Origin of the sequence: Actinopolymorpha pittospori, from assembly GCF_014873875.1 — a bacterium.
Taxonomy (GTDB): Bacteria; Actinomycetota; Actinomycetes; order Propionibacteriales; family Actinopolymorphaceae; genus Actinopolymorpha; species Actinopolymorpha pittospori.
Map to the genome: position 1 here is coordinate 3420797 of NZ_JADBEM010000001.1, position 113022 is coordinate 3533818.

Sequence of the window (113022 nt, forward strand, 5' to 3'; positions counted from 1 at the left end):
GACCAGGTGTCCGCCGCGCGGTCCCAGCCGTACTACCTGGACGTCACGCATCCGCAGGCGAACAAGGGGTCGGTGGCGAAGTACCTCGCCCGGACCTACCAGCTGGACCCGGAGGAGATCGCGACCATCGGTGACCAGCCGAACGACGTCCTCATGTTCGCCCACTCGGGGCTCTCGATCGCGATGGGCAACGCCAGCACGGAGGTCCAGCGGGCGGCCAGGCGAGTCACGACGAGCAACGCGGAGGACGGTTTCGCGAACGCCGTCGAGCGGTTCGTCCTGCCCACCCGCGTGCACGCGGGTGCGGGTGCGTCCCGACGCCACTGACGCCGGTCGGCGGCGACTCCGCGCACGACACCCGGCGAGCCCTTCTCGACGCGACCAGCCCCCGCTACCGTGGCCGGCATGGGTGAGCCGACCAAGATCCTGCTGAACGAGTCCGAAATGCCCCGGCGCTGGTACAACGTGGTCGCCGATCTGCCGAGCCCGCCGCCTCCCGTGCTGCACCCCGGCACGATGGCGCCGGTGGGCCCGGAGGACCTCGCGCCGTTGTTCCCGATGGAGCTCATCCGGCAGGAGGTCGCGACCGAGCGGTACGTCGACATCCCGGAGGAGGTGCTCGAGGTCTACCGGCTCTGGCGTCCCTCGCCCCTCTACCGGGCGCATCGGCTGGAGAAGGCCCTCGGCACGCCCGCCAAGATCTTCTACAAGTACGAAGGCGTCTCGCCGGCGGGCTCGCACAAGCCGAACACCGCCGTCCCCCAGGCCTACTACAACGCCGCCGCGGGCATCCGCCGCCTGACCACCGAGACCGGCGCCGGCCAGTGGGGCACGGCCCTCGCGTTCGCATGTGCGCAGTACGGCCTGGACTGCGAGGTGTGGCAGGTCCGCGCGTCGTACGACCAGAAGCCGTACCGCAGGATCATGATCGAGACCTTCGGCGGCGTGATCCACCCCTCGCCCTCGGACCTCACCCGGGCCGGCAGGGCGGTGTTGGCGAAGGATTCGGAGTCGCCCGGCTCACTCGGGATCGCGATCTCGGAGGCGGTGGAGGTCGCGGCCGGCAGCCCCGACACCAACTACGCGCTGGGCAGCGTGCTCAACCACGTCCTGCTGCACCAGACCGTGATCGGCGAGGAGGCGCTGGCGCAGTTCGCCAAGGTGGGCCTCACCCCCGACCTGATCGTCGGCTGCACCGGCGGCGGCTCCAACTTCGGCGGGCTGGCCTTCCCGTTCCTCCGGGAGAAACTGGCCGGCCGGATGGAGGTGACGATCCGCGCGGTCGAGCCGGCGAGCTGTCCCTCGCTGACGAAGGGCGTCTACGCCTACGACTTCGGCGACACGGCCGGGATGACCCCGCTGATGAAGATGCACACCCTCGGGCACGACTTCATCCCCGACCCCATCCACGCCGGCGGCCTGCGCTACCACGGGATGTCGCCGCTGCTGTCCCACATCTACGAGCTGGGGCTGTTCGAGGCGGAGGCGCGGACGCAACGCGAGTGCTTCGAGGCCGGCGTACGTTTCGCCCGCACCGAGGGCGTCGTGCCCGCGCCCGAACCCACGCACGCCCTGGCCGCGTGTATCGACGAAGCCCTGCGGTGCAAGGAGTCCGGTGAGGAGAAGGTCATCCTCACCGCACTGTGCGGGCACGGTCACCTCGACCTCGCGGCCTACGGCGCCTATCTGAGTGACGCGCTCGTCGACCACGAGCTGTCCGAGGCGCAGCTCGCCGAGGCGGTCGCGTCCCTGCCGGCCGTTCCGAGCTGACCCCAGACCCTCCGAGCTGACCCCAGACCCTCCGAGCTGACCCCAGACCCTAGGACTTTCGCCGGTACAGCCGCATGGTGAGCGGGGCGAAGACCACGACGAGCACCGCGCACGCGAGGAGGACCCAACCCACCTGGGCGGTGGTCACGGTCCCGTGCATCAGGCCGCGGGCCGCGGTCACCAGGTGACTGATCGGGTTGACGTTCACGAACGCCTGCAGCCAACCCGGCATGGTCTCCGGATCGACGAAGATGTTGCTCGCGAACGTCAACGGGAACAGCACCATCATGCTCACGCCCATCACGGCGTTCGGCGTCCGCACGATCAGGCCGACCGCTGCCCAGGCCCATGCCAGGCTGAAGGAGAACACCAGCAGGAGCAGGACGGCCAGCAGCACCCCACCCACTCCGGCGCCCGGGCGGAAGCCCAACACCACGCCGAGCACGATCACCATCGTCGCCGCCAGCGTGTAACGCACGACGTCGCCGAGCAGCGCGCCGACGAGTGCCGATGGCCGCCAGATCGGCAGCGAGCGGAACCGGTCGAACACACCCTTGGAGATGTCGGTGTTGAGGGCCAGCCCGGTGTACATCGTGATCATCGCGACCGTCTGCACCAGGATGCCGGGCAGGAAGAACTGCAGGTACTCCTGGGTCGAGCCGGCCAGCGCACCACCGAACAGGTAGGTGAACATCAGCGTGAGCATGAGCGGGAACGCCGTGACGTCGAACAACTGCTCCGGTACGTGCTTGATCTTGAGCAACGCCCGCCAGGCGAACGTGAGCGATGTCGAAAGCGCGTCTTGACGCCCCGGGCGGCTTCCCGACGACAGGACCGTACGAAGGGTGTCGTCGACGGCGGTGAGCTCTGGGGTCGTGGGAGTGGGAGTGGTCACGCTGCGTCCTCATCGTCGGTGTCGGACTCGGCGGGATGCCCGGTGAGGGCGAGGAACACCTCGTCAAGGCTTGGTTGCCCGAGGGAGAAGTGGGTGACCGCGATCCCCTGCCGGGACAGCTCGGCGAGCGCGTACGCCACCCGGTCACCGGCCTCGTGGGCGACCTCGACCACGCCCAGCCGGGCCGACAGCGAGGCTGGGTCGGACTCGAGGTGCACCTGGACGTTCAGACTCTGCTCGAGCACGCGTACGGCGTCGGCGCGCTGGGTCGGGTCGAGCAGCCGGAGGTGGATCGCCCCCGCGCCCACCGAGGCCTTGAGCTCGCCGCTCGTACCCTCGGCGATGACCTTGCCGTGGTCGATGACGGCGATCCGGTCGGCCAGCTTGTCGGCCTCGTCGAGGTACTGCGTCGTGAGCAGGATGGTGGTGCCGCCCGCGACGAGGGCGCGCACGATGTCCCACACCTGGTTGCGGCTACGTGGGTCCAGGCCCGTGGTGGGTTCGTCGAGGAAGATCAGGTCGGGTGTGACGACGATGCTGGCCGCGATGTCGATGCGGCGTCGCATGCCGCCGGAGTACGTCTTGACCTGACGGCCACCGGCCTCGCCGAGGCCGAAGGCGTCGAGGAGTTCGGCCGCCCTCACCTTCGCCTGGGCGCGGGAGTATCCGAGCAGCCGGGCGAGCATGACGAGGTTCTCCGTTCCGGTGAGGTCCTCGTCGAGTGAGGCGAACTGGCCGGTCAGGCTGACCCGGCTGCGCACGGCGTCCGCCTCGCGCACGATGTCGTGGCCGAGCACGCGGGCGGTTCCCCCGTCGGGGACGAGCAGCGTGGCGAGCATCCGGATGGTGGTGGTCTTGCCGGCGCCGTTGGGTCCGAGGAAGCCGTAGACGCCCCCGCTGGGGACGGCCAGGTCGACGCCGTCGACCGCACGCGTCGTACCGAACACCTTGACGAGGCCGGTTGTCTCGATGGCGAGGTCGGAGTGGTTGTCCATGGGGCAGTTTTCCTGTCCGTGGGTTTTCTGGCCGTGCCGTCGATTGGATGGCCACCGGGTGCGCCTCGAATCGGTCGAGGCGCCCGGGTCAGGCGGCTTTCGTCCACGCCGCCGTGCGGCGAGGTTTCCGCCGTTGCAGGAGTATTGCAGCCGATTCGGACGTCTGGCACCGGTTTTCGTTTCTTTCGTCACCCCTTGTCGGGGCGTCAGGTGCCTCGTACCCGCGCGTGCAGGAGGGCGCGTTCGGCCGGGTTGGCGGTCAGTTCGAGCGCCCGGCGGTCGGCGTCGCGGGCCGGCTCCGGCTGGCCGAGCGCGCGAAGGAGTTCGGCGCGGACGGCGTGGAAGAGGTGGTACCTGTCGAGTTCGGCAGCGAGGGTCTCCAGCTCCTCCAGCGCGGCCCGCGCGCCGACGGTGTAGCGGAGGGCGACCGTTCGGTGCAGCCGGATGACCGGTGAAGGGACGAGGAGCGCCAGCATGTCGTAGAGCACCACGATCTGCCGCCAGTCGGTGTCCTCGAAATGTTCGGCCTCGGCGTGACAGGCGACGATCGCGGCCTGCAGCTGGTAGGGACCCGGACGGTGGTGGCTAGCCGCGCGGACGAGTAGTTGGGTGGCGGCGGCGATGGCGTCGCGGTCCCAGAGGGAGCGGTCCTGGTCCTCCAGCAGCATCAGGTCGCCGTCGGCGGTGACCCGGGCGGCCGCGCGAGCCCGGTGGAGCCGGATCAACGCGAGCAGCCCCGCCACCTCCGGCTCGGTCGGCATCAGCTGGTGGAGCAGCGTCGCGAGCCACTCCGCGTCGCCCGCGAGGTCCGCGGACTGCGCCTGCTCGGCCGTGGCGAGGTACCCCTCGTTGAAGAGGAGGTAGATCACGGTGAGCACCTCGGTCAGGCGCGGCGCCAACTCGTCGTCGGCGGGGATCCGGTAAGGGATCCCGGCGTCGGTGATCTTGCGTTTCGCGCGGGTGATGCGTTGCGCGACCGTCGTCTCCGGCACCAGGAACGCCCGCGCGATCTGCGCGGTGGTCAACCCGCACACGACGCGCAGCGTCAGCGCGATCTGGGCGGGGCGGGCCAGGGCCGGGTGGCAGCAGGTGAAGATGAGCCGCAGGCGCCCGTCAGGCTCGGGTTGCACCGGCCAGCGCAGCTGCGCCAGCTTCCTGCGGTAGTTGCCCTGCCGGCGCAACACGTCCAGCCCGCGACGTCGCGCGACCGTGAACAACCAGGCGTCCGGCCGATCCGGAACGCCGTCGACGGGCCAGCGTTCCAGCGCCGCGAGGACCGCGTCCTGGACCAGGTCCTCGGCGGTGGCGAAGTCGCCGATCAGCGGAACCAGCGCCGCGGCGAGCTGGCCCGCGTGCTCGCGCACCACGCGGGCCAGCTCGTCGTGTGGGACGTCGGTCAACTCAGGACCTGCACCGGGCGGATCTCGACGACCGGGCAACCGGGCCAGGTTCTGACCATGCGCAGTGCCTCGTCCAGGTCGGCGACCTCGATCTCGGCGAAGCCGCTGACCACCTCCTTGCCCTCCACGAACGGTCCGTCGGTGACGACGTGCTCGGCGACGTCCCGTCGTACGGTGGTCGCCGTCTCCGCGGGCTGGAGCTTGCTCCCGCCGCGGACCTTGTCGGCGTACTCCGCGAACCACTGGGTCACCCGCGCGTAGGCCTGTTCCAGCTCCGCCGGACCCATGGCGCGCAGCTCGTTCGCGTACTCCTCGGTCTCGACGAACATCAGTACGTACTTCATCGGCTCCAGGCTCCTCTCTGTGTGCCGATCTGTGTGCCGATCTGTGTCCCGAACGATCGCGTTCCTGTCGTGGTGTCGCCGCTCCCGGCGGCTCCTCCTACCGAGAAGACGACTGGCGAGGAGCCGGACACGACATCGCCTCGAGCTTTGTCGGGAGACTTTTCCAGAGCGGGGCCCTGGTGTCAGGGCGTGGCCGGGCCTCCCGACGGCCGGCGGCCTCGCGGGTGCGGCGTGCCCGCGCGCGGGCGCATGACGAGAGCCGCGACGTGGTAGGAGCACGGGCCAGGCCCGACGTTGGCGTACCCGTGTACGACGTCGGCCGCGAAGTACGCCGAGTCTCCGGCGTCCAGGTCCACGGCCCGCTCGGCGATGGTGAGCCGGAGGGTGCCGGACCCGACCACGACGTACTCGTGCGATCCGGGCGCGTACGCCGGGTACTCACCGGCGTCGCAGCCCGGCGGCAGGGTCGAGTGGATCCACTCGAAGTTGACGCCGGGAACGACCGGGGTGAGGATGACCCGCCGCCATCCGCCGGGCTCGTCGACCGCGTCCTGGTCGGCGGCGCGGCGGATGATGACGCGGTTGTCGTCCGGCTCGGCGACGAGCTGGGCGAGGGACATGCCGAGTCCGTCCGCGATGCGGGCCAGCACGACCACGGTGGGCGCCTTCTGGCCGCGCTCGACCGAGGAGAGCATGCTCACGCTCACCTCGGCTGCCTCGGCCAGCTCCTGCAGGGTGAGGGACCGGTCGCGTCGCAGCGCCTGGATGTGGCCGCCCAGGGCGACGAGGTCGAACATCGCGCTATAGTACTGGCGACTTTCGCTATAGAGAAACGAGACACGGCATGTCGGTCACACCCGCCACCATCCGCCCGGCGACCCCCGGGGACCTCAAGGCCGTGGCCGACATCTACGCCCACTACGTCACGCACACCGTGATCACCTTCGACGAGCAGCCGCTCACCATCGCCGACTGGGAACGCCGCTTCGACGACTTCGCCGACCGGGGGCTGCCGTTCCTGATCGCCGAGACGCCGGGAGGTGCGGCGGGGGAGGTGGCCGGCTACGCCTACGCCGGACCCTGGCGGCCCAAGCCGGCCTACCGGCACACCGTCGAGGACACGATCTACCTCGCACCAGACCAGACCGGCCGGGGACTGGGGAGTGCCCTGCTGGGCGAACTCCTGACGCGGTGCGGGCAGGCGGGAGTTCGTCAGGTGATCGCCGTGATCGCCGACCCCGGCAGCGAGGCGTCCGCCTCCCTGCACCGCCGCTTCGGCTTCACCCCCTCGGGGCGCCTGGGCGAGGTGGGATTCAAGCACGGCCGCTGGGTCGACACCCTGCTGATGCAGCGCACGCTCGCCTCTGATTCCGACGCCGAGTCGAACGCCGAGTCGAACGCCGGGCCGAACGCCGGGCCGAACGCCGGGCCGAAGGAGTAGCCGCCGGCCCCGCCTCGGCCAGCCCTACAGTCGAGCGCGCGCCGCTCGCCAGAGGCCGTGGACGCCGGCGTACCAACCGAGGACGTACGCGGCGCGAAACAGCGGCGGCTGCCGCAGCAGTTCGTCGGTCTGGAACGCCTCGGGCAGCTCGTCGTCCCAGCCCTCGATGTCCTCGGGATCGAAGTCGGCGACGTCGATCTGCTCGAGTTCGGCCCAGTCGTCCTCGAACGCGGCCAGCTCGTGCAGGCTCGCCGTCTCCTGCACCCACGTCTCGCCGTCACGCTGGCCGCGGCGGTACCAGCGGTCCTTCTCACTCTGTTGCGACCGCAGTCTCTCCACGAGACGTCCCACCTTCGACTCGTCCACGTCGAGGCCGCGAGCCTGTCCCTCGAGTATCCGCAGCTCCCGCTCCAGGGCGACGGCACACACTCGGGACACGTTGATCCGGTCACGCATCCGGTCCAGACGCTCGACCAACGCGTCGGGGATGCTGATGTTTCGTCGCGCCATGACCCCTCACCCCGTTCGCGCCGAGGCCGGATCTCCAGGCTAGTTCGCGTGTGTATCGTGCGGAACAGATCGTTGGGTACACACCCGCTGCCCGATCGGGCCGTTCCGGCGCGCCGGGTCGCGGTCAGGTGAGTTCGAGGCCGCCGTCGACGCTGAGGACCTGGCCGGTGACCCAGGCAGCGTTGGAGTCGGCGAGACGGACGATCCACGCGGCGAGCAGGGCGGGATCACCGCGGCGGCCGAGGGGGATCCGAGCCGTCTCGTCGGCCTTGATCTGTTCGACCACCTCCGGCGGAAGGCCGGAGGAGGCAAGTGCCTCGCTCTCGGTCGGTCCGGCCGCGACGGCGTTGACCCGGATGCGTTCGGGTGCGAGCTCGAGCGCCCAACTGCGGGTGAGTGACTCCAGCGCGGCCTTGGACGCGGCGTAGTGGCCGCCGGCGACGAGGGGCCGGTGCCCGTAGATGCTGGAGACGTTGACGATCGCGCCGTGCGAGGCCCGTAGCTGAGGCAGCGCGGCCTTCACCAGAAGGCTGGGGGCGACCACGTTGATCGCGAACAGCCGGTCGATCCCGTCGGTGGTGACCTCGCCCACCGGCATCCCGGCGAAGCTTCCGGCGTTGTTCACCAGCACGTCGACGCGCTCCCACCGGTCGACCGCGGCGGAGACGACGGCATCGGGCCCGCCAACCTCGGTGATGTCGGCCGGGAAGGGGGCGATGCTGGGATGCCCGGCGGCGGTCGCCTCGAGCGCATCCGCCCGGCGTCCCACCCCAAGGACCAGGGCACCCGCGTCGGCGAACGCCCGTGCGGTGGCACGGCCGATCCCCGAGCCCGCGCCCGTCACGATCACCACCTGGTCGGCGAGGCTGCTGACCGTCGGACCCGACATGCCGGTGACTCCTCGTTCGATGGTCGTAGTACTTCGAAGGACGTTAGGAGGGCACCCGCTGCTTCGTCCAGTTGCGCCGGCGCGGCGAGCGGTCCATCCCTACTTTGGTGCCACGCACGCCACGTCGACGCGACTTTCGCGGTGGGGGAGGGTACCGCGGGAGGACGCGCGTCGGGGTGAAGTTCTCCTAGCGTGAAGACATGCGCGAGGTCAGCCAGCCTTCGGTGAAACGCCAACGCCCGGACGAGACCGACCACCCCGCCCAGCGGAGCGAACCGCCTCGACGCCGGGGCCGGGCCGCCCTGGCCCGGGTCGCCGCGGCCGCCGGACTGTTCTTCCTCGCGCCGGTCACGGCGGAGTACCTCATCGGATACGACGAGAACGTCGGCAGGTTTCTCGAACTCCTGGCCGGCCTGGCGATCCTGGGGCCGTTGTACGGCGGGGCCGCCCTGATCATCCGCGAGGTCGCGCGCCGGTCCGGATGGGGCTGGCCCAGTCTCCTCCTGCTCGCGGCGGCCTTCGGCGTCTTCCAGGCCGGCCTGGTCGACCAGTCACTGTTCAACACCTCCTACCGTGACATCGACTACTGGGACGACATGCTGAGGCCGACGTTCGTTCCGGCACTCGGCGTGAGCGCCTACCACCTGATGACGTTCGTGGTCGGTCACGTGGTCTGGTCCATCGGCGCGCCGATCGCGGTGGTCGAGTCGCTCGCGCCGGCACGCAGGTCGACGCCCTGGCTGGGCAGGATCGGCTTGACGCTCGTGGGAGTTCTCTACCTGGCCGCGTCCCTGCTCATCTTCGCCGACCACGTGAAGAGCGAACGGTTCCTGGCCTCGGCGCCACAGCTCGCCGGCTCGGGAGTGGCCGTCCTGGCGCTGATCGGGGCCGCCGTTCTGCTCGGCCGCCGACGGCCCCGACCGCCGGCCGTCCCCCGCCGCGCACCGCGCCCCTTGCTGGTCGGCCTCCTCGCGCTGACCGCGGCGAGCGGCACCCAGCTACTCCCGCCAAGCTGGCTCGGCGTCGGGATCGGCGTCCTCCTCGCCGCTGCCGTGGTTCTCGCGGTGGGCCGCTGGTCGCGACGGGCTGGTTGGAGGCCCGCCCACGTCCTCGCGCTGGCCGGCGGTGCGGTGCTGGCGAACGCGGTGTTCGGCTTCTTCGTCCAGCCCCTCGGAGACCCGCCGCTCGCGCTCAAGCTGGCACACAACGTGGTGCTCGCGGTGGGCATGCTCGCGCTGTTGAGCCTTGCCGCGTGGGCCGTCCGGCGTTCGCAAGCAGACGTTGACGCGGCTTCGGATCGCTGACCACGGCGCGGGCGGACGCGTGTCCGCCCGGCTCGCGGCCGGGTTAGCGTGGGAGGACTGGTCGGCCGGGGCAGGACGGAGCCCGGCACGTCGGGCGTTGTGGTGGGGAGGGGAAGCCCACATGTCGATGGACTTTTCTGGGAGTCTTTCCGGAAATACCGCACTGGTCACGGGCGCGACGGCGGGCATCGGCCGGGCCGTCGCCGTCCAGCTCGCGGGACTCGGCGCGGAGGTCGTGGTGCACGGTCGAGACCCGGACCGCGGAGCCGAGACGGCACGGGAGATCGAGGCCGCCGGCGGCAAGGCCCGGTTCGAGGCTGCCGACCTCAGCGTCCCCGACGAGGTTCGCCGGCTTGCCGAGGCGGTCGGGCCGGTCGACATCCTGATCAACAACGCGGGCGTCTACCGCTTCGCTTCCACCGTCGAGACCGACGACGCGTTCTTCGACCTGCACTTCGACCTCAACCTGCGGGCGCCGTTCATCCTGGTGCAGAAGTTGGTACCCGGCATGGCCGCGCGCGGTCATGGCTCGGTGGTCAACCTGAGCACTTTCGGCGCCTCTGTGCCCGCGCGCACCGCGGGCGTCTACGGCGCCTCCAAGGCGGGCCTGGAGTTGATGACGAAGATCTGGGCCGACGAGTTCGGCCCCTCCGGTGTGCGTGTGAACGCCGTCGCGGCCGGCCCGACCCATACTCCTGGTACGGCCGGTGGGGTGGCCGACGCGTTGACGGGCGCCATCACCCTGGGGCGCGCCGCCGAGGCGGAGGAGATCGCCCGCGTCATCGTGTTCCTGACCACGCCGTCGGCCAGCTACGTCAACGGCTCCGTCGTCCAGGTGCACGGAGGGCTCCGCGCGGTCTCGGGGTGAACGGTTCGAAGTGCTCAGGACACACCGGCCGACGGCGCCGACGTCGGGGGTTCCGAAGACGCGAGTCCTCATGACCGGTCCGGTCGACCGATCGGGCTGAACTACGCCCAGTTGCTCATTGCCGGCTGATCGATGTCGGCGAGGTCGGTGAGGTCGGCGGCGCCGGTGGTGTTGGCCATCCCACGTGGCGTGCGCCGCCGGCCTTCGCAGTGCTGGCAGTGGGTCCGCCTCTCCACGGACATGACCAGCCTTCGCCAGTTGGCGGGTAGGGCGGCGAGGTCGGCCTCACGCGGCAGATTGCCGCACTGGATGTCGAAGAGGCAGGACGCCATGGCGTGGCCGGGCTCGACCCAATGGAAGTGTCGGCCAGTCTGTGCGCATCCGGGATCCCGACAGGGCTCTGCGAAATCGTTTGGCTGCTCCATGGTGATCACCGTCGTTCACAATGCTTTCGACGTGGGCAAATCGTAGGCCGGACAGAGGCGGCTTCTCACCGCCCAATGGGCTCGGCACGCGAAGGACTAATGTCCTCGTAACAAGTCGTGCGCGATGCATGACGATCAGTGATAGATGTGTGTGGGCGAGGGACGTCGATGGATGGCGTCGAAGGAGCGCGGGGCCAGGTCTGGTCAGGCCTCCGCGCCGTCCGTCGGGTCGGTACGGCCTGCCGTAAGATAGTTGCGTCTGGTTGTCTCCTGTTGACAGGATTCTTTCGCCACCGAGGAGCCTCCGTGGAGATCACCCGCCGTCGCCTGCTCTCCTTCCTGCCCGCCGCGGGTCTCCTGTCCACTGGTCCGCAGCGGCGGGCCAGTGCCGAAGCTGGTGCCGCTCTCGGCCCCGCCACCGAACCGGCCGCCGACCAGGCTCGGCTGCTGGCCAACACGGTGGCGATCTTCGCCGGCACGACCGAGTCCAACGGCCGGTCGGACGTCGCCGCGAAGGTCGCCGGCATCGCCCAGACCGCCCGGACCTGGCTCGCGGCGCTGGACCGGGCGGGCAGCGGCGAGTTGTTCGCCGGCGTACCGCTCGGGACCAGCGACTCCAACCTCAACGCGTCCTACCAACACCTGTACGAGATCGCGCTCGCCACCCGGGCTCCCGGCGCCGGTTCGGACCTGCTGGGCAGCACCGCGGTGCAGCACCGCGTGATCGACGGGCTGGTCTTCCTGCACGAGCACTACTACGGCGACCAGGCGGGCGGCTACTACGGCAACTGGTTCAACTGGGAGATCGGCATCTCCACCCACGTCAGCAAGACCCTGACGCTGCTGCTGGACCAGGTGCGCGCCTACCGTCCGGACCTGCTGCAGACCTACGTCGCCTCGATGGACGCCTATCTCCGCAACGGTTCGAACGGCGACGTCGACCTGGACTCGCGCTTCCACACCGGCGCCAACCTCGCCGACATCACCACCAACCGGATCCTGCAGGGCGCGCTGCTCGGCGACGACACCCGGATCGCGAAAGCGCTGCGGGACCAACTGACGGTGTTCGCCACCGTCGACCCCTATCACCTCAACCACGGCGTCACCGACGGCTACTACGCCGACGGTTCGTTCATCCAACATGCCTCGGTCGCCTACACCGGCTCCTACGGCAAGGGCCTGTTGACACGGGTGGTCCAGACCCTCAAGATCCTCGACGGGACGTCGTACGCGCGCGGCGACGACCTCGTGGCGGTGGTGCAGGGGTGGGTGACGAACGGCTTCGCCCCTCTCATCTTCGAGGGCTGGATGATGGAGATCGTCAAGGGACGTGCGGTGTCGCGCACCACCACCGGCTATGCCGACGTGGCCGTGGTGGTGGAGGCCGTCGTCGACCTGTCCGACTACGCGAGCGGTACGGACGCCGCGGCGCTCAAGGGTTACGTGAAGTTCGTCCGGTCGACCTCGCGGGCCACCCTCAACCCGACGAGCTTCGTATCGCCGGTCAGCGTGGCGCGTTACACCGACATCGTGGGCGACGACACGATCGTGGCGGCCGACCTCAACCCCGCGGCCCGCAGTGTGGCCTTCAACGCGATGGACAAGAACGTCCACCGGCGGCCCGGCTATGCCTTCGCCCTGGCCCGTAGCTCGGATCGAATCAGCAAGTACGAGTACATGAGCGGCGAGAACCTCATGCCGTGGTTCCAGGGCGACGGTGCCCACTACCTCTATCTCTCCGGCCAGGACCAGGCCCAGGCGTTCGGGATCGACTACTTCACCACGGTGTCGCCCTACGCGCTGGCCGGTGTCACCGCCCCGGTGGAGCAGCGCAGGACGATTCCGGAGTTGTACGGCACGCCCTACTACGACAACCCCGACCACCCGCTCGGCTTCACCTCCTCCTCGGAGTCGCAGAACACCTACGTCTACTTCCCGTGCGGCACCAACCGGCACTCCGGCGGCGCGACTCTGGACGCGTACGGCGTCGCCGGGCTGGTCCAGTCCAGCGACGTCGCCTTCGCCGCCAAGCAGCAGGGCGTGCTGCCGGACGACTTCGTGGTCTACCGAAACGCGGAGGCGACGAAGTCGTGGTTCATGCTGGACGACGAGATCGTCGTCCTGGCCGCCGGAGTCGCCGATCCGGCCGGGCGCGCGGTCACCACGAGCGTCGACACCCGGATCGCGGCCCCCTCGGACCAGGTGACGGTGACCGGTGTGCGCCGCGACGGCAGCACGTGGTCCGGGCCGGGCAGCGCCGACCTGCGCTGGCTGCGCTACGCGAACGCGAGCCAGGGCACCGCGCTCGGGTACGTCTTCCTCGACCGCCAGGACGTGCGGGTCGACCTGGCGCCGGTCACCCGGAGCCGCCGGATCGTGCGAACGTCCAACCCCGACACACAGGTGACCCGCACGGTCTTCGGGGTCTCGATCGACCGGCCGGCGGGAGCCGCGCCGTCCTCCCTGGCCTACGCACTCGTGCCCAACGCGGCGGAGCCCCGGCTTCGGTCCTACGCCGACGGGCCGCTGCGCGTCCTCGCGAACACGACGGCGATCCAGGCGATCCACCACGGTGGCCTCGACCTCACGGCCGCCAACGTGTTCGCGCTAGGCCAGCACCAGGCCGAGCGGCTCCGCGTCGACGGCCCGGCCTCGGTCCTCATGCGGACCAAGGCGGGCCGGCTCACCAGTGTCGCGGTGTCCGACCCGACCATGGACCGGGACACCATCTCGGTGGTCGTTCGCGGCCGCACGCTGACGGCGGTGTCGATGGACGACGGTGTACGGGTGAGCCCCGCCGACGACGGCACGCTCCTGGAGTTCGACACTCACCAGGCGTACGGGCGGAGCTTCACCGTCACGTTGCGGGGTTGACGCCGAAGGTGCGCCGCGTCTTGTAGGTGAGGCGCCGGAGCAGGCTGTCGGTGGGGCCGCGGTATCCGCCGCGGCGCAGGAGATCCGCCACGACGACCGACAACAGCCAGGTCGCGACCGCGATCGCCGCGGCGCCCGCGACACCGAGCGAACCGCCGAGCCCGCCGGCGTACGGTGCGAGCACCGAGACGAAGACCACCGACTGCAGGAGATAGCAGGTCATCGACCGCTGGCCGACCGCCTCCACAGCCGTGGTCACCCGCCCACGCCGGTCGCCGACCCGGATCGCCACGAGGGCGATCAGCGCGGCCCAGCCGAGGCCACCGGCGTACCCGCTCAGGGTGTGCAACGCGGCGGCCGGCATCGACAGCCCTACCGACGGGTCGGGCCAGAAGTGCGCCACCATCAGGGCGAAGGGCAGCCCGCCGAGGATCGCGACGCCGAGTCCGAGGGTGGCACCGCGGACGAGCAGCGCCCGGTGCCGGTCGGGCTCGTCGAGGACGCGACGCCGGCCCGCCAGGATCCCGAGGAGGACGGCGGGCACGACCGAGAGCAGGTTCGCGAGCGTCAGGAAGACCCATTCGACGGATCGGACGACGACCGCGGCCAGTGGCTCCTCCTGGCCCATCGACGGAAGGAGCGAGCCCATCTCCGGGTTCGGGATCCCCTGCGTCAGACCGAAGGCCGTCGCGATCACCAGGAAGAGGACGGCGAGCCGCATGATCCTGCGATCACGGGCCGCCAGACACCCGACGAAGACGAGGGCGGCAAGGGCGTAGGAGCCGAGAATGTCGCCGGAGAACAACAGAACCCCGTGGACGAGCCCGAAGAGCAGCATCCACCAGCCCCGACGCCGCAGCAGTCCGCGGATCGTCAACCACCCGTTGCCCCGCTCCTGCTGCCGGCGCATGAGCTGCACCATGCCGTAGCCGAAGAGGAACGCGAACATCGGATAGGAACGGCCGTCGACGAAGAGCATCTGGACGAAGGTGACGAGTTGGTCGACCACCGTGTCGGCGACTGGATAGGCCCGCAAGGTGTTCTCGTGGCCGTAGAGGTAGAAGTGAACGTTGGCCAGCGCGATGAACAACAGCATGAACCCGCGGGCCAGGTCGGGGGCCAGAGCGCGGGCGGCGAGCGCGGTGGGGCCTGTGAGCGCGGGCGGGCCGGCAGCCGTCGCCGCGCTCGGACCATCCGAGGTCCTGGTCGAGGAGTGGCCCGAAGACTGCGCCGAAGACTGGGCGGAGGACTGGGCCGAGGACGTGGTTGGGGTCGTGGTCGTGGTGGTGGGTGGAGTGTCTGGGACACCTGACGTGTCCGGCCTACCGGTCGAGGACGTCATAGGGCAGAGAGTCTCACAGAACGTGACGAGTCGTATCCTGGAAAACCCCTAGGGGCGCGACGGGCGCGGAGCTTCGCCCTAGCCCTTCCCCGGTGCGAGTGGCACCGTGCCGCCGCGTTCGACATAGGTCACGCAGTCGCCGAACCCGCGCCGTTCGGCCTCCTCACGGAAGTCCGACAGCGGTGAGCTGAAGGCGTCGTAGTCGTCGAAGTGGATCGGGACCGCACGGTGCGGTTGCAACCGTGCCAGCAGGTCGACGCCCTGACCGGCGTCCATCGTGACGATCAGACCACCCGGCAGCCGGGTCCCACCGAGGTGGAGCACCGCGAGGTCCGCCCGCGGGAAACGGCGTGCGACCTCGACGAGCGCGTCGTGCATCAGAGTGTCGCCGGTGATGTAGAGGCGGTGCCGGACCTCGCCGTCCGCGCCCCGAAGTTCCAGCATCGTGCCCATGACAGGCGGTAGCAGGAAGCGCGCCAGGCCCGGGGCGTGCAGTCCGGGGACGGAGGTGAACCGCAGTGTCATTCCGTCCTTGCTGAGTTCGTGGTGTTCCCACGTGCGCAGGCCCAGTGCCCGACGAAACCCCTGCCAGCCCTGCAGGCGCCGGGAGGCGTGCGGCGTCGTGATGATCGGCAGGGCACGGTCGAGGCCGCGCCTGGCGACACGGTCCCAGTGGTCGCCGTGCAGGTGGGACAGGACCACGGCGTCCAGCTCCGGTAGCTCCTCGATCGAGAGCGCCGGATCGGTCAGCCGTCGGGTGGTGATGCCGTGGCCGAGGTAGGCGCGCTGACCGCGGTGCAGGAAGTTCGGGTCGGTGAGAAGGGTGAACGGCCCATAGCGGATCAGTGTCGTGGCGTTGCCGATGAACAGCAGCTCACCGAGCTGGTCCGGCACGTCACCTGCCGGCGCGGGTCCAGGTGGGGTGGTCACGGCGTTCTCCTACCCCGCACCGGCCAGGAGCGATCGACTGGTGCGTGCAGCCGTCAGCGGGCGAGCGCGGCGTCGATGGCGTCGCCGAGGTCGTCCCAGACGCGGGGCGTGAGCTTCTTCCCGTTCACGAAGAACGTCGGCGTGCCTTGTACGCCGAGGGCCTTGCCGTCGGCGGCGTCCTCCTTCACGCGGTCCAGGGTGGCGGGATTCTGGTAGGCCTTGTCCCACGCGGCCATGTCCAGGCCGAGGTCCTCGGCGAAACCGCGGAAGGTGTCGTCGGCGGGTACCCGCTGTCCGCCCCATTGCTCCTGTGTCTCGAACATCTGCTGGTACATCTGCTCGAACCGGCCCTGCTGGGCGGCGGCTTCGACGGCTCGGGCGGCTCGTTCGCCGTTGAAGTGGGACGCAATCGGGTAGTACCTCGCGACGAAGGTGACGTCTCCGGCGTACTCCTCGCGAAGCTGCTCCACGACCGGATACGCCAACCCGCACGCCTCGCACTCGAAGTCCAGGAACTCCACGAAAGTGACGTTCCCGTTCTTCGCCTCGGAGAGCCGGTGGCTGTCGGCGCGCACCAGTCGCGACTCGGCACCGCCGGTGCCCGGAGCGCTGACCTGGCCCGTCGGGTCGGCCGCGGGACCGGCTGTCGGCTCGTCGCCGTCGTTGCCGAACCAGGCGATCGCGAGCACCACTCCCACCACCACGACGAAGACGGCCGCCAGCGTCAGGGAGACCTTGACACTCTTCGTACGCCGCCCCTCCGTCCGGTCGTCCTCGGGCCTGGCGCCGCGCGCCGGGCCCTCCTCTTTCTGCGACATCAGGAACTTCCAATCGTGTCCCTACGACGGCATCGGCCGTGGGTGCTCATACCCACCTCGATCCGGTGAAGGCCGTGCACTGTGCCGCGGTTCCCCGAGGCGACGCGTACGCGCGTGAGGGTTTCGTCATCGTCGCGGACCAGGTGTGAAGGTCTGGTTGACATCGGCCTGTCCGCCCTTCGGCACCGCTAGCATCGCGGTGAGGATCCCGGACCGGTGTGAGGGGGCGGCTGCGATGCCGGAGACACCCGTCCTGGTGACCGGAGCCGGTGGCGGTGTCGGCGGCGTGGGGCGTTCGGTGGTCGAGATGCTTCGCGAGCGCGACCTGCCGGTGCGGGCGATGGTCCACCACGACGACGAACGCGCCGACGCCCTGCGTGGGATGGGTGCGGAGGTGGTGGTCGGCGACCTTACCCGGCCCGACGACGTGGTGCGCGCGATCGACGGCGTCGCCCGGATGCTGTTCAGCATGAGCGTGTCGCTGTCCTACCTCGAGGCGACGGCGACCCTCGCCTCGGTCGCCCGCGCCGAGGGCTCCCTCGAGGTGCTGGTGAACATCTCCCAGATGACCGTGTCACAGATGTCCGCGGTGAGCACCGAGGAGTCCCACCAGCAGCGCCTGCACTACCTGTCCGAGCAGGTGCTGAACTGGTCCGGCCTCCCGGTCGTCCACGTCCGGCCCACGGCCTTTCTGGACAACCCCCTCTTCACCACGCTGGTCGCCCCGGCCATCGCCGACAACGGCACCCTCCCGCTTCCCTTCGGTAGCGGGCGCACCTCTCCCATCGCCGCGCGGGACGTCGCCCGGGTGGTCACCGCGGTCCTGCTCGACCCGGGTCCGCACCTGGGGAAGGTGTACGACCTGACCGGGCCACGGACTGAGGACATGAACGGCGTGGCGGCGGAGTACTCCCGGGCACTGGGCCGGAAGGTAACGTATGAGGACGTACCTCCCGGGCCCTGGACGGAGCAACTCGCCGCTCGCCACGGCCTGTCGCAACACCTGGTCGACCACATCGCCACCATGGCCCGGCTGCAGCGGGAGAACCGCTACGACCGGTCGACCCGCACGGTCGAGGAGATCACCGGAACTCCGGCCCAGTCGGTCGAGGAGTTCGTCGCCGAGCACGCCCAGATGTTCAACGGCTCGTCCCACTGACCTGCTGAGCGCTCACCTCGCCGGCGACGACGCCACGGACCAACAACACCGCGGCGGTCGCGGCGCAGGCGATCGCCCCGACCAGGCTGGCCAGGCCGAGTTCCCCGCGTACGGCGTAGGACGACACCGACGTCGCGATCACCCCGGTGCCCATACCGAAGGCGAACATGAGCGCGAGCCGCGCGTACGGCATCGGGACCACTGCCGCCGAGACGAGCACAGCCGACAACAGCAGGTCGGGAACCAGGAAGAGGTTGTCCGATCGCCAGGAGTCGTGCAGGAACAAGAACACGAACAGGCCGACTCCGACGACCGCCGCCATCACCCTGGCCGCGCGCAGAACCACCATGACCGGACTCCTCGTCGTCGAAGCCGCCGTAGCGGTGGACCAGCCGTTGGCTGAGGTCTCACCGCCATCAACGATCGACCTACCGGTCACGCTCCCGCGCGGTCAGGGTGAGGACTCCGTCACGTCCGCGACGCGCGCTCCAGCGCCGGCCGGTCGATGGTGATGCCGAGGCCCGGGGTCTCCGGAAGGACGAGCTCGCCGTCCACGAAGGAGATCCCGCCGAGGAACTCGTCCTGCCAGGGGCTCAGCCCGGCGTAGCTCTCCACGATGAGCCCGTTGTCGACCGCGGCCACCGCGTGCGCACCGACGTAGTGGTTGCCGTGCGGCGCCATCTCCAGATGGTGGGTCGAGGCGAGCGTCGCGATCCGGATCCACTCGGTCAGGCCGCCGCAGGTCTGCGGGTCGGCCTGGACGATGTCGACCGCGCGGCGTTCGATGAGATCACGGAATCCCCACCGGGTGTACTCGATCTCTCCGGTGGCGATGGGCATGGTCAGCTGTCCGACCAGGGCGGCCATCCCGGCATGGTCGTCGGGCCAACAGGGCTCCTCGAACCACGCGAGGTCGAACTCCTCGACCGCCCGGCCGAACCGCAACGCCTGCGAGGACGTCCAGGCGTTGTTCGCGTCGACCATCACCTTGACGTCCGGACCGACCGCCTCCCGAACGGCGGCGACGCGGCGGACGTCCTCCGGGATGTCGGCGCCACCGACCTTCATCTTCACCGCGCGGTAGCCGGCGGCGACGAAGCTCAGCATCTCCTCCGCGAGTTCGCCGGTGCCCTTGCCCTCCTCGTAGTAGCCGCCCGCGGAGTAGGCGGGCACGCGGGAACGGTAACCACCGAGCAGGCGGTAGACCGGCATGTCGAACGCCTTGCCGCGCAGATCCCACAGCGCGTTGTCGACCGAACCGATCGCGGAGATCGCGTCGCCCTTGACCACCGGCTTACGCCAGCCGGTGAACATCCGGTGCCAGATCCGGGTGAAGTCGCGCGGGTCCTGCCCGAGGAGGCGTTCCCGGATCGGCGCCGCGAACCGGGTGGCGCCCTCGGCGGACAGCGCCGTTCCGGAAAGGCCCTCGTCGGTGTGGACGTCGACCAGGGTGAGGCGCTTGTTCTCGGTGGTGAGGATGGAGTTGCGGAACGGCTTGGAGAGCTTTCCCAGGTCGTAGGTCGTGAAGGAAAGGTCGACGATCTTCACCGGGGCTGACCTCCGAGGTCGTGGCGTCGTGGGCGATGTGCGGGACCGGTCGTACGGCGTAGGTCGGACCTAGTCGAAGAAGTCGGCGTCCTCGGGGGAGAGGTACTTCCGCGCCGCCTCCGGGATGAGGTCCACACCCATGCCGGGCCGGTCCCACACCTCGATGAAGCCGTCCTGGACGATCGGGTCGGGCAGCCCCTCGACGATGTCGTACCACCAGTCGGGCTTGCCCACGGGGTACTCGAAGGCGATGTAGTTGTCGGGCAACGTCGCGCAGACCTGCACCAGGGCGGCCAGGCCGATCAGGCCGTCGCCCGTACCGTGCGGAGCCATCGAGATCCCGTGCAGGTCGGCGTACTCCGCGACCCACTTGAGTTCCGCGATGCCACCGACGTCGCAGGGGTCCGGACCCACCACGCGGACGGCCTGCGTCTCGATCAGCTCCACGAAGTTCTGCCGGAGGTAGATCTGCTCACCGGTGTGGATGGGGGTCGTCGACGCCCGGGTCACCTCGCGGTACTGCGCCGCGTTGACGTAGGGCACGTAGTCACCGGTCAGCATGTCCTCGAGCCACATCAGCGACATCGGCTCCACGGCCACAGCCAGCCGGATCGCGTCCTGGACGGTCCAGCCGGGCCCGAGGTCCAGGGCCAGCCCGATCTCGTCGCCGAGGACCTCCTTCATGGCCTGCACGCACTCCACGACGTGTCGTAGTCCGCGCTCGGTGAGCAGGCCACGGTGCGGGTGGGAGGGGCCACTGCGCGGCTCGCCGTAGAAGAAGTTCGGGACGGTGAGCGGCATGGTGCTGTGGAACGCCAGGGCCTGCTTGACGATGGTGAAGCCCTCCGAGGCGGCCCGCATCCTGGTCATCGCGGCCGCGTGGTCCTCCGGTGTCTGGCCCGTCATCGGCGTACGGACGGCACCGTTGTAGACCCGCACCCGGTCGCGCACCTTGCCGCCGAGCAACTTGTGAACGGGGAGCCCGGCAGCCTTGCCGGCGATGTCCCACAACGCCATCTCGATCGCCGACACCGCCGCGCCCCAGGGTTTGAACGCACCCAGTCGGCGGATCTTCAGCATGACGCGTTCGACGTCGGTCGGGTCCTCACCGACGATGAGGTCCTTGTAGAAGCCGACGACAGGTTTGTGGTGGGACTTGTTCGCCTCGATCGCGCCGTATCCGCAGATCCCTTCGTCGGTCACGACCCGCACCACGGGATGGCGGCCGAAAACGGCGCACTTCACGTCGGTGATCTTCATCGGCTTCCACTCGCTCCGTCTCCGCGCCGGCGCTCACGCACCGTGCCCTCGAGGTCGAATGCGTTGCGCTCACAGAGACAACCGCTCTGTCACCTCCGGATGGAACGATTCGGAAATTACAACCGGCCTGCTGGGGTGTCAACGTAAACGCCGTGCCGTGGCGAGGACCGGTTGGCCAGAACCGGCGGCGAAAAGGGGCCCGCCAATTCCGTGAGTCGTGCGATGAAAGCGGCGAGAAATGCGTTCGGAACTAACCGGAATTCCGTCGTGGCTCCTTCTTTCGTTCCTCTTCTTTCTCGCCGAATTCGCGGGCGAGTGGGAGACGACGGCGGTGCCATTCGACCGGATCGGTGTCGTGGTCGCGGCACTGCCGGCGCCGGTACCCCCCGGTCCGTCCCTGGCCCACGAACCGGTCGTAGATGATCGCGTGGGCGGGGGGATGTCAGGTAGCTTGCGATGGGCCGTGTGCACCGGGCGGCGTGGTACCCGACATGGAGGATGCGCGTGGACGTGCGAACCGAGACCCAGTTGCCCCACTCGACTCCGGAGGCGCAGGGCGTCCCGTCCTCCGCGATCCTCGACTTCGTGGCGGCCGTCGAGGATCAGATCGACGCGCTGCACGGCTTCGTGCTCGTCCGGCACGGCCACATCGTCGCGCAGGGAGCCTGGGCCCCGCACGGTGTCGACAGCCAGCGCACGATGTTCTCGCTGAGCAAGAGCTTCACCTCCAGCGGTGTCGGCCTGGCGGTCGCCGACGGCAGGCTGTCGGTCGACGACCCGGTGCTGAGCTTCTTCCCGGACGAGGCGCCCGAGCAGGTGAGTGAGAACCTCGCCAAGATGCGGGTACGGGACCTGCTCACCATGACCAGCGGGCACGACGCCGACACGCTCCCCGCGATCCACCGCGAGTCCGACACCAACTGGGCGCAGACGATCCTGGCGCAGCCCGTCGACCACGAGCCGGGCACGCACTTCGTCTACAACAGCGGCGCGAGCTACCTCCTCTCCACCATCGTGCAGCGGGTCACCGGGGAGAGGCTGCTCGACTACCTGCGCCCGCGCCTGCTCGAGCCGCTCGGCATCACCGACGCGACCTGGGAGACATGCCCGCGCGGGATCAACACCGGCGGCTGGGGACTCTCGATCCGGCTCAGCGAGGTCGCCCGGTTCGGCCAGATGTACCTGCAGGGAGGGGCGTGGCGCGGCCAGCAGGTCCTGCCGCGCGCCTGGGTCGCCGAGGCGACCGCCCGGCAGGTGAGCAACGACAACCGGACCGAGACCGACTGGCGGCAGGGATACGGCTACCAGTTCTGGCGGGCCCGGCACGGCGCCTACCGCGGCGACGGTGCGTTCGGCCAGTACTGCCTGGTCATGCCGGAGCAGGACGCCGTCCTCGCCATCATCAGCGGAGTCTCCAACATGCAGGCCGTCCTGGACCTCGTGTGGGAACACCTGCTCCCGGCGATGGGCGGCGCCGCCCTACCCGAGGACGGCGAGACGAACGTCCGCCTGCGAGGCCGACTGGACGCACTCGCCCTGCCCGGTCCGGCAGGTGAGCCGGCGTCCTCGGTGGCGGAGCGAATCTCCGGGACGAAGTACCACGTCCGCGCGGAGCAGCCGACCAACCAGCCGGCCCGCAGGGTCGGGCTGGCCGGTCGGCAGGTCGAGACGATCACCCTGGTGGCCGGACCCGAGGAGTACCGCCTCACGGTGGCGGACAACCTCGGCGTCCACGAGGTGGTCGCGGCGACGGACGAGTGGCGTCTTGGCGAGAGCTCTCTGCTGCGCGGCAGCGACGAACCGGTCGCCGCCCGGGCCGCCTGGACCGACGAGGGCACCTGCGCGATCAGGGTCGTCCTGTTGCGGGCGCCGTTCATCTTCACCCTCACGCTGGGATTCGAGGACGAACAGGTGACGCTGCGGGCGGCGGGCAACGTGTCCTTCGACGCCGCCGAACCGGTGTCCGTGGTCGGACACCGCGACTGACGCGCGCCGCGTACCTCGTCGGCCGCCGCATCCGGGCGCCGCATCCGGGCGTCGCATCCGCAGGGCAGGAGTCCTCGGGTGCGGCGCCCTGGTGCTGCCAGCGGCGTCTCGCCCGCGTCAGGCGGACTTCCTGCGGCCGGGTTGTTCGCGGGGGATGAGGGTGGGGTTGACGTTGTCGAGGACGACTTCGCGGGTGACGATGACGCGGGCTACGTCGTCGCGGCTGGGGACCTCGTACATGACGTTGAGGAGGACTTCTTCGATGATGGCGCGGGTGGCGCGGGCGCCGGTGCCTCGTAGGAGTGCTTGTTCGGCGATGGCTTCGACGGCGTCCTCGCTGAACTCCAGTTCGACCCCGTCGATCTCGAACAGTTTCTGGTACTGCTTGATCAGGGCGTTGCGGGGTTCGGACAGGATCCGCATCAGGGAGGGCCGATCCAGAGGCTGCACGGTCGCGATGACCGGGAGGCGGCCGACGAACTCCGGGATCAGCCCGAACTTCAGGAGGTCCTCGGGCATCACGTCGGCGAAGGTGTGTTCCTTCTCCCGGTCCTCCCGGGTGCGCACGCTGGCGCCGAAGCCGACGCCCTTCTTCCCGATGCGTTGTTCGATGATGCGTTCCAGCCCGGCGAAGGCGCCACCGACGATGAACAACACGTTGGTGGTGTCGATCTGGATGAACTCCTGGTGGGGGTGCTTACGCCCACCCTGGGGTGGCACGGAGGCGGTGGTGCCTTCCAGGATCTTCAACAACGCCTGCTGCACTCCCTCACCGGAGACGTCACGGGTGATGGAGGGGTTCTCACTCTTGCGGGCGATCTTGTCTACTTCGTCGATGTAGATGATCCCGGTCTCGGCCTTCTTCACGTCGTAGTCGGCCGCCTGGATCAGCTTCAGCAGGATGTTCTCCACGTCCTCACCGACGTAGCCCGCCTCGGTCAACGCGGTGGCGTCCGCGATCGCGAACGGCACGTTCAACATCTTCGCCAGCGTCTGCGCCAGGTAGGTCTTGCCACACCCGGTCGGCCCGATCAACAAGATGTTGGACTTCGCCAACTCCACCGGCTCGTCCTTGGCGTGACGGCCCGCGCCCGACAACCCCGCCTGCACCCGCTTGTAGTGGTTGTACACCGCCACCGACAACGCCTTCTTCGCCGGATCCTGCCCCACCACGTACTGATCCAGAAACTCAAAGATCTCCCGCGGCTTCGGCAACTCCGCCAAACCCACCTCAGAGGACTCGGCCAGCTCCTCCTCCTCGACGAGTTCGGTGCACAGCACCACGCACTCGTCGCAGATGTAGACACCGACCGGGCCCGCGATGAGCTTGCGAACCTGCTTCTGGTTCTTTCTGCAGAACGAGCACTTCAACAGGTCGCTGCCCTCACCGATGCGTGCCACCGCGAACTCCTCGACAGTCGTGCAGGGCCGAAGTCCCGCCGGGACCTCAGATGGAGCTGGAACCTCAGAGTGTGACGGGCAGGGACGGCAACCGCCAAGTCCCCGGGTCGGGAACGTGTCGCAACTCTCCCGGTGCGAGCGCCAGGGTGAGGTCCGGGTAGCGGCGGAGCAGGGCGGCGATCGCGACCTCGGTCTGGATCCGGGCCAGGGGAGCGCCGAGGCAGAAGTGCGGCCCGTGCGCGAAGCCCAGGTGCCCGGGAGGCCCGCCGGCGCGGGTGAGGTCGAGCCGGTCGGGGTCGTCGAACGTACGCGGATCGCGGTTGGCCGAGGCGATCGCGGCCGTGACCGGCTCACCGGTGCGGATCGGCGTGCCCTGGATCGAGACGTCCTCGCGCGCGTATCGGGGGATCGACAGCAGCACCGGTCCGCACCAGCGGATCAGTTCCTCGACGGCCCGTGGCATGAGCGTCGGGTCCGCGCGCAGCAGGGCGAGCTGCTCGGGATGGGTCAGCAGCGTCCCGACCGCGTTGGCGATGAGGTTGGTCGGTGTCTGACCGGCGAGGACGAGATGCCAGACGAGGGAGACCATCTCGCGGTCGCTGAGCCGGTCGCCGTCCTCGGCCCGCACCCGGACGAGGTCGGAGACCACGTCGTCGCCGGGCGTGTCGTGGCGGCGGGCGATCGCGGCCTTGGCGCCGGCCACGATGCCGGGCAACGCCACGGAGAAGCCTTCGCCCATGCCGGCCGCGACGGTGGCGCCGTACTCGCGCCACCGTGGCCGGTCGGCGAGGGGGATGCCGACCAGTTCGCAGATCACCTCCATCGGCAGCGGTCGGGCGAACCGCTCGAGCAGGTCGATCGGCCCGTCCTTGGCGTCCTCCGTCAGGTCGTCCAGGAGCCGTTCGACGATCGGTTCGATCCGGGGGCGGAAGTCAGCGGCCCGGCGCGGGCTGAACGCGGGGGCCACCAGCCGGCGCAGGCGCAGGTGCTCCGGTGGGCTGGCGTCCGACATGGTCCGCAGGTACGGCAGGCAGTCCTCCGGGATGCCCGGCGGCGGGGTGAAGCTGCCGGAGGTGATCTCGAGGCGGGAGTCGCCCAGCATCGCCCGTGCGTCGTCGTAGCGCATGACGACCCACACCGGGCCGAGGCCCGGGATCACGAGTCGCGCCAGCGGCGAGCGCTCCCGGATGGCGCCGTAGGCGGCGAACGGATCACGAAGGACCTCGGAGTCGGTCAGATCGATCTCCGGTACGTCGCTTCGGCCCTGGCTGACGCTTGTCATGCCCCCTCCACTTCGGGTGTCAGGTTCACATGGTGAAACCAGATGATGACGTCATCTCGATGGTGACGGTATCTTGATTCCGGCCGTACGTGCAACGACATCTGGAGGGGGACGATGAGACGGCTCACCCGAGCCGAGACGCAGGAGCGCAACCGCGCGAAGGTGCTCGCCGCCGCCCGGCAGGAGTTCACCGCCCGCGGCTTCCGCGACACCAAGATCGACGGCATCGCCGAGCGTGCCAAGCTCACCCGCGGCGCGGTCTACTCCAACTTCCCCGGCAAGCGGGCGCTGTACTTCGCGGTGCTGGCGCAGGACGCCGAGCGGGTGCCGGAGCCGGCGCCGCCGGAGCCGGGACTCACCGTCGGCGAGGCGCTCGGTGCTCTCGCCCGCGCCTGGGTCGCCCGCCTTCCGCTCGCCACGGCGGAGCAGGACACCGCGGTGCGGCTCGACATGGACCTGGTGGCCGAGGTCGTCGCCGACGAACGCACCCGCCGGCCGTACGCGCAACTCATGAAGCTCGACGCGATCCTGCTGGGGCTCGCACTGGAAGGGCTGAGCCCCTCCCGTGCGGGTGGCCGGCTGGTGGGGGTGGCGGAGGCCGCGCTCACCACCCTGCACGGCGCACGCCAGCTGGCCGCGCTCGCGCCCGGGTTCGTGGAACCCTTCAACATCGTGGCGGCCTGTGAGCAGTTGGCCGAACTCGACCTCGACGACACCTGGCAGCCGCCGCATCTCCCGCACGTCTCCGCGGCGCGACGCGTCGACGAGCCGTGGTCCCCGCCGACCGTCGTCGACGCCATCCGCGCCCAGCCCGTACAGCCCGGCGGTGACGGCGTGGTCGCGGTCCTCGGGCTCCACCGGATCGCCGCTGTCGAGGAGGCGCTGCGGGCGGCTCCGGCCGACGCCGACGTCACCGCCGCCCTCGTCACGAGCACGCCCGGCGAGCTGGCGCCACTGGCCCGCCTGACCGTCGCGGAGTTGCGTACCTGCCTGCTCGGCGCCTTTCCGTCCTCGGCGTGGCCGCGGCTACGCGTGGTGCTGGACGTCTCCGGCTCCCTCGCCGCGGCAGCGGGTGTGCCCGCCGTCAGTGACGCGACCGAGACCGCCGTCCGCGTCGCGGCGGGCCGGATCGTCGCCCGGGCCGAGGGCTGGGGCGCGTGTCACGCCGCGGCCTCGGTCCCGGGTTCGTAGCCGCGTGGCGCACAGTCTCGCGAGTTCGGCGGCTCAGTAGCGGACAGCGCTTTGCAGCAGGGGCGGATAGACGGTGGACGTCTCACCGTCGACGGTCGTGCCGGCGAACTGCAGCATCGCCCGGAGCGCGCCGTGCATCGGAGCCGGGTAGTCGAGCGTCGGTGCGGAGACCTCGTCGAGGACCCGGAGATGCTCCGGGTCCAGGGACACCTCCAGGGCCGCGAGGTTGTCCTCCAGGTGTTCCACCCGTCGCGCACCGAGGATGGGCACGACAGTTCCCTGCCGGGCACGCAGCCAGGCCAGCGAGACGGCCGCTGCGGAGGTGCCGAGTTCGGCGGCGATCGCGGCGACGGCCTCGATGACGGCGTACTCGTCCTCGCTGGGGCCGCCGACGAACGCCGCGCGGGCGGAGTCGCTGACCTGACGGCCGCGCCGGTACTTGCCGGACAGGAAGCCGTTCTTCAGCGGACTCCAGGGCACCAGCGCCAGGCCCTGGTCCAGCGCGAGCGGGGCGAGCTCACCCTCGACGGTGCGCGCCAGCAGCGAATACTCGACCTGCAACGCGATCAGCGGGGTCCAGCCTTTCAACAGCGCCGTCGTGTGCGCCTGGGCGGTGACCCAGGCAGGGGTGTTGGAGAAGCCGATGTAGCGGATCTTTCCGGCGCGGACAAGATCGTCGAGGGTGCGTAGCGTCTCCTCGATCGGGGTGTGGCGATCCCAGTTGTGCAACCAGTACAGGTCGAGGTAGTCGGTGCGAAGGCGCCGCAGGGTCTCCTCGAGCTGAGCGCTGATCGAACCGCGGCCCGCGCCGCCACCGTTGGGATCACCGGGAAAGAGGTTGGTGAAGAACTTCGACGCCAGCACCACCCGCTCGCGCCGTGCGGGACGCGCGGCGAAGAAGTCCCCGAGGATCCGCTCCGAATGGCCGTTGGTGTAGAAGTTCGCGGTGTCGATGAAGTTCCCGCCCCGGTCCAGGTAGGAATCGAGAATCCGCTCCGACTCCGGCACGCCGCACCCGGCGCCTCCCGGATCCTCTCCGAAGGTCATCGCACCGAGTGCGAACGGGCTTACCCGCAGGCCGGATCGGCCGAGCGTGACGTAGTGATCGAGTGGCATGAACCCACCTCCGGTAGGACGGACTGGTCCCTACCCATGCAAGCGCGAACGCGGCGGCTGGGGTAGACCGATCCACGCGGGCTCTTGCACGATCCTCTCGGGTCCGCCCCGATCAGACTTGCCGAGCCCGGCCAGGGATGGTTCCGTGAAGGCTGTGCGCGCCTCCTCCGACCTCCTCGACGAGATCCGTGCCCTCATCGTGAGTCACGCTCGCCCCGACCTGACGACCTCCGTCGACGGGCTGCTGCTGTCCCGGGTCGACACCTCGACACCGGACTACTCGCTGACCGAGCCGCTGCTCGTCGTCATGGCCCAGGGCCGCAAGCGCCTCCTGCTCGGCGAGCGGGTCTACGAGTACCGGGCCGGGCAGTGCCTTGTCGTGACGGCCGATCTGCCCGTCACGGGCCACTTCGTCGGGGCCACTCCCCGAAAGCCCGCTCTGGGGCTGGGGCTGGTGCTTCGCCCGGCCACCATCGCCCCGCTGCTGCTCGAAGCCCCGACACATCGGTGGCCCCGCGCCACGACCGGACTGCCCGCGATCGCCACCGGCCAAGCCGGACCGGACCTGCTCGACGCCCTGGCACGGATGCTGCGACTGCTCGACCACCCCACCGACGCGCGGGTCCTCGCCCCGCTGGTCGAGCGGGAAGTCCTCTGGCGGCTGCTCACCGGCCCGCACGGCGGCCTGGTCCGACAGATCGGCCTGGCCGACAGCAATCTGACCCACATCAGCCGGGCGATCCGTTGGATCCGCGACAACTACGCCGAACCCCTCCGCATCGAGGACCTCGCTCGGCTGGCCGCGATGAGCACGTCCGCGTTCCACCGGCACTTCCGTGCCGTCACCGCGTTGAGCCCGCTGCAGTTCCAGAAACGCATCCGGCTGCAGGAGGCCCGCGCGCTGCTGGTGGCCCGATCCGGCGATGTCGCCGGAGTCGGGCACCGGGTCGGCTACGACAATCCCTCGCAGTTCACCCGCGAGTACCGCCGTCTCTTCGGCGCCCCACCGGGCCGGGACGCCGCTCGGCTGCGCGCCGTCGAGGCACCGCGTGGCGTGCGTCAGTTGCCCTGAGCCGTTGCCGTGAGCCGGCGCAGCTCCACCGCGTCGTGCGCGGAGAACACGGTGACGTCGGTGTCGCGGGCGAGTTCGCGGAGCCGCCGCTGGTTCTCGACGCGTAGCTCGGCGACGGTCTGGGCCCGGTTCTCGAAGAGCGCCAGGCCGGGTGGACAGTGCGGACGGGACGGGTCGAGCTCCCCACGGAAGAAGTAGGCGTCACCGGCGTGGAGTTGCCAGCCGGCACCGGTGTCGATCGCGACGCCGGCGTGGCCGCGGGTGTGTCCGGCCAACGGAACCAGGAGGATCTCTGGTGGCAGGCCCTTCAGACCGCGTACGGCGTCGAAGCCGAACCATTTCTCACCGACGTCGGCGTACGAACTCCACCGCGGGTCGTGCGCGAACTGGACGGCGCGGTAGCGGGTGCGTTCGGCGTCGTCGCGTGGCGACCGCAGCGCGCGCAGCTCCTCGGCGTACACGTGCACCGTCGCGTGGGGGAAGTCGACGAGCCCACCGGCATGGTCGAGGTCGAGGTGGGTGAGCACGACGTGTCGTACGTCCTCGAGGTCGTGGCCCAGTCGTCTCACCTGTTCCGCGGCGGTCTCCGCGAGGCTGGTGCGGACGCCGGTCAGCCGGACGAACTGGTCGCCGAGTCACTCGCCGGGCCGTTCGACGCTGGGCGAACCCATGCCGGTGTCGACGAGGACCAGCTCGTCCCCGGTCTCGACCAGCAGGCAGTGGCAGACGAGTTCGGCGCGGTGCAGGAAGCCACCCCGGCCGTCGATCAGCCGGCCGCCGAGTGGCCGCATCGTTCCGCAGTTGAGGTGATGGACCCGCATCAGATCTCGCCCTCCAGGGTGGCGCGCAGGTGGTCGCGAATGGAACGGACACCTGCCCGCTCGCGTTCCATTCCATTCGTGACGACCGGTATGACGACCGGTCTAGTGAGAAGTCGGCGTCGACTCCGAGCCGCTTCGGTGGCCGTCGAGCGCGAACCATCCGGCGCCGCCGTGCCAGTGCCGGCCCGCCTTGAGGTGGTCGAGGATCGCGCGTTGCAGTCTCGTCTCGCGTGGGAGCTGGTCCAGCGGCGTTCCGATCCGGCCGAACACGAACCTCAGGGTTTCCGCGTCGTCGGCGGCGGACTCGTGGGCCAGCCGGAAACGGCGCTGGAACCGGAGGATGTTGGAGTCCGCCGGGAGGTACTCCGCGAGCTGAGGGTCCAACAGCCAGGAGTGACACGTCGCGACGTGGCAGTCCTCGGCCGGGAAGTACCGCGGGAAGAACTCCCGCGCCGCTGCGAGGGACCGCTCGCAAGCGGCCGGGGTGAGTGGCCCGTACCACGCGGGAATGTGCATCCCGAGGGTGTGGTCGCCGGGTCCGTACGGGAGGCCGGACGCCGAAACCCCTTGCCCGGTACGGTTTCCGAGCCGCGCCCGCTGGAACTGCAGCCGGCCGAGCTGGTAGATGGCACCGCTGAAGTGCAGCCGGAGCCAGGACGCGAGCATCGCGTCGAGACCGCCGACGCCGTACCAGTAGTGGTGGTCGGCCATGCACCGGCCGAGGTCGGCGAACGTCGACCGGGAGACGTCCTCGGGAATCCCGCGAGCGCGGTGGAAGTCCTGGACGTGGGGGAGTGCGGCGAGGAGGACGTAGACGTAGAAGTACCGCCCCAGGATCCCCATGCTGGGCGCGAGGTCCTGGAACGGCGGCGACTCCTCGATCGCGCCCATCGGCCGTACGACCGCATGCGTGCAGCACTCCAGGAGCCGCCAGGTCCGCGGATCCCGCTCCGGACTCGGCAACTGCGCGACCAGCAGGTCGATGTCCTGGTGCGGCACCGCGAGGTCGAGCAGGACCTGGGGCAGGTCCTGCTCCGAGGGCAGGCGGACCTCGAAGTCCGGCCTGCCGATGCTTTCGAGGTGCCCGATCAACTCGGCGGACCGGTCCCTGTCCTTGACGAACTCTCCGATGTCCACGTGTCGAAGCCCTCCCTGCTCCCACGCGGCTCCCGCCGCGCCGTGTCAACGTAGTCGCTTCTGGTGGCCGGTGTCGTTCGTCGCGTCCGCGGAGGCCGAGGTCTCGTGCCACTCCTTCGGCGTGGTGGCTACTCGGGCCAGGGGTTGGACTGGATGACCTTGACGAAGTCGATCCGCTCGAACCCCGGCACGAAGTGCTCCAGAACGTCGGCGTTGACCGTGCCGAAGGTGGTGTCCGGGCGGTCCCGGAAGCCTTCGGTGAAAGCCGCCAGGATCTGTCGCTTGAAGTCCGGACGGGGATGGGCGTCGGTGACCTCCGCGATCGCCTCGGGGGCGAGGTCGTGGTAGCCGATGCCGAGAACGTCGGTCTCGACGCCGGCGGTGACCAGGGCGACCTCGGGCTCCATGAACTCCGGTACGCCCGGCGTGGTGTGCAGCGCGATCCCGGTCCAGACCCGGCGTACGGAGTCCTGGTCCACGCCGTGTTTCTGGAGGAACGCGCGCGCCTCCTCCGCGCCGTCGAGTTCGAAGCGTCGGGTCGTGGTGCGGTATCGCTGGGTCAGGCCGAGGTCGTGGAACATCGCACCCACGTAGAGCAACTCCGGCGAAGGCCGCAGGCCGCGATGTTGGCCCTGGAGCATGCCGAACAGGTACACCCGCCGGGAATGGTCGAACAGCAGCGGCGGCGCCGCGTCCCGGACCAGTTCGGTGGCCTCCCGGACGAGGCGGGTGTCCGGAATCTCGACTCCTGCGATGGTTTCGGTCATCGGGATCGTTCCTCCACGGTGATCAGGATCGGTCTGCTCTCAGGACCTACTTCAGCCCTCGTGAGCCACTCTCGCCGCTGGTCCGATCGAGTCGCCATGTCCTTTCGGTCATACTGGCCACAGATAAGGACATGCTCCTGGCGGGCTGACGGGTGCGGCTGCGCGGCTGCGGCCGGCGCGGCGGACGCGAGGAGGACGCCGGAGCGACGGAGCCGAGGAGGTGGCCCACGATGACGAACGGAACCGGACGGGTCCACCGCGTCGGCATGCTCGTCTTCCCCGGCGTCACGATGCTGGACGTGGCGGGCAGCGCGGAGGTCTTCGTCGAGGCCAACCGCTACGGCGCCCACTACGACATCGCGCTCTACTCACCCGACGGGCGGGCGGTGCGCTCCTCGACCGGCGTCCACCTCGCCGTGGACGGTCGGGCGGCGGACGCCGAGCACCTCGACACGGCCCTGCTGCCGGGATCGGAGGGCGTGGCCACCGCCGGACTCGATCCCAGCCTCGTCGCGGCCGCGACCAGCCTGGCGAACTCCGCGCCCCGCGTCGTCTCCGTCTGCACCGGCGCGTTCCTGCTCGCCACCACCGGAATGCTGGACGGACGGCGGGCAACGACCCACTGGCGGCACGCGGAGAAGTTGGCGCGGCGTCATCCACGGGTCACGGTGGAGCCGGACTCCATCTTCGTCACCGACGGGCCGATCGCGACGTCCGCGGGAGTGACGGCGGGCATCGACCTGGCGCTGGCCCTCGTCGAGGACGACCACGACGCGGCACTCAGCCGGGACGTCGCGCGGTCGCTGGTCGTGTTCGTGCAGCGTCCCGGCGGCCAGTCGCAGTTCTCGGCCCCGTCCCGGTCTCCCATCCCGCGGAACCGGCCGCTGCGCGACGTCCTCGACGCGGTCGCCGCCGACCCGGCCGGGAGCTACTCCGTCCCCGAACTCGCCGGCGCCGTCGGAGTCAGCCCACGTCACCTCACCCGGTTGTTCCAGCAGGAACTCGGCACCACGCCGGCTCGCCACATCGAACGGATCCGGCTGGAAGCGGCGCAAGCGTTCCTTGACGCCGGCCACACCGTCACCTCCGCCGCCACCCGCAGCGGTTTCGGCAGTGACGAGAACCTGCGCCGCGCGTTCGTCCAGCACTTCGGCGTCCCACCCGCGACGTACCAACGTCGGTTCTCGCGAACCGCCACGGTCGGTACGGACCCGAGCGGTACGGAGCCGAGCAGTACGGAGCCGACCTAGCCCCGCACGGCCACCTCCACCCGTCCAGGACCTCTCCGGGGCTCTCGCCCTGGTCCACGCCGAGCCCCAGAAGGATCCATGCCGATCGTCATCGAAGCCAGCCAGGCCGAACTCGTCGAACGGGCGCGCGCCCTGATCCGGCCAGGATCGCGCCACCTCCTCGGCATCGTCGGCGCACCGGGCGCGGGCAAGTCGACGCTTGCTCGCGCACTCGTGGACAAGCTGACGCCGGACGCCGTACTCGTGCCGATGGACGGGTTCCACCTCGCCAACGCTGTACTCGAGGACCTGGGCCGGCGCGACCGCAAAGGCGCCTTCGACACCTTCGACGCCGCGGGGTACGTCGCCCTGCTCAAGCGGCTGCGCGGTGGGAAGGACGATGTGGTCTACGCGCCGGAGTTCCACCGCGAGATCGAGGAGCCGGTGGCGTGTGCGTTGCCGGTGCCCCGCGACGTCCCGCTGGTCGTGACGGAAGGCAACTATCTCCTGCTGGACAGCGGCGCCTGGGCGCCGGCGCGGTCACTGCTCGACGAGGTGTGGTACCTCGGCCCCGACGAGAACGTCCGACAGGCACGCCTGATCGCGCGGCACGAGGCCTACGGCAAGTCGCCCGCGGACGCTCGCGCGTGGGCGCTCGGAACCGACCAGCGCAACGCCGAGTTGATCGCGGGCACCGCGCACCGCGCCGACCTGGTGGTCAGGCCGCGGGACTGATTCGCTTGGTGAGTCTGACCCGACCGGCGGGTTGGCTCGACCGGCGGGCTGGCTCGACCGGCTCAGCTGTCGAGTTCGGCGGCGGTCAGCAGGAAGTCGGGCCGGGACCCGTCCGGGCTCAGCGCCCCCAGGTCGTTGAGGGCGGACACGAGTCGCCGTTCCTCGTAGCTGAAGTGCGTCTCCAGCAGGGCGGCGAGCGTGTCGAGTTCGCCACGTACGCGCCGTCGCCGCGCCTCGTCGTGCTCGGGCATCCGACCGAGACTGTCGAGGACCTCCTCCACCCGGCGCAGGGCATCGGTGACCAGCCGATGGTCGCGCACGAGTTCGTCGATCACGGGCCGCAGCTCGGGTACCTCTGCGGCCAGCACGGGGAACGGTCCCGTGTCCTCACCGGTGTGATGGCGGGTCAGTGCCGAGCAGAAGGTGAGGCAGTGTGCCCGCAGATCTCGAAGGTTCCGTACGTTCGGCAGGTCCCGCGACGGCCGCGACGGCTGCGACGCTGGGTCGGGTCCGGGATCGTCGAGGAAGGCATCGACGTCATCACGGAGTTGGTCCAGCTGGTCGCGCAGCCAGAGGTGTACGTCGACAAGCTGGTTGCCGAATGCCCGGACGCGGTCGCTCGGCTCGGTGGGGTCGTCCATCGTCACCCGAGGGTTCGGCGCCTCCATGCCCACGGCGGTCTCTTCACCGGGTACACCGCGACGCTGCGGGAGATTCCATCAGCCGCGGTCGCGCCCGTCAACCAGGCGAGCTCCGACGGCTCGCGGGCATCAGCGCGAGCCGCTGACGACCGGTGGTCGGGTGGGCGTGTTCGACGGGGGCTCCGGCGGATTGGGACCAGCGGAGTGGGCGCGGACGATCAGGCGCAGGCCGATGCCAATGCAGGCGAGCGCTCCGACCTGGACGACCAGCCCGACGGCGCTGTGTGCCGGCACTTCGCCGAACAGCAGCCACCCGAGCGTGACCGCGATCAGAACGTCGACGACGTTGACCACCGGCATGGACCCGGACAGCGGCGCGATCCGGTACGCGCACTGGTTGATCGCGAGCCCGCAGATACCGGCACCGGCCATCGCCCACAGGGGCCAGCCGGCCGCGGTCGCCCAGAGTCCTTCGGTGTGGAGCTGCTGGGTGAGGAGCTTCAGCAGGGCGGCCGTGAGTCCGAAGAAGATGCCCGCGGCGGCCCCGAGGGCCAGTGCGCGGGTGCCCGGCTTCTTGTGCCGGGTGAAGGTGCAGACGGCACCGGCGACGATGGCGAGACCGAGCACCGTGAAGCCGACGGCGGGTGAGTTGGCGAGTGGGGCCGTCCCCGGGGTGGGGTCGACCACCACGGTGAACGCCGCCAGGCCAAGCGCCGCCAGCGAGACCGCGACGAGCTCGCGACCGGAGGGATATCGACGGTCCATGGCCGCCCGCACCGGCACGGCGAGTACGACACCGGCCACCATCAGTGGCTGCACCAGCGCCAGGGCCCCGAGATTCAGCGCTACGGCGTTCAGGCCGAGTGACAGCGCACCGACGATCGCGCCGAGAACCCACAGGGGTCGAAGGAGCAGGTGCAGCAGGGTCTGCACGGGGCCGCGGACGTGCACCGGCGCCGTACCGGCGACCCGGTGCTGGAGCGACGTGGACAGGGCGAACCCACACGCCGACGCGAGCGCCGCCCCGATGGCAGGGACGGCGGGAACACTGGTGACGAGGACGCTCATACCGTGACTGGCGAAGGAGTCAGTTCAGTGGACACCGAGCCTCCCAGTGGCTGGGGGATGGAACGACGGCTCGGGCGGGCTCGCGTCCGACCGAGCCAAATTCTTGATTAACGGACAATACCCGTCGTAGGTGAAAAAGCCAGCCGCAGCGGACTCTTTCTTGTTCTCGCTGTTCGTCGCCGCTCGAGCCGTGTGTGATGCGCATGATCTTTTCTGGAAATGATCACGTGCCGCACGGCCGGAAAGATCGTTACCGGCCTGGTTTTCGGACGCGGGTCGCAACACTCTAGGCCGCGCTTCCCGCCTTCGCTTGCGGGGGGTTCGAGGAAAGGACCTCGCGCACGGACGGCTACGTCGTGGCTACCGAATTATCGGGACGGCCGTCGAATTCTCGTCGATTTCGTCGCCGCGATCTGTCGATCATTCCGAGTTCACGTCGAAGCCCCCAATGCCCCGAGTTCGGATCGATGTCGATCACCGCGAGTTCGGATGGCGTCGTTCGGCGGCGTCGCTCTGGCTCGGAGTCGATCGCTTTGATCAATTCCGCCCGGCCGCGAGAGGACCCCGTGGGTCCCGGGTCCTGGCTCCTGGCTGAGGTCGACCACGGGACCGCTCGTCCCGCCTCGACGCGACGGACCTCCCGATCGGCCCGCCGATACTCAACTGACCGGAGTATCCTTCTCGCATGAGTAAAGCGATGCAGGAGCCGACGTTCCTGATCCTCGCCGTCCTCGTCGGCGGTCCCCTGCACGGCTACGCGATCTTGTCCGAGGTGGAGACCCTCGCCGCGGGACGCGTGCGGATGCGCGTCGGGACGCTGTACGCCGCGTTGGACCGGCTCGCGGGCGAGGGACTCGTCGAGGTCGCCAAGGAGGAGATCGTCAACGGACGCCTGCGGCGCAGCTACCGCATCACCGCACGGGGAGCCGACGCGCTGACCGAGGAGACAAGACGGCTCGAGTTCCTCGCTTCGCAGGCGCGGCGCCGACTCGCCAAGGCGGTCCGGTCCGGACGTCCGAGCGTCGTAACGGAGGGCGCGTGATGGAGATCGAACGCTTCTACCGCTCGGTTCTGCTGAGCTACCCGGCTTCCTATCGCGCCGAACGCGGCGAGGAGATGCTGGCCGTCCTGATGGAGACCGCGCCCGCCGGGGGTCGGCCGTCCGTCGGTGAGGCCCTGTCGCTGATCCGTCACGGCCTGGCGCTCCGGCTCACGGGCAGGAGCCGGCCGGTGGGGTCGTGGCGGCGGCCGGCAGCTGCGGGGGTCGTCTGCCTGTCGTCGCTGCTCGCCGTGTTCGCGATGGTGGCGGCGTCGGCCCTTTCCGGATCGGTGGTCCGGTCTGGATTCCACGGCGACGAGGTCTACCTGGACCCGTTGTGGCCGACGTACCTGCTGTGGCTCGGCACGTTCGCGTTCGTCATGTGCCGACGCGGTGTTCCGGCCGCGGTCCTGTCCTGGGCGGCCGTCGGCACCCACCTCGCGGCGTTGCTGGGCTACTGGCCCGCGGGTGGTCGGTTGCCGTCGGATCCGGTCACCAGGTTCGAGGACCTCGCCTTCTTCGTACCCGGACTCGTCCTCGCCCTTCTGCTGTTGGTTCCTGGGCGCGTACGCCGAGGACTGGAGCTGGTACCGCACAGGATGGCGCTCCTCGCCGTCCTGGCGGGAACGGTGCCGGCGGTGGGAGACGGGCTGATCGGACTCGGCATCTCCCAGACGTGGGCGACCCTCGCCGCCATGGTGGTCCTCCTCGCCGCGCTCCTTCGCGCCCGGGTCCTGCTGCGGGCCGGTCTGATCGTGGCGTTCGCGTTCTCCTACTTCCTCCTCATCGGCTTGGCGGACGGGTCCGGGTCGCGGCTCCCCGACGGTCCGGTCGCCCTTCCGCTCACGCTGGGCGTGCTCCCGTTGGCCGGACTGGTCGTGCTGGTGGCGTTGGTCCGGCACCTCGAGGCGTACGGCATCCTGCGCAGGGCCGCGCTCCGGTTCCTGGAGTCGCTCATCGGTGCCGTCCGGGGATGAGCCGGCACGGGGTCGCGGCGCGTGGGCGCGGCGACGTGGTTGCCGGAGCCGGACGGCCCCTGCCCCGTGGCGGCCGGTCCGCATGGTGGGGAGTGCGCGGGACGGTAGCGTCGTCGGACCAACGTGAGGAGGACGCAGGTGTCGGACGGCGCAGAGGTCACCAGCGGGTTGCATCCGAACGCGCTACGGGCACTTCCACTTGGCCAGATCCGGCCAGCGGGGTGGCTGGCCGGGCAGCTTCGTCTGCAGGCCGACGGAATGGCGGGGCATCTCGACGAGATCTGGCCCGACGTCGGAGAGAGCGCCTGGATCGGTGGCTCGGCCGAGGGGTGGGAGGGCGGTCCCTACTGGCTGGACGGCGTTACCCCGCTCGCGTTCCTCCTGGAGGATCCGGCCCTGCTGGCGAAGGTCGAGCGCTGGGTGTCCTACATCCTCGACCACCAGGCCGACGACGGTTGGCTCGGTCCGCGCCGGACCGGTACGGGCTCGGAGCCAGACGTCGATCCTGACCTGGACGTGTGGCCTCGCATGGTGGTGTTGAAGGCGCTGCTGCAGTACCACTCGGCGACCGGTGACGATCGTTCCGTCAAGGCGAGCTTGCGCCTCGTCCGGATCCTGCGAAACGTGCTCGAGCGCCGGCCGTTGCGTGACTGGGGTCGGATGAGGTGGGCCGACCTGGTGTGGTCCGTGCATCAGCTCTACGACCTCACGCGGGAGAGGTGGCTACTCGAAGTTGCGGACACGGTTCGTGCGCAGGGCTACGACTGGTCCGCGTACGCCGACCATCTGCCGTTCCCGGAGAAGGTTCCCGATGCGACGCTTCGGGAGTACCAACGCCAGGCCGGTGGTGTCTGGATGAACGACGTCATGATGGCGACGCACGGCGTCAACGTCGCGATGGGTGTGAAGATGCCCGCGGTGTGGTGGCGGCAGGCCGGGGACGACCGGCTCGTCACACTGGTCGAGCGGATGTTGGACCAGCTCGACACTCACCATGGGCAGGCGTCCGGACTCTTCGGGGCGGACGAACACCTTGCCGGGCGGCACCCCTCGCAGGGCACCGAAGCCTGTGCGGTGGTGGAACTCCTGCTGTCGCTCGAAGTCGCGGTGGAGACCTGGGGCGCTGTCGAACCGCTGGTCGATCGCCTCGAACGCATCGCCTACAACGCACTCCCCGCAACGGCCGCGGCGGACGAACGCACGCATCAGTACCTCCAGCAGGCCAACCAGGTCGTCTGCCACGTCACGCAGGATCGCGTTTACACCAACAACGGCCCCGACGCGAACATCTTCGGCCTGGCTCCACACTTCGGTTGCTGCACCGCCAACCGGCACCAGGGCTGGCCCAAGTTCGCCGCCCGGCTGTGGATGGCTACCCCCGACGACGGTCTGCAGGCCTTGACCTATGCGCCCTGCACGATCGACACCACCGTTCGCGGAGCGCGGACGCGAGTGCGGGTGGACGGCGGCTATCCGTTCACGGACGAGGTCTCGATCCGTGTCACTGTCGACGCGCCGGTCGCCTTCCCACTCCGGTTGCGCGTTCCTGGTTGGGCTGAGGGTGCCGAACTGTCTGTGGACGGGGGAGAAGCGCTCCCGCTCCAGCCCGGCACCGTCCATGAACTCGACCGGTTGTGGACCGGAGAGCAGATCGTCGCGCTCCGGCTGCCCGCGCCGGTCCGGGTGGAACACCGCGACCGGGACAGCGTTGCGGTGCACCGAGGGCCGCTCACGTTCGGCCTGGGGGTCGGCGAGTCGTGGCAGCGGATCGGCGGTGTCGAGCCGTACGCCGACTTCGAGGTGCACCCGACGACCCCCTGGAACTACGCTCTCGAACTCGATCCGGACGATCCGCAAGCCGGCCTTGCGCTGGAGCGTCGCGAGGTGGGTGACCGGCCGTACGCTCCGCATGGAGCGCCACTCCTCCTGCACGCGACCGGGCGCCGCGTGCCGGCGTGGGAAGTGCGGCGGGGCGCGGCCGACAGGCCACCGTCGAGCCCGGTCGGTGCGGAGGACACGGAGCCGGGGCCCGAACGGATCGTTCTCGCACCGTACGGCAGCATTCGGCTACGAGTCACCGAACTGCCGTGGACCCCGCCGATCGCGTGAGCGACGTGGACGCCGCCACCATGGTGCGAGAGCACGTTCGTGCCTTCAACGCGGGCGACGTCGACGCGCTGCTGGCGGGATTCACCGAGGACGCTGTGTGGATCACCGGGACCGCGGTGGTCAGAGGACGTGCGGGACTGCGGACCTGTTCTCCCGGGCGATGACGTCGCTGCGTCCGACGCTTCGGATCGAGAGCTGACTGAGACGCTCACGGTCGAAGGTCGTGAACGCAGCGACGCCATCGCGGGCTTCTACCGGCTTCGGGACGGCCGGATCGAGTCGGCGAAGATCTATCGCGAGGGCAGTGCCGACGTCGCCTGAGGTACCTGGTTCCGGCTCGCCTTACCACGGTCCACCGACAGGTTGGTGGCTGCTCGTGGTGGGCTGTTTCGCCTTGTGGATAAGGGGTTTCTGGCTCGCGCCGGGTTCTCATCGCCGGTAGGATCGAACGTATGGGCGAGTCTGGTGGTGTGTCGGTGCGGGTGTCTCCGCTGCCTGCGGGGTTTGCTGGCATGCTGCCGGGTCCTGGGCTCTTGTCGGCTTTGTTGTCGGTGTCGCCGGGGGACTGTAACGGGGTCGAGCTCGAGGAGTTGGTTCGTGCGCGGCGGAGGTTGATCAGTTGGTTGGAGGAGGGGTGTCTGGGCGATGTGGTGGAGTTGGCGCACACCCCACCAGGGCTGATCGACGACCCCGCCGTGCGGGTCGGTCCCGTTGACCCACACACCCCTGCCCTGTTGGAACCGCTACTAGTCCTTGACCAAGCGTGTCGGCTGGGCTGGATGGCCGTTTTCATAGGCAAAGGCCTTATCTTGCTGGGTTAGCGCTCACAACGCAGTCCGGCAAGAAAAGGCCTTTGTGGTGAAGAAGATATCGCATGTTCAGAGTCGGCGGAACGCGGCGCGTCGACGACGCCGGGTTGCGGCGCGTCACGGGTTGGCGGGGCACTGGGGCGAACAGCCGTCCCCGATGCTGGGCTCGGGGACTGTGTCCTATGAGGTCGGCGGGAACCTCGACGCGACTTGTTTCGGCGGGATCGCCGCGGTGCACCGGCTGGTGACCAAGCTGGGCCTGGTTGACCAGATCAACGAGGGTCTGCACCTGTTGAAGGTGCACCTGCCCTACCACGAGTCCGACCATGTGCTGAACCTGACCTACAACGTGATGTGTGGCGGCACCCGCCTGGAAGACATCGAAGGCCTCCGGCACGACACCGCCTACATGAACGCGTTGGGCGCGGACCTGATCCCAGACCCCACCACGGCCGGGGACTTCTGCCGCCGCTTCGCCGAGACCGATGTGGTGGAGTTGATGGAAGCGATCAACGCGGTCCGCCCACAGTTGTGGGCGGGTCGGGGAGGCGATCTGCTCGGCCCACTCGCCTACATCGACGCCGATGGCACGATCGTCCCCACCTCCGGGCGCCGTAAGGCCGGCATGGACATGTCCTACAACCGGATCTGGGGGTATGCGCCGCTGATCGTGTCGCTGGCCAACACCAAAGAAGTGCTCTACCTGGTCAACCGGCCCGGCAACGCCCCCAGCCACCAGGACGCGGCGACCTGGATCGACAAGGCCATCGACCTCGTGCAACCGCACGCACCACGGGTGTGTCTGCGCGGTGACACCGACTTCTCCCTGACCGCCCACTTCGACCGCTGGGCGGCCCGGGTCGACTTCGTCTTCGGCATGGACAACAACCACGCGCTACGAACCCGCGCCGAGGCGCTGGCCGAGACCTGCTGGACCCGGCTGCATCGAGACGCCACCGCCCAGAACGCCACCGCCCAGAACGCCACCGCCCAGAACGCCGCCGGCCAGATCCGGGCTCGCCGGGACAACCACAAGCAGGCCATCGTGGCCGAACGCGGCTACCTCAACCTGGAGCTCAACTACGAAGACGTCGCCTGCTTTGACTACCAGCCCGGCAAGTGCGACCGCTCCTACCGGGTGGTCGCGCTGCGCAAGAACATCAGCCGCAGCCGCGGTGAGCAGGTGCTCATCGATGAGGTCCGCTACTTCTTCTACATCACCACCCGCACCGACCTGAGCGCCGAACAGGTCGTGGCCTGCGCCAACCAGCGCTGCGACCAGGAGAACATCATCGCAAGCCTCAAGTCCGGCGTGAACGCGCTACGGGTGCCGCTGCACGACCTGGTCTCCAACCGGGCCTACATGGTCATCGCCGCGCTCGCCTGGAACATCAAGTCCTGGTTCGCGATGATGATGCACCGCAAAGCTGACCGCCGCGACTACATCCGCATGGAATTCCGGCGCTTCTTCAACACCATCATCCTCATCCCCGCCATGGTGACCCGCCGAGCCAGCGCCATCACCATCCGACTCATCGGCTACAACCCCGCCCTGGACCGGCTCTTCACCGCCTGGAACACCACCGAACGAACCCGCTTCGGCTGACCCACCCCAACCCCCACCCCCGGCCCGACAGCGCCTCACACCGCCGACCACCACCGGCGGCGACCACGCCTGCCCAGACACCAAAAACCGGCGCCGAACACCCCCACACAGCCCCCGACCAGGCCACTCCGACCCCCCACCGACACCCTCAGACGTCCCACCGACATGCCCGACACGACAGCCGACATGATCAAATCGCCTTCGGCCACCGCCATCGAGCCGACTCGCTTATTTGAGGACTAGGGTGGACCGCCTATCACGCTGACTGGTACGCCGCGTTGGCTCTGACCCTGACCGAACTGCCGCGCACGCGGGCTGCTCTTGCCCGAGGCGACCTTGAAATCGGCGAGGTCCGGGTCATCGCCGAACGTCTCGCCGATCTCAGCACTGGGGCGGACAGGCGGAAGGTGGAGGACGCTCTGTTCCCGGATGTGCTCGGGTTGCGGGCTGGGTTGTTGCGGATGCGGGTGGAGGCGGAGGTCATCAAGGTCGACCCGGATGCGGCGCTGGCGCGGCATCGGCGTCGGGTGCGTGATCGGGAGGTGGAGATGTACCCCGCCATCGATGGTGCCGCCGACCTTGCCGTTCGGGGTGTGCCGGCTGATCAGGCGGCGGAGGCATACGGGTATGTGGATGTGATCGCCCGCACCATGAAACAGGCAGGCGACCCTCGTCGGCTCGGCCAGCTCCGCGCGGACATCGCCACCAGCCTGCTCTCCGGTCGCAGCCACATCCACAACCCCGACCCCCACGACACCCGCGACACCCACAACTGCGATCGGCACAGCCCCGACGCCCACAGCCCTGACCCGCACGAGACCGGCGACACTGACGACAGCGGCAGTTGCGGGGACGATGCCTGCGGCGGTGACACATGCGGCCGCGACAACGGTGACGGCGGCAGGGCTGCTGGTGATTCGAGTGAGCGGGCTCGCCGTGGTGTGGTGAAGGTTCCCGCACCTCGTGCACCGCAACCAGCCACACCCACAATCGCCGCAGCCACGGCCAGTGCCGCTGAACCCGCAGACGATCCACCACCGCCGATGCAGCCGCAGCTGCCGGTCAAGGGAGTGGTGTGCCCAGGGTGGGGGTGCGGGCGCGGATTCAGTTGAACGTTCCGCTGACCACGTTGATGGGACTGTCGCAGCGGCCAGGTGAACTCGGCGGGTTCGGTCCGATCGTCACCGAGGTCGCCCGCCGGCTGACCCTGAACCAGCTCACCAACCCCGACGCCCGCTACACCGTCGGGGTCACCCATCCGATCACCGGGCAGCTGCTGCATCTGCATCCGCTGCCCCAACGGTTCCTGCGGGGCCTACAGGCAGAGCTCGTCCATGCCCTCAACCAGCGCTGCGTCTGGCCGACCTGTCGAAGACCGGCCGCCACCTGCGACCTCGACCACAACACCCCCCACGCGGACGGCGGATCCACCACGCCCGCCAACACCGCACCCCTGTGCCCGCACCATCATTCAGCGAAAACCGAATCGACCTGGACCCTCCACCAGACAACACCAGGCCACTACAGGCTCACCGACCCACACGGCAGACACCACCACACCCACCCACCCGACCTCACCGACCCCGCACCACCACAACCGCGAGACAACCCGAAACCACCACCCGCACCACCACCCGCACCACCACCCGCACCACGACCAGCCACACCAGCCGACGACGACGATCCGCCACCGTTCTGAGGGGTACGGGCGCGTCCAACCCCGGCGCACCCCGGCAACGTCCCGGCCGACGGGTAGGGGAGGGAGGGCAGCATGTCCGGGCCGCTCGGCGCGGGCAAGACCCTGCACCTCGGCCAACCCCGGAGCGGAAAGCCGTGACCCGGACCGAGGGGGCCTCTGGGTTAGGTGAGGTGCGCGACGACCGCTCGGATCGCCTCGGCGGTCTCTTCGTCGACGGCCGGGCCGCTCATCCGGCCGGCCCAGGCCGACCCGGTACGCAGGCGCAACGCGAGCAGGAGCCGGCTGACCGAAGGGCCGACGAGTCGGACGGCTCGTTCGACGTCGTCCTGCACCTCCTGGAGGCCCTGCGAGGTGGCGACCGCGGCGCGCAGCCGGCCGAAGAGGTCCGGGAACGCGGCGGAGACCCCGGAGATGACGCCGTGACCACCGGCCCCGAGGACACTCGGCAGCTCGCCGTCGCTGCCGGACCACAGCCGTTGATCCGCACCGAGCACTCCGGCGTACTCGGCGATCCGCGCGGCCGCGGCGCCGGAGACCTTCAGGCCGGCCATCCCAGGCAGCGCCATCACGTCGCGGGCGAGGTCAGGCTCGACGACGAGGCCAGTGCGTTCGGGAAAGAAGTACGGGTAGATCGCGTACTCGCCGAGGTCCTTCGAAACGTCCGCGTACCAACGCAGTACTCCGGTCGCGTCGGTCGGAAGGTAGTACGGCGTCAGCAGCGCGAACCGACGTACGCCGACAGCGAGGGAAGCCTCGGCGAGCCGACGCACCTGGTAGCCACTGGGGTGCCCGATATGGCCGATCACCCGAGCGGGGCCCAGGGCGGAGACGGCGACCTCGAACAGTCGTACCCGTTCCTCATCAGACAGTGCCGGGAACTCCCCGGTGGTCCCCGCCATCAGAACGCCGTCGACCCGGGGCGAAAGCTCGGCCAGCAGCGACTCGAGGGCGCGCAGGTCGATGGTGCCGTCGTCTACGAACGGTGTGGGCACCGCCGTGATGACCAGTTCGCGTTCACTCATGGACGGCCCTCGAAGACCAGACCACCCATCAGCCCTCCTCATCGACGATCAACCGTCAACGTACCTCAGCCCGCGCTGGTGCCGACGGCGCCTCCCACGGGGCAGGTCGAGGATCGACGGTCCGTGGCTTGACCGCCCGCCGGTGCGGACACCGACCGGCTCCCAGTCGGAACCGGCTCCCAGTCGGGGAAGAGGAAATCGGCCGCACAGTAAGGGTCGAATTGGCAACGCAATAAGCGCCCAAATTCGCCGCACCTTTTAGCCGTCCTTTATGTAGGGCCGACGTATTGTCTTTCGCAGATCCGACGATTCCTTTTGAACTGAATTCCGAACGTCAATAGCCTCGCGACATCTGTAATTCCCAATCGGGGGGCAAAGCCTTATGAACTTCGGTTCTAAGTACAGAAGGACGCGGTGGTATGCGGCCGTAACTGGCGGTCTGGTCGGTTTTGCCGGAATGGCCGCCCTGAGCGGCGTGGATACTGTCGTGCCAATGGCGGAGAAGAGCGTGCCATCGCCTCAACAGGTAGCCGCCAAGAAGGCGGGCGACGGTGGCAAGCAGCGGAAGGACATCAATGTCGGGTGCAGTTCGGACGACTTGATCGCCGCAGTCGTTCGGGCCAACGCCGAGGGTGAGGCGACTCTCATCCTCAGTGAGGTGTGCACCTACACGCTCACCGCACACACCGGCGGCAACGGCCTGCCGATGATCGTGGGCTCGATCGCTATCGAAGGAAATGGTGCGACCATCGTGCGGGCGGCCAACGCCGACGAGTTCCGCATCCTCAACGTCGGACTCGGTGGCAACCTCCAGTTGCGTGACGTGACCATCAAGGGTGGCGTCGCCGACGCACCGCTGGGCGGCGGTGGCCTGCTGGTCCAGACCGGCGGTAAGGCGACCGTCGAACACGTCGCCTTCACCTTCAACCAGTCCGACGGGGGTGGTGGGGCGCTCGCGAACCACGGCATCACCAGGATCGTCAGCAGCCCCAAGTCCAACAAGGACAACGGCAAGCACGACGACGGCAAGGACGGCAAGGTCGGCAAGGACGGGAAGGGCCTGACCGACTTCGCCGACGACGGCATCAGCCGTACGTGGGTCGAGGACAGTTGGACCGAGGACGACTGGGCCAAGGGCGAGGACGGCGAGAACGCCAACGTCACCGTGATCAGCCAGAACAGCGCGCTGGGGAGCGGCGCCGGAGTCTTCAACACCGGCGCCCTGTCGGTGTCGAACACCCGCATCAGCCACAACAACGCCCTCGGCGACGCCGGCGGCCTGTTGAACTTCGGTGGTACGGCGGAGTTGACCGACACCAGCATCGACCACAACCATGGGATCGACGACGGTGGAGGCATCTCCATGGCCCCGAACCTCGCGGGCAGGGTGTCGACGACGACGCTCAAGCGCACCCTGGTGGCCAACAACTACACCAACGACGCGGCCGGCGGCATCAACAACGAGGGCTCCAACCTCTACGTCCTCCACAGCATCGTCCGGGGCAACATCGCGACCCAGAGCGGTGGTGGGTTCGTCAACGACGACGGCAAAGTGACGGTCGATGACAGCAAGATCGACAAGAACACCGCCGGCGGACTCGGCGGTGGCGTGTTCAGCTCGGGCCAGTTCGTCCTTCGACGCAGCGAGGTCAACCTGAACAGCGCCGTGGGGGTCGCCTCGCATTCGGGCGGAATCCGCAACAGCTCCGGCAGGCTCACGCTGAGCAGGACTCGGGTCATCGCGAACTTCGCGTCCGTCGCGCCGGGAGGAATCTCCACGTCCAACGACCAGGTGACCGTCGACGACGAGTCTCCGATCGTCAAGAACCGGCCCACCAACTGCGAAGGCAGCCTGGTGGAGGTTCCGAACTGCTTCGGCTGAGCTCCCGGCGGGACCCGTCGCGGACCAAGACCCAGCCAAAGCCGATCTGAAGAACACCGAAGAACACTGAAGAGCACCGACGAGCACCGAATGCTGGAGGACGCTGAAGAGCACTGACGAACAGGAGTACGCGGTACGTCCGGCCGCGCCCGGGGCGAGCATCCACTCGGTCCCGAGCGCGGCCGGACCGCGTTCGGAGCCGATCCGGTCAGGGAGACGCGGGGCGCACCGGACGCCCCCAGGCGAGTCTGGCGACCACCTTGAGTTCGAGCAGGTCCTCCCGTGCCCAGGGCCGGACGGCTCGTTCGACGCCGAGATCGAAGTCGAGCGCCTCCTGCTCGGACATGTGTTCCCGAGCCAGCGTCGCCGTCGAGTGGAACTGCTCGACGTAGTCGCGGACGGACTGGTGGAAGGTCACCGGGGCGGTCTCGGCCCTTCCCGCGAGCTCGAGGAGCCCGCGGTCCGCAAGCGCGTCGACGACGGAGAAGCGGGGGTTGTAGCCGGGATCGCGGGAGTGTCGTCGAATGACTTCGAGTAGGTCGTCGTGCCATGGAACCTCGCGTGGGCCGTGCTCGACGACAGCCAGGTAGGCGTGCGGGGCGATGACGTCGGCCAACCGCCCCAGCGTCTCCTCCCACCGCATCCAGTGCAGGCTGGCTCCGGCTGTCACGAGTGCGTACGGGCCCTCCAGCTCGGCCGTCTCCATGGCGCCGAGGATCCACCGTAGGCGAGGGTTCTGGCCGCCGGGTCGCTGCTGTCCGACCTCGATCATCGCCGCGGAGATGTCGACGGCGTCCACGCGCTCGACCCTGGGCGCGAGCGGCCGGGCGATGGCGCCCTCGCCCGCGCCGATGTCCAGCACCGTCCGCGGCTCATCGGTGATGAGCTGTTCGAGGAGGTCGAACACCTCGGGCGGGTACGGCGGGCGATGCGCGTAGGCCGTCGCCACGCCGGGGTTGCCGAAGACTCCGCCGAGTTCGCGATGGGTCAGCGCCGGACGTTCCACCATCGACGCATGCTCGCACACCGCGGAAGCGCCGCGCCAGACGACCCGACCCGACTCGCGAGAAGGGTCGCACGGCGCGGCGCGCACACCATCGGGGCTACTTGATCAGCCCTGCCTTCTGCGCGTCCTGGATCGCCCGACCGACCGCGTCGAGGTTCTCCAGCCGCATCTCGTCGTACTCGCGGGAGACCAGGAGCCCGTCGGCGCCGGCTTCGAAGGCACGACGGGTGGCGAGCTGCACCTTCTCCGTCGAGCTTCGGATGGGGTTGCCGTCCGTCGGAACGTCGAACCCGACGCCGGCGTACACAGGCACGCGTCCCTTGACCGCCCGCACACAGCGCTGGACCTGCCGGAAGACGTACTCCGCCGACATGCCCTGGGTGGGCAGGTCGTCCAGGGCGGGTTCGAGGTCCCGGTCGTAGCCGAGTACGTCGAAGAGCAGGTCGCGGATGACCTCGGGTGAGGTGTCGGCGAAGACGCTCTTCGTCAGCGGGTGGATGAACCTGTCGCGGATCCGGACGCCGGCGATGTCGTGGTAGACGACAGGCTTGATCCAGTCGGAGTAGTGCACGAGGTCGTCGTAGTCCATCTCCGCCTGGTAGAACGGGTCCCAGGTGATCGGATGATAGACGTGCCAGCCCACCGAAGCGTCGGGCCGGATCGCCTTGATCGTGCCGTACATCTCCTTGGCGACGCTCTCCTTGGCCTGATGCCAGCCGTACTCCCAGGCGAGGACCTCGGGATACTTGAGCAGGATGCGCAGCAGGGTGACCATCGCGCCGTCGTTCGGCCGGTCGCCGTTACGACAGTCGCGGACCAGGTTGTAAAGCTCGGTCAGCCCGCGTCGTGCGCGGTCGACGTCGACTCCCCGGCGGTCGGCCGCCTTCTGGCAGTGCTCGCAGAAGCAGCCCGGGACCCTCCCGGTGGTGAAGAGGGTGGGCAGGGGACCGCTCCGCTCGGCGCCGTACTTGAAGCCGGCCAACTGCGGGTACGTCAGGAACAGGTCCTCGACCGTCGAGACCAGCCAGCCCCGGTAGTCGGGGTTGTTCCAGCACGGCAGGGTGTCGCGGCGTCCGTGGATGTCGATCGTCAACACCTTGGGCCAGTTGGGAACAAAGCCGCTCAGCCAGGGGCTGTGGCCCTCGAGGAAGCGCGCGAAGACCTTCATGTCGCGCGCCCGGGCCGGCTCGGTGAGTTCCTCGATGACGTCGCGACCGGCGTACTCCTTGTTGGGGTCCTCGACGTGGCGGAGCAACGTGCCCGCATAGGTGTCGGGGTTGGTCCGCACCCACTTGTGGGTGACGTTGCGCGACACCGGCGTCCAGACGCCCTTGCCGTGGTCGGCCATGCCCTCGGGCGGCCGGTTCGGGATGAACTTGTGGTACTCGTGCGTGTACACGAACACCGCGTTGATCTTCCCGCGTTGCTGAAGGGTGTCCAGGACGTGGTTGGCGCCCTCGTCGAACACGCTGTGAGACCCGAGTTGTACACCAACGAACGTTTCAGTCACGGAGTACGTCCTTCCTGTCTACTTCAGGCCGGTCCCCGCGATGCCTCGAACGATCTGGCGTTGGAAGAAGAGGAAGAGGACGAGCAGTGGCAGCGCGCCGAGGATCGCGGAGGCCATGATCTGCGCGTACCTGATTCCGAACTCGCTCTGGACGGTAGCGAGTCCAACAGTCACTGTCATCAGCTGTGAATCAGTGAGGACCAGTAGTGGCCAGAGGAGATTGTTCCAGGCCCAGACAAAGCTGAAGATCGCCACGGCCGAGGCGGCGGGGCGCGAGAGTGGCATGATGATTCGCCCGTAGATCCGTAGCCATCCGGCACCGTCGGCCTGTGCTGCCTCGATGAGTTCACGGGGCAGTCCGTCGAAGAACTGCTTGAAGACGAACACCGCGACGGCGGTCGGGATCTGGGGCAGGATGACCGCCCAGTACGTGCCGAGCAGGCCCATCGACTGAACCTCGCGGTAGAGCGGAACGACCAGCGCCTGGGACGGGATCATGATGCCGGCGAGGATGACCCAGAACCACGTGCCGCTGCCGCGGAAGGGTACGCGGGCGAGTGCGAAGCCGGCCATGCTCGCGGTCAACACGGTCCCGGCGGCGACGAGCGTCGCGACGAGCACGCTGTTCAGGTACCACGAGGTCAGATCCGTGTTGGCCAACACGGATCGGTAGGCGTCGAGGGTCGGTTGGTCGATGAGCCAGGTGACCGGAAGCTTCGTCGTCTCGGCCTCCGGCTTGAGCGACGTGTCGACAGCCCAGGCGATCGGCACCACCCACAGCACGGCCAGAGCGATGACGGTGCCGATGCAGACCCGATCGAACAGTGCGCTCGGTCGCTCGTGTGGAGATCGGCCGCCGGGCCGGAACGGACGCGGCGTCGTACGCGGATGCGTCATCACACTCCCCTCTCCTGGCGCCGAACGAGCGTGAACCAGACGACCGACACCGCGAGCACGATGAGGAAGAGCACCATCGAGGTCGCGGACGCGTAGCCCACGCGGAAGTTGGTGAAGCCGTAGTCGTAGATGAACTGCATGGCGGTTCTGGTGGCGAAGTTGGGACCTCCCGCGGTCATGAGGAACACCTGGTCGAAGACCTTCAGTGATCCGATGACCTGCAAAACGGCGACCAGTGTCGTGGTCCGGCCCAACATCGGGATGGTGATGTGGATGATCTGTTGCCACGAGCTCGCGCCGTCGATCGACGCCGACTCATAGATCTCGTGTGGTATCTCCTGCAGGCCGGCGAGGTAGAGAACGAAGTTGAACCCCAGATGCCCCCAGACGGTCGCTATGGCGATCGAGATCATGGCCCAGTTCGGATCGCCGAGCCAGGACGGTGCGGGCAGGCCGACCCGGCCCAGCCAGTCGCCGATCAGGCCGAGGTCGGGTGTGTAGAGCCAGATCCAGATCAGCGCGAGTACCGAGGAGGGCAGGACGTACGGCGCGAAGAACGCGAGCCGGAGGAACCACGTCCCGCGGGACACGCGGTTCGCCATGATCGCGGCGGCGAGGGCGAGGAGCACGAGAGGTGGGCTCGTCAGGACGGTGAACCACAGGGTGTGCCCCAGCGCCGACCAGAACTGGTCACTGGAGAACGCCTCGAGGTAGTTGGCCAGGCCGACGAAGGTCCCGACTCCGGCGGACGCGAGGCCGGTGTCGAAGAAGCTCAGGACGACCCCGTAGGCGGTCGGCACGAGGAGGAACAGGGCGTACAGGATCACGAACGGAGCCATCAGGCCGGCGCCGGCGGCGTTGTGGCGGCGACGTGGTCCGGCTCGACCCTGACGACTGCGTCTCGACGTGGACGCCTTGGTCAGCGTTCCGCTTGCCATTCGGGCCTCCGACGGGGACGGCGATCGGCGCTACGGTGACGGTCTGGAGTGCTCGTCTCGTGGATTTCGTGGAGCTTGTGGATCTCGTGGCGGGGGTGGAGCATTCCCTCGCGCCTCACAGACGGTTCAGGACGGAGCCGGTGTGTTGGCGAGTTCCTGGAGTCCTTCGCGGGCCTGTTGGTAGGCGGCCTGCGGTGACTGGTATCCGGCCATGGCGGCTCCGACGGCGGACCCGACCACGACCTGCAGGTTCGAGCCCGATCCGGAGTACCACGCTCGTGGGTCGTAGACCACGCCGTCGGCCGGCAGGCTTTCGTAGTGGGGTTGGAGAGCCTGGAACTCCGCGCTGGAGCGCACGGACTGCCAGGCCGGAAGGTGGCCGCCCTTGGCCCATGTCAGCGTGCGGTCCAACATGCCGCGGATGAACCGCATCGCCGCCTGGATCCGTTCGTCGCTGCCGCCGTCCAGCCGCGGTATGACGAAGGAGTGCGAACCGTCCCAGGCGACATGGCGTTCGAAGACCTTCGGGAAGCTGGTCAGCCGGAACGGAACCTTGGCGGTCAGGAACGTCGTGAGCTCCCAGCCACCCTGGATGTAGAAGGCCGTTCGCCGGTTAGCGAACAGTGCGATGGCGCCGCCTCCGTCGATGTCGCTCGGCATCACCTTCTCCTCGAGCGTCAGTCGACGTTGGAAGTTGACGGCCCGATGCGCGATCTCCCGGTCGAGGGTGATGCGTGCTCCGTCGTCCTCGACCAGGGTTCCGCCGGCCTGGCTGCACAGGGTGTAGAAGAGGCGGTACTGCGTGGCGATGTCGTTGTTGATGCCCATGGCGCCGGCCCACTGCCCGGTGACCTCCTTCGCCGCCAGCATCATCTCGACGAACGACTCTTCGTCCGTTGGCGCCCTGAGCTGGCCGTCGTCGTCCAGCAAACCGGCCTCCTCGCAGATCTCGGTGTTGTAGTACAACGCGAGGGGATGGTGGTCGAGCGGGACGGCCCAGATCTTCTCGCCCAGAACGGCAGCCTCCCAGGCGGGTTGGTGGAACAGCGCCGGCCGGATGCCGTGTTCGGCGAGTTCGTCAAGCGTGAACGGTCGCAGCAGGCCCGTGTTGACCGGCGTCTCCAGCCTGTCCAGGTGGCAGATCGCCACGTGGGGAGGCTGGTTCGCCAACGTTCCCAACGACAGCTTCGTGTAGTACGGGTTGCCCCAGCTGAAGGTGGTGGCACGCAGGTCGACGTCGGGGTGTGCGCTGCGGTAGTCGGCCAGCATCTCCTGCATCCGGACGCCATCGCCGCCGCCGAAGAGGTTCCAGAACTTCACCGTCTCCGGTGGAAGCGGGTGACCGACGAGGGCGCTGGCGAGGTAGGACGAGCATCCGCTCAGACCGAGGGTCGAGACTCCGGCCAGTCCGAGGCCGCCGAGAAGCCGTCGGCGGGTCGGTCCCCGCCCGGACGCGTTCGGTGCCGGCACGTCATTCACCCACCTCGAACGCGAGCTGGGTCACCGAACATGCCGGGAACTCGTAGGGGATCCGCGATCCCGTCACGGTGACCTTTCGTTCCGACACCGACACCGCCTCCGGGTGGTCGAAGGAGTTCGTCGTGAGTGGACTGTCGGCCGTGATCACGCGGGCCGTCATCTCACCGCGGACCTGCGCGCTGCCGAGGTCGATGGTCGCTTCGACCGGGGCGTCCGGTCGCCGGTTGACGACGTTCAGGACCAGCCGGCTTCGACTCGCGTCGGAGGTGGCGGCGACGTCGAGCACGTCGAAGGGACCCAGATCGGCGATGCGGTGCGTCATCCGGTTCGCGTCCGGGGTGTCGGCGTGTTCGATCCGGTCGCAGTCGACGGCGACGTCCAGGGCGAACTCGAGGGTGTAGGTGGACGCCAGCCGCAACGGATGGTAGATGGCCTGGAGGAGGACGCGACTGTCGTCGGTGACGATCGGCGCGAGCACGTTGACGAGTTGGGCGAGGTTCGCCATGCGAAGCGTGTCGCAGTGTCGAACGAAGATGTTGAGATAGGTCGCCACCGCGAGCGCGTCTGACAGGGTGTGACGTTCGGCGACGATCTTGTCCCGCCGCCGGTCCTCGCGGGTGGGAAACCACACGTTCCACTCGTCGTAGACCACGTGGACGGGATGGCGCACGTCGGCTACGTAGCGCGCCCTGTCGATCATCGCCCGGCTCGCGCGCAGGGCACGGTCGACCTGGTGCGGGAGGAGGACGTTGCTCCAGTAGTCGTCGGAGCCGGTGTAGATGTGAACGCTGTGGAAGTCGACGTACGGAACGAGTTCGTCGATCACCAGCCGGTCCCAGTCGCTCCAGCCGTTGTGGCCGCAGGCCACCAGTTGGATGGTCGGATCGACGCGGCGAAGCGCCAGCGCCCACTGCTTCGCCTTCTCCACGTATCTCTCGACACTGAGGTGGCCGACCTGGAACTCGCCCCACAGTTCGTTGCCGAGTCCCCAGTACCGCACGGCGTAGGGCTCCTGGCGACCGTTGTGGCGACGACGGTTGGCCCAGTAGGTGTCCAGGTCGCCGTTGCAGTACTCGACCCAGGCCATCGCCTCCTCGAGGGTTCCCGTGCCCATGTTGAGGCAGACGTACGGCTCGGCGCCGAGGAGCTCGCAGTAGGTCATGAACTCGTCGGTTCCGAACCTGTTCGACTCGACCGCGCCCCAGGCCGGGTCGAACCGTTGCGGTCGGGCGTCCTTCGGTCCGATGCCGTCCTGCCAGTGGTAGGCGCTGACGAAGTTGCCGCCAGGCCAACGCAGGACGGGAACCTGGAGGTCCTCGATCGCTTTGCGCACGTCGGTGCGGAAACCGGCGCTGTCGGCCACCGGTGAACCTTCCTCGACGATGCCGCCGTAGATGCAGCGACCCTCGTGCTCGACGAAGGCGCCGAAGATGCGGGGGTCGACTCGCCCCAGTATTCGGTCGAAGTCCAGCGAGATGCGTGCCATGAGCACTCCTCGGTGAGTTCGCGGAGGAACTCGGTGACCCAGGCCGGCGTCTTGCCCCGGTGACCTGGCCGCCGGAACTACGCAAACGTTTGTAGCAAACGTTGGCACGTATGGTTGTGGGCAGCGGTCGGCCTGTCAAGGGATGCCTGTGTACGAAGATCTGCCACGATCCAGGATGAGTTCTGGTCCGCGTGCCTCCCGCCGACGCCCAACCCTTCGCGACGTGGCCCGCATCGCCGGCGTCGACCTCTCCACCGCCTCCCGCCTGCTCCGTCACCACACGGCGGGCTACCGCCCCGAGACCGTGGAACGGGTCCTGCGGGCGGCCGCCGAACTCGGCTATCGACCCAACAGCCAGGCCCGTGCACTGCGCCTGCAACGCCAACAGGCTTTGGCCATGTTGGTTCCGGACCTGGACAACTTCGGCTTCACCGGCGTCCTCCGTGGCGTCCAGGAGACCTGCCTCGAACGAGGGTTCACCTTGCTGGTCTCGGAAGTGCGAAGTGGCCCTGACCTCCCGCCGACGGACCTGTCCATCCTGGAAGGTCGGATCGACGGTGCCCTCGTCGCGTTCGCGACCGTCGACGACCCGCGGTTCGAGGAGTGGCTGCGCCAGTTGGAGGTGCCGACCGTCTTCGTCCAGCGTGGCTCACCGCAGGCGGATGCCTCCGTCGTGTTGGACGAGGAACGCAACGCCGCGCTGATGGTCGAGCACCTGGCCTCACTCGGACACCGGCGGATCGGTCATGTCTGCGGATCCTTGCGCACCGACACCGGGCTGCGCCGCCAACGAGGGTTTGACGACGCGATGGCCGCTCGCAGGTTGTCCGTGCGTGCGCAGTGGTGCGTCGACGGCGGCTTCACGTTCGACGGCGGCCACGCGGCGACGCTCTCGATCATGAACAGGGCGGCCCGCGGCCGGCCGACGGCCCTCGCCGTGGACGGTCTGGTCAGCGCGCTCGGCGCCCTGAGCGCTCTGCGCGAGCTCGGCTTGTCGGTGCCGGCGGACGTGAGCATCCTCAGCATCGACGAACACGTGGTGGCACAGCAGACCATGCCACCCCTCACCACCGTGAAGGTCCCGCAGCGCGAGCTCGGCAACCGGGCCGCGCAGATGCTGATCGACATCATCGAGGGCGGAGTGGGCGACCAGGTCGTGATCGACGCGTCGCCGCGGATCGTCGTCCGCGAGTCCACCGCGCCGCCGACTGGTGCCAGGTCGCGCTGGCGCGATTGACGACCCTGCCGAGAACCCATGGTGTGTCGAACCCCGCTTCGGGCTGTGCCGACTCCGGACACATATGCCAGCGGTCGATGGCCAGTTCTTACTTCGCTCAACTACGTTCCTCGAAGACCTGACCGAGCAGGGCTCCTCTGATGGAGGGCAGCAGGTGTCACACGGTCATTCCCCCGAGCACACGTCCCGGCGTCGTTTCCTCACCGGTTCTCTCGTCCTCGGCGCGACCGGTGCGGTGGCGGCCGGTTCCCTCGCTGCGGCGAGCGGTGCCTACGCGGACGTCCCCGACGACCCCACGGGCACGGTGAAGCGGGCCGCGAGCAGCGCCGCGGGCGACGCGGCGGAGCGTGCGGACTTCTGGGTCGCACCGGCCGGTGACGACGCCGGTACCGGAGAACGCACGAGCCCCTTCGCGACCCTCACCAGGGCACAGCGTGCGGTGCGCGAGGCGACCGCCGCCGGTGCGACCACCCTCACGGTCCACCTCGGCGGTGGAACCTACGAACTCGCCGAGCCTTTGCTGTTCACCTCCAGGGACGCGGGTCCAGGACGCCAGGTGGCCTACGTCGCCGTCGACGGTGAGACCCCCGTCCTCAGCGGTGGGAGTGCGGTCACCGGCTGGCGGCTCTACGACGCGGCGAAGAACATCTGGCGGGCAGCTGTCGGTCCGCGGACCGACACCCGGCAGCTGTGGGTGAACGGCCGGCGCGCGGTGCGTGCCCGCAGTGCCTTCCTGCCGGCCGGGTTCGAGATGACCGAGACCGGCTACGTCTACAGCGGCGAGGAGTTCGACTTCACCCGGTGGCGCCAACTCCGAGACGTCGAACTGGTGTCGTTTCGACGTTGGCGTTCCTATCGCTGCCGGATCGAGTCGGCCGAGCGGACCGGGACCGGGGTTCGTCTCGACATGCAGAACCCGGGTTGGGAGCTCGCGTACGCGGACCACCTGCCGTGGGGCAACATCACCGTTCCGGTCTGGGTCGAGAACGCCTACGAACTTCTCGACGAGGAAGGCGAGTGGTACCTCGACACCCGTGCCGGCCATCTCTACTACAAGCCGCGTGCCGAGGAGGACCTCGCGAGCGCCGAGACTGTTCTCGGGCGGTTGGAGACGCTGCTGGAGATCAGGGGCGAACTCGACGATCCGGTCATGGACCTGCGCTTCGACGGCATCAGCTTCTGCTACGGCACCTGGCTGGAGCCCAACAGTCCCACTGGGTTCGCGGTGATTCAGGCCGGTTATCACCAGACCGCTCCCGGGACGACCGCGAAGCTTCCGGCCAACGTGACCATGCGGGCCGCCGAACGGGTCGCGTTCCACCGTTGCCGGTTCCAGCACCTCGGCGGCAGCGGACTCGAACTCGAGTACGGCACCAGGCACGCGGACATCACCGGCAACCTGTTCGAGGACGTCTCGGGCAACGGGATCCAGGTGAGCGGGACGGACGAGATCCACCACCATCCCGACGACGACCGGGCGACCGTCCTCGACAACCGCATCACGAACAACTGCGTGACCAACGTGGCGTCGGAGTACCACGGCTGCGTCGGTATCTGGGTCGGCTATGCCGACACGACGACCATCGAGCACAACACGGTGTACGACCTGCCGTACACCGCGATCTCGGTCGGTTGGGGCTGGGGGACCGTCGACCCGGGCGGCTCAGCTGGCTACACGACGCCGAGTACGAGCCGGAACAACAGCGTGTCCTACAACCACATCCACCACTTCACGCAACGGCTGATCGACGGCGGCGGAATCTACACCCTGTCCGCCCAGCCTGGTTCGGTGATCCGGGGCAACTACATCCACGACCTGGTGATCAACCACTACGACGACTCGCTCGTCTACCTCGACGAGGCGACGCGGAACTACCTCGTCGAGGACAACGTGCTGTGCGGCACGCCGAGCTGGTGGCTGAAGATCTGGACCTCCTCGATCCGCGACAACCGGGCGGTTCACAACTTCGTCGACCGTCCCGACGCCGTGTGGAACGACGGTGTCGACAACGTGGTCGAGGACAACGTCCCGCTCGATCCGGCCGCGTTGCCGGAGGAGGCACAGGCGATCGCCGCGCGAGCGGGTGTGGAGCCGGCGTACCGCGACCTGCTGCCGGGTGGAGTGCCCGCACCGCCACCGGTCTCGGAGGTGTGCGACCCGGACTACGCCGGACAGCCGCCGCTCGGACCGCCGTGGACGCCGTAACGCCGTGGACGCCGTAACTCAGTGGACGCCGTAACGCCGGTGGATGCCGAAGCCCCACATCGCAAGGACATTCCCGCAGTCGAAAGGACCAGCTCCCATGGCCAACCCGTTGTCTCGCCGGGCCCTGCTGGGCAGCGCGACCGCGCTCGCCGCCGGCGCGGTGGTCGCCGCGTCACCTGAAGTCGCCTCCGCCAAGGTGGGTCGACGGACCGAGGCGGGTACACGGGCCGTCCGGGCCGCGACGTTCCTGGAGTCCCTCGGCGTCTGCGCGCACGTCGGTCAGGGCGTCGACGACGCCGACCGGAGCGCGGCCGCCGTCCGCTACGCCGGCTTCCGCAGTGTCCGCGACTCCGACAACGCGAGTGCGGCGTACGTCGACCAGCTGATCTCCATCTACCAGCAGTCGGGGGCGAGGTTCGTGCTGGTGCGCAGTGGCCCGGACGAGCCCTGGATCGACGCCCAGCTCAACGCGTCCAGGGGGCTCGCGAACGCGGGTGCGCTGCTCGCGTTGGAGGGTCCGAACGAGCCGAACAACTGGGCGGTCACCTTCGGTGGGCGGCAGTCGGTCTGGGACCAGGACTTCACCCCGGTGGCGCAGTGGCAGGCGGAGTTCTACCGGCGGGCCAAGGCGGATCCGGTGTTGCGGACGTACCCCGTCTTCCACTCCAGTGAGGCCGGCGGCTCCGAGCCCAACAACGTCGGCCTGCAGTTCCTCACCATTCCGGCCGGTGCGGGAACGCTGATGCCGGACGGGACGGCGTACGCGGACTACGCGAACGTCCACAACTACATCTGCCGCAAGCCGAGCATCATCGACAACATGGCGTGGGTGAACGCCTCACCGGACTTCGTCGACTGGATCGACGGCATCTACCAGGAGTACGGCGTCACCTGGCGGGCGCACTTCCCCGGCTACACCGAGGCCGCCGACCGCGCGGCGCTGCCCAGGGTCACCACCGAGAACGGCTGGCCCACGGGCGATCCCGCCACCGGCAAGGTCACCGAGGAGCAGCAGGGCCGGCTCTACCTGAACATGTACCTCTCGCAGTTCGCACGCGGGTTCGAGCACACGTTCCTGTACATGCTGCGCGACGCGGCGGGCGGCGACGCGGGCTTCGGGTTCTTCGACGTCGACTACAACCCGAAGCGATCCGCGCTCTACCTGCACAACCTCAGCACGATCCTCGCGGACTCCGGCGACCGGCCCGCGGGCAACCTCGCGTACTCCATCGCCGACCAGCCGGAGACCGTGCACGACCTGCTGATGCAGAAGGCGAACGGCAGGTTCTACCTCGCGGTGTGGAACGAGCGGGCAAGCGGTTCGGACGACGTGCTCGTCGAACTCGGCGCCACGTACCGGAACGTGCGGGTCTTCGACCCGACCGTCGGGACCTCGCCCGTCCAGACGCTCCGCAACGCGAGTGCCGTGTCGCTGACGCTCAGTGATCACCCGGAGATCATCGAGATCTTCTGAGTCCAAGGTACGGAACGACCGGGGCGGGTGCCGCGAGCTTTCGCGGCGCCCGCCCCGTCGTCGCGCGGCCTGGCGATCACGCCCGCCCTGACGCCTAGCGGTTGACAGATTCTGAAATCTGTCATTCCATAGATCCCGCGAGATGCCGAGCAGCGGCATCGACGAGTGGAGGTTTCAGTGATGGACGGTCGTCGTCTGGGAGCGCAGGGGCCCGAAGTGTCGGCGCTCGGCCTGGGTGCCATGGGCATGTCGGATCTGTACGGGCCGGCGGACCGGACGGAGAGCATCGCCACGCTCCGTGCCGCGATCGACGCGGGGATCACCCTGCTCGACACCGGTGACTTCTACGGCATGGGCCACAACGAGCTGCTCATCCACGAGGCCCTGCGAACGGGGGACCGGGAGCGGGTGGCGATCAGCGTCAAGTTCGGCGGCATGCGTGACCCCGCGGGAAACTGGGTCGGTTACGACGCGCGGCCGGAGGCGGTGCGCAACTTTCTCGCCTACACGCTGCGCCGGCTCGGTACCGACTACGTGGACGTCTACCGGCCGGCCCGACTCGACCCGGCGGTACCCGTCGAGGAGACGGTGGGCGCGATCGCGGACATGGTGAAGGCCGGCTACGTACGCCACATCGGGTTGTCGGAGGTCGGGGCGGAGAGCCTGCGTCGGGCCCAGGCGGTGCATCCGATCAGCGACCTGCAGATCGAGTACTCCCTGCTGTCCCGTGGGATCGAGGCCGAGGTTCTGCCGACGGCCCGCGAGTTGGGGATCGGGATCACGGCGTACGGCGTGCTCTCCCGCGGCCTGCTGTCCGGGCACTGGACGGCGGAGCGGAGCATCGGCCAGACCGACTTCCGGAGCCACTCGCCACGGTTCCAGGGCGACAACCTCACGCGGAACCTCGCGCTGGTCGAGGCACTCCGAGGCGTCGCCGAGGCGCAGGGCGCCACGCCCGCGCAGGTGGCGATCGCCTGGGTGCTGTCGCGGGGTAGCGACATCGTGGCGTTGGTGGGCGCCCGCAGGCGGGACCGGCTCGCGGAGTCGCTCGCCGCGGCCGACCTCACCCTCAGTGCCGACGATCTGGCCGCCATCGAGGCCGCCGTCCCGCACGGTGCGGCCGCCGGGTCGCGCTACAGCGAGGCCCAGATGGCGCACCTCGACAGCGAACGCTGAGAGGATGCTCCGGTGGACGGACCGCTGACTGCCGAAACCATTCTGGGCGCCACCGAGGACGTCCTCCGTCGCTACGGCCCGGCCAAGGCGACGGTGGTCGACGTGGCCAGGGTCCTCGGCGTCAGCCACGGCAGCGTCTACCGGCACTTCCCCACCAAGACGGCATTGCGGGAAGCGGTCACGGAGCGCTGGCTGGAGCGGGCGCACGCGGGCCTCGCCGAGCTCGCCGCGAGTGACGTGCCGGCTCCCGAACGGCTCCGCCGCTGGCTCCGCCAGTTGCACGAGTCGAAGCGCCGCAAGGCGCTCGACGACCCGGAGCTGTTCGCGACCTACTCCGTGCTCACGAAGGAGAGCAGCGCCGTGGTCGCCGCACACCTCGACGACCTGGTGAACCAGATCACCCGGATCATCGCCGACGGCGTGGCCGCGGGAGAGTTCAGCGCCGCCGACCCCGAGGTGAGCGCCCGGGCGGTCTTCGCCGCCATGATGCGGTTTCACGATCCGGCCAACGCGTCGTACTGGTCCGATCCCGGGATCGACGCCTCCTTCGACGCGGTCTGTTCGCTGGTGCTCTCCGGTCTTGAACGACGCGGCTGAGCCGGACCACCACGCGGCTGAGCCGGACCACCGGCTGGTGATCCGGCTCGGCCACCGCACTCAGGTGCTCGGGTCGGAGGCGGCGAGGGCCAGGCGTTCCTGCGCCTCGGCGAGGTCCTCGGTCGTCGGTGCGTCGTCCTGGCTCAGCCGCAGCCGCCAGTAGCCGCTGAAGTCGATCGCCTGCTTGGCGACACCGCGCTCGTCGACGAGGTGGCGACGAAGTGAGCGGACGGCCGCGGACTCACCGGCGATCCACGCGAACACCGACCCGGGCGGGAATTCCGCCCCGCGTACGGCGTCCAGGAGCAGGGTGCCGTGTCCGGGTGAGACGTCACCGCGGTGCGACCAGTGCAACGTCAGGTCGCCTCGCGTCTCGAACCGCTGTTCCTCGGCCGCGTCGCGCACCTCGAGGTAGGCCAGGGCACGGGTGCCGGACGGCAGCCACTCGACCAACGTCCCGATCGCCGGAAGTGCCGTCTCGTCACCGGCCAGCAACAACCAGTCCGCCGCGGCGACGGACGCGCTGAGGGGCGTGGACCGGGCGAACGTCGCGGACGGCCCGAACATCCCGAGCGTGTCGCCCGGCCGCGCGGACTGTGCCCACCGTGCGGCCGGGCCGGCGTCGTCGTGCAGAACGAAGTCGACGTCGACCAGGCCCTCGCCGGGACGGACGCGACGGATGGTGAAGCTGCGCATCCACGGCCGCTCGGGCTCGGGGATGGCGCCGTACGCGGCGTACCACCGCATGAAGTCGCCCTCGGTGTCCGGCTCGGGCATCCGGGGCCTGCGCTGGCCCGCCCTCGGGAAGTACAGCTTCATCTGTTGGTCGGGCTCGGTGGTGGGGATCTCCGCGATCGAGGTCGCGAGATCCTCACCACCGAAGGTGATGCGGACCATGTGGGGTGTGAGCCGGTGGACGTCGACGACCTCGACGAACCTGACCGGCAGCCGCGCCGTCATGCCCGGCCCGCCGTGGCCGGCGCCGGGTGACCGACGTAGGTGCGCAGGTGCTGGGCGGTGAGCGAGTCGCCGGTGGCGACGAGATCGGCCGGCGTTCCGGTGAACACGATGCGCCCGCCGTCGTGGCCGGCGCCGGGACCGAGGTCGATGAGCCAGTCGGCGTGCGCCATGACGGCCTGGTGGTGCTCGATCACGATGACCGTGTTGCCCTCCTCGACCAACCGGTCGAGCAGCGCGAGGAGCTGGTCCACGTCGGCCAGGTGCAGCCCGGTGGTCGGCTCGTCCAGCACGTACGTCGCGGCCTTCTCCGCCATGTGGATGGCGAGTTTCAGGCGCTGGCGCTCGCCGCCGGAGAGGGTGGTCAGCGGCTGACCCAGGTGGACGTAGCCGAGGCCCACGTCGTTCAGTCGACGCAGGATCGCGTGGGCCTGGCCGGAGGAAAAGAAGTCGTGCGCCTCGGCCACCGACATGGCGTGGACCTCGCTGATGTTCCTGCCACGCAGTTGGTAGGTCAGCACCTTCGGGGTGAACCGCTTCCCCTCGCACTCCTCGCAGACGGAGGCGACCCCCGCCATCATGGCGAGGTCGGTGTAGACGAGCCCGATGCCCTTACAGGTGGAGCAGGCGCCCTCGGAGTTGGCGCTGAACAGCGCGGCCTTCACGCCGTTGGCCTTGGCGAACGCCGTGCGGATGGGGTCGAGCAGACCGGTGTAGGTGGCCGGGTTGCTCCGCCGCGACCCGCGGATCGGTGACTGGTCGGCGACGACCACGTCGTCCCGTCCGCCCAGCGAGCCGTGGATCAGCGAACTCTTCCCCGAGCCGGCGACGCCGGTGACCACGGTCAGCACACCGAGCGGGAGGTCGACGCTCACGTCCCGCAGGTTGTGCAGGGTCGCGCCGGTGATGGACAGCTGGCCGCGAGGCTCGCGTACCTTCTCGCGCAGCGTCACCCGGTGGTCGAGGTAGCGGCCGGTCAAGGTGCCGGACGCGCGCAGCCCGGCCACGTCTCCGCTGAAGCAGACCTGGCCGCCGCTGTCGCCCGCTCCGGGGCCGAGGTCGACCACGTGGTCGGCGATCTGGATCGTCTCGGGCTTGTGCTCGACGACGAGCACCGTGTTGCCCTTGTCACGCAGGAGAACGAGCAGGTTGTTCATCCGCTCGATGTCGTGCGGGTGCAGGCCGATCGTGGGTTCGTCGAAGACGTAGGTGACGTCGGTGAGGCTGGAGCCGAGGTGCCGGACCATCTTCACCCGCTGGGCCTCACCGCCGGAGAGGGTGGCCGACTCCCGGTCCAGGCTGAGGTAGCCCAGGCCGATGCCGACCAGTGAGTCGAGGGTGTTGCGCAGGTTGGCGAGCAGTGGTCCGGCGAACTCGTCGCCGATCCCGCGCACGAAGTCGGCGAGGTCGTTGATCTGCATCGCGGAGCACTCGGCGATGTTGCGGCCGTCGATCCTGGCCGACAGCGCCGCCGGGTTGAGTCGGGTGCCCTCACAGGCGGGGCAGCGGGCGAACTCCACGGCGCGGTCGACGAAGGCCCGGATGTGCGGCTGCATCGACTCCCGCTCCTTGCCGAGAAAGAGCCGCCGCACCCGCACCATCAGACCTTCGTAGGTGACGTTGGTGGTGCCGATCCGCACCTTCGTGTTGGGCCTGTTGAGCAGGTCCGCCCACTCCTCGCGGCTGAAGTCCTTCAGCTTGGTGTCGGGGTCGAAGAAGCCGGAGTTGACGTAGGTCTGGACATACCACGTCTCGGCGCCGAACCCCGGCACCCTGATCGCGCCCTCCCGCAGGGAGAGGTTGACATCGACCACCTCGTCGACGTCGATCGTGGACACCTTGCCGAGTCCCTCGCACTCGGGGCACATGCCTTCGGGGAGGTTGAAGCTGAACGCGCCGGAGGTGCCGACGTGTGGGGTGCCGAGTCGGCTGAACAGGATGCGCAGCATCGTGTAGGCGTCGGTCGCCGTACCGACCGTCGAGCGGGAGTTGACACCCATCCGCTCCTGGTCGACGACGATCGCCGCACTCAGGTTGTGGAGCGCGTCGACGTCGGGCCGGCCGAGGCTCGGCATGAACGACTGGATGAACGCCGTGTAGGTCTCGTTGATCAGTCGCTGCGACTCGGCCGCGATCGTGCCGAAGACCAGCGAGGACTTGCCGGAACCGGAGACGCCGGTGAAGACGGTGAGCCGGCGCTTGGGAATGTCGAGGGAGATGTCGGCGAGGTTGTTCTCTCGGGCGCCGCGTACCTGGATCACGTCGTGGCTGTCGGCGAGCTGGCGTCGCCCGGTGACTGCCACCTCGTCGTGGGAAGGGTCAGCATCCATGCCGTGGTTCCTCTGGATTTCCTTACGGCGTAAAGTGGGACGGACCAAGTTACTTTATGCCATAAGGAGCTGCAAGTGGTCGTCTTTGCCGGCCAGGGCGACGCGCGCCGGTCGATGGCGTTGCTGTGGCGTACCGGAGAGGGCGGACCGACGCCGGCCGGTCCGGGGCCACGGCCCGGACTCACCGTGGACGCGATCGTGGCGGCGGCGATCGCCGTCGCCGACGAGGTCGGCATGACGGCGCTGTCCATGCGCGCGGTGGGGGAGCGGCTCGGGCGTACGGCGATGGCGCTCTACACCTACGTGCATGGCAAGAGCGAACTCGTCGACCTGATGTACGACCGGACGCTGGCGGAGTTGCCGACCGGCTACGCGCTGGACGCGGGCTGGCGGCCCGCCCTCACCGCCTGGGCGCACGACAGCTGGGCCTTCTACGTACGCCATCCCTGGATGCTGCAGGTCTCCCAGGCGCGACCGGTGCTGGGACCGGGGGAGTTCGGTGTCCTCGAGACCCTGGTGGGGATCCTGCGCGAGACCCACCTGGAGGTCAGGGTGCTCCGGGGAGTGGTCGGCGCGTTGACGCATCACGTCCGCGGGTCGGCGCAGACGATGGCCGACTCCCGGGCCGCGGCGGCCGCGACAGGTGTCGGTGACCAGGACTGGTGGTTCTCGCGTTCCCCGCTGCTCGCGGAGGTCGCGCCTGACTTCGCCGAGCGGTTCCCCATGACCACCTGGATCGAGAGCGACGCCCCGCAGCCGCCCGAGGACGAGCAGGAGCCCTACCTCGAGCGTGCCGCGCGGCAGAGTTTCCAGGTCGGGCTCGTCGTCCTGCTCGACGGGATCGAGACCGCGACGAAGGAGTCGAGCGGCTGATCGTCGCGGTCCGGGGGATGTCTCTTACCGGACCGCGGGGTTGTCTCCGCGTGGCCGAGCCGCCAGGATGCCGTCCTTGTCTCCGGGGGAAGGAAGCCCATGCCCACGTCGACTAACGCCGTACCCGAGGTGGAGAAGCTGCTGTCGGCCAGCTTCGGTGTCCCGGTCGCGATCGCCACGGTGGAGCACCAGAGCCCGTGGGCGGTGCTGCGCGCCATCCTGGCCGACCCGGCGCCCGGCCTGCCGGCGTCGGTCGTCGTGAAGTGGCTGCGCGAGCACCCGAACGATGTCCGGACGGACCCGCGTCAGGTGAGCACCGAGCGGGCGGCGCTGGAGTTCCTCGCGGAGTTGGGGTTCGGCCTCGCACCGAGGCTGCTGGCGAGCGATCTGGCGGCGCGGGTGCTCGTGCTGGAGGACCTCGCGCCGCGCGTACCCCTGCCCGAGCCGCTGCTACGGGACGGCATGAAGGGGACGCTCGGCGGGCTGACCGCGTTCGCCCGGGCGCTCGGCGAACTCTGCGCGGTCACCGCCGGACACGAGGAGCGGTACGTCGGGAGGCGGGCGGTGTTCGGGCCCGCCGAGCGGTTGACCGACCGGTGGGAGTCGCTCGGACCGGTGTGGAAGGAGACGGGTCCGCTGCTCGCGTCGCTCGGCTTCGGGGTGCCGCCCGCGGCAGAGCGCGACCTGGCGCTCGTCCGGACGACCCTCGCGGAGCCCGGTCCCTTCCTGGCGTTCACGAACGGCGACCCGGAGCCCAACAACTTCCTCGTCCACGACGGTGCCGAGTCCAACGGGCGGATCATCGACTTCGAGTTCGCCGGCTATGTGCACGCGCTCTTCAACGCGGCCTGGATCCACGTGCCCGGGCCCGCCTGGATCACCGTCGCCGACCCGGCGGAGTACGACCTGGAGGACGCCTTCCGGCTGGCGCTCTGCGCGGCGGTTCCCGAGGCGGCCGACGACGGGTTGTTCGGGCTGGGCATGTCGGCGGCCTGCGTCGCTCGGGCCGTTCGGCGGCTGAACCGGTTCCGCCTCCTCGACGGCCGGGCGCCGGGCGACAACAGTCGGGTGCAGATGGTCGCGACCCTCGAGTCGGCCGCGGACATCGCCGAACACCACCGGTGCCTGCCGGACCTGCGTGGCTGGGTGCGCGACGTGGCCGGGATGCTGCGCCGGCGTTGGCCGGACGCCGACGTCGACCTCGCGAGCATGCCGGCCTACACCCCACGCGGCTAGGGTGCGTCTCCCCAGCGGTCCGGGCGGCGCGACTACCGGCGCCGCCGGGTGCGCCGGAGCCGGCGTACCCGCAGGGGCCCCACGAGTCGCGGACCGGCGTAGCGGCGTTCGGAACGGGAGAGTTCCCGGGTCAGGGGCTGCGCCAGGAAGTCGCCGAGAATGACGCCGGCCGCGAGGGCGAGGGACTGTGTGGCGGCGATCAGGAGCCCGGAGATCCCGCTCCGGCTGTCGCCCTGGGTGAGCTGGAGCATCGCGCCGTAGATGGTGAGTCCGGGCAGCATCGGGACGATCGCCGGGAGTACGACGGCGAGCGCGGGGAGCCGTCGGCGCATGGCGATCGCCTGGCCACACACACCGATCGCGACCGCGATCACGCCCCGCGACATCGACGCCGAGGCGAGGAGGTGGTCGAGTCCCAGATAGGCGACGTAGCCCACGCCGCCCAGCAGGAAGACGGCGGGCAGCAGGCGCGACGAGGCGTACAGCCCCACCGCCATGGCGGTCGCGACGACGCCGGCGGAGAGGAAGCGGGACGGCAGGCCGCCGACCGTGAAGGCCGCGGGTGCGGTGACGGACATGGTGATCCCGGCCTGGCGGGCGACGATCAACGCGGCCGCGACACCCCCGGTGAGGCCCGCCGCCAGGATCAGGACCTCCAGGGCGCGGCCGGCCGCGGTGACCATGAAGCCGGTGAGCGCGTCCTGGACCGCACCGAGGAGGGCGATTCCGGGGAGCAACAGCACCACACCGCCCGCGACCACGAGCCCCGGCTGCACCGGCGCGCCGGCGGCGGTCAGCACGACGGCGACCCCGGTGACGATCGCCGCGCCGACGAAGTTCAGGTAGAAGTCCGGGACGTTGCGTCGGGCGAGCCGGCGGCCGGCTCGGTCGATGAGCACGGTCGCGCCGAACGTGACCAGGGCGAGCAGCCACTCTCCGCCCAACTGGACCGCGGTCGCGGCGGCGAGCATCCCCCACGCGATGCTGACGACCCACCGCGGATAGCGCTTGGGCGCGTGCAGGATGTCGTCCAGTCGCTGGTACGCCGCCTCCGGCGTCAGGTCCCCCTCGGCCAACGCGAGGACCAGTTGGTGCAGCGCCACCAGGCGGCTGTGGTCCACCGCCCGGACCCGGACGATCCGCAGGTCGGTCAGCGGGGCGTCGGAGTCCACGACGGCGACGGAGACGAGTACCTGCGTGTAGGTGACCGAGGCTTCGACGTCACGCAGGCCGAGCGCCGTGGCGCAGGCGACGACCGATGCCTCGACGTCCACGGAACCGGCGCCGCTGCGCAGCAGGAGTTCGGCGAGCCGGAGCAGGAAGTCCAGGGCGCGGCGTACGTCCGGGCCGCCGGCGTTGTCGGCCGTGCGAACGACGTACGGCGAGCGGGGTGGCCGCTGGGAGACCACGGGCTCGTCGCGGCTGAGCGCCGCTCCGGCCGCACGCCGAAGTCGGCGGCGCAACCGTTCCCGGTCGGGGTTGCTCACGGGGTCCTCGCTGCGTTCGATCGTCACCGCGTCGTGGGAAGGCCAGCTCGGGAGCTGCGAATCCTCGCCAACGGTAAAGCCCGGGTCGCATCCGCGCGGTGGACCGGTACGTCAACTCCGAGTTGCGCACGGACGGTGCGTGCGACGTCACCGTCCGGCGGCGCGCCCTGCCGGTCCGGAGACGGCTCAGGACACGACCGAGGCGGGCGGGGCGATGGCGGCGGTGAACTCCGCCGTGGTGAGGATCGCGTGGGCGTAGTTCGGGGCGTTCGTCTCGAACGTCGCCTGCATCTCCTCGGGGGAGAAGGCGGCGATGGCGTCCCTGACCAGAGTGACGTGGTAGCCGAGTTCCTGGCCGAAGCGTGCCGTGGTGTCGATGCAGGTGTTGGCCCGCATCCCGATCAGGGCGATCCGGGCGATCCCGTGCTGGTTGAGCAACAGCGCCAGGTCGGTGTTGGCGAATCCGCTGGAGCCCCAGTGTTCCCGGGCGATCAGCTCGTCGTGGTGCGGGGTGAAGTCGGGGTGGAACTCCCCGCCCCAGCTGCCCTTGGCGAACACCTCGCTCTCACGGGCGTGCTGCTGTGACAGTGAGAGGAAGCGCCAGGTGGAGTAGTCGCCGGCGACCATCCGGTGGTGCGGTACGAAGAAGACCCGGATCCCACTCGCCCGAGCGGCGGCGAGGGCCTCCCGCATGTGGTCCAGCAGACCGACCGCCTCGGCGGTCGCCTTCGCCCGAGGCCACAGCTTGCCGCCCTCGGACAGGAAGTCGTTGTAGGGGTCGACGACCAGCAGGGCGGTCTCGGCACGTTCGGACTCGTTCACACGTTCCTCCAACCGGTGGCAGTCAGCTGAGGACGCGACCGCAGAACCCTCTGATATAGCCGGTGACCGTGTCGAGTTCGCTCTCGAGCAGGAAGTGGCCACCGTTGAGGAGATGGATCTCCGCGTCGGGAAGGTCGCGGGCGAAAGCGCGGGCGCCGTCCGGGCCGAAGATCTCGTCGTTCGCGCCCCACACGGCGAGCAACGGCACCTGGCTGCTGCGGAAGTACTCCTGCACCCGCGGATAGAGGTCTACGTTGGTGGGGTAGTCGCGGAACAGCCGGAGCTGGATCTTGTCGTTGCCCTCCCGGTTGACCTGTGCGTGGTCGTGGAGCCAGGTGTCGGGACTGACGAGCGTGGGATCCGGGACGCCGTTGAGGTACTGCCAGCGGATCGCGTCCAGGCCGAGCGCCGCGCGTACCGCGCCCTCGGTGGCGGGACCGGGATCGTGGGCGTAGGCCCACACGCCCGTCCAGAACGACTCGACGAAGCCGTCGGTGTAGGCGTTGCCGTTCTGGGAGATGATCGCGACGATCCGGTGCGGGCCGCGAAGCGCGAGACGCCAGGTGATGGGTGCCCCGTAGTCGTGGACGTAGGTCACGTAGCGGTCGATGCCGAGCTGGTCGAGCAGGCCCTCGGTGACGTCCGTCAGCGCGTCGAAGGTGTAGTCGAACTCCTCCGCCGCGGGCGCGTCGGAGAGGCCGAACCCGAGATGGTCCGGTGCCACGACGTGGTACTCGTCCGCGAGCGCCGGGATCAGGCCGCGGAACATGTGGGAGCTGGAAGGAAACCCGTGCAGCAGCACGATGGTCGGCGCCTCGTGCGGTCCGGCTTCCCGGTAGAACACCGAACGACCAGCCACGTTGGCGGTGCGATGGTGAACATCGGTGGTCCGATGGAGCACGGCAGTCGTCATGGTTCGCCCGCCCTCCGCGACAGTCGGCGCTGGTGCGGCTCTACTGTCCTGTGTACCAGCGCGTCCCGGAGCCCGGTGTGATCCGCGCGGAAGCGTGTCCCCCGATGGTCCTGCCGCGGACATGCGGGATACCTGCGCATACGTCGGATGCGTACGTCATGGTCACCCGGGACACCCGGCCGGAGGCGGCTACCGCTACCCCCTGCGGACAACTGAGCGGGGACGACCGAGCCGCGGCCGCCGCACCGGGTGTTCGGTGTGGCGACCGCGGCCCTCAGGAAGTGCTTCGCCCTACGGTGGCGCTCAGCGCTCGATGAAGATCGGGTTCGAGTAGAACCAGAGGTCTTCCCACGGGTTCGAGCCACGCGCGTCGGGCTGCGGCTCGAGCTCGTCGGTGTTGGTGCCGCGAACCCGGACGTACATCGAGTCGTCGACGTTGCGCAAGGTGTGCTTGACGACGATCAGTCGTCGTACCGCTCCCAGCCGTTGGCGTCGTAGCATCCGCTTCGCATGACCTGCAGCACCCCAAGATCATCGGCTAGATGTTTTCAGCCGGTCGAGGGGGTCGTGTCGCGTCCGAGCCTAAGACCACCGCAGGGAATAATGATCAAATGGCCTCGGGAGGTCCGGTACTGCGGTGGCCTGCATGACTCAGGGCTGCGTGTGGTGTGGTGCCGAAGCTCTGCCGCCGGGCTCCTGGTGACAGGGTTGCGGGGATTGAGGGGAAGCCTTCCAGGAGGATTTGGGAGATAAGGAGACCTGGAGTGACCCAATATTGGTTGGGTCGGCGTGGTCAGCGCCGACGCAATGCAGGGCTATGTCGACTCCCAGCCGGAATTTCTCTGACAGGCGGATGGAAGCAGGAGAGCGGGCGTGCGCCGCGCGTTGAAGTTCCTTCTCCGGCCCACCTCCAAGCAGGCGCAGGTGCTTGCGGAGATGCTGGCTGATCATTGCTCGCTGTACAACGGGGCGTTGCAGGAACGTCGGGACGCTTATCGGCACGTTTCGAAGACCGCGGTTCGCTATGGGGACCAGTCCGGGCAGCTCAAGGAGATCCGGGCGTTCGATCCGGAGCGTCAGGGCCGCTGGTCGTTCTCCAGCCAGCAGGCCACTCTGCGACGGCTGGACAGGGCGTTCGCGGCGTTCTTCCGTCGCGTCAAAGCGGGCGAGAAGCCTGGCTATCCCCGGTTCAGGGGCGTCGGCTATTTCGACACGGTCGAGTTCCCCAAGGATGGGGACGGCTGCCGGTGGGACTCCACTCCTGTGGACAAGGTGACCCGAGTCCGATTCCAGGGCGTTGGGCACGTGCGGGTGCACCGGCACCGGCCCGTCCAGGGCAGGGTGAAGACGATCTCGGTGAAGCACGAAGGCCGCCGATGGTATGTGATCCTTGCTTGCGACGACGTGCCGGCTGAGCCGCTGCCTGCCACGGGGGTGGTCGCCGGCATTGACGTGGGTGTCGTGCATTTCCTGACCACCAGCGAAGGGACACACACGCCGAACCCGCGCCACGGCAAGGGCAATGCCAGGGCCCTCGCTCACGCCCAGCGTGTGCTCAAGATATTCCCGAAGGTCCGCCGCAACGAGCGCAGCGCTAAGCACCGGCGGGCCGTGGTGAAGGTCGCCAAGCTGCAGCGCAAGGTCCGCCGGCAACGGGTCGACCATGCGCACAAGGCTGCGCTCAACCTGGTCCGCACCTACGACCAGATAGCCCACGAGAACCTGAACATCGCGAGCATGGTCCGCGCACCCAAGCCGAAGCCCGAACCCGCCCGACCCGGCAGCTTCCTCGCCAACGGGGCCGCCGCCAAGGCCGGGCTGAACAAGAGCATCCTGGACGCGGGTTGGGGGTGTTTCCTGGGCATCCTCGCGGACAAGGCTGAAAGCGCCGGTCGTGTGGTGATCGCCGTGGACGCCCGCAACACCTCCCGCACCTGCCCGCGCGAAAACTGCGGACACGTGAGCGAGGACAACCTGTCAAGCCCCGGGTTTCGTGGAGACTGATTTAGTTGGTTCCTGCGGTGGCCAAGGCCGGGTTGGTCTGGGCGTGTGATGCCGTGCTGGCATCGGTCTGGGACGCTTTGGTGGCGTCGTGGTGGTGGCCATGCTGGGCGTCGGGCTGCTCGTCGTGGTCGTCAGGGTCGGTGGCCTGACGGGCCCAGTAGGCGGCCTCGTACTCGGCGGGCGGGACGTGCCCGAGCTCGCCGTGCAGGCGTCGTTGGTTGTACCAGTCGGCCCACTCCGCGATCGCGATCTCAAGGTCGTCGATCCCGCGCCAGGGTCCCTTCCGCCGACGCGCTGGACCGCGGACGAGCTCGGCCTTGAACAGCGAGTTCAGCGCCTCGGCCATGGCATTGTCGTAGCTGTCTCCTCTACTTCCAATCGACGCGACCGCGTCGGCCTCCTCCAGCCGCTGGGTGTAGCGCAACGCGCGGTATTGCACGCCTCTGTCGCTGTGATGGACCAGGCCGGCCACGTCCTGGCTGGCGTGTTCACGCCGCCAGATACCCATCTGCAGTGCATCCAGTGCGAGCTCGGTATACAGGCTGATCGACACCTGCCACCCGAGGATCATGCGGGAGTAGACGTCGAGCACGAAGGCCACATAGACCCACCCGTCCGCGGTGCGCACATAGGTCAGATCGGCCACCCACAACTGGTTCGGACGTGACGCGGTGAAGTCGCGTTTGACCAGGTCACAGGGTCGCTCGGTCTCAGCGGCCGGCTTGGTGGTCCGGGGGTGCTTGTCCCGGGTGACGCCACGGACACCTTCGGCGCGCATCAGCCGTTCGACCGTGCACTTGGCCACCTGATGGCCCTGACGGCGCATCTCGTGCCACACCTTCCTCGCGCCGTAGACCTCCAGGTTCTTCACATGCACCTCCTTGATCTGCTCGACCAGGATCTGGTCACGGACAGACCGAGCCGACGGCGGCCGGGACTTCTGCGCGTAGTAGGTCGACGGCGCGATCTCAGCAGGCGTTCCCTTCAACGCCGTCAGGACCGGCTGGACGCCACCGTGCTCCGCTTCCACGGAGTCCACGAACTCGACCTTCAACGCCGTGTCTATCGACTCGGACGGTCCAACTCCGCCGCGAAGAAAGACGCCGCCGACTTCAGAATCGAGTTCGCCCGGCGCAGCTCACGGTTCTCCCGCTCCAGCTCCGCGATCTTGGCCGCGTCCGATGTCGTCGTCCCCGGCGCCACCCCAGCGTCAACCTCAACCTGCTTCACCCACGTCCGCAACGCTTCCGGATGCACCCCGAGCTGGTCCGCGATCCGCTTCACCGCACCCATCCGAGACCCCGGATCCCGCCGAGCCTCCACCGCCAACCGCGTGGCCCGCTCCCTCAACTCATCCGGGTACTTACGCTGCGCTGCCATCGTCCTCGTTCCTCCAGGCTTCGATGTCTCCATCTAACCCGGGGCGAGACAACCGCCCCACTCAAGACACCTTCCGCTGCGTCAACTGTGGATATACCGCCAACGCCGACCACGTGGGCGCACTGAACATCGCAATCAGGGCCGGGCTGGTCCTTCCCTACGTGGCTTAGCCACCGACAGGAAAAGCTCCACGACTGCAGCCGTGGGGAGGAGTCACGCCGTAGAACTGCAGGTGAGGGTGGTTAGTGGTGTGGTGGTGGGTGGCCCGATTTGGCTGACGGCCGTGCCTGCGCCGATCGTGGCTGGCGGGACCAGACCGGCCTCCCGTCACTCGGCACCTCGTCGCGCTTTTCGATAGAGCTCTCCAGAATCAGTAGCCGTAGTTGTACCCGCTGTTCCCGCCACCGGTGTTCCCGGCACCGTCGCCGGCGGTCGCCTTCGGGGTCGAGCCGTCCGGGGTGGCCGCGTGCCAGACGAACTTCGTGCCCTGGAAGTCGTCGCTGAAGCCGTTCCCACTCACGGATCCGGGCGTGCGGTCCTCGCTGAAGGTGTAGAGCGGGTGCCCGTCGAGCGCCAGCTGGGTCGTCCCGTCCGGACGGTCCACGACACTGAACGCGCCGGACATGCCAGGAACGCTGGCGGGGACGTGAGCCTTGTCGGCCGTCACGGGTGGCCAGAAGTCGGTGCAGCTGCCGACGCAGCGAATCTTGCCGGAGTTCTCGGCCTCGTTGGTGTAGAGCGTCATGGCCTTTCCGTTCACGAGAACTGTTCCGACGTCGGCGACGTCACGGGTCGTGACCTTCCCCGCGGCCGTGGCGCCGCCGGACGGCGACGGGTCGGACGTGCTCCCGCTGGAGCCGCCGGTGGCGGTTGCGGACGTACCCGAACCACCACAGGCGGCGGCGGTCAGAGCCAGCAGCGCGGCCGCGCCGACCATGGCCTGTGCGGTGGACCTTCTCGAAGTCATCGGTTCTTCCTCTCTGCCGGCGGCACCGCGACGGTGACCAACCGGCGATCATGGTCGTCCACGACCTGGAGCTCGGTGAGCTCCGCGGACGGGACGGATGTCATCCCCTCCACACGGAGGGTTCGTTGGTAGGTGACCCGCCAGGACGCGGCGGTCTCGACCCGCCCGTCCCGTGCTCGGGCGAGCAACCGGCAGGTGGCGCCGGGTGTGAGCCCGCGCAGGGTCATCTCGATCTGGCTGCCCCACGGCCGCGCGGCGACCGTCGCCTCGGCGGCCACGCCGAGGTTCGAGCTGCCGGCCAGGGACGGCGGCGGAGGAGGTGTGGCCGGCCAGGCGGCGACCGCGACCCCCGCGGCGGCGGCACCGGCCACCACGGCGGCGGCGGCCGACAGACCGATCCGTCGCCTGCGCCGCTGCCGTCGTTCGACGTCGATGGCGTCGAACAGCCGATCCAGCAGGTGCGGAGCGGGCACCTCGTGCTGCCGGGTCGGGGCGGCGCCGACCTCGCGGGTCACCGCGAGCAGCCTCGGCAGCTCGCGTAGTCGGGCGAGTTCGGCCCGACACGACGGGCACTCCCTGAGGTGGTCCTCGAGGTCGACACCGGCCCCGTCGTCCCGGGAACCGAGCGCGAGGATCGCGAGGTGCACGGCGTACGGGCAGGTCGGTGCCGGGTCGGACCCGAAGGAGAACGGCTGGCCGGTACTCATGGCGAGGTCACCCCGCGTTCTTCCAGGGCGAGCCGCAGGGCGCGCAGGGCGTAGTAGGCGCGGGAACGGACCGTGCCCTCGGGCACCCGGAGTATTCGCGCCGCGTCGGCGACCGAGCGGTCCCGGAAGTACAGCTCGACCACCACGTCACGGTGCGCTTCGGTCAACGCCTGCAGCGCGTCGGCGACCTGCCAGCCCAGCAGGGTCCGTTCGAACTCGTCGTCGGCCGGGTGGGCGAGCAGGACGTCCGCGGACACCTCCTGCGGCCGTCGGACGGCCGCCCGGTGGCCGTCGACGACGAGGTTGCGAGCCACCCGGAACAGCCACGGCCGGGCCGTCTCGGCGGTGAGGTCGCGGGCGTGCCGCCAGGCGCGGAGCAGTGTCTCCTGGACGATGTCCTCTGCCCGCCGCGCGTCGCCGGCGACCAGGCTCCGGACGTATGTGAGAAGCGGCCCGGCGTGTTCTCGGTAGAGCGCCCGGACCAGCTCCTCCTCACGGGCAGAAGACGTCCTCATGATGAGAAGTACGTACGCTACGGGGCCGCCGTTCAATGATCATGCTCGCTCGGCTCGCCCGAGCCGGCGGGTCAGCGGGCGCTGTTTCGCCCCGTCCTCGATCCGCTTCGAGCCGTGATCAGCAGGCGCCGCTGTTCGGCCATCTGGGGGAGGGCGACACTCGCCTCCCGCTGCAGGTTGGCCAACGCAGTGTCGTCGCCCGGCTCCAGTTCGAGCGCGGCGACGTAGAGCGCGCGCCGGCGTTCGTCCCACTCCGGATGTTCCTCGACGTTGACGTCGACGAAGCCGGCGGCGACGAGCGTGCCCGCGAGTTCGGCCGGATACCCGGCGTCGTTTCGTGGGCCCTCCCATGTGGTGAGGGCGAACGTGCGGCCGGGCCGGAGGATGCGGGCCACGTCGCGTGCTGCCGCGAGCGGATCCGGAGCGAAGTGCAGCGCGTCCACGCACATCACACCGTCGGCCATGGCCGGGCGCAGGATCTCCGCCGTCTCCGCGAACGCGCCGACCCGGAACTCCGCCCGCCCGGACAGTCCGAAGTCCGCCGCCCGCCGCTGCGCCTGCGCGACCGCGACCGGTGAGACGTCGACTCCCACGAGACGCGCACCCGTCTCGCGGGCGACCCACATGCCGGGGCCGCCACGCCCGCAGGCCAGGTCGACGAGGGTGTCCCCGGCGGCGACGTCCAGTGCCAGCGCGATCAGCCGCAGCGCGTCCGACGGGGTGAAGGAGAAGAGCTCGACCTCGGGTGGCAGGGAGGGGTCGAAGTCGGCGCGGAAGAGTTCCCGAACCCGCGGTGACCGTTCGTAGGCGGAGAAGACCGCATCGAAGACGTCCGCGGTGGTCGCGGTGGTCGCCGTCGTGGTCGTCTGGTCCGGCTGATCGCTCATCCTGGCCCCGTCTCCGGTCGCTCGCGCCGTCGTTGGCTCTGCCTGCCGTGTCCTTGGACAACTGCTGGGGCGGACGACCGGTTCCGCCGAAAACTCGGTTCCGTCCGGACCCGCGTCGGCGAATCATGTGTGGGAGTGCCGGCGGAAGGGGAACGATGACGGCCCACACGATGAGGGTGACGCTGACGGTGCGCGACCTGACGGAGGCGGATCTGCCGGGCCTCGCGTGGTCGGGTTCACCGCTGCACGTGGCGAACATGGCGCGGCAACTCGCCCGAGCACGGGCCGGCGCGATGGACTACCTCGTCGTGGTGACAGCGACCGGGACGTCGGTCGCCAAGGGCGGGGTCGACTACGAGACCCATCCCGGCGCCGGCTCGATCACCGAGGTCGCCGTCCGCGGCGAACTCCAGTCGCTCGGCATCGGCACCTTCCTGGTCGCGACCATGGAGGAGCGGATGCGGAGCCGTGGTCTGAGCCGCGCCGAGTTGGACGTCGAGGAGAACAACCCCCGGGCTCGGGCGCTGTACGAGCGGCTGGGCTACGTCGCCTATGACCGCGCGCTGGAGTCCTGGGACCAGGAAGGGCCCGACGGCTCGCCGTACCGCTACGAGACGATGTGCACCCTGATGCGGAAGGAACTCGCCGGGCGCTAGCGCTCACCCGTCCGCCGGGAGCCCCGGCTCACCGCGACCGAGCGTAGGCAGCTCACGACCAGCCTCGGTAAGCTCCTCGATCTCGACTGATCCGGCTCCGCTCGCGAGGCCGGATTTGTTCATGGTCTACAAGTCCATGCCCTTGGACTCGGTTGGCGACTACACCTCAGCCTTGCCTGTCGCCTGGCAGAGTGACATCTGCGGGATCACCTTCGTGGTGACGCGAAGGATTGGCTCGGTGACAAGGAGAGGTGTCTGATGACTGCTGATCACGTGCTCGTGACAGGACTGGGAGCGACCACGCCGCTCGGTGGAGACGTCGCCTCGACATGGGCGGCGCTGCTCGCCGGCCACTCCGGAGTCTCCGCGATCGAGGAGGACTGGGCAGCCGACCTGCCGGTGCGGATCGCGGCCCGGCTCAAGGTCGAGCCCACCGAGGTCATGGACCGCGTACAGGCCCGCAAGCTGGACCGCTGCGAGCAGATCGCGCTCATCGCCGCTCGCCAGGCGTGGGAGGACGCCGGTAGCCCGGAGGTCGACCCGGAGCGGCTGGCCGTCGTCATCGGCACCGGCTCCGGCGGTGCGCTGACCATGCTCGGCCAGGACGACATCCTCGAGAGCTCCGGCGCACGCAGGGTCTCGCCGTACACCGTCCCGATGTTCATGCCCAACGGCTCCGCCGCCTGGGTCAGCATGGAACTCGGCGCCCGAGGCGGCGTGCACACGCCGGTCAGCGCCTGCGCCTCCGGCGCGGAGGCGATCTCCATGGCCCTCGACCTCATCCGCCTCGGCCGGGCCGACGTGGTGGTCGCGGGAGGTACGGAGGCCTTCATCCACGCCATGCCGATCGCCGGGTTCGCGCAGGCGCGGGCCACCTCGACGCGCAACGACGCCCCGCAGCAGGCGTCCCGCCCCTTCGACGCCGACCGGGACGGCTTCGTCACCGGCGAGGGTGCCACCATCCTGGTGCTCGAGCGCGCGGAGTTCGCCGCCGCCCGCAACGCTCGCGCCCACGCGGCGCTGGCCGGGGCGGGCATCACCTCCGACGCCTACCACATCACCGCCGGAACGCAGGAGGGCCAGGTCCGGGCGATGCGGAAGGCCATCTCGGACGCCGGACTGGAGGCGCTGGGGATCGGGCACGTGCATGCGCACGCCACCTCGACCCCGCAGGGCGACCTGACCGAGGCCGCGTCGATCGCCGAGGCGATCGGACCCCACACCGCCGTCACCGCGACGAAGTCGATGACCGGTCACCTCTTCGGAGCGGCCGGAGCGATCGGCGCGATGTCGGCCGTCCTCGCCCTCCGCGACCAGATCATCCCGCCGACGATCAACCTCGACAAGCTCGACCCCGAGGTGAAGCTCGACGTCGTGTCCGGTCAGGCGCGGCAGGCCTCCTTCCGGGCGGCGCTGGCCAACTCCTTCGGGTTTGGCGGGCACAACGTCTCCCTCGTCTTCACCACCACTCCCTGAGCGACTCCCCGCATCCCGCCTGACGGCGTTGTCGTCAGGCGGGATGCTGCGGTTCACCCAGCGGGGTCAGGAGCCGAAGACGCCCAGTTCGACGATGCGTGAGTAGTCGTTCGCGCCGTTGCTGGACATGGCCAGGATCCGGACCGAGGTCGTCTGGACCGGCGTGAACGTCGAGTTGATCAGCCCCTGGGTGTTGCCGCGGACCGATGCGACGGTCTGCCACTCCGAGCCGGAGAGCACCTGGACGTCGTAGTCACGCAGGCCGTACCTCGACGCGGGGTTGGCGGTCGAGTCGAGCGTCTGCATCCGGACCCGGCCGACGGTCTGCGGGGTGGCCCACTGCAGCCGGAACCAGTCCGGCCAGCCGCGCGAGGTCGCGTCGTTCCAGCCGGTCGAGGTCGACCAGTGCGAGGAGTCGGCGTCCCCGTCGACCGCACCGCAGAGCTTGAACCGCTGGTGGGTCGAGGAGGCGGACACCCTCGTCGCGGACAGCGCGAGGTTGCCGCTCGGGTCCGGGGCGCTCGGTGTCACCGTCACCCGGAGGGTCGCCTTGCTGGCCCCGCTCTCGACGCGTATCCGGTAGGTGCCCGCCTCCGTCCCGAGCGGAGAGGTCACCGGGATGGGGACGTCGCGGGTGTAGCCGGCCGGAAGGTACGTCGAGATCATGGTGCGCTGCAACTCGAGGGCGCTCGGTGCGGACAGCGTGGCGTCGGCGTAGACCGGGGTGTCTCCCGTGTTGGTCATCTGGACGTTGAAGCTCGCGCCCCTGCACTGGCCCGTCTCCATGTCCAGCTGGGTCGGGTCCGTCGCGACCGTCACCGCTTCGACGCCGGCGGGGGCCGGCGCCGCGGCGTACGCGGGTGCGAAGATCGCTCCGGCGAGCAGCGCGGTGGCCATCCCACTCACGCCGAGGGCGCCGCGGACGCGCGGCCTGATGACATGACGTGAGAAGGCGTTCATCGGACGTCCACTTTCGATTCGGTCGACTGCAGGCCGGCGGCTTCCCGCTCGGTCACGAACGACGCGCGGGTGGAGATGTCCGCACCCGGCCTGCTGATGTAGGGAACGACGCGGTAGTCGGCCCGGAGTTGGTCCCGGTCGACGTCGCAGCGCACGTACCCGCGCTGGAAGTTGCTGAACTTGAAGTGCGGGTTGGCCTGCATCTCGATCGCGAGTGCAGGGGTGGTGTCGGAGCCGTCGCCCGCGCTGCTGATCGACGTGCCCATGAGTTCGACGCCGATGGTGGGCGAGGCCTCGTCCTCGAAGTTGGCCTTCAGGTCGCTCGCGTAGTTGGTGTGCGTGTCACCGGTGATGGCGACGAAGCCCTTCACGTCGGCGTCGGTGATGGTGTCGAAGAGCCGTTGCCGGTCGGCGGTGTAGCCGTCCCAGGCGTCCATGGCGAGCAACGGCGGATCGGTGAGGCTGGCCGCGCGCTTGGCCAGGAAGACCTGCTGCGCGGGGACGTTCCAGCGCGCGGTCGAGGTGCCGAGGCCGTCCAGCAGCCAGTCGCGCTGCGTCTCGCCGAGGATGGTGCGGGCGGGGTCGCCGGCATCGGTGCAGCCGGCCTTGGCGCCGTCACCGCAGGCCTGGTCGGATCGGTACTGACGGGTGTCGAGCACGTGGACCTGGACGAGATCACCGAAGGAGAGTCGCCGGTACAACTGGGCGTCTGGACCCGACGGCTCCTGAAACGGACGCAGCGGCATGTGTTCCCAGTACGCGCGGTAGGCGTTGGCGCGTTGGACGAGGAAGTCGTCGACCGGCTTGTTGCTCGCGGCGATGTCATCGGCGTAGTTGTCCTCGACCTCGTGGTCGTCCCAGGTGACGACCCAGGGGAACGCCGCGTGGGCCGCCTGCAGGTCGGGGTCGGACTTGTACAGCGAATAGCGCAACCGATACAGGTCGAGGGTGTCCGGCGGGATCTGGAAGATGTCGGGGATCTCGGTCGAGGTGTCGTTGCGGGTTCCACCGACGGAGTTGACAGCGTTTTCGTAGATGTAGTCACCGAGGAAGAAGAAGACGTCGAGATCTTCGTCGACGAGGTGTTTGTACGGGGTGTAGAAACCCTCGGGGTAGTTCTGGCAGGAGGAGAAGGCGAAGCGCAGCGAGGAGATCGTCGCTCCCGCCGGCGGCGCAGTCCTGGTACGCCCGGTCGGGCTGACGTAGCGGCCGACCCTGAAGCGGTAGAAGTATTCGCGCGCCGGCTCGAGACCGGTCACGTCGACATGGACGGAATGGCGGTATTCCGGCCGCGCGGTCGCGACTCCCTGCCGCACGATGCGCCGGAACCCCTCGTCGTCGGCGACCTGCCAGCGCACGGGGAACGGCTGGTCGGGCAGTCCGCCCATCGGGTCGAAGATCTCCGTCGCGAGCCTGGTCCACAACACGACGGCGTCCGGAAGCGGATCACCCGAAGCGATGCCCAGGGTGAAGGGGTCTGACCGCAGCGACGCCTCGTCGGCCCGTGCGGTCGAGGTGGTGCTCATGTTGGTGCCGAACGCCAACGCCACGGCGGCGCCGGTCACGGTGAGGAATCGACGGCGGGTGCTGTGCGCCGCACGACGGAGCGTGTCGTCGGTCGTGGCGCCATGGCGAGAAGGCAACATCCAACCTCTCCATCAAATGGGTTGATCAGCAGGATCTGATCAACGCCACATTGCGTATGGGCGACGCGGTTGTGGCCGTGAGCTGACTTCGGCGCAGACAAACGGACGGCCACGTCGCCGGGAATCACGTGGATGACGATGAATGCTTGCCGTTCCGGCGCTGAAAGTACGAGCGCCACACCGGTGTGTCAAGACAGTGAACGCACATGAGCGCCATGAGCGCACGTGACGCGCGAATGAGGGCAATGAGACTGCCGTCACCTGGACGCATTCAATCGACCACTTGGAGAGGAACGGCATCGGGGTGAGGCTGGAGGGGCAGGCGAGAAGCGGCGAGTGGAAGGGGGCACCAGCCGATGCGGATCTTCGTCACGGGCGGCTCCGGATATGTCGGCCGTTCCACGATCAGGGCACTGGTCCGGGAGGGGAACGAAGTGACCGCACTTGCGCGGAACGACCGCGCCTCCCAGACCGTGTCGGACGTCGGCGCGATCCCGGTCCGAGGTGAGCTGACCGACACGGCTCTGCTGCGCGAGGCGGCCAAGTACGTCGACGGTGTGATCCACCTCGCCGCGTCGGAGGAGAAGCCCGACGAGGTTGATCTCGCAGCGGCTGAGGCCCTGCTGGACGGCGCCCACGGGAGTCCATACGTCCACACGGGCGGCGTCTGGGTGTACGGCGACACGAACGGTGTGGTCGACGAGGACGCCCGACGCAATCCGCCACGGCTGAGGGCGTGGCGACTGGCCAACGAGGAACGCGTCCTGGCCCGGGCCGAGACGGGTGGGCATCCGGTCCTGGTGATGCCGGGCCTCGTCTACGGCGAATCTGGCGGCCTGCTGGAGCGGTTCTTCGTGGAGCCCGGACGCGCCACGGGCGCTGTTCCGTGCATCGGCGACGGATCCAACCACTGGGCGCTCGTCCACCGCGACGACATCGTCGCCTTGTACGTGCTCGCGCTGCGCGCTCCGGCGGGATCTGTCTACGCCGGCGTCAGCGACCAGCATCCGACGCAGCAGGAGGTCACCGAGGCGCTCAGCCACGCCGCCGGCTGTCCAGGCAGCACAGTGACCCTGAGTCTGGACGAGGCGCTCGCCCAGATGGGGCCGATCGCCGAGGCGTTCGCCCTGGACCAGCGGTTCACCGGCGCCCGCGCCCGCGAGCAGCTCGGCTGGAAGCCGGCCCACCAGGACGCGCTCGCCGACCTCGCCCGAGGACGGTGAGGCGCCGACCCCAGGTGCTGGCCGGCGGCGGCCATCGGAGAAGATCCAGTTCCACGCGAGGCAACAGGCACAAGGAGACCCTCTGATGGCTTTGCTGCGTTGTGACTTCTTCTCGGAGGCGCTGGCGTTGAGCACCTCCATGACGGTGATTCTTCCGCAGGAGACGACGGCCCAGATCGGTATGACCGGCGCGGCCAGGGCGGAGGGGCACCCGACGTTGTACCTCCTGCACGGGATGAGCGACGACGACACCATCTGGCTGCGGCGTACCTCGATCGAACGCTACGTCGCACCGCTCGGGCTCGCCGTCGTCATGCCGCAGGTCCACCGAAGCTTCTACGCCGACGAGGTGTACGGCAACCGGTACTGGACGTTCCTGTCGCAGGAGTTGCCGGAGATCGCCAACCGGTTCTTCAGGCTGTCCCAGCGCCGCGAGGACACGTTCGTCGCCGGGCTGTCGATGGGCGGGTACGGCGCACTCAAGTGGGGGCTGCGCCACCCCGAGCGGTTCGCCGCCGCGGCCAGCCTGTCCGGTGCGCTCGACATGGGCGACCCGGAGCGGTTGCGTAACCGGCCGGAGATGATGAACCGCGTCTTCGGCGACCGGCCGGTCCGGGGCACCGACGACGACCTGCTGTGGCTGCTGGACCAGGCCGACACGGCCGCGGCTTCGACGCCGGACCTCTACGTGTGCTGCGGCACGGAGGATCCGCTCCTGAAGTCCAACCACACCTTCCTCGAGACCGCGCGTCGCAACGACATTCCTGTGACGACCGACTTCGGTCCGGGTGCGCACGAGTGGGGCTACTGGGACCGGAAGATCCAGGACGTCCTCGCCTGGCTGCCGTTGGGAAAGGGTGACCCGACGTAGCCCCAGGAACCTCGCCTTCGGTGCCTTCGTGCTTTTCGGGTGGAGGACCGAACAATCTCACGGCTCTTTTCTCAGTTTCTCCGGCACCGCGCTGATCGCTCCGGCATTGGCCCCGAATCGTCGAGCGGGCTTTGGATCGGTTGCCGGATAGGATGAGGAACAGCGGCGCGGATCACTGTGGTGACCCCTTCATCGCTACCGCGAAAGACCTGCGGGAGGGGAGATGGCGAGAAAAGGTGCAGTCCGCTGGGTGTCGCGTCAGGCGACGACCGGGGTGAAGGAACTGCCCTCCAACATCGTGTGGCTCGCCGGCCGAACCCGAGTGCCGGCGACCATCGGCTGGGCCGCCGGAGGCGCGGCCGATGCCGTACGACGAGCGGGGGAGGCGGCGCGGGAGTCGTTGCCCGGTGGCGGTGTCTCGGTCGAGGTCCGGCTGAAGCGAGCCCGTGAGGCGACCGAGCGCGCCGCACTCGTCGAGGAGGAGGCCCTCGACGAGGCGACGGCGGCGAAGGAACTCTCCGACGCCGTACGCACGGCCAGCGACGAGGGACGCGAGCGCATGCGTCAAGCCAAGGCTGACGCCCAGGAGGCGGTCGACCGTCGCGTCGCGGAGGCCCGCCGGCGCGCTGACACGATGGTCGAGCGCGAACGCGAACGTGCCGAGACCGAGGCCGACCGGGTACTCCGCCAGGCGTCCGACGAGGTTGACGGTCAGGTCGAGCACGCCCGTTCGCGGGCCGAAGGCGCACAGGGGCGGGCCGAGGCGAAGATCGCGGAAGCCGCCGAACAGATGGCCGTCGCCCGACAACTCGCCGACAAGGCAGCCGAAGCCGCACAGGACGCCGCCGCCGAAGCCCGTCGGCGCGCGGAGGAACTCGTCGGTGAGGCTCGCCGGCAGGCCGGAACGTCCTCAGACCAGAACGCGCGCTAGCGGCGACGCAAGGGAGGAAGCATGAGGAATCCGTTCCACCAGAAGAGCACCTGGGAGAAGATGCAGGACGACGTGCTGGAGTTGGCGACGGCGAAGAACGCCATCCGCTCCGGTGTGGTGGCGGTGGGGGCGGCGGTCGGCGTCACCGCCGTGAGTTCCGCGATCTCCTCGAAGCGGAAGACGAACGCCAACGCGCACTGATTCGCGCGGCCCTTCCGGGCCGGCCGACCACGTCGTACCTAGAAGCGCCTGCGGCGGCGATCAGGCAGGCGAGGAAGGTCAGCTGAGCCGGCTGGTCGGGCTGGTCGCCACGCTGATGCCGCGCATCTCCCGCTGCTCGTGGTCCCCGACCCGGACCGGCTCGCGGCGGGCGACGGCACAGTAGAAGTGATGCAGCCGGCCCGCGTCGTCGGCGATGACGGCCGGCTTGTGCGCGTGGAGGGAGTCGATGCTGCCCCGCGGCCCGACGTCGAGCAGGATCGTTCCGCCCTTGGTCCAGGTCAGCAGGTCGGTCGACCAGGCCCAGCCCTCCCGGGCGTGACCGTCGGCGGCGAGGCCGAAGTAGAACATCACCCACCGGTCGCCCCACCGCAACACGCACGGGTCGGAGGCGAATCGTTCGTCGAAGTCGCCCGGCCCGCAGTTGCGCAGCACCGGGCCGTCGACCGGGCGGGTCCAGGTCAGCAGGTCCTCGGAGACCGCGACACCGGTCTGCTCCCGCCAGGAGCCCGTGGTCTGGTTCTTCGCGTTGTAGAAGACGTAGTACAGGCCGTCGTGCCGGAGCAGCCAGGACTTGTAGAGCCCGCCCGCGTCCCAGGCGCCGCCCTCGCCCGGTCGCAGCAGCCCGCCGACCGGCTCCCACGACCGTAGGTCCGGGCTCGCCGCGAAACCGATCACACCCGGGCCCGTCTCGTAGCCGGAGTCGGGGTACGCGTGCCAGGTCGCGAAGTAGCGCGAGTCCTGCGCGATCAGCTCGCCCGACCCGAAGAGGTCGTTGTCGCGAAGGATGGACGTCATCGCGGCGTTGTGCCGGCGTAGGTCGTCCCGGCCGTCCCGGCCGAAGATCACGCCTTCGGGCTGCCAGTGCACCAGGTCGTCGGAGGAGGCCAGGCCGGTCTGGTAGCCCACACCGTCCCAGCCGACGTAGGTCATGTGGGCCCGCCCGTTGTGCCGGAACACGAACGGACAGTCGACGGCGAGGGCGTCGAACCTCGTCCGCAGGAACGACGGCGCCAGCAGCAGCCGGCCGGCCTTCTCCGGCGTACGGAGGCGCTCGAACCCGGGATCGGTGTCGGGGACGTCGACGGGTCGGGTCATGATGCGCTCCTCGGTGGTCGGTGGTCGGTGGTCGGTGGCGGTCTGAGGTGGTCGGGCTCAGAGGCGGTCGGGCTCAGAGGTCGGCGAGCCAGCTGGTCCGGTTGGCGTGGCCACGAAGGTGGAGCCACGGTCCCCAGGTACGGAAGTCCTCCGGGTCACCGCCCCACCGCTCGATGTCGTTGGAGGTCTGGGCGTTGTGCAGCCACAGCCGCAGCCCCCACAGGTCCCGGAGTACGGCGTAGCCCCAGAGCCGGGTGCGCGCCCCCGGACGCGAGAGCAGTTCGGCGGCCTCCTGCACGAGCCGTCCGGTCGGGTCCGGGCCGGACTGGAAGGCCAGGCACCGCAGGACGTTCTCCAGGTCGAGGTCTGCCGGCGCGACGCAGGCGAACTCGAAGTCGATCGGAACGGCGTGCGATCCCGTCCACACGCAGTTGCCCGGCCCCGCGTCGGTGTGGGCGAGGGCGAGGGGGACCAGGCGCACCGCGTGGAACATCTCGGCCAGCATCTCCCGCAGCCGCCGGCCGAGTACCTCGTCCACCAGGCCCTGCTCGGTGAGCCCACCCAGCAGCCGGGCCGCGTCCGCCTCGGCGAGGGCGTAGAAGGGTGTCGACGTACACCCGAGCGCCCGCGCTCGTTCGACGTCGGCGCGGTGGATCGCCCGCACCCTCCTCCACAGGTCGGTGACCGCGTCCGCGCGACGGTCGGCGTCCAGGTCGGGCCAGGCCTCCTCGAGGTTGCGCCCGGGCAGCCGGGTCGTCACCTCCCACTCCCGGCCGTCGTCGACGCCGTGGCCGAGCACCTCGGGATATCCGACGTCGGCGGGCAGGATCGAGGCGAGGGCCGCCTCCCGGCGCAGCGAGGACCCCGGTCCCCGGCTCAGCCGCAGCACGATCCGCTCGGCCAGCCAGACCTCGTTGGACGCGCTGGTGCCTGAGCGGTGTGCCTTCTCGATGTCGACCCCGAACCTCGCCAGCACCTCGCGCGCGGGAGTGGTCGACGGTCGCGTTGCCGGATGGCGCGTCACGTCTGTCCTGCCCGGTCCGAGGTCGGCCAGACGTAGGGGAGGTCGGGCGGTACGTCGGCGAAGACCTTGCCGTAGTGGTCCGGGTCCTTGCGGACCAGCGCGGACCGGTGACTTCGATGGAACTCCGGATCGCCGAGCCACGGTGGCAGCTCTCCCGCGCTCTCCAGCTCCACCTGGTCGCGTACGACGTCGCGGCCGGTGTACTGGGCGAGATCGGTCCGCAGGCTCCGCGCGCAGGTGTCCTGGCGGCCGGAACCCTCCCAGACCGCGCAGATCTCCAGGCCGTACCGCACCAGCGCCTCCTCGTAGCCGCTCCACATCCGCACCGCGGGATGGTGCCGCCAGCCGTATCCCGCGACGGTCAGGCCGCGGAGCACCTGCAGTGCTTCGACCCGTTGCTTGCCGAGCCGACGTTGGTCGAGCAGTCGCGCGGTGGCGGCGAAGTCGGCGTACGGCAGGAACGTCTGCATCGCCCTCAGGCTAGAGCTCGCACCCGCTCGCGTGCCCCGTCATTTCTCGGCGGTCGCGATGATGACCTCGGTGCCGTCGGGGTCCAGCACCCGCGCCATTCGTTCGCCCCATGGTTGGTCGGCGGGTTCCTCGACGACCGACACGCCCGCGGCGCGCAGCCGCTTGACCTCCTCGTCGCAGTCGTCGACGTAGAACCAGAGCGAGACACGCTGCCCGCTCGTGCCCGGCACCGTGTCGGGGGACAGGCCGATGCCGATGTGCATGCTGCCGATCGTGAGTCCGACGTACCCCGGCGGTCCCTGCTCGGGGTACTGGAAGGACACCTCGCCGCCGAGCAGGTCACGGTAGAAGCCGAGGGAGCGGGCGATGTCGGGAGTGGACAGGATCGGGAAGCCGGACTGGAACATGGTGCGGGTCCTTTCTCCGGGAGTGACACACCTCGTTCTTCGTACCCGATTGGGTTTCGCCGGACGCACGCTTCTCCGGTTCGCCAAGCCCCGGCAAGCCAAGCCAACCAGGCCGGACGGGTCGGGTCCCGGCGATCAGCGGAGCGCCTCGCCGCGCTGGGCGAGGTTGCGGGCGATCTGCGCGTCGATCGGCTCCACTCCGATCGAGCGGACCATCGCCTCGACACTCGTCGTCGGGTCGTTGGACCAGAACAACCCGATGTCCTCGCGGTCGTCGTAGTGGAAGCCGACTCGCTCGCCGTACTTCTCCCGCAGGGCGGCGCCGTCGCGCAGCGTGGGTGACCAGCCCAGCAGGACGTGGCTGAGGTCGAGTTCGTGGACGAGGACCTCACCGTGCTGCTCGATGCGTGCCGCCACCAGGCCGGTCGGCTCGTAGACGGTCGCGTTGTCGCGGGGCGTGCTGGAGACGACGAAGTAGCGGTGCCGAGCCGCGTGCGCCGCGGTGCGGATCGTGGCCGGCGACGCGCTCGAGAAGGCGACGATCTCCGCGCCCCGCGCGGCCAGCGCGGCCCAGCCGTCGTCGTAGACGACGTCCCAGCAGATCTGGATGCCGAGCCGGCCGAAGTCACAGTCGAAGACGGGATACTCGGCGCCCGGGCGCACCCCGCCCTCCAGCGTCGAGCCGGCGCCGACCCCGACGGGATGCGCCTTGCGGTAGGTGCCGACCAGCGCACCTCGCCGGTCGAGGAGCAGGGCGGCGTTGGAGTAGACCGAGCCGGACGGCGTGGCCTCGACGAGGTCGAGGGGGACCACGAGGTAGCTGCGGTACCGCCGGGCCAGGTCGCGGAACACGTCGAGGACGGGATCGTCGGCGGCGATGGAGCGGTCCTTGGCGAGTTCCGCGTTCGGGGTGAGGACGGCTTCGGGCAGGACGACGAGGTCCAGTCCGCGGTCGGGCCGACGCCGTGCCGCCCGGGCGGCCAACTCCTCGACCAGGGCCGCGAGCTCACCCGCTCGTGCGCGCAAGCCCGGATAGTCGCCGCCCGCTCCGAAGATCACGGTGCCGACGACGACCTTGCGGGGCGGTGCGTCCGGTCCTCGTCGCGGGACGGTGGGGACCGGGCTTTCAACGTCCTCGAGTTCGTACGGCATGCGCTGTCGCGCTCCCTTCGGCTACCCGTTGGCGGTCGTGACGCCGGTCGAATGCCGGCGCGATGCGGGTCGGGACGGCGCGTTCCGGCACTGGACGGCACGCGTCCAGGTCGGCATCGTCGTCCCAGCGGACCGAGCCGAACCACCACTCACCCGACTCCAGGAGGATTCTCCGTGCAGCCGTCGAGCCCGACATCCCCGCTCCCGCATCCGCCGAGCAGCACCCCGCCGGAGTCCCTGGCGGCGTTTCGTGACCCGGACCTGCTCGCGCGTGTCCTGCCCGGACCGGGCCGCTGGCGTCCTGTGCCCGACGTGTCCGACCGCGGCTTCTGGGACTCCGTCGACGAGGCGACCAGGCAGGACGTCCTGCGGCGTGCGGAGGAGCTTTCGGCCAGGCCATGGCCGGTACTGACGGCGAGTCTGTGGCGCGACTTCATCGAGACCGGGACCCGGATCCGGTACGAGGACGAGTACTTCGGCCGGCGTCGGCGTACGGTCGCCTCGGTTCTCGCCGCGCTCCTGACCGACGACGCGCGCTGGCACGACGACGTGCTCGACGGTGTCTGGCTGATGCTGGAGGAGACCACCTGGTGCGTACCCGCGCACGACTTCTCCGCCCGGGAGGAGGGCGTCCGGTTGCCGGACCCGGCACGGCCAAGTCTGGACCTGTTCGCGGCCGAGACCGGCGCCCTGCTCGCCTGGACGGTGGCCGTCCTCGGTGAGCGGCTCGACGCCAGGTCGCCGCTCGTGACCCGGCGGGTCGTCGAGGAGGTACGCGAGCGGATCCTGGTCCCGCAACGCACGGACGACAGCTGGGTGTGGTTCGGCCGCACCAGGCGTCCGGTCAACAACTGGAACCCGTGGATCAACTCCAACGTCCTGGCCTGTTCGCTGCTGCTCGACGAGAGCGCGGAGGACATCGTGACGACCGTGAGTCGCGCGGTCGAAGGGCTCGACGTCTTCGTGTCGGGCTATCCCGAGGACGGCGGCTGCGACGAGGGCCAGATGTACTGGTGGCGGGCCGGAGCCTCGTTGTCGGAATGCCTGGCGCAGTTGTACGACGCGACCGGAGGGGTGCTCGACGGGTTCGCGATCCCGAAGATCGCGGCGATCGTGCACTACCCGCACCGGGTGCACATCGCCGACGGCTGGTACGTCAACGTGGGCGACGGGCCGGCGCGGATCGAGTCGGCGGACACGGCCGAGCCGCACGTGCTGTACCACTTCGGACGCCGTACGGGTGACGCCGAGGCGTGCGCCCACGCCCGCTTCATGCGGGGCGGCGGGCCGGTCACGACGCCGCGGCTCTCCCTGGGCCGGTCGCTGTTCGCGCTCGCCGACCAAGACTGGCGGGACGCGCCGTCGACGCCGGCGCCGCTGGTCGGCCAGGCCTGGTGGCCCGACACCCAGCTGCTGACCGCCCGCGAACAGGCGGGCCGGGTCGAGGGACTGTTCGTCTCGGTGAAGGGCGGCCACAACGGCGAGAGCCACAACCACAACGACATCGGCACCGTCCTGGTCGCGGTGGACGGGCATCCCGCGCTGGTCGACGCGGGTGTCGCGCAGTACACCCGGCAACACTTCGGGCCGCGGCGCTACGAGATCTGGACGATGCGCAGCGACTACCACAACCTGCCGAACGTCGACGGTCACGAACAGCTGCCGGGGACGGAGTTCGCCGCGCGGGACGTCACCGCGAAGCTCGGCGAGGAGCGGGCCGAGGTGCGGCTGGACATCGCCGGCGCCTATCCCGAGGATGCCGGCCTGCTGCACTGGTGGCGTGAGGTCGCGCTGGACCGCGGCGACGCCGCCCGGATCAGCTGGCGGGACGAGTGGGAACTCGACCACGACCCGCACGCGATCACCCTCCACCTGATCGTCGCCGCCGAGCCCGACTGTCAGAGCGCGGGCAGCATCCTGGTGCCGACCCCGGCGCGGTCCCTCGTGATCGATCACCGCGGCTTCGAGCCGCCGGTCGTCGAGCGGATCGACCTGGACGACCGGCGGCTGCGCGGCGCGTGGGGCGAGGCGTTGTGGCGGATCACCATGACCGCGGCCGTTCCGTCCCGGCGGGGCTCCTGGGAGCTCGACCTGTACGCGGGCGCGGCGGAGTAGTGACTGGTGGGGAGCGCCACCGGGTCGAGTCCTCAGGTGACCTCAGGCGACTCGCGAGGTGAGGCCGCGTCGCGTCGACGAGCGGCTGGACTCGGTGGTGCCTCCCCACACGCCGTAGGGCTCGGGGAAGCCCATGGCGTGGTTGCGGCACTGGGTGCGGACGAGGCATCGTCCGCAGATGGCGAGCGCGCGCTCCTCCCGCGCTATGCGCGCTGGGGGCTTCTCACCATCGGGGCCGTAGAAGAGTTCGGAAGGGCCGTTGGCGCAGGCCGCCTTCTCGTGCCAGTCCCAGGTCATTCCGGTGACGCCTAGGTTGCGCCCACCGGGTACGGCTGCGCGCCGCTTGGACATGGTGAACCTCTTCCCTCCACCGTGGGCTCGACGTCGCGGGTCCACGGCTGGATGACAGGTGGTTTGGACACAGACGCGGCCCCGTCCTCCGCGCGTGGGCGTGGTCGGCGTGGCGTCGCCGGGCAACGACGTTCACGACTCCCACCGATTCCCAGGACCGTCCGCCCCGTGCCGGGCGGTCAGAGGGATCGTTCAGGCGGATGGCCTGGCGCGAGGCACTCCGGCGCTTCGGGGGCGACTGGATCCGGGAGCATCCAAAATCTGAGATCGATTCTTACGTTCTGCTCGTAGGCGATTCCTCTCCGTGTGCCTGCGCTGCCGCATCTTCCTGAGGCTTACAAAGTAAGCCGGCTACTTAACAGCCTTACGTTGTAAGCACGCGATGCGCAAGCCCCGATTTCGCGACTGAGGTGATACCCAGGGTGCAGAGCCCATGGCTCGAGAGGCCGCCCCAGGGCAGCGGCCTCGTCGGAGAGGGAGCGCACCATGAGTGAGTCCGGCCCGCCGGACGCCACCGGCGGTCGCGGCGAAACGTCCAGGTCCGGGGACCAGGGCACGCCAGGCCGCGGCACGCTGAGCAGGGAGACGATCGTCGTCGCGGCGATCGACTTCGTGGACCGCTACGGGTTGCCGATCCTGACCATGCGACGGCTGGGTGAGTACCTCGGCGTGGAGGCCATGTCGTTGTACCGCTACGTCAACGGCCGGGAGGACCTGCTCGAGGGGATCGTGCGCAGGATGGTCGACGACCTCCATGTCGACGCCAGGCGGCGCGAACTCCTGGCGGGGAACGGCTGGCAGGCGTACCTGCAGTGGCTCGCCCATGCCGTACGCCGCCTCGCCCGCCAGCACCCGCAGCTGTTTCCGCTGATCGCCACCCGACACCCCGCCGCACCCTGGCTGCGGCCACCGCTGCGCAGCCTCGAGGTCGTCGAGGACTTCCTCGCGACCCTCACCGATCGCGGCTTCAGCGTGGAGAACGCCGTGACGGCCTACCGGACCTTCACGAGTTACCTGCTCGGCTATCTGCTGCTCGAGGTCGCCACCCTGAGCGGTCGCGCCCTGACCACGGAGGAGCCCATCAACGAAGGCGGCGCCGACGTTCCGAACACCCAGGAGGTGTCGCTCGACGGCTTCCCGCACATCCAGCGGATGGAACCGCTGCTCTCCCAGGACCACACCGACGCCGAGTTCGAGCAGTCCCTGGAGGATCTGCTGGACCGGCTCGACCGGTTGGTCTCGCGCTAGCGCTCGGCGCGCTCCTCAGGGCGCGGCATCGGCGTACTCCCTCGGTCTTCCAGCGGCGATTCCTTGGATTCGTCGATCCGCTCCCGCATGGGCGATGAGTTTGCGGGCATCCGGCGGTCCAAGGACCAGGAGTTCGACCGAGAGGGACACGCCATGACCACGATGCACGATTTCGGCCCGCCGGCCCAGGAGTTGACGCGGCTCGCGGCCGGAGTGAAGGACGACCAGCTCTCCGCGCCCACGCCGTGCGCGATCTACACCGTCGCGGACCTCCTCGACCACCTGATGGGTCTGAGCCTGGCGTTCACCTGGGCGGCCACCAAGGCGACCGAGCCGCTGCGGGCGCAGACGGGTGACCTCGCGCAGGCCGAGCCCGGACTCGGGTCGGCGGCCAACCTCGATCCGGAGTGGCGGAAGCTGCTGCCGGTCCGCCTCGGCGAACTCGTGGAGGCCTGGCGTGACCCCGCGGCGTGGGAGGGGACCACCGAGGCCGGCGGGCTCACCCTGCCCGGCGAGGTCGCTGCCATGGTCGCGATGGACGAGCTGGTCCTGCACGGCTGGGACCTCGCCCGCGCGACGGGTCAGCCGTTCCACTGCGACCCGGGCAGCACCGAGGTGTGCTTCCAGTTCACGACGATGTCGGCCGCGCCAGGAGCTGACCGGGAGGGATTGTTCGGCCCCATCGTCGAGGTCGCCCCCGACGCACCCCTGCTGGACCGCGCGCTCGGTCTCAGCGGGCGGGACCCGGCCTGGACGCCGTAGCGTCCTCCCGAGAGCGCGCGGGATCCGCGAGCAGGCCCAGCCGTTGCTGGAGCGCGGCGCCGCACCGGCACGCCGGGTCGCCGCACAGCAGCGCGGCCGGGTCGGCCAGGATGCGGCGTCGCACGGCGGCGAGCACCGTCCGGATCGCGACCCGCAGCGCCCGACACTCGCCGATCAGCACCGACCGGGTCGCCCCCGCCAGGTCCGGTGCGATGTCGTCGAAGCGGTGGCTCTCGCCCGGGATGTTCGGCAGCTCCATCCAGACGCCCGGCGCCGCCTTGGCGTACCGATGGAAGCGCGACCGGTCCAGCTGCTGCTCGGCGAGGTGGATCGCGGTGTCGGAGGTGTGGGTGACGCCGAGCAACAGTACGTCGCCGTCGAGGTCGGCGAGCGCCTCGAACGGGCCGAGCGGCCAGTCCGGTCGCTGTGCCTCGACCAGGTGCCGGGCGTGCGTGCCGACGGCGAGGTAGGACAGGAGCGGGTGCGCGCCGCGCTCGTGCGGGAAGCGTTGCCGCATGGTCTCCGCGATCTGGCCGAGCTCCCGGTCGACCGGGAGGTCGGGAGCGAACGGCGTGGCGTTGGCCAGCGCGTCGTCGAACTCCGCCCACGTCGTCGCGCCGACGTACGCGTTGTGCGGGCGGGGCAGCCCGGGCGGTCCGGGCACCCCGGTCGCGTCCCACGTACCCGCGGGCACCAGCACCGTGCCGCAGACCTCGACGAGTGCCCGGCAGACCGCCTCGGCACCGCCCTCGACCCGGCCGAAGGACCGGAGGGAGGCGTGCACGACCACACTCGAGGAACTCGAGAGTCCCAGCGCGCGCAACCCGTCCACGACGGCGCGCTCGGTCACGGATGCGACCACGACACCTCCTGTGCCCGACTCCGGCTGCCCGAGGTGATCAGACCAGGCTGCGGCCGCCCGGTCCAGTGGTTTCCGGTCCAGTGATTTCCCGGTCCGGGCGTACCGCGATGAGTTTCGGGGCATCCGTCGGTCCAAGGATCGAGAAACCGACCACAGGGAGTACCCATGACGAGCAAGTCCCAGGACCTGGCTCCCGCGGCGGGAGCGTACGCGCCGGTGAACGGCCTGGAGATGTACTACGAGGTGCACGGCACGGGACGGCCCCTGGTCCTCCTGCACGGCGGCCTGCTCACCATCGACTCGAACTTCGGGCCGATGCTGCCGGCGTTCGCGACGTCCCGCCAGGTGGTCGCGGTCGAACTGCAAGGGCACGGCCGCACCGCCGACATCGACCGGGAGTTCACCCTCGAACATCTCGCCGACGACGTGGCCGGGCTCCTCGACCACCTCGGCATCGCGCGGGCCGACCTGTTCGGCTTCAGCCTGGGCGGGCTCGTGTCGACGGAGTTCGCGATCCGCCATCCGCAGCGGGTCGACCGGATGGTGCTCGGGTCGTCGCACGTCCGCCAGGACGGCTATCACGAAGAGATCCGTGACCCGGAGTCTCACCCGGGTTCGACCCGGATGCCGACCTCGGCGGACTTCGCGGAGATGAAGGCCGCCTACGAGGAGGTCGCTCCCGACCCCGACCACTTCGAGGCGTTCGCGGCCCGGCTCTCCGCAATGGTGTCGGCGTTTCGGGGCTGGCCGGAGGATGCCGTACGCGCCATCACCGCGCCGACGCTGATCATCGTCGGTGACAACGACTTCACCCGGCTCGAACACGCCGTGGAGATGACGCATCTCCTGCCCGGCGCCCGACTCGCGGTCCTTCCGGACACGACCCACATGGCCATGATGCGGCGTACGGAGCACGTCGTTCCGATGGTCGAGACCTTCCTCGGGCAGGCGCGGCCGGAGGGCTCGGCACCGTAGGCTTCGTCGTCACGAGCGCGCGGACGGGGGCCATCGGTGGCGGGGCTGGGGCGAAACTTCCAGACACTGCTGTCGGCGACCGTCATCTCCAACCTGGGTGACGGCATCGCGGCCGCGGCGGCGCCCCTGCTCGTGGCCTCGCGCACCGACGATCCCGTCCTCGTCGGGCTCGCCGTCTTCGCCCAGCAGCTCCCGTGGCTGCTCTTCTCGTTGGTCAGTGGCGTGTACGTCGACCGCCTCGACCGGCAGCGGTTGATCGTCGTGGTCAACGTGGTCCGGGGACTCGTCATCGCGGCCCTCGCGGTCGCCGTGTGGCAGGGCGCGGCGACGCTGCTCGTGATCTACGCCGCCGGTTTCCTGGCCGGCACCTGCGAGACGCTCGGCGACAACGCGTCGGCGGCGATGGTGCCCGCCATCGTCTCCTCCGCCGACCTGCCCCGGGCGAACGCCCGGCTGCAGGCCGCGTTCTACCTCGTCAACAGGTTCGCCGCACCGCCGCTCGGCGCCGCGCTGTTCGTGGTCGCGATGGCGTTGCCGTTCGGCGTCAACGCCGCGACCTTCGTGCTGGCCGCGGTGCTCATCGCGACGATGCGCAAGGTCGGCGCCGACCGACCTGTGTCGCCTGGCCAGCCGGTGCCCTCGGACGTGCCCCGCCGCTCGGTCCGAGCCGACATCGTCGACGGTGTGCGCTGGCTGTGGCACGAGCCGGTGATCCGGATGCTCGCCGTCGCCCTGTGCCTGATGAACGTCACCCTGACGGCCGGATTCTCGATCCTCGTCCTCTACAGCCGGGACCGGCTCGGCCTGAGCGAGGTCGGGTACGGCGTCCTCATCACCATGAGCGCGGTCGGCGGCCTGCTCGGCACGGCCGTCGCGCCGCGGCTGCAGGGCCGGTTCGACGGCTCGGTGCTGCTGCGGGTCGGTCTCGTCGTCGAGACCCTGACCCACGTCGGGCTCGCCCTGTCCACCACCGTCTGGCTCGCCGCGCCGGTGCTGGTGGCGTTCGGTGTGCACGCCTCGGTCTGGAACGGCGTCACCGTCACGATCCGCCAGCGCGCCGTACCCGACGAGCTGCGCGGACGGGTGCAGAGCGTCGCCATGATGTTCTCCATCGGCGGCCACGCCCTCGGTGCGCTGATCGGCGGACCGATCGCGTCCCGGCTCGGCCTGGCCGGGCCCTTCTGGGTGTCGGCGGTCGTGATGGCGGGGCTCACCGCGATCGCCTGGCGTCCGTTCGGCCGGAGGTTGGTGACCGCCTCGCCGGCGACGACGCGGATCAGGCCCGCTCGATGATGCCGCGGACGAAGGCCGCCTGCCCGGCGTGCTGCATGTCGTCGTTGACCACGCTGACCAGGCGGACGCCGAGGCTCACCGGCGGGTCCCAGGACTCGTCGACGATGCGGGGAAGCTCCTCGTCGGTGAGGGTGCGGACGTAGCGGATCGTCGCGTCGTGCACCGCGTCGTGGTAGCCGAGCAGCAGGTCGGCCGGCACCCGGACGAGCGCGACGTCCTTGTCGGTGTGTCCGAAGCCGGTCGCGGCCACACCGAACGGCAGGTCGAAGCGCTCGGCCCAACCACCGGCGACCCAGACCTGGTCGGTCCCCGCGACGTCTGCGATGTGGTCGTCCTGGATCCGGGTCAGGTGCCACACGAGCCACGCGATCGTGTTGGCCCGAGCCTCGACACGGTAGGTGAGCTGGTCCTCCGTCAGTCCCTCGACGGCACCGTGCACCTCCTCCTGGATCCGGCCGAAGGCGTCCACCAACAGGTCGAAACTGCTCATGTGATCACTCCTTGGGTTGGTCGCCCGTCATTCTTCCCCACCCACCCTGGCCACAAAGATTGGCCGGTCGTGGCCCGGCTCGCCCCACGTTCCTGGTGGAAGAATCGGCGGCGGTGAACCCGATCCGTGACGGAGGACGCGTGAACGACGAGGATCGCTATCTGTTCGACCTGCAGGGATACCTGACCGTTCCCGACGCCATTTCCCCCGAGCTGCTGGAGCGGCTCAACCACCAGCTCGACCTGGGCATCCAGCAGGAGACCGAGCCCGAGATGCGGACGCACCGGTTCGGCTCACTCCTCGAACGCGACGCGGCGTTCCGGGAGCTCATCGACCTACCCTCCGTCGTCGACGTACTCACCGACATCCTCGGCCCGGACTTCCGCCTCGACCACACCTACGCCGACGTGATCCGCTCCGGTGACGGCCCGATCGGCACCGTCCTGCACGGCGGCGCGGTGCCGTTCCGTTCCTCGGAGTACTACACCGTGACGACGAGCGGGCAGATCCGTAGCGGCCTGGTCGCCGTCGGGTTCAACCTCAGGGACGTCGGACCCGACGACGGCGGGTTCGCGTGTGTCCCGGGCAGCCACAAGAGTGCATTCGCCTTCCCCCAGGACTGGAAGCAGCTGTCCGAGCTGCACCCGTGCGTACGACGGGTCACCGGACCGGCCGGCACCGCCGTCATCTTCACCGAGGCCCTCGTCCACGGGACGCTGCCTTGGCGGGGCGCGGACGAGCGTCGTACGGCGTTCTTCAAGTACAGCCCGGCGTCGTTGTCGTGGTCGGCGCAGTACTACGACCCGGACGCCTACCCGGACCTGACCGAGCGGCAGCGGGCGATCCTCGAGGCGCCGAACGCGCGCTACCGCAGCCGGCGCACGGCGCGGGTGTAACTCACCCCCCACCGGGCGATCCGGCCTGTGGCCGATCCTGGTCGACGGTGCTCATGGCTTCCGCCGCACGATTGGCGGACGCGGTGCAGGGAAAGTCCTGGAAGTGATCAAAGGTTCCGCGGGCGCCAGACGGCGCCGCCTGATCACCCACGGCCTCGCGCTGTGGGTCTGGGCGTTCGCCGTCTGGGTCCTGCTCACCTGGACACTGACCGCGGAGCAGCTCCTCGTCGGTGCGGTGATCGCGACCGCCGTGGCGATGGTCTTCGCGCCGCTCGGGCCGGTCGCTCGGCCGTGGCGGCTGCTCGACCCCGAAGTCCTGTGGCGCCTCGCCGTCCTCGCCGCCACCGCGCTGGCCCGAAGCGTCGTGTCGAACGTCCGGCTGGCCGTACGGGTGTGGTCGCCGCGCCGCCCGGTGCGGTCCGGGATGCTGGTCGTTCCCACGAAGGCGCGCGGTCCGGGCGAGGTGACCGCGGTCGGCGTCCTCACGTCCCTGATCGTCGACAACCAGCTCGTGGACCTCGACCGGCACGCGCACCGGCTCCAGTACCACGCCGTCTGGATCACCACCGAGGATCCGGAGGGCAATCGCCGGCACATCAACGGGCCGATCGAGGACCGGATGCGGAGCCGGCATGACTGAGATCTTCTTCGTCGCCGCCATCGCCGAGGTGGTCGTGGGAATCCCGCTGCTCGCCCGACTCGGCCGCGGCCCGACCATCGGCGACCGGATCGTGGCGGTCAACACGCTCGCCACGCAGGCCACCCTCGCGGTGCTGTTCACCGCGGCCGCCACGCAGCGGCCCATCTACCTCGACGTCGCGCTCTGGCTCGCGTCGTTCAGTTATCTCGGCACCATCGTCTGGGCCCGCTACCTCGAGCGGGGGCTGCTCTGATGCGGGAGTGGATCGTCGCGGCCCTGATCGCCCTCGGGCTCCTCGTCTCGCTGTCCGGCGTGGTGGGGATCCTGCGGATGCCCGACCTGTACACCAGGATCCAGTGCTCGACGAAGAACATCACCATGGGCACGTTGCCCGCACTCATCGCGCTCGTCGTCGGTATGGGCGCCTCCAGCACGTACGGCAGTCGGGCCCTGCTCGTCGCCGTCCTGCTGCTCGTCATGAACCCCGTCGCCTCGCACGCGCTGGTCCGCGCGGCGTACAAGACCGGCGTACCGATGTGGCGCGGCGCGGTCCTCGACCAGGTGCGTCCGGACACCGTCGCGCCGAGGCGGGCGTCGGGCGCGCCGGGTGAGCCGGAGGAGGAGACCTGATGTTCTGGGTGTTGAACTACGCCTGCCTGCTGCTGATCCTCGGCAGCGCGGTTCTGGTCGTGAGGTTGCGCAACCTCACCGGAGCCGTGATGGCACTGAGCGCGCTCGGCACGGTCCTCGCACTGCAGTTCGTCGTCCTCGGGGCGCCCGACGTCGCGCACGCTCAGGTCGCGGTCGGCGCCATCGCGCTCCCGGTCCTCTACCTCGTCGCGATCGGCAAGGCCCGCACGGTCGTGGAGTCGCGCGAGGTGGGCGAGGAGGAGGGGAGGCGGGACTCGTGACGGACCTCCCGCCCGCGCTACGGGAGTACGAGGAGACCGAGGCCCGGCACCGCCCGCTCGTCGGCGCCGTGGTCGTCCTCGGCTGCGCGGCGGTCCTGGTTCTCGCGCTGCTGGGGCTGCCTGACGAGCACGCGCCCCTGCCCGCCATCGCGCGCTACGCGTTGGAGATCTCGCTGCCCGTGTGGCATCTCACCGAGCCGGTCAACGTCGTGGTGTACGGCACTCGGGGATTCGACACGTTCGGCGAGACGTTCCTGCTGCTCGCGGCGGTGGTGGCGGTCGTGGTGTTGACCCGGACCAAGGAGCGCCGCCGCGGCTTCCTGGGCGAGGAACTCGCCGCCCGCGCCGAGCAGGAACAGTACGACGTCCGCCAGGTCACCGATGACGAGGAACGCGCCGCCCGCCTCGCGGAGGACGCCGAACGCGGCGGCGGCCGGCTCCCTGCCACGCCCGACTCCTTCGAACTCGGCACCCCCGCACCCGAGCGCGCCCAGGGCATGTCGGTCGTCGTACGGACCGGAATCCGAGTGGTCGCGCCCATCCTCACGGTCGCCGGCCTCTATCTCGTCTCGTGGGGGTTCTCTCCGGGCGGCGGCTTCCCCGGCGGTGCCGTCCTCCTCGGCGTCGTCCTGCTCGTCTACGCGGCGTTCGGTTACCGACGGGTCCGCGGGTTCGTCCGCCCAGGTCTGATCGAGCCGATCGAGCTCGCCTTCGCCCTCGCGATCTGCGCGCTCGGACTCGTCGGGCTCGCCGTCGAAGGTTCGTTCTGGGCCAACTGGATCCCGCTCGCGCCGGCGGAGACGATCCGGTCCGGCGGCATCGCGCAGGCGTTCTCCGTAGCCGAACTCGCGGAGGTCGCGCTCGGCCTGAGTCTCGCCGTCTTCTCGCTGCTCGGCATGCGTCACGACTGGGCGCCCGACACCTCCCGGCCTCGCGGGCGTGGCGCGCGGCCGAGGGAGGAGCCCGGCCAGGGGGAGCGCGAGTGATCCTGGTCAACTACCTCGCCGCGGCCGTGTTGTTCTGCCTCGGCCTCTACGTCGTCCTCACTCGTCGCAACCTGGTCAAGATCGTCATGGGGCTCTCCCTGATGGAGTCCGCGACCTACCTCCTGCTGGTCTCGATGGCCTACCGGGCCGGGTCCACCGCTCCGGTCCTGCTCGACCCGCCGCCCGGCCAGACACCGTCGAGTCTCGCCAGGGGCAACGTCGCCGACCCCGTCCTGCAGAACTTCTGCATCACAGCGGTCGTCATCGGCGTCGCGGTCACGGCGGTCTTCCTCGCGGTCGTCGTCCGGATCGCGCAGCACTACCGTTCCCTGGACGCCGACCGCATCCGGGCGTTGCGCGGATGAGTTCGGCCACGCTGGCCTCGCTGCTCCCGCTGCCGGTGGTGATCCTGATCGTCGGGGCGGCGGTGTGCCCGCTCGCGGCCCGGATCTCGGCCCGGGCGCCGGTGGTGGTCGCGGTGCTGTCGTGCGGAGGTGCCGCCGGGGTCCTCGCGCTGTTCGCGCCCGCGGTGCTCGACGGTCGGCTGCTGGTCGAGTACCTCGGCAAGTGGGAACCGGTGCGTGGTGCCGCACTCGGGATCGCCTTCGCGGCCGACCCGCTCGGCCTCAGCTACGCTCTCGCGGCCACCGTCGTGGGCATGATCCTCGCGGTGTTCACGCTGTCGATGCTCGGTGGGCTCGGCCGCCGGGAGCTCGGCGGATACGCCTGCCTGTTCCTGTTGCTCGACGCCGCCCTCGTCGGCGTGGCACTCACCGCAGACCTGTTCAACCTGTTCGTGTGGTTCGAGGTCGCGGCCCTCGCGAGCTACGCCCTGACCGGATTCTTCCTCGAACGCCCGACCGCCCTGGAGGCGGCGTTCAAGATCCTCGTGCTGACGACGATGGCGAGCTTCTGTGTGTTCATCGGCACGGGCCTGCTCTACGCCTCCTACGGCGCCCTCAACTTCGGGCAGCTGCACGAGGCTCTGCGGCACGGAACCGACCCGACGAGCCTGATCGCCCTCGGCCTGCTGGTGGCGGGGTACGGCACCAAGGCGGGAGTCGTCCCCTTCCACGGCTGGCTGCCCGACGCGCACACCGCCGCGCCGGGACCGGTGTCGGCGTTGTTCTCCGGTCTGATGGTGACTCTCGGCATCGTCGGGATCGCGCGGATCACCTTCCAGATCTACGACCAGCCGCCGCCGGTGCTCGGCGTCCTGATGGTGGTCGCGCTGGTCTCGGCGCTGGTGGGCGCGCTGCTCAGCCTCGGCCAGGACGACCTCAAACGGTTGCTGGCCTACGACACCGTCTCCCAGCTCGGCGTCGTGACGGCCGGACTCGCCATCGGCACCCCGCTCGGGCTCGCCGGCGCGACCTACCACCTGCTGAACCACACGTTGTTCAAGTCGCTGCTCTTCCTGTGCGCGGGGACGGTGCTGCACTCCACGGGCAAGGAACGCCTCTCCGAACTCGGTGGGCTCGGCCGCCGGATGCCCGTCGTGGCCGTCGCGTTCGTGGTCGGCATCGTGGCGATCGCCGGCGTCCCGCCGTTGAACGGGTACGCCTCGCTCGGCCTCATCCACCAGGGCCTGGAGGAGACCCACCAGTACGCCGCGCTGGTGGTCCTGACGATCAGTCAGGTCGTCACCGTGGCGGCGCTCAGCCGGGCGGCATGGCTGGTCTTCTTCCGGCGACGAAGCGAGCGTTACCCCTCCCGGGAGTCGGCCCGTCCGGGCATGGTGGCGGGGTTCGCGGCGCTGGCGGTGCTGTGCGTCGCCTTCGGCGTCGCGCCCGCCGTCCTGCTGTCCGAGGTCATGGCGCCGGCGGCCGGCTGGTTGCTGGAGGGGGAGCGGTACGCGCACGCGGTGCTCGCCGGCGGTGGCCAGGTCGGCAGGTTGCCCCTGTCCTTCGACTACCTCGCTCCCGCGACCATCCTGGTCGTGGTGGGCACCGTCGTGGTCGGCGTCCTCCTCGCCTGGCGGTATGCCGGTGGACGGACGCCGCGGTTCGTGGAGCCCCTCCGCCGGTTGCACACAGGCTCGGTGAACGACTACGCGACCTACCTCGTGGTCGGGTTGATCGTAGTGTGCGCCGGGCTGTTGCTGGGCTGAACACGTTGGTGGAACGACTCCGCCGATCCTGGTGTTTGCGGTCGAAAACTGGCCGCAATTGCCCCTAACGTATCTCTTGTTGCGGGCCGCGACGGCCTGGCTCGAAGGAAGGGAAGATCCATGGACTGGAAGCTCGAACTGGTGGCGATTCCGGTGTCCGACGTCGACCGGGCGAAGGAGTTCTACGTCGAGAAGGTCGGGTTCAACGCCGACCACGACCACCGGGTCAGCGACGACATCCGCTTCGTGCAGATCACGCCGCCCGGATCGGCCTGCTCGATCGCCTTCGGGGTCGGGATCGTGGACAGCGCGCCGGGTTCGGTCAAGGGACTGCAGATCGTGGTCTCCGACGTGAAGGCCGCCCGCGCTGAGCTGGTCGAGCGAGGCGTCGAGGTCAGTGAGGTGGAGGAGTACCCCTGGGGTCTGTTCGTCCACTTCGCCGACCCGGACGGGAACGGCTGGTCGCTGCAGCAGCTCCCTCAGCGCGGCTAGGGTCTGGTTCACAAGGGGCGTCCGGGCCTACCCGCGTTCCCGCGCGACCTTCCGCGTGCCAGGCACCGAGAAGGTCGGCGTACAACGTGGAGTGCCGGAGCAGATCGTCGTGGTCGCCGAGGCGCGTGCGCGTCCCGTCCATGATGAGGATGTGGTCGGCGCGCCGGGCCGAGCTCAGCCGGTGGGCGACCACGACGAGTGTGCCGTGGCGGGCCCGGAACGCCTCCTCCACCAGGGCCTCCGCGACCGGATCAAGGTGGCAGGTGGCCTCGTCGAGCACCACGATCTCCGCCGGCGAGAGCCAGACCCGGGCGAGCGTTATCAACTGACGTTCCCCGGGGGTCAGCCCCGAGCCCGGGCCGATCTCGGCCCGGGCACCCCCGAGCCGGTCGTACAACGGGCCCAGTCCGACGGCCGCCACGGCGGCCTCGATCTGGTTCTCGGTGGCGTCGGGACGCAGATAGGTCAGGTTCTCGCCGAGAGATCCGGTGAAGACGTACGCCTCCTGCGGAATGATCGCGACGGTGTGCCGCAACCATCCGGGGTCGGTCTCGGCCAGCGGCACCCCGCCGACGCGGACGGCGCCCCGCTGGGGCTCGGCGATGCCCGCCAGCACGTTGGCCAGCGTCGATTTGCCGATCCCGCTGGGACCCACGACGGCGAGATGGGATCCGTACGGCAGCGCGAACGTCAGATCGCGCAGCACGGGCTCGGCGCCGGCGCCGTAGAAGAACCAGAGCCGGTCCACCCGCAGCTCGTGGCTCCGCGGAGTCCGGGTCGGGCGCTGCGGCGCGGCGTCCGCGGCGGCGAGGCTCGCCTCCAGGCGGTGCAGCGTGACCGCGAGCTGGACGCCGGATCCTCCGGTGGTCTGGACGGCGGAGCGCAGCGCCGGCTGGAGGCTGGTCGTGACATAGGTGATCGCGCCGAGCAGTTCTCCAGGGCTGCGCCCGGCGCGCAGGAGCCATGGGGCGGCCACCAGCACGGCGATCAGCGCGAGCTGTCCGCCGGCCAGGCCCAGCGCCGTGCGCATGGCGCCGGCCCGCGCCACCGTCTGCTCCGCCCGCACCTGCGCGTCGAAGTCCCCGCGCGCCTCTCCCATGGCCTGTGGCTCCGCCCCACAGGCCACCACGTCGCGGACGGCCCCCGCGACCTGGCTCACCGCGCCGGCCACCTGCTCCTCTGCGAGCAGAAGCGCCCGCTGGCGGATGACGAGCTCGGGCAGCAGCCACACAAGCAGGAGCAGTGTCAGCAGCACCGGAGGCAGGACGAGCAGGGCGACCGCCGGGGCGAGGAGGACCAGGCCGACTGACGCGGCGATCACCGTGAGGCCCACCTGCTGGAGTCCCAGCAGCAGGCCCGCCGTCGTGTCCCGCACGGTCTCCCCAAGCGCGAGACCCTCTCCGAGGACATGTCCTGCTCCATGTCCAGCGTGGACCGCGCCGTCACCGAGCTGGTCAAGGGCCAGTGGCTGGCGAAGGAGCGACGTTCGGCCGGGGACGTGAACGTCTACACCCTGATGATCGCCCCTCCATTGCGTGCTGATGACCGACGACAGACTCCGGCGTCAGTGCATCGAGGCACACCTCGGCGCGTCGGGACAGGTTTCAGGGCCGCCCACGGCAGGGTCGGCTAAACTCATCGCAGACCTCCTCATCAGGTCTCGCGCCCCGGACTGTTCGCGCAGTGCCGGGGCTTCACGACCCGGCGGACCAGCCGATCCCGCAGCGGTTCGATCACCCGCCCCAGCGCGGAGGGGATCTGGCGGGCGCCGGCCGCTCCCGCGACCATGGCCAAGCCGAGGACACCGAGCCAGGCCAGGCCGATCCAGGGCCGGCCGTGCAGGAAGCCGTCGTCCAGTGCGAGGGCTATCAGGCGTCCCGAGACCAGCGCCGGGAGCGCGGCGGCCAGCGACCAGGCCAGCACCCCGCCCAGTGCCCGGCGCTCACCCAGCAGCTCCCGCAGGGGTCTCCGCCATCCCGCGTCGCTCAGGGGGATCACCTGTTCTCCTCCGGCCCGCCTGGACCTGCCGGCTCGAACAGCGCGCGGTACGCGGCGTCCGCCCACAGCACGCGGTGGGGCGCGACCGCCCGCACCTTCCCGCGGTCCAGCCACGCGACCAGGTCCGCGCGGGCGGCGGTACCCACCCGGTGGGCCACGACCAGGCAGGTACGGTTCACGGCGGCCTTGGCCAGCGCGGCGGCGACCTGCACCTCCGTCACCGAGTCGAGGCTGGAAGTGGCGTCGTCGAGGACGAGCAGCCGGGCCTCCCGCACGAAGGCACGCGCCAGGCCGAGCCGTTGTTCCTCCCCACCGGACATGGGGGCGTCGCGCAAGGCCGTCGCGTAGCCGTCGGGAAGCAGCCGGACGAACCCGTCCGCGCCCGCGAGGGTCGCCGCGCGCTCGATCCGACGCGCGGGGAGCGTGCCACCCCCGTAGCCGATCGCCTCCGCGACAGTGGTCCCGAGCAGGCGGGGACGCTCGAAGGCGTAGGCGACCGCCCGCCGCAGCGCGACGGGGTCTGCCTCCATCACCGGTACGCCGTCCAGCAGCGTCGTTCCCTCGTCGGGCTCGATCAGACCGCCCGCGACGGTCGCCAGCGTGGTCTTGCCCGCCCCGGACCTTCCGACCACCGCCACCGAACGCCCGGCCGGAACGAGCAGGTCGACAGTGTCCAGCAGTGGACCGTCCGGTCCCCGCACGGTCACCTTCCTGAGGCGCAGCTCGCCGGGTCCGGGCGGCAGCGGCCGGCGACCACGCGAAGGCACGGGCTCGACCAGGATCTCGGCGATCCTGCGGGCGCCCGCGCGCAGTCGCGCCAGGCGGAGCAGCAGGGACACCTGCCCGAGGACGCCGAGGGCCATCGGAGCGTAGCCCGCCACCGCCAGCATCTGGCCGGCCGAGATCCGGCCCGCCACCACACCCTGGCCGGCCACCGCCAGGGCGACCAGGCCGGTCAGCGGCATGAGCAGCATTCCCTGACCCTGGATGCGGCCGTACGCCCGCCAGAGGTCCCGGCCGGAGCCCGACAGCTCGGGCAGCGGGGCGAGGACCCGATCGGCCTCCCGCCTCCACGTCCCGGCTCCGCGGATGGTGCGGACCCCGGCGAGCGCGTCGGCCATCCGCGCCGAGATCTCTCCCTGCAGCTCCTGGTAGCGCGTCACCAGATCGGAGGCGTGGCGCACGAAGAGCCGCATCATGAGGAGTCCGAACGGGACGGCGAGGGCCACGGTCGCCACCAGCCGCCAGTCGATCAGCCAGAGCGCCGCCACACCGCCGGCCGACATCACGAGATTGGCCGTCCCGCTCACCAGCAGCGGAAAGGCCCCCGCAACTTGGGGGGCACCACTGACCGCCCGACTCGCCAGATCGCCTGCGGCGAAGGTGCGCTCACCCGCGACGCCGAGGTCGAGGACGTGACCGAGCAGGCGGGTCCGGAGCCGGCCGGTGGCGGTGGCTGTGCAGTACGCCTCCGCCACCTTCGTGCCCGCCGCCGCGAGCACCCCACCGGTGAGGAGCGCCGCGAGTGCGAGCAGCGGCCCGGTGCCACCCTCTCGTGACAGGACCGCGTCGGTCACCGCCGCGACGGCCGCGGGGAGCAGCAGGGCGAAGACCGCGCTCGCCAGCGTGGCCGCCACCAACGCGGCCGGCCATCCCGATCGCCGTCCCGTCCACAGCAGTTGGAACGGCAGCCGATCGGCCGCTCGGTCGCGGTCGGCGTCGCGGTCACGAGACCTCCGGACGCCATCGCCCATGCCGTCACCGCTCCTTCGTCTCCTCGGGCCGTCTGTCTGTGTCTGTCGGCAGCTCTCTGGGAGCCGCCCGGGACGGCGCGGCTGCGCCGTCCCGGGCGATCCGGTCCATGGGGCTCAGATCAGCAGCAGTTGAAGAGACTGCCCTGGCTGCAGCACTCCCACAGGGACCAGTTGCTCTCGGCGGCACTCGCGTGCTCGACCTCGAGGCTCTGGAGCTCGAGAATTCGCGCCATGTCGATGTTCACCTCCTCATGGATGTCGTACGTGGCTCAGCCGGTCAGCAGCCGCACGTGAAGGGCACCCAGCTTCCGGTGCTGCAGCACTCCCACACGCTTCCGTTGCTGTCAGCCGCCGAGCTCGCCGGCTCGACCTCGAGGCTCTGCAGTTCGAGAATCGCCATGGTGGTTGTTCACCTCCTCTGGACAGATATGGACCGCCCCTTCGTCAGGGCTGAGGAAGGGGAGTTCGAGGGGCCGCCCGCGAAGCGCCGCGTCGAGCGTCAGCAGGACCCCGGCCGATCCGGTGGCCAGGTCCATGGAGAGCCGGAGGAGCTGGTCTCCGATGAAGGCGACCCTGTCCTCGCCGTGGCCGTTCCGGTCGGCGGTGTCGCCCGCCTGGAAGGGGACGGCGTGCCAGCCGATGTTACGGAGATGCCTCCGCACGGCCGCATCGCCGAGATCCGCTCCGGTGTGCAGCAGGTAGGCGAGGATGCCCGCGCGCCCGTTGAACAGTCCGCTCTGCACGAAATAGTGCGGCTCGGCGGCCCTGCGGATGCCCGCCTGTGCCTCGAGGAACGACGGCTCGTCACGGTGGCGCAGGTACTCGTGGAGCACGAGGCCGATGCCGGCGCTACCGGTGGCGACGTAGGGGAGGACACGCCAGCCCTCGTCCACTTGCAGGGTGTTGTCCTTCTGCGTCCATTTGCAGGCCTCCAGTTCCCTGTGCAACGCCCGCTCGGCCTCGTCGAGCAACCGCTTCTCACCGGTGGCCTCGTACAGTCTGATGAGGAACAGCGCGGGCCCGGACGCGCCGTACATCAGGCCCGCCCGGTAGGGACCGTCGTGCGGACGCCGGAGACGGGCGATCATCTGCTCAGCCGTCTCCTCGGCCATGGCGGCGAACGCGAGGTCGCCCGTGATCCGTGCGAAGTGGAGCTGGTTCAGCCCGATTCCCGCCAGCCCGCGGAACAGCGTGTTGTCGGTCGCCGGTGAGGCCGCGGGGGCGTGCCTGAGGATCTCCAGCGCGTCGGAGCGCCGGTCGAGCCGGTCAAGCACGTACGCCACTCCCGCGACGCCGTCGTAGAAGCCCGGCGGCGGGCGTTCCACCCTGCCGATCGCGTTCAGCATCCAGGACTCGTGCTCGGGGAACCTGCCCTCTCCCGTTTCGGCGAGCGCCCAGAGCACACCGGCCGCACCGTGGCCGAAGCCGATGCCGCCGGCGGGGCCGGTGAACTGCTCAAGGTCCCCGGGGAACAGCCGGTCGCTCCGCTGTGGTGTGGCGGTCGACAGAATCGCCGAGGTGATCGACTTCCGGAGCGGTTCCCAGCCCTGCGGGGTGGGCTCGGGCCAGATCGGCCGCCCGGCCCTCGCCGCGCCGTAGCCAAGGCCGCCGCTCGGCGCACCGCCGCCGTGGACACCGCCGCTCAGATCGGCCCGCACCTTGTCGGCGAAGTCGACAGGGAGCGGGAACCGGTCGGTGACGAAATCGATGAACTGGTCGACCTTCCCGTCGTCCCAGCGGAGGGCCGCGGTCAGCGACATGAAGACCGCCAGCCTGATGCACCCGAGGGCGTACCGGTCGATGGCCAGGCCCGTGTAGCCGGGCGGAGCCTGGTACCCCGGTGCGCCAAGGGCCGGGCGGACCGCCGCTGCCGCGTCGGCGACCAGTTCGAAGTCCACGAACGCGATCGAGTCGTCTTCCCGCACGATGATGTTGCCCGGGTGCAGGTCGCCGAAGACCACGCCGCGTGCGTGCAGATCGCCCAGCGCGGCCTCCACCCGCTCAACGATCCCGAGCGCCCACGCAGCGTAGTCGGCGACCTCGTCGGGCGTCGCGCCGAAGTGCAGCAGGGGGTTGCGCCGGACCATGTGGTGGGAAAGGGTCTCGCCTTCCACGTACTCGCGGACAAGGAAGTGGTGCTCCCAGAAGGTGCGGTACTCGACCAGAGCGGGTATGCAGGCGAGGTCACCGAGGCGCTCGATCAGCCCTCGTTCCCGCTGAAGCCGAACGACCGCGTCCTCTTCGCTGCGGTCCAGGCCCGCGAGCGGCCGCGCCTCCTTGATCAGGACCTTCCCGCCGGTGCGCTTGTCGATGGCGCGGTACAGTCCGCCACCGTTGGAGAAGTGCAGGGCCTTCTCGATGTCGTACGGGAAGTCGTCGAGGGTGCCTCTGTCACGGGCGGCGAGCGACTCCGTCAGGAAATCGGGCACCGTGACCCAACCGGGGACACGGAAGACGGGTTCTCTCGAATCCTGGACGAGACGGCCGTCCGGAGTCTCTATCGCGGGCACCATCTCCCCGCTCTCTGACTGGCAGAACCTTTCCCGGAAACCGCCGTACCGAACGAAGAGCGGACCTGAGCGCCAGCGGAGATCGCTTAGTATGTACGGCCCCGGCTGACCCTCCAACAGAGCCCCCAGTTCATTGAGTGTCTGCTCGAGGACAGCCTCGTCGGCGGTGTATATGGTGATGAACTTGCCGCTCCCACCCCGCTCGGCGTATTTGCTGTTCTGCACGAGGAGAACTCGGCGGCTGCGTAGGAACTTGAAGGACATGTGCTGCTGCACGCAGTACTTGTGGACGATGTCGAGAACGTGCTTCGCGTTCTCCAGTCCGGCCGACACGTGGATCTTCCAGCCCTGGTCGGGCATTCCCATGCCGACCTTGCCCTGCATCATCCAGACACCCCGTGGACGGCGCATCCAGTCCTCCGGAATCGGGCAGCCCGTCGAGTACTCGCCCGCGTCCGGAGCCTCCGCGGAGGGTGAATCGTAGAAGACCGGATCGGCCATTCCGTAGGCGTGATACCGAAGATCCACGGCATTACTCCAATCAGGAGTCTCATACCATTCGCGTCTCCCTCATCCTGCGGTGGACGCCATCTCCGCACCACTTCCTTCGGCCAGATCCGAAACATGCGCGCGTTTCCACTTCGGCCAGAACCGAAACGTACAGGTCATCAGGGAAAACGGCCGCATCGAAATAGTGATGGTGGCGATACAGGGGCGTGCGGGTATCTCACGGCAACACGGATCCGCGGTTATAGTCCAAGGGGCCATGACTCGAATTAATTGCTGCGGGGTGCTGAGGCCCGCCCGATGAAAATGGTGGTGACCCGCTGGTGATGATGCTCAGTGCGAGCGCGGCCGCACTGGTCGCGGTCGTTCTGCTCGCCGGAGCCGTCGGGCACGCCGCGAAGCCCTCGGTGCTCGCGGGTGCGCTGCGTGCGCACGACATGTTCGCCCCACGGTTGGTCGCCCCACTGGCCGTCGCGGTGCCGTTGGCGGAGCTGGCGCCCGCCCTGCTCGCGGCGCACGCGCTGCTGACCGGTCGCCCTGGAGAGCTGCGCGCCGCCATGTCCGGCGCCGCTGTGCTCCTGTGCGGCTACGCGGCCTACGCCTTCCACGTTGCCCGGACACGGGAGGAGGTGCCGTGCGGCTGCTCGGCCGGGGCGACCCCCATGACCGTCTGGGTCGCCGTGCGTGCCGCCGCGCTCGCCGTCCTCGCGGCGTGCGCGGTCGTGGGAGCCGACCCGGCGGTGACCGCGGCGGGCCACCGGCTGGTCATCGCGGCTCTGGCCGGGGCCGTGTTCGGAACCATGCTCTGGGAGCTTCCCTCGATGATGACGCCGCCCCCGAACCGGTCCCTGCGTTGAGCGGCAGAGCCGGCCACCCTTCAGCTCTCGTGCGAGAGGAGCCTTCGGCGACATGGAGTTCGAGACGACCGCGGACCTACTCTCCTGGACGGCTCTGCTGCTGCTCGTCCTCGCCCTGGTCAGGGTCAACCGGCAGCTCCGCGAACTCAGGTCTCGCGTGCCCGAGCTCGGCCTGCCCGCCGGCGCGCGGGCGCCCGGGCTCGACCGGCTCGCCGTCGCGCCGACCGGGCCCACCCTGCTGCTCTTCCTCAGCTCCGGCTGCGGTGGGTGCCCCGCCGTACTCGAGGAGGCGCTGACCCTCGCATCCGGCGGTAAGGCCGTTCCGATGCGGGCCGTCTTCTCCGGCGATCCCTTGCCGATGAACGGCGCGGAGCGGCTCATCCCTGTTCACAAGGACGAGCGGGCGCTCCTCGACGACTACCGCGTGCCGGGGACTCCGTTCGCAGTGCTCGTCGAGCAGGGAAAGGTCAGGCGCGCGGAGCCGGTTCGCTCGCTGGAACTTCTTCAGCGGCTTGCGGCCGTGCCGCCGCCGAACTGATCCTCGCGGCACCGGGACAGAGCCGTTCCCAGGGGAGTGATGGCGTGCACCGCCTGCCGGCCCATCCGGCCGGTCGTGATCAGCCCTGCCTCGCGAAGCACTTTCGCGTGTTCGCTTGCTGTGGACAGGGTGACGCCCAACCGCCGCGCCAGCTCCGTGGTGGTCGCGCCGTCGGCGACCTCGCTGAGCGCGGCCGCCCGGGTCGGCCCCAGCAGGGCCGACAGTGCACCAGGCAGCTGGACGTCCTCGTCGAGAGCGTGCAGCGGCTGCGCGAAGTAGGTGGAGACGGGGAAGAGGACCACCGGCGTGCCCTCGGGCCGTTCGAGAGCCACCGACTGGCCGCCGCAGAACACCGAGGGCGCGAGGATCAGTCCGCGCCCCTCCAGCCGCAACTCTCTCGACCCCGTGTGCCGTAGTTCGAGGACGCCGGAGTTCCAGCGGACAGCGGTCGCGAGCGTGGACAGCAGGAGTTCCACGCCGCCTTCGGCGATAGTGCGGAGACGGAACGCGCGCTCCACGGCGACTCTCGCCTGAATCCTCTCCCAGTACGGAGTAATGGCGATCCTGTGGTACTCGCAGAGGGTCTCCCCGAGGGTCTGCATGGCATCCGCCTCGCCGGCCGCCAGCGACCCCGCGATTGCGGGGAGGCGCCTCCGCGCCGCCAGCACGGAGATGTCCTCCTCGAGCCGCGACCGCGGGGTTGCCATCACCGCTTCGACGCCGTCCTCCCAGCGACAGGAGGCGTCCCCTGGCATGAGGAACTCGGCGAAGTACCCGTCGGGCGGGCACAGCGCCAGCAGGATTCGGGCCGACGGTCGAAGGTCTACGCGGGTCTGGCGGCGCCAGCCGTCGAGTCTGGTCCCAGCCGAACGGTTCCGCAGCATTCTGAGGCTGAGAACCGTCTCCCAGAGCGGGCAGGCCTCGGTGATCCGGATGCGCGCCAGATCGTTCCCCGTGAAATGAATACGCAGCATGGAAGGCTTCCCTCGATTGATCGCCGTCATGACCAGCGCGGTCGATGAAACGCCAGAACGGCTAGGCCGCGTGCTGTGACGTGGCCTTCACATGAGGGAGCCGCGATCCGCGACCCGCGCGGAAAACCGCCCCGAAGTCAACTTGTCCCCGATTCTGATCTGGATACCGATATTTGAATCAATGTAAGACTAACCCCTTGTCAGAGATTTTTCGATCATGCCTTGGGGTAGTCAGGGCCTTCGCCCCGCCGGTCGTCGCGGCATGCGCGACGTGTTGGCCAGCGGGGCCGTCCCGCCCTCCGCACTGGCCACATGGGCAAGCAATTTCCAACGGCTCTATCTAACATCGTTGGGCAGTGATGTCTATGTCCGTCGTTGTTTTGACAATATGGTGTCAGGTGCATGCCATTGGTAAAACCGCAAATAGCAATCGCTGGACGGTCTACCGCGGACGGCCTACGTCGTCGAGATGTCGCGGTGGAGTGGGATGTTGGCGCAGGTCGGGGGAGTGCGGGTCAGGTCGAGCACCTCACCGTCACCGCTGGAGTAGAGGCCCGGTCCGATCTGGTCGAGCCAGATGCGGACGCCCATGACCGTGAGGTGGGACGCCCCGTCCTCGACCCCCAACTCGACGGTCAGCACGGTCGAGCCGTTCACCCGGACGTTGTAGGAGCCGTGCCAGCGCGCCTCCAGCGGCGGCCCGGCCGTACCGGGGCGGTCGTTGCGGTACCACGTGCTGCCGTCGTCGAGACACTGCAGGTACGCGGGTGCGCCGTCGGTCCCGGGCAACAGCCGGTAGGTGGCGCTTCCGTCGTTCTCGCGGACGATCTCGTCCCGCCCGGTGACGCGGAGCTGGTCCGGGTCGTCGTCTCCGCCCTCGTCCCACACGAGGCGCCCCGCCTCGGACCGGATCCGGGCCAGGCTCGCACCTCGACTGATGTACTCACCGACGAACCGCGCGGCCTCACTCGCCGGCACCGGGGCGCGGTGCGTGGGCGCGGCGGGTGTGGCCGTGGTGGAGGACGCCGTGGGGACGGATGCGGCGGTCGACTCGACGACCTCCCGCATGATGCGCTGGGCCAGCGACTCGCGGCCGGTGAGGGGGTGGTCGACGCTGTTGGTCAGGACGACGACGCCGACACCGGGATCCGGCGCCCAGCCGACGTCGCAGAGGAAGCCGAAACCGCCACCTCCGTGGTGCCGGACCACCACCCCGGGCTCCCATCGGCTGGTCTGGACGCCGAGCCCGTAGCCGAGCGCCTGGCCCGGGGCGGGGAACGGGACCCGGTACATCGTCGCGAGCAGCTCCTTGTCGAGCACCTTCTCGCCGTCACGCAGGTGGAACTGCACGTATCGCAGGGCGTCGTCGACGCTGGTGTAGATCCCGCCGGCCGGCACCATCGGAATCCGCACCGGCAGGTGCGGCACCTGCGGGTTGTGCCCGATCGCCCGGTCCTCCTCGGCGGCGATGGCATCCTGGTCGAAGGTCGTCCGGGTCAGCCCGAGGGGTGCGAGGAGTTCCCGGCGTACGAACTCGTGGAACGGCACGTCGTAGACCCGCTGCAGGATGGCGCCGGCGAGGTCGATGCCCAGGTTGGAGTACTCGTAGTGGTGCCCGACCGGAAAACGTAACCAGGTGTCGGAGATGCTCGCGCAGTGCTCGTCGAAGGACTCCCCGCCGTCCACGTAGTTGGAACCGACCGGCGCCTCGTGGGTGAAGCCCGCGGTGTGGCCGAGCAGGTGGCGCAAGGTCATCTTGCGCTCGGGACGGTCCTCGAACCTGGTCCTGACCGTGAACGTCGGCAGGTAGGTCGTGATGGGTTCGTCCAGGGCAACTCTGCCTTGCTTCACCGCGATCATCACCGCGGTGGCGGTGTAGGTCTTCGAGACCGACTGGACGCTGAACATCGTGGTGGTGCCGACCGGCGTCCGGCCACCGGCATCCGTCGTACCGAAGCCGGCCGACCACAAGACCTGCGTGGGCGTACAGACTCCGACTGCCATTCCAGGAACCGCGTGTGCGTCGAGCAGTTCGGGGATCCCCGCGGTCAGCGCGTCGGTCAGGCGGGTGATGTCGAGCATGCCAGTCTCCTCCGGATGCTTCGTGGTGATCAGCTCGCGAGTAGCTCGGCGGTCCTACGCCGTGCCCAGCGCTCGGCGGCGAGGACGGACTC

General features: G+C 69.6%; 109 protein-coding genes and 1 pseudogene (2 of these 110 only partly in view). 50 read left to right on the forward strand and 60 right to left on the reverse strand.

Annotation, left to right across the window (positions count from 1 at the left end; all coding sequences use genetic code 11):
* Positions 1 to 327 carry the final stretch of a Cof-type HAD-IIB family hydrolase gene (locus tag HEB94_RS16270; protein WP_192750678.1) on the forward strand. Its footprint begins 546 nt before the window's first position, so 327 of the gene's 873 nt are visible here — the last part of the coding sequence; its start codon lies off the left edge, out of view; it ends in the stop codon at positions 325 to 327.
* A 78-nt stretch (positions 328 to 405) separates the two neighbouring features.
* On the forward strand, positions 406 to 1770 hold the full coding sequence (locus HEB94_RS16275) for a TrpB-like pyridoxal phosphate-dependent enzyme (RefSeq protein ID WP_192750679.1): 1365 nt from the start codon (positions 406 to 408) through the stop codon (positions 1768 to 1770).
* Positions 1771 to 1819: 49 nt separating this feature from the next.
* Here HEB94_RS16275 and HEB94_RS16280 read toward each other — a convergent pair whose 3' ends face one another.
* From HEB94_RS16280 to HEB94_RS16300, 5 genes are all read right to left on the reverse strand, one after another.
* A complete protein-coding gene (locus HEB94_RS16280; RefSeq protein WP_192750680.1) occupies positions 1820 to 2665 on the reverse strand; it encodes an ABC transporter permease in 846 nt (281 codons plus the stop codon).
* Positions 2662 to 3660 (reverse strand): ATP-binding cassette domain-containing protein, encoded by a 999-nt coding sequence (locus tag HEB94_RS16285; RefSeq protein ID WP_192750681.1) that lies wholly within the window; start codon positions 3658 to 3660, stop codon positions 2662 to 2664. The genes HEB94_RS16280 and HEB94_RS16285 overlap by 4 nt, the downstream gene beginning before the upstream one ends.
* Before the next feature lie 206 nt (positions 3661 to 3866).
* Positions 3867 to 5060, reverse strand: coding sequence for an RNA polymerase sigma factor (locus tag HEB94_RS16290; protein WP_192750682.1), 1194 nt, complete (start codon positions 5058 to 5060; stop codon positions 3867 to 3869).
* The gene (locus HEB94_RS16295) at positions 5057 to 5404 is read right to left on the reverse strand and encodes a YciI family protein (protein ID WP_192750683.1); all 348 of its coding nucleotides are present in this window, start codon (positions 5402 to 5404) and stop codon (positions 5057 to 5059) included. The genes HEB94_RS16290 and HEB94_RS16295 overlap by 4 nt, the downstream gene beginning before the upstream one ends.
* A gap of 182 nt (positions 5405 to 5586) precedes the next feature.
* Entirely contained in the window at positions 5587 to 6201 is a 615-nt protein-coding gene (locus HEB94_RS16300; RefSeq protein ID WP_192750684.1) for a helix-turn-helix domain-containing protein, read from the reverse strand.
* Positions 6202 to 6248: 47 nt separating this feature from the next.
* On the opposite strand from HEB94_RS16300, the gene HEB94_RS16305 reads away from it, so the two are divergent.
* Complete coding sequence (locus tag HEB94_RS16305) at positions 6249 to 6845, forward strand: GNAT family N-acetyltransferase (protein ID WP_192750685.1); 597 nt, start codon at positions 6249 to 6251, stop codon at positions 6843 to 6845.
* Between the two features lie 24 nt (positions 6846 to 6869).
* On the opposite strand, the gene HEB94_RS16310 is transcribed toward HEB94_RS16305, so the two are convergent.
* Together HEB94_RS16310 and HEB94_RS16315 are read right to left on the reverse strand one after the other, a co-directional pair.
* The gene (locus HEB94_RS16310; protein ID WP_192750686.1) at positions 6870 to 7355 is read right to left on the reverse strand and encodes a hypothetical protein; all 486 of its coding nucleotides are present in this window, start codon (positions 7353 to 7355) and stop codon (positions 6870 to 6872) included.
* A gap of 124 nt (positions 7356 to 7479) precedes the next feature.
* The gene (locus HEB94_RS16315; RefSeq protein WP_192750687.1) at positions 7480 to 8244 is read right to left on the reverse strand and encodes an SDR family NAD(P)-dependent oxidoreductase; all 765 of its coding nucleotides are present in this window, start codon (positions 8242 to 8244) and stop codon (positions 7480 to 7482) included.
* A gap of 200 nt (positions 8245 to 8444) precedes the next feature.
* Here HEB94_RS16315 and HEB94_RS16320 point away from each other — a divergent pair, with 200 nt between their 5' ends.
* Together HEB94_RS16320 and HEB94_RS16325 are read left to right on the forward strand one after the other, a co-directional pair.
* Positions 8445 to 9548, forward strand: coding sequence for a hypothetical protein (locus HEB94_RS16320; RefSeq protein ID WP_202896376.1), 1104 nt, complete (start codon positions 8445 to 8447; stop codon positions 9546 to 9548).
* Between the two features lie 121 nt (positions 9549 to 9669).
* Entirely contained in the window at positions 9670 to 10416 is a 747-nt protein-coding gene (locus tag HEB94_RS16325; protein ID WP_192750688.1) for an SDR family NAD(P)-dependent oxidoreductase, read from the forward strand.
* A 101-nt stretch (positions 10417 to 10517) separates the two neighbouring features.
* Here HEB94_RS16325 and HEB94_RS16330 read toward each other — a convergent pair whose 3' ends face one another.
* Positions 10518 to 10748 carry a hypothetical protein gene (locus HEB94_RS16330; RefSeq protein WP_192750689.1) on the reverse strand — a complete coding sequence of 77 codons (231 nt, stop codon included), beginning with the start codon at positions 10746 to 10748 and terminating at the stop codon, positions 10518 to 10520.
* A 399-nt stretch (positions 10749 to 11147) separates the two neighbouring features.
* Here HEB94_RS16330 and HEB94_RS16335 point away from each other — a divergent pair, with 399 nt between their 5' ends.
* On the forward strand, positions 11148 to 13715 hold the full coding sequence (locus tag HEB94_RS16335; protein WP_192750690.1) for a polysaccharide lyase family 8 super-sandwich domain-containing protein: 2568 nt from the start codon (positions 11148 to 11150) through the stop codon (positions 13713 to 13715).
* Here the strand turns inward: HEB94_RS16335 and HEB94_RS16340 are convergent.
* The 3 genes from HEB94_RS16340 to HEB94_RS16350 form a co-directional block, all read right to left on the reverse strand.
* Positions 13699 to 15057 (reverse strand): DUF418 domain-containing protein, encoded by a 1359-nt coding sequence (locus HEB94_RS16340; protein ID WP_202896378.1) that lies wholly within the window; start codon positions 15055 to 15057, stop codon positions 13699 to 13701. The two genes, HEB94_RS16335 and HEB94_RS16340, sit on opposite strands and share 17 nt — an antisense overlap.
* Positions 15058 to 15135: 78 nt before the next feature.
* On the reverse strand, positions 15136 to 15987 hold the full coding sequence (locus HEB94_RS16345) for an MBL fold metallo-hydrolase (protein ID WP_337917723.1): 852 nt from the start codon (positions 15985 to 15987) through the stop codon (positions 15136 to 15138).
* Positions 15988 to 16040: 53 nt separating this feature from the next.
* On the reverse strand, positions 16041 to 16805 hold the full coding sequence (locus tag HEB94_RS16350; protein WP_192750691.1) for a DsbA family protein: 765 nt from the start codon (positions 16803 to 16805) through the stop codon (positions 16041 to 16043).
* A 235-nt stretch (positions 16806 to 17040) separates the two neighbouring features.
* Between HEB94_RS16350 and HEB94_RS16355 the strand changes: the two genes are divergently transcribed.
* Complete coding sequence (locus HEB94_RS16355) at positions 17041 to 17964, forward strand: NAD(P)H-binding protein (protein ID WP_192750692.1); 924 nt, start codon at positions 17041 to 17043, stop codon at positions 17962 to 17964.
* Here the strand turns inward: HEB94_RS16355 and HEB94_RS16360 are convergent.
* The 3 genes from HEB94_RS16360 to HEB94_RS16370 form a co-directional block, all read right to left on the reverse strand.
* Entirely contained in the window at positions 17945 to 18313 is a 369-nt protein-coding gene (locus HEB94_RS16360) for a hypothetical protein (protein ID WP_192750693.1), read from the reverse strand. The two genes, HEB94_RS16355 and HEB94_RS16360, sit on opposite strands and share 20 nt — an antisense overlap.
* A 119-nt stretch (positions 18314 to 18432) precedes the next feature.
* Positions 18433 to 19512, reverse strand: a complete 1080-nt coding sequence (locus HEB94_RS16365; RefSeq protein WP_192750694.1) for an enolase C-terminal domain-like protein — start codon at positions 19510 to 19512, stop codon at positions 18433 to 18435.
* A gap of 69 nt (positions 19513 to 19581) precedes the next feature.
* A complete protein-coding gene (locus HEB94_RS16370; protein WP_192750695.1) occupies positions 19582 to 20772 on the reverse strand; it encodes a mandelate racemase/muconate lactonizing enzyme family protein in 1191 nt (396 codons plus the stop codon).
* A gap of 504 nt (positions 20773 to 21276) precedes the next feature.
* Between HEB94_RS16370 and HEB94_RS16375 the strand changes: the two genes are divergently transcribed.
* Positions 21277 to 22758: a serine hydrolase gene (locus tag HEB94_RS16375; protein WP_192750696.1), complete on the forward strand. Its 1482-nt coding sequence runs from the start codon at positions 21277 to 21279 to the stop codon at positions 22756 to 22758.
* Positions 22759 to 22875: 117 nt separating this feature from the next.
* Here the strand turns inward: HEB94_RS16375 and clpX are convergent, their stop codons facing one another.
* Both clpX and HEB94_RS16385 read right to left on the reverse strand, forming a co-directional pair.
* Positions 22876 to 24159 carry an ATP-dependent Clp protease ATP-binding subunit ClpX gene (gene clpX, locus HEB94_RS16380; protein ID WP_192750697.1) on the reverse strand — a complete coding sequence of 428 codons (1284 nt, stop codon included), beginning with the start codon at positions 24157 to 24159 and terminating at the stop codon, positions 22876 to 22878.
* A gap of 64 nt (positions 24160 to 24223) precedes the next feature.
* Positions 24224 to 25441, reverse strand: coding sequence for a cytochrome P450 family protein (locus HEB94_RS16385; protein ID WP_192750698.1), 1218 nt, complete (start codon positions 25439 to 25441; stop codon positions 24224 to 24226).
* 114 nt (positions 25442 to 25555) lie between these two features.
* Between HEB94_RS16385 and HEB94_RS16390 the strand changes: the two genes are divergently transcribed.
* Positions 25556 to 26632, forward strand: coding sequence for a TetR/AcrR family transcriptional regulator (locus HEB94_RS16390; protein WP_192750699.1), 1077 nt, complete (start codon positions 25556 to 25558; stop codon positions 26630 to 26632).
* A 33-nt stretch (positions 26633 to 26665) separates the two neighbouring features.
* On the opposite strand, the gene HEB94_RS16395 is transcribed toward HEB94_RS16390, so the two are convergent.
* Positions 26666 to 27748, reverse strand: a complete 1083-nt coding sequence (locus HEB94_RS16395; RefSeq protein WP_192750700.1) for an aldo/keto reductase — start codon at positions 27746 to 27748, stop codon at positions 26666 to 26668.
* Between the two features lie 145 nt (positions 27749 to 27893).
* On the opposite strand from HEB94_RS16395, the gene HEB94_RS16400 reads away from it, so the two are divergent.
* A complete protein-coding gene (locus tag HEB94_RS16400) occupies positions 27894 to 28820 on the forward strand; it encodes an AraC family transcriptional regulator (RefSeq protein ID WP_337917725.1) in 927 nt (308 codons plus the stop codon).
* Here HEB94_RS16400 and HEB94_RS16405 read toward each other — a convergent pair.
* The 4 genes from HEB94_RS16405 to HEB94_RS16415 all read right to left on the reverse strand — a co-directional run bounded on the left by HEB94_RS16405 (position 28808) and on the right by HEB94_RS16415 (position 31545).
* A complete protein-coding gene (locus tag HEB94_RS16405) occupies positions 28808 to 29389 on the reverse strand; it encodes an MBL fold metallo-hydrolase (protein WP_337917727.1) in 582 nt (193 codons plus the stop codon). The two genes, HEB94_RS16400 and HEB94_RS16405, sit on opposite strands and share 13 nt — an antisense overlap.
* Before the next feature lie 66 nt (positions 29390 to 29455).
* Positions 29456 to 29641, reverse strand: coding sequence for a hypothetical protein (locus HEB94_RS50640; RefSeq protein WP_238361544.1), 186 nt, complete (start codon positions 29639 to 29641; stop codon positions 29456 to 29458).
* A 102-nt stretch (positions 29642 to 29743) separates the two neighbouring features.
* On the reverse strand, positions 29744 to 30778 hold the full coding sequence (locus HEB94_RS16410; RefSeq protein ID WP_202896379.1) for an acyltransferase domain-containing protein: 1035 nt from the start codon (positions 30776 to 30778) through the stop codon (positions 29744 to 29746).
* Between the two features lie 128 nt (positions 30779 to 30906).
* Positions 30907 to 31545, reverse strand: a complete 639-nt coding sequence (locus HEB94_RS16415) for an HD domain-containing protein (protein WP_192750702.1) — start codon at positions 31543 to 31545, stop codon at positions 30907 to 30909.
* Positions 31546 to 31775: 230 nt separating this feature from the next.
* Here HEB94_RS16415 and HEB94_RS16420 point away from each other — a divergent pair, with 230 nt between their 5' ends.
* Both HEB94_RS16420 and HEB94_RS16425 read left to right on the forward strand, forming a co-directional pair.
* Positions 31776 to 32795 (forward strand): GlxA family transcriptional regulator, encoded by a 1020-nt coding sequence (locus HEB94_RS16420; RefSeq protein ID WP_192750703.1) that lies wholly within the window; start codon positions 31776 to 31778, stop codon positions 32793 to 32795.
* A gap of 78 nt (positions 32796 to 32873) precedes the next feature.
* Positions 32874 to 33509 carry a nucleoside/nucleotide kinase family protein gene (locus tag HEB94_RS16425; RefSeq protein WP_192750704.1) on the forward strand — a complete coding sequence of 212 codons (636 nt, stop codon included), beginning with the start codon at positions 32874 to 32876 and terminating at the stop codon, positions 33507 to 33509.
* 62 nt (positions 33510 to 33571) lie between these two features.
* Here HEB94_RS16425 and HEB94_RS16430 read toward each other — a convergent pair whose 3' ends face one another.
* Together HEB94_RS16430 and HEB94_RS16435 are read right to left on the reverse strand one after the other, a co-directional pair.
* Positions 33572 to 34177, reverse strand: a complete 606-nt coding sequence (locus HEB94_RS16430) for a hemerythrin domain-containing protein (RefSeq protein WP_238362282.1) — start codon at positions 34175 to 34177, stop codon at positions 33572 to 33574.
* 102 nt (positions 34178 to 34279) lie between these two features.
* A complete protein-coding gene (locus HEB94_RS16435) occupies positions 34280 to 35218 on the reverse strand; it encodes a DMT family transporter (protein WP_192750705.1) in 939 nt (312 codons plus the stop codon).
* A 685-nt stretch (positions 35219 to 35903) separates the two neighbouring features.
* Here HEB94_RS16435 and HEB94_RS16440 point away from each other — a divergent pair.
* The 7 genes from HEB94_RS16440 (at position 35904) to HEB94_RS16470 (ending at position 43457) form a co-directional block, all read left to right on the forward strand.
* Positions 35904 to 36260: a PadR family transcriptional regulator gene (locus tag HEB94_RS16440; RefSeq protein WP_202896380.1), complete on the forward strand. Its 357-nt coding sequence runs from the start codon at positions 35904 to 35906 to the stop codon at positions 36258 to 36260.
* A complete protein-coding gene (locus tag HEB94_RS16445; protein ID WP_192750706.1) occupies positions 36260 to 37234 on the forward strand; it encodes a hypothetical protein in 975 nt (324 codons plus the stop codon). Before HEB94_RS16440 ends, HEB94_RS16445 begins: the two co-directional genes overlap by 1 nt.
* Before the next feature lie 138 nt (positions 37235 to 37372).
* Positions 37373 to 39343, forward strand: coding sequence for a beta-L-arabinofuranosidase domain-containing protein (locus tag HEB94_RS16450; protein WP_337917728.1), 1971 nt, complete (start codon positions 37373 to 37375; stop codon positions 39341 to 39343).
* Positions 39340 to 39507 carry a nuclear transport factor 2 family protein gene (locus tag HEB94_RS16455; protein WP_202896381.1) on the forward strand — a complete coding sequence of 56 codons (168 nt, stop codon included), beginning with the start codon at positions 39340 to 39342 and terminating at the stop codon, positions 39505 to 39507. The genes HEB94_RS16450 and HEB94_RS16455 overlap by 4 nt, the downstream gene beginning before the upstream one ends.
* A 703-nt stretch (positions 39508 to 40210) precedes the next feature.
* Complete coding sequence (locus tag HEB94_RS16460) at positions 40211 to 41758, forward strand: IS1380 family transposase (RefSeq protein ID WP_420481590.1); 1548 nt, start codon at positions 40211 to 40213, stop codon at positions 41756 to 41758.
* Between the two features lie 278 nt (positions 41759 to 42036).
* The gene (locus HEB94_RS16465; RefSeq protein ID WP_192750708.1) at positions 42037 to 42870 is read left to right on the forward strand and encodes a DUF222 domain-containing protein; all 834 of its coding nucleotides are present in this window, start codon (positions 42037 to 42039) and stop codon (positions 42868 to 42870) included.
* Complete coding sequence (locus tag HEB94_RS16470) at positions 42867 to 43457, forward strand: HNH endonuclease (protein WP_238361545.1); 591 nt, start codon at positions 42867 to 42869, stop codon at positions 43455 to 43457. The genes HEB94_RS16465 and HEB94_RS16470 overlap by 4 nt, the downstream gene beginning before the upstream one ends.
* 161 nt (positions 43458 to 43618) lie before the next feature.
* Here the strand turns inward: HEB94_RS16470 and HEB94_RS16475 are convergent, their stop codons facing one another.
* Positions 43619 to 44479: a dihydrodipicolinate synthase family protein gene (locus HEB94_RS16475; RefSeq protein WP_192750709.1), complete on the reverse strand. Its 861-nt coding sequence runs from the start codon at positions 44477 to 44479 to the stop codon at positions 43619 to 43621.
* Between the two features lie 493 nt (positions 44480 to 44972).
* On the opposite strand from HEB94_RS16475, the gene HEB94_RS16480 reads away from it, so the two are divergent.
* A complete protein-coding gene (locus HEB94_RS16480) occupies positions 44973 to 46361 on the forward strand; it encodes a hypothetical protein (protein ID WP_192750710.1) in 1389 nt (462 codons plus the stop codon).
* A 208-nt stretch (positions 46362 to 46569) separates the two neighbouring features.
* Here the strand turns inward: HEB94_RS16480 and HEB94_RS16485 are convergent, their stop codons facing one another.
* The 6 genes from HEB94_RS16485 to HEB94_RS16510 form a co-directional block, all read right to left on the reverse strand.
* Positions 46570 to 47370, reverse strand: a complete 801-nt coding sequence (locus HEB94_RS16485; protein WP_192750711.1) for a class I SAM-dependent methyltransferase — start codon at positions 47368 to 47370, stop codon at positions 46570 to 46572.
* Positions 47371 to 47464: 94 nt separating this feature from the next.
* Positions 47465 to 48877, reverse strand: a complete 1413-nt coding sequence (locus HEB94_RS16490; protein WP_192750712.1) for a hypothetical protein — start codon at positions 48875 to 48877, stop codon at positions 47465 to 47467.
* An 18-nt stretch (positions 48878 to 48895) separates the two neighbouring features.
* On the reverse strand, positions 48896 to 49774 hold the full coding sequence (locus HEB94_RS16495) for a carbohydrate ABC transporter permease (RefSeq protein WP_192750713.1): 879 nt from the start codon (positions 49772 to 49774) through the stop codon (positions 48896 to 48898).
* Complete coding sequence (locus tag HEB94_RS16500; RefSeq protein WP_192750714.1) at positions 49774 to 50712, reverse strand: carbohydrate ABC transporter permease; 939 nt, start codon at positions 50710 to 50712, stop codon at positions 49774 to 49776. The genes HEB94_RS16495 and HEB94_RS16500 overlap by 1 nt, the downstream gene beginning before the upstream one ends.
* A gap of 126 nt (positions 50713 to 50838) precedes the next feature.
* Positions 50839 to 52182: an extracellular solute-binding protein gene (locus tag HEB94_RS16505; RefSeq protein WP_192750715.1), complete on the reverse strand. Its 1344-nt coding sequence runs from the start codon at positions 52180 to 52182 to the stop codon at positions 50839 to 50841.
* Between the two features lies 1 nt (position 52183).
* Positions 52184 to 53677: an alpha-N-arabinofuranosidase gene (locus HEB94_RS16510; protein WP_192750716.1), complete on the reverse strand. Its 1494-nt coding sequence runs from the start codon at positions 53675 to 53677 to the stop codon at positions 52184 to 52186.
* A gap of 223 nt (positions 53678 to 53900) precedes the next feature.
* Between HEB94_RS16510 and HEB94_RS16515 the strand changes: the two genes are divergently transcribed.
* The 5 genes from HEB94_RS16515 (at position 53901) to HEB94_RS16535 (ending at position 60367) form a co-directional block, all read left to right on the forward strand.
* On the forward strand, positions 53901 to 54914 hold the full coding sequence (locus HEB94_RS16515) for a substrate-binding domain-containing protein (RefSeq protein ID WP_192750717.1): 1014 nt from the start codon (positions 53901 to 53903) through the stop codon (positions 54912 to 54914).
* A gap of 154 nt (positions 54915 to 55068) precedes the next feature.
* On the forward strand, positions 55069 to 57120 hold the full coding sequence (locus HEB94_RS53535; RefSeq protein ID WP_192750718.1) for a right-handed parallel beta-helix repeat-containing protein: 2052 nt from the start codon (positions 55069 to 55071) through the stop codon (positions 57118 to 57120).
* Between the two features lie 97 nt (positions 57121 to 57217).
* Positions 57218 to 58594: a glycosyl hydrolase gene (locus HEB94_RS16525; RefSeq protein WP_192750719.1), complete on the forward strand. Its 1377-nt coding sequence runs from the start codon at positions 57218 to 57220 to the stop codon at positions 58592 to 58594.
* Positions 58595 to 58774: 180 nt separating this feature from the next.
* Positions 58775 to 59770, forward strand: coding sequence for an aldo/keto reductase (locus HEB94_RS16530; RefSeq protein ID WP_192750720.1), 996 nt, complete (start codon positions 58775 to 58777; stop codon positions 59768 to 59770).
* Positions 59771 to 59782: 12 nt separating this feature from the next.
* On the forward strand, positions 59783 to 60367 hold the full coding sequence (locus HEB94_RS16535; RefSeq protein WP_192750721.1) for a TetR family transcriptional regulator: 585 nt from the start codon (positions 59783 to 59785) through the stop codon (positions 60365 to 60367).
* Between the two features lie 60 nt (positions 60368 to 60427).
* Here HEB94_RS16535 and HEB94_RS16540 read toward each other — a convergent pair whose 3' ends face one another.
* On the reverse strand, positions 60428 to 61327 hold the full coding sequence (locus tag HEB94_RS16540; protein WP_192750722.1) for a siderophore-interacting protein: 900 nt from the start codon (positions 61325 to 61327) through the stop codon (positions 60428 to 60430).
* Positions 61324 to 63654 carry an ATP-binding cassette domain-containing protein gene (locus tag HEB94_RS16545; protein ID WP_192750723.1) on the reverse strand — a complete coding sequence of 777 codons (2331 nt, stop codon included), beginning with the start codon at positions 63652 to 63654 and terminating at the stop codon, positions 61324 to 61326. The genes HEB94_RS16540 and HEB94_RS16545 overlap by 4 nt, the downstream gene beginning before the upstream one ends.
* A gap of 75 nt (positions 63655 to 63729) precedes the next feature.
* On the opposite strand from HEB94_RS16545, the gene HEB94_RS16550 reads away from it, so the two are divergent.
* The gene (locus tag HEB94_RS16550; RefSeq protein WP_192750724.1) at positions 63730 to 64527 is read left to right on the forward strand and encodes a TetR/AcrR family transcriptional regulator C-terminal domain-containing protein; all 798 of its coding nucleotides are present in this window, start codon (positions 63730 to 63732) and stop codon (positions 64525 to 64527) included.
* Between the two features lie 99 nt (positions 64528 to 64626).
* Positions 64627 to 65763 (forward strand): aminoglycoside phosphotransferase family protein, encoded by a 1137-nt coding sequence (locus HEB94_RS16555; protein ID WP_192750725.1) that lies wholly within the window; start codon positions 64627 to 64629, stop codon positions 65761 to 65763.
* A 32-nt stretch (positions 65764 to 65795) separates the two neighbouring features.
* Here the strand turns inward: HEB94_RS16555 and HEB94_RS16560 are convergent, their stop codons facing one another.
* From HEB94_RS16560 to HEB94_RS16575, 4 genes are all read right to left on the reverse strand, one after another.
* Positions 65796 to 67277: a threonine/serine exporter family protein gene (locus tag HEB94_RS16560; protein ID WP_192750726.1), complete on the reverse strand. Its 1482-nt coding sequence runs from the start codon at positions 67275 to 67277 to the stop codon at positions 65796 to 65798.
* A 159-nt stretch (positions 67278 to 67436) separates the two neighbouring features.
* The gene (locus HEB94_RS16565; RefSeq protein ID WP_192750727.1) at positions 67437 to 68072 is read right to left on the reverse strand and encodes an isochorismatase family protein; all 636 of its coding nucleotides are present in this window, start codon (positions 68070 to 68072) and stop codon (positions 67437 to 67439) included.
* Between the two features lie 22 nt (positions 68073 to 68094).
* The gene (locus HEB94_RS16570; RefSeq protein WP_192750728.1) at positions 68095 to 68985 is read right to left on the reverse strand and encodes an alpha/beta fold hydrolase; all 891 of its coding nucleotides are present in this window, start codon (positions 68983 to 68985) and stop codon (positions 68095 to 68097) included.
* 303 nt (positions 68986 to 69288) lie between these two features.
* The gene (locus tag HEB94_RS16575; protein WP_192750729.1) at positions 69289 to 69486 is read right to left on the reverse strand and encodes a hypothetical protein; all 198 of its coding nucleotides are present in this window, start codon (positions 69484 to 69486) and stop codon (positions 69289 to 69291) included.
* 372 nt (positions 69487 to 69858) lie between these two features.
* On the opposite strand from HEB94_RS16575, the gene HEB94_RS16580 reads away from it, so the two are divergent.
* Positions 69859 to 70989, forward strand: a complete 1131-nt coding sequence (locus tag HEB94_RS16580; protein ID WP_202896383.1) for an RNA-guided endonuclease InsQ/TnpB family protein — start codon at positions 69859 to 69861, stop codon at positions 70987 to 70989.
* 154 nt (positions 70990 to 71143) lie between these two features.
* Here HEB94_RS16580 and HEB94_RS16585 read toward each other — a convergent pair.
* The 5 genes and pseudogenes from HEB94_RS16585 to HEB94_RS16610 all read right to left on the reverse strand — a co-directional run.
* Positions 71144 to 72369 (reverse strand): annotated as a pseudogene (locus HEB94_RS16585) (IS3 family transposase); the annotation flags it as partial.
* Positions 72370 to 72739: 370 nt separating this feature from the next.
* Complete coding sequence (locus tag HEB94_RS16595) at positions 72740 to 73336, reverse strand: COG4315 family predicted lipoprotein (protein ID WP_192750731.1); 597 nt, start codon at positions 73334 to 73336, stop codon at positions 72740 to 72742.
* Positions 73333 to 74043 carry an anti-sigma factor gene (locus tag HEB94_RS16600; protein ID WP_192750732.1) on the reverse strand — a complete coding sequence of 237 codons (711 nt, stop codon included), beginning with the start codon at positions 74041 to 74043 and terminating at the stop codon, positions 73333 to 73335. The genes HEB94_RS16595 and HEB94_RS16600 overlap by 4 nt, the downstream gene beginning before the upstream one ends.
* Positions 74040 to 74558, reverse strand: coding sequence for a sigma-70 family RNA polymerase sigma factor (locus tag HEB94_RS16605; RefSeq protein ID WP_192750733.1), 519 nt, complete (start codon positions 74556 to 74558; stop codon positions 74040 to 74042). Before HEB94_RS16605 ends, HEB94_RS16600 begins: the two co-directional genes overlap by 4 nt.
* Positions 74559 to 74629: 71 nt before the next feature.
* Positions 74630 to 75445, reverse strand: coding sequence for an SAM-dependent methyltransferase (locus HEB94_RS16610; RefSeq protein WP_192750734.1), 816 nt, complete (start codon positions 75443 to 75445; stop codon positions 74630 to 74632).
* A gap of 155 nt (positions 75446 to 75600) precedes the next feature.
* On the opposite strand from HEB94_RS16610, the gene HEB94_RS16615 reads away from it, so the two are divergent.
* Positions 75601 to 76101, forward strand: coding sequence for a GNAT family N-acetyltransferase (locus HEB94_RS16615; RefSeq protein ID WP_192750735.1), 501 nt, complete (start codon positions 75601 to 75603; stop codon positions 76099 to 76101).
* A 258-nt stretch (positions 76102 to 76359) separates the two neighbouring features.
* Positions 76360 to 77577 (forward strand): beta-ketoacyl-[acyl-carrier-protein] synthase family protein, encoded by a 1218-nt coding sequence (locus tag HEB94_RS16620; protein ID WP_192750736.1) that lies wholly within the window; start codon positions 76360 to 76362, stop codon positions 77575 to 77577.
* Positions 77578 to 77643: 66 nt separating this feature from the next.
* Here HEB94_RS16620 and HEB94_RS16625 read toward each other — a convergent pair whose 3' ends face one another.
* Both HEB94_RS16625 and HEB94_RS16630 read right to left on the reverse strand, forming a co-directional pair.
* Positions 77644 to 78537, reverse strand: a complete 894-nt coding sequence (locus tag HEB94_RS16625; RefSeq protein ID WP_192750737.1) for a discoidin domain-containing protein — start codon at positions 78535 to 78537, stop codon at positions 77644 to 77646.
* Positions 78534 to 80183, reverse strand: coding sequence for an alkaline phosphatase D family protein (locus HEB94_RS16630; RefSeq protein WP_192750738.1), 1650 nt, complete (start codon positions 80181 to 80183; stop codon positions 78534 to 78536). The genes HEB94_RS16625 and HEB94_RS16630 overlap by 4 nt, the downstream gene beginning before the upstream one ends.
* Positions 80184 to 80539: 356 nt before the next feature.
* Between HEB94_RS16630 and HEB94_RS16635 the strand changes: the two genes are divergently transcribed.
* From HEB94_RS16635 to HEB94_RS16650, 4 genes are all read left to right on the forward strand, one after another.
* A complete protein-coding gene (locus HEB94_RS16635) occupies positions 80540 to 81406 on the forward strand; it encodes an NAD-dependent epimerase/dehydratase family protein (protein ID WP_192750739.1) in 867 nt (288 codons plus the stop codon).
* Positions 81407 to 81491: 85 nt separating this feature from the next.
* Positions 81492 to 82277: an alpha/beta hydrolase gene (locus HEB94_RS16640; protein WP_192750740.1), complete on the forward strand. Its 786-nt coding sequence runs from the start codon at positions 81492 to 81494 to the stop codon at positions 82275 to 82277.
* Between the two features lie 250 nt (positions 82278 to 82527).
* Positions 82528 to 83208, forward strand: coding sequence for a hypothetical protein (locus HEB94_RS16645; protein WP_192750741.1), 681 nt, complete (start codon positions 82528 to 82530; stop codon positions 83206 to 83208).
* 21 nt (positions 83209 to 83229) lie between these two features.
* Positions 83230 to 83409 carry a hypothetical protein gene (locus HEB94_RS16650; RefSeq protein WP_192750742.1) on the forward strand — a complete coding sequence of 60 codons (180 nt, stop codon included), beginning with the start codon at positions 83230 to 83232 and terminating at the stop codon, positions 83407 to 83409.
* 78 nt (positions 83410 to 83487) lie between these two features.
* Here HEB94_RS16650 and HEB94_RS16655 read toward each other — a convergent pair whose 3' ends face one another.
* The 5 genes from HEB94_RS16655 to HEB94_RS16675 form a co-directional block, all read right to left on the reverse strand.
* On the reverse strand, positions 83488 to 84525 hold the full coding sequence (locus HEB94_RS16655) for a glycoside hydrolase family protein (protein WP_192750743.1): 1038 nt from the start codon (positions 84523 to 84525) through the stop codon (positions 83488 to 83490).
* A 73-nt stretch (positions 84526 to 84598) separates the two neighbouring features.
* The gene (locus tag HEB94_RS16660) at positions 84599 to 85549 is read right to left on the reverse strand and encodes a phosphotransferase (protein WP_192750744.1); all 951 of its coding nucleotides are present in this window, start codon (positions 85547 to 85549) and stop codon (positions 84599 to 84601) included.
* Positions 85546 to 86019: an MSMEG_6728 family protein gene (locus HEB94_RS16665; RefSeq protein ID WP_192750745.1), complete on the reverse strand. Its 474-nt coding sequence runs from the start codon at positions 86017 to 86019 to the stop codon at positions 85546 to 85548. Before HEB94_RS16665 ends, HEB94_RS16660 begins: the two co-directional genes overlap by 4 nt.
* Before the next feature lie 39 nt (positions 86020 to 86058).
* Positions 86059 to 86427, reverse strand: coding sequence for a VOC family protein (locus HEB94_RS16670; RefSeq protein WP_202896384.1), 369 nt, complete (start codon positions 86425 to 86427; stop codon positions 86059 to 86061).
* A gap of 135 nt (positions 86428 to 86562) precedes the next feature.
* Entirely contained in the window at positions 86563 to 87579 is a 1017-nt protein-coding gene (locus tag HEB94_RS16675) for a carbon-nitrogen hydrolase family protein (protein WP_192750746.1), read from the reverse strand.
* A gap of 174 nt (positions 87580 to 87753) precedes the next feature.
* Between HEB94_RS16675 and HEB94_RS53540 the strand changes: the two genes are divergently transcribed.
* The gene (locus HEB94_RS53540; protein ID WP_192750747.1) at positions 87754 to 89694 is read left to right on the forward strand and encodes a heparinase II/III domain-containing protein; all 1941 of its coding nucleotides are present in this window, start codon (positions 87754 to 87756) and stop codon (positions 89692 to 89694) included.
* A gap of 42 nt (positions 89695 to 89736) precedes the next feature.
* Here the strand turns inward: HEB94_RS53540 and HEB94_RS16685 are convergent, their stop codons facing one another.
* Positions 89737 to 90045: a WhiB family transcriptional regulator gene (locus tag HEB94_RS16685; RefSeq protein WP_192750748.1), complete on the reverse strand. Its 309-nt coding sequence runs from the start codon at positions 90043 to 90045 to the stop codon at positions 89737 to 89739.
* A 486-nt stretch (positions 90046 to 90531) separates the two neighbouring features.
* Between HEB94_RS16685 and HEB94_RS16690 the strand changes: the two genes are divergently transcribed.
* A complete protein-coding gene (locus tag HEB94_RS16690; RefSeq protein WP_192750749.1) occupies positions 90532 to 91293 on the forward strand; it encodes a TetR/AcrR family transcriptional regulator C-terminal domain-containing protein in 762 nt (253 codons plus the stop codon).
* An 87-nt stretch (positions 91294 to 91380) separates the two neighbouring features.
* Entirely contained in the window at positions 91381 to 92055 is a 675-nt protein-coding gene (locus HEB94_RS16695; protein ID WP_202896385.1) for a TIGR03086 family metal-binding protein, read from the forward strand.
* Here HEB94_RS16695 and HEB94_RS16700 read toward each other — a convergent pair.
* The gene (locus HEB94_RS16700) at positions 92024 to 92917 is read right to left on the reverse strand and encodes an AAC(3) family N-acetyltransferase (RefSeq protein WP_337917732.1); all 894 of its coding nucleotides are present in this window, start codon (positions 92915 to 92917) and stop codon (positions 92024 to 92026) included. The genes HEB94_RS16695 and HEB94_RS16700 overlap by 32 nt on opposite strands.
* 165 nt (positions 92918 to 93082) lie before the next feature.
* On the opposite strand from HEB94_RS16700, the gene HEB94_RS16705 reads away from it, so the two are divergent.
* Together HEB94_RS16705 and HEB94_RS16710 are read left to right on the forward strand one after the other, a co-directional pair.
* Entirely contained in the window at positions 93083 to 93892 is an 810-nt protein-coding gene (locus HEB94_RS16705; RefSeq protein WP_192750751.1) for an alpha/beta fold hydrolase, read from the forward strand.
* A gap of 36 nt (positions 93893 to 93928) precedes the next feature.
* On the forward strand, positions 93929 to 95185 hold the full coding sequence (locus tag HEB94_RS16710; RefSeq protein ID WP_192750752.1) for an MFS transporter: 1257 nt from the start codon (positions 93929 to 93931) through the stop codon (positions 95183 to 95185).
* Here HEB94_RS16710 and HEB94_RS16715 read toward each other — a convergent pair.
* Entirely contained in the window at positions 95169 to 95675 is a 507-nt protein-coding gene (locus HEB94_RS16715; protein WP_192750753.1) for a mycothiol transferase, read from the reverse strand. The two genes, HEB94_RS16710 and HEB94_RS16715, sit on opposite strands and share 17 nt — an antisense overlap.
* Positions 95676 to 95815: 140 nt before the next feature.
* Between HEB94_RS16715 and HEB94_RS16720 the strand changes: the two genes are divergently transcribed.
* The 9 genes from HEB94_RS16720 to HEB94_RS16760 all read left to right on the forward strand — a co-directional run bounded on the left by HEB94_RS16720 (position 95816) and on the right by HEB94_RS16760 (position 101710).
* Complete coding sequence (locus tag HEB94_RS16720) at positions 95816 to 96571, forward strand: phytanoyl-CoA dioxygenase family protein (protein ID WP_192750754.1); 756 nt, start codon at positions 95816 to 95818, stop codon at positions 96569 to 96571.
* 103 nt (positions 96572 to 96674) lie between these two features.
* Positions 96675 to 97211 carry a Na+/H+ antiporter subunit E gene (locus tag HEB94_RS16725; RefSeq protein WP_202896386.1) on the forward strand — a complete coding sequence of 179 codons (537 nt, stop codon included), beginning with the start codon at positions 96675 to 96677 and terminating at the stop codon, positions 97209 to 97211.
* Positions 97204 to 97464: a monovalent cation/H+ antiporter complex subunit F gene (locus HEB94_RS16730; protein ID WP_192750755.1), complete on the forward strand. Its 261-nt coding sequence runs from the start codon at positions 97204 to 97206 to the stop codon at positions 97462 to 97464. Before HEB94_RS16725 ends, HEB94_RS16730 begins: the two co-directional genes overlap by 8 nt.
* Positions 97464 to 97841 (forward strand): monovalent cation/H(+) antiporter subunit G, encoded by a 378-nt coding sequence (gene mnhG / locus HEB94_RS16735; RefSeq protein ID WP_192750756.1) that lies wholly within the window; start codon positions 97464 to 97466, stop codon positions 97839 to 97841. The genes HEB94_RS16730 and mnhG overlap by 1 nt, the downstream gene beginning before the upstream one ends.
* Entirely contained in the window at positions 97841 to 98122 is a 282-nt protein-coding gene (locus HEB94_RS16740; RefSeq protein WP_192750757.1) for a Na(+)/H(+) antiporter subunit B, read from the forward strand. Before mnhG ends, HEB94_RS16740 begins: the two co-directional genes overlap by 1 nt.
* Positions 98119 to 99108 carry an MnhB domain-containing protein gene (locus tag HEB94_RS53545; protein WP_192750758.1) on the forward strand — a complete coding sequence of 330 codons (990 nt, stop codon included), beginning with the start codon at positions 98119 to 98121 and terminating at the stop codon, positions 99106 to 99108. Before HEB94_RS16740 ends, HEB94_RS53545 begins: the two co-directional genes overlap by 4 nt.
* Positions 99105 to 99473, forward strand: a complete 369-nt coding sequence (locus tag HEB94_RS16750; RefSeq protein WP_192750759.1) for an NADH-quinone oxidoreductase subunit K — start codon at positions 99105 to 99107, stop codon at positions 99471 to 99473. The genes HEB94_RS53545 and HEB94_RS16750 overlap by 4 nt, the downstream gene beginning before the upstream one ends.
* Positions 99470 to 101218 carry a complex I subunit 5 family protein gene (locus HEB94_RS16755; protein WP_192750760.1) on the forward strand — a complete coding sequence of 583 codons (1749 nt, stop codon included), beginning with the start codon at positions 99470 to 99472 and terminating at the stop codon, positions 101216 to 101218. Before HEB94_RS16750 ends, HEB94_RS16755 begins: the two co-directional genes overlap by 4 nt.
* A 120-nt stretch (positions 101219 to 101338) precedes the next feature.
* A complete protein-coding gene (locus HEB94_RS16760) occupies positions 101339 to 101710 on the forward strand; it encodes a glyoxalase superfamily protein (protein WP_192750761.1) in 372 nt (123 codons plus the stop codon).
* On the opposite strand, the gene HEB94_RS16765 is transcribed toward HEB94_RS16760, so the two are convergent.
* The 6 genes from HEB94_RS16765 to lanKC all read right to left on the reverse strand — a co-directional run bounded on the left by HEB94_RS16765 (position 101613) and on the right by lanKC (position 108500).
* Positions 101613 to 103085: an ATP-binding cassette domain-containing protein gene (locus HEB94_RS16765; RefSeq protein ID WP_192750762.1), complete on the reverse strand. Its 1473-nt coding sequence runs from the start codon at positions 103083 to 103085 to the stop codon at positions 101613 to 101615. The two genes, HEB94_RS16760 and HEB94_RS16765, sit on opposite strands and share 98 nt — an antisense overlap.
* Before the next feature lie 278 nt (positions 103086 to 103363).
* The gene (locus HEB94_RS16770) at positions 103364 to 103708 is read right to left on the reverse strand and encodes a hypothetical protein (RefSeq protein ID WP_192750763.1); all 345 of its coding nucleotides are present in this window, start codon (positions 103706 to 103708) and stop codon (positions 103364 to 103366) included.
* Complete coding sequence (locus HEB94_RS16775; RefSeq protein WP_192750764.1) at positions 103705 to 105462, reverse strand: ABC transporter ATP-binding protein; 1758 nt, start codon at positions 105460 to 105462, stop codon at positions 103705 to 103707. Before HEB94_RS16775 ends, HEB94_RS16770 begins: the two co-directional genes overlap by 4 nt.
* A 119-nt stretch (positions 105463 to 105581) precedes the next feature.
* The gene (locus HEB94_RS16780) at positions 105582 to 105695 is read right to left on the reverse strand and encodes a SapB/AmfS family lanthipeptide (protein ID WP_192750765.1); all 114 of its coding nucleotides are present in this window, start codon (positions 105693 to 105695) and stop codon (positions 105582 to 105584) included.
* Positions 105696 to 105739: 44 nt separating this feature from the next.
* Entirely contained in the window at positions 105740 to 105862 is a 123-nt protein-coding gene (locus HEB94_RS54590) for a SapB/AmfS family lanthipeptide (protein WP_192750766.1), read from the reverse strand.
* The gene (gene lanKC, locus HEB94_RS16790) at positions 105807 to 108500 is read right to left on the reverse strand and encodes a class III lanthionine synthetase LanKC (RefSeq protein ID WP_202896387.1); all 2694 of its coding nucleotides are present in this window, start codon (positions 108498 to 108500) and stop codon (positions 105807 to 105809) included. The genes HEB94_RS54590 and lanKC overlap by 56 nt, the downstream gene beginning before the upstream one ends.
* Before the next feature lie 305 nt (positions 108501 to 108805).
* Between lanKC and HEB94_RS16795 the strand changes: the two genes are divergently transcribed.
* Positions 108806 to 109336: a MauE/DoxX family redox-associated membrane protein gene (locus HEB94_RS16795; RefSeq protein ID WP_238362298.1), complete on the forward strand. Its 531-nt coding sequence runs from the start codon at positions 108806 to 108808 to the stop codon at positions 109334 to 109336.
* A gap of 52 nt (positions 109337 to 109388) precedes the next feature.
* The gene (locus HEB94_RS16800) at positions 109389 to 109874 is read left to right on the forward strand and encodes a hypothetical protein (protein WP_192750768.1); all 486 of its coding nucleotides are present in this window, start codon (positions 109389 to 109391) and stop codon (positions 109872 to 109874) included.
* Here HEB94_RS16800 and HEB94_RS16805 read toward each other — a convergent pair.
* The 3 genes from HEB94_RS16805 to dxr all read right to left on the reverse strand — a co-directional run.
* Positions 109841 to 110848, reverse strand: coding sequence for an ArsR/SmtB family transcription factor (locus HEB94_RS16805; RefSeq protein WP_192750769.1), 1008 nt, complete (start codon positions 110846 to 110848; stop codon positions 109841 to 109843). The genes HEB94_RS16800 and HEB94_RS16805 overlap by 34 nt on opposite strands.
* Positions 110849 to 111304: 456 nt before the next feature.
* Positions 111305 to 112930 (reverse strand): serine hydrolase domain-containing protein, encoded by a 1626-nt coding sequence (locus HEB94_RS16810; RefSeq protein WP_192750770.1) that lies wholly within the window; start codon positions 112928 to 112930, stop codon positions 111305 to 111307.
* Between the two features lie 29 nt (positions 112931 to 112959).
* Positions 112960 to 113022, reverse strand: partial view of a 1-deoxy-D-xylulose-5-phosphate reductoisomerase gene (dxr, locus tag HEB94_RS16815; protein WP_192750771.1) — the 3' end only. Its footprint extends 1224 nt past the window's final position; only the last 63 of its 1287 coding nucleotides appear in the window; its start codon lies off the right edge, out of view — the gene reads right to left on this strand; the stop codon is at positions 112960 to 112962.

Excerpts from the sequence above, each read along its gene's own strand:
- HEB94_RS16275 (WP_192750679.1), top strand. The coding sequence starts at position 406 with ATGGGTGAGCCGACCAAGATCCTGCTGAACGAGTCCGAAATGCCCCGG.
- HEB94_RS16285 (WP_192750681.1), bottom strand. The coding sequence starts at position 3,660 with ATGGACAACCACTCCGACCTCGCCATCGAGACAACCGGCCTCGTCAAG.
- HEB94_RS16295 (WP_192750683.1), bottom strand. The coding sequence starts at position 5,404 with ATGAAGTACGTACTGATGTTCGTCGAGACCGAGGAGTACGCGAACGAG.
- HEB94_RS16300 (WP_192750684.1), bottom strand. The coding sequence starts at position 6,201 with ATGTTCGACCTCGTCGCCCTGGGCGGCCACATCCAGGCGCTGCGACGC.
- HEB94_RS16305 (WP_192750685.1), top strand. The coding sequence starts at position 6,249 with ATGTCGGTCACACCCGCCACCATCCGCCCGGCGACCCCCGGGGACCTC.
- HEB94_RS16310 (WP_192750686.1), bottom strand. The coding sequence starts at position 7,355 with ATGGCGCGACGAAACATCAGCATCCCCGACGCGTTGGTCGAGCGTCTG.
- HEB94_RS16315 (WP_192750687.1), bottom strand. The coding sequence starts at position 8,244 with ATGTCGGGTCCGACGGTCAGCAGCCTCGCCGACCAGGTGGTGATCGTG.
- HEB94_RS16320 (WP_202896376.1), top strand. The coding sequence starts at position 8,445 with ATGCGCGAGGTCAGCCAGCCTTCGGTGAAACGCCAACGCCCGGACGAG.
- HEB94_RS16325 (WP_192750688.1), top strand. The coding sequence starts at position 9,670 with ATGTCGATGGACTTTTCTGGGAGTCTTTCCGGAAATACCGCACTGGTC.
- HEB94_RS16330 (WP_192750689.1), bottom strand. The coding sequence starts at position 10,748 with ATGGCGTCCTGCCTCTTCGACATCCAGTGCGGCAATCTGCCGCGTGAG.
- HEB94_RS16340 (WP_202896378.1), bottom strand. The coding sequence starts at position 15,057 with ATGACGTCCTCGACCGGTAGGCCGGACACGTCAGGTGTCCCAGACACT.
- HEB94_RS16350 (WP_192750691.1), bottom strand. The coding sequence starts at position 16,805 with ATGTCGCAGAAAGAGGAGGGCCCGGCGCGCGGCGCCAGGCCCGAGGAC.
- HEB94_RS16355 (WP_192750692.1), top strand. The coding sequence starts at position 17,041 with ATGCCGGAGACACCCGTCCTGGTGACCGGAGCCGGTGGCGGTGTCGGC.
- HEB94_RS16360 (WP_192750693.1), bottom strand. The coding sequence starts at position 18,313 with ATGGTGGTTCTGCGCGCGGCCAGGGTGATGGCGGCGGTCGTCGGAGTC.
- HEB94_RS16370 (WP_192750695.1), bottom strand. The coding sequence starts at position 20,772 with ATGAAGATCACCGACGTGAAGTGCGCCGTTTTCGGCCGCCATCCCGTG.
- HEB94_RS16385 (WP_192750698.1), bottom strand. The coding sequence starts at position 25,441 with ATGACAAGCGTCAGCCAGGGCCGAAGCGACGTACCGGAGATCGATCTG.
- HEB94_RS16390 (WP_192750699.1), top strand. The coding sequence starts at position 25,556 with ATGAGACGGCTCACCCGAGCCGAGACGCAGGAGCGCAACCGCGCGAAG.
- HEB94_RS16395 (WP_192750700.1), bottom strand. The coding sequence starts at position 27,748 with ATGCCACTCGATCACTACGTCACGCTCGGCCGATCCGGCCTGCGGGTA.
- HEB94_RS50640 (WP_238361544.1), bottom strand. The coding sequence starts at position 29,641 with ATGCGGGTCCATCACCTCAACTGCGGAACGATGCGGCCACTCGGCGGC.
- HEB94_RS16415 (WP_192750702.1), bottom strand. The coding sequence starts at position 31,545 with ATGACCGAAACCATCGCAGGAGTCGAGATTCCGGACACCCGCCTCGTC.
- HEB94_RS16420 (WP_192750703.1), top strand. The coding sequence starts at position 31,776 with ATGACGAACGGAACCGGACGGGTCCACCGCGTCGGCATGCTCGTCTTC.
- HEB94_RS16425 (WP_192750704.1), top strand. The coding sequence starts at position 32,874 with ATGCCGATCGTCATCGAAGCCAGCCAGGCCGAACTCGTCGAACGGGCG.
- HEB94_RS16430 (WP_238362282.1), bottom strand. The coding sequence starts at position 34,177 with ATGGAGGCGCCGAACCCTCGGGTGACGATGGACGACCCCACCGAGCCG.
- HEB94_RS16435 (WP_192750705.1), bottom strand. The coding sequence starts at position 35,218 with ATGAGCGTCCTCGTCACCAGTGTTCCCGCCGTCCCTGCCATCGGGGCG.
- HEB94_RS16440 (WP_202896380.1), top strand. The coding sequence starts at position 35,904 with ATGAGTAAAGCGATGCAGGAGCCGACGTTCCTGATCCTCGCCGTCCTC.
- HEB94_RS16445 (WP_192750706.1), top strand. The coding sequence starts at position 36,260 with ATGGAGATCGAACGCTTCTACCGCTCGGTTCTGCTGAGCTACCCGGCT.
- HEB94_RS16475 (WP_192750709.1), bottom strand. The coding sequence starts at position 44,479 with ATGAGTGAACGCGAACTGGTCATCACGGCGGTGCCCACACCGTTCGTA.
- HEB94_RS16480 (WP_192750710.1), top strand. The coding sequence starts at position 44,973 with ATGGCGGAGAAGAGCGTGCCATCGCCTCAACAGGTAGCCGCCAAGAAG.
- HEB94_RS16485 (WP_192750711.1), bottom strand. The coding sequence starts at position 47,370 with ATGGTGGAACGTCCGGCGCTGACCCATCGCGAACTCGGCGGAGTCTTC.
- HEB94_RS16495 (WP_192750713.1), bottom strand. The coding sequence starts at position 49,774 with ATGACGCATCCGCGTACGACGCCGCGTCCGTTCCGGCCCGGCGGCCGA.
- HEB94_RS16500 (WP_192750714.1), bottom strand. The coding sequence starts at position 50,712 with ATGGCAAGCGGAACGCTGACCAAGGCGTCCACGTCGAGACGCAGTCGT.
- HEB94_RS16510 (WP_192750716.1), bottom strand. The coding sequence starts at position 53,677 with ATGGCACGCATCTCGCTGGACTTCGACCGAATACTGGGGCGAGTCGAC.
- HEB94_RS16525 (WP_192750719.1), top strand. The coding sequence starts at position 57,218 with ATGGCCAACCCGTTGTCTCGCCGGGCCCTGCTGGGCAGCGCGACCGCG.
- HEB94_RS16530 (WP_192750720.1), top strand. The coding sequence starts at position 58,775 with ATGGACGGTCGTCGTCTGGGAGCGCAGGGGCCCGAAGTGTCGGCGCTC.
- HEB94_RS16540 (WP_192750722.1), bottom strand. The coding sequence starts at position 61,327 with ATGACGGCGCGGCTGCCGGTCAGGTTCGTCGAGGTCGTCGACGTCCAC.
- HEB94_RS16545 (WP_192750723.1), bottom strand. The coding sequence starts at position 63,654 with ATGGATGCTGACCCTTCCCACGACGAGGTGGCAGTCACCGGGCGACGC.
- HEB94_RS16555 (WP_192750725.1), top strand. The coding sequence starts at position 64,627 with ATGCCCACGTCGACTAACGCCGTACCCGAGGTGGAGAAGCTGCTGTCG.
- HEB94_RS16570 (WP_192750728.1), bottom strand. The coding sequence starts at position 68,985 with ATGACGACTGCCGTGCTCCATCGGACCACCGATGTTCACCATCGCACC.
- HEB94_RS16575 (WP_192750729.1), bottom strand. The coding sequence starts at position 69,486 with ATGCTACGACGCCAACGGCTGGGAGCGGTACGACGACTGATCGTCGTC.
- HEB94_RS16595 (WP_192750731.1), bottom strand. The coding sequence starts at position 73,336 with ATGACTTCGAGAAGGTCCACCGCACAGGCCATGGTCGGCGCGGCCGCG.
- HEB94_RS16600 (WP_192750732.1), bottom strand. The coding sequence starts at position 74,043 with ATGAGTACCGGCCAGCCGTTCTCCTTCGGGTCCGACCCGGCACCGACC.
- HEB94_RS16605 (WP_192750733.1), bottom strand. The coding sequence starts at position 74,558 with ATGAGGACGTCTTCTGCCCGTGAGGAGGAGCTGGTCCGGGCGCTCTAC.
- HEB94_RS16610 (WP_192750734.1), bottom strand. The coding sequence starts at position 75,445 with ATGAGCGATCAGCCGGACCAGACGACCACGACGGCGACCACCGCGACC.
- HEB94_RS16615 (WP_192750735.1), top strand. The coding sequence starts at position 75,601 with ATGACGGCCCACACGATGAGGGTGACGCTGACGGTGCGCGACCTGACG.
- HEB94_RS16620 (WP_192750736.1), top strand. The coding sequence starts at position 76,360 with ATGACTGCTGATCACGTGCTCGTGACAGGACTGGGAGCGACCACGCCG.
- HEB94_RS16625 (WP_192750737.1), bottom strand. The coding sequence starts at position 78,537 with ATGAACGCCTTCTCACGTCATGTCATCAGGCCGCGCGTCCGCGGCGCC.
- HEB94_RS16630 (WP_192750738.1), bottom strand. The coding sequence starts at position 80,183 with ATGTTGCCTTCTCGCCATGGCGCCACGACCGACGACACGCTCCGTCGT.
- HEB94_RS16635 (WP_192750739.1), top strand. The coding sequence starts at position 80,540 with ATGCGGATCTTCGTCACGGGCGGCTCCGGATATGTCGGCCGTTCCACG.
- HEB94_RS16640 (WP_192750740.1), top strand. The coding sequence starts at position 81,492 with ATGGCTTTGCTGCGTTGTGACTTCTTCTCGGAGGCGCTGGCGTTGAGC.
- HEB94_RS16650 (WP_192750742.1), top strand. The coding sequence starts at position 83,230 with ATGAGGAATCCGTTCCACCAGAAGAGCACCTGGGAGAAGATGCAGGAC.
- HEB94_RS16655 (WP_192750743.1), bottom strand. The coding sequence starts at position 84,525 with ATGACCCGACCCGTCGACGTCCCCGACACCGATCCCGGGTTCGAGCGC.
- HEB94_RS16665 (WP_192750745.1), bottom strand. The coding sequence starts at position 86,019 with ATGCAGACGTTCCTGCCGTACGCCGACTTCGCCGCCACCGCGCGACTG.
- HEB94_RS16670 (WP_202896384.1), bottom strand. The coding sequence starts at position 86,427 with ATGTTCCAGTCCGGCTTCCCGATCCTGTCCACTCCCGACATCGCCCGC.
- HEB94_RS16675 (WP_192750746.1), bottom strand. The coding sequence starts at position 87,579 with ATGCCGTACGAACTCGAGGACGTTGAAAGCCCGGTCCCCACCGTCCCG.
- HEB94_RS16685 (WP_192750748.1), bottom strand. The coding sequence starts at position 90,045 with ATGTCCAAGCGGCGCGCAGCCGTACCCGGTGGGCGCAACCTAGGCGTC.
- HEB94_RS16690 (WP_192750749.1), top strand. The coding sequence starts at position 90,532 with ATGAGTGAGTCCGGCCCGCCGGACGCCACCGGCGGTCGCGGCGAAACG.
- HEB94_RS16695 (WP_202896385.1), top strand. The coding sequence starts at position 91,381 with ATGGGCGATGAGTTTGCGGGCATCCGGCGGTCCAAGGACCAGGAGTTC.
- HEB94_RS16705 (WP_192750751.1), top strand. The coding sequence starts at position 93,083 with ATGACGAGCAAGTCCCAGGACCTGGCTCCCGCGGCGGGAGCGTACGCG.
- HEB94_RS16715 (WP_192750753.1), bottom strand. The coding sequence starts at position 95,675 with ATGAGCAGTTTCGACCTGTTGGTGGACGCCTTCGGCCGGATCCAGGAG.
- HEB94_RS16730 (WP_192750755.1), top strand. The coding sequence starts at position 97,204 with ATGACTGAGATCTTCTTCGTCGCCGCCATCGCCGAGGTGGTCGTGGGA.
- mnhG (WP_192750756.1), top strand. The coding sequence starts at position 97,464 with ATGCGGGAGTGGATCGTCGCGGCCCTGATCGCCCTCGGGCTCCTCGTC.
- HEB94_RS16740 (WP_192750757.1), top strand. The coding sequence starts at position 97,841 with ATGTTCTGGGTGTTGAACTACGCCTGCCTGCTGCTGATCCTCGGCAGC.
- HEB94_RS16755 (WP_192750760.1), top strand. The coding sequence starts at position 99,470 with ATGAGTTCGGCCACGCTGGCCTCGCTGCTCCCGCTGCCGGTGGTGATC.
- HEB94_RS16760 (WP_192750761.1), top strand. The coding sequence starts at position 101,339 with ATGGACTGGAAGCTCGAACTGGTGGCGATTCCGGTGTCCGACGTCGAC.
- HEB94_RS16775 (WP_192750764.1), bottom strand. The coding sequence starts at position 105,462 with ATGGGCGATGGCGTCCGGAGGTCTCGTGACCGCGACGCCGACCGCGAC.
- HEB94_RS16780 (WP_192750765.1), bottom strand. The coding sequence starts at position 105,695 with ATGGCGCGAATTCTCGAGCTCCAGAGCCTCGAGGTCGAGCACGCGAGT.
- HEB94_RS54590 (WP_192750766.1), bottom strand. The coding sequence starts at position 105,862 with ATGGCGATTCTCGAACTGCAGAGCCTCGAGGTCGAGCCGGCGAGCTCG.
- HEB94_RS16795 (WP_238362298.1), top strand. The coding sequence starts at position 108,806 with ATGATGCTCAGTGCGAGCGCGGCCGCACTGGTCGCGGTCGTTCTGCTC.
- HEB94_RS16800 (WP_192750768.1), top strand. The coding sequence starts at position 109,389 with ATGGAGTTCGAGACGACCGCGGACCTACTCTCCTGGACGGCTCTGCTG.
- HEB94_RS16805 (WP_192750769.1), bottom strand. The coding sequence starts at position 110,848 with ATGCTGCGTATTCATTTCACGGGGAACGATCTGGCGCGCATCCGGATC.
- HEB94_RS16810 (WP_192750770.1), bottom strand. The coding sequence starts at position 112,930 with ATGCTCGACATCACCCGCCTGACCGACGCGCTGACCGCGGGGATCCCC.